We start from the raw sequence: 109,916 nt of genomic DNA, 5'->3' as shown, positions 1-109,916 counted from the left end.
GTCTACCCCGGTCATGCCGCGGCCCCGCACCTGACCGAGTCGCAGAGTTCACAAGCGAATAAACATCCCCTACAATCGGCGGTGTACGCGCGGGAGTGCGTGCACCGCCCGATCATTTGCGCGGGAGGATACAAGCCCCAGGAACCCATAAGGACCCGCAGTGAAGACCTTGAGCAGAGAGATCCGCAAGACCGTCGAGCAGACCAAAGCCGCCCACAAGATCGTCAAGGATGCCCGCAGGAAGCACGCCAAAGCCGTCCAACTGAGGAATCTCGGCGCGCTCGTCCTCGTCATGCGGCACGACCGCAAGATCCAGCCGACAATGAGACTGGCAGCCATCGGCCGCGACGCGTGGCAGGCCATGCTGACCGACGCGTCCATCCCTAGCACGCTGCCCCAGTGGTCACCCGAGCACGCCGTCAAGGTCATTGAGAAGGCGGTCGCCGACATCGCCGCCATCGGCGTCGAGGAGCAGCAGGCCCGAGAGGACCGCGTCCGCGGCGTCCTCGCGCTCTCCCAGGCCACGGTCGACGGCGAGAAGCTGACCAACGTCGACGTCGGCGAGCTGACCGAGCTCGGCAAGGTCATGGTGGGCAAGGATCTCAAGCACGCGGAGGAGTGGGGCTTCACCGAGCCTGGCGCCGGCAACAACACGTCGGAGTCCGCGGGCATGGTGCCGGTTGCGGTCATGGCCGAGCGGTTGGGCGTCAGCCACAAGCGCGTCCTGGACCGGATGGAGTACGCGCGGGAGAACAGTCTCGGAGTGCCGCGCACCTCGACTGCGGCCAGCCGGGTGCTGCTCGTCGACGAGGAGGAGTTCGCGGCCTGGTGGGTGCAGCACCGCTTCCACTGGCTGGCGGCCAAGGACCTGGCCGAGCGGTGGGGTGTGCCGTACGAGGCGGTCAAGGAGCGGCTGCGCACAGCCAAGGCCAAGGGGACGGATCCTGTGTCGACGAACTTTGGCCGGCGCATCTTCTACGAGCCCGCCTCAGCAGACGAGTGGGGCACCCAGTACGGGTACGCGCCTCGCAGCTAGTCCAGGTTCTCGAAGCCCTGGTTGGACGTTAGTCGGCCAGGGCTTCATCGTGTCCGGCCGTGATCGTCTGGCCCAGCTTGCGTGACTGCTCTCGCCTCCCGGTGCCCGCCATGGGCAAGGGTGTCGAGTTGTCAGCCGCCGGAGCGGCACACATCCCGGACGGGTCGCCGTGGCGCTGGTGACCCCGAGCGCGATCGCCTCGCCAGGCGACCAGCGCTCCCAGCTCGCCGCCACCATGTTCACCGAGCTGATGGAGCTCCCGCCCGTCGAGCGGCGGCTTCTGCTTGAGGAGCTGACCGACGCCGAGGCGCGGCAGGTGTTCGCGGCCGCCTACCGGGTCGCCGGGACGTCGTACGCGCTGTGGGTAGACGATCCGGTCGGGTTCTGTGAGCAGGTGCTCGGCAGCGCGGTGTGGAGCGTGCCGCGCCAGTTCATGAGCGCGCTGATCAGCCACAAGCAGGTCGCCGTCCCCTCGTGCTTCGGCAGCTCCAAGACGTTCTCGTGCGGGCAGCTCGTGCTGTGGAGCAGCCTCGTGCATCCGGTCGGCACCTCGGTCACCGTGAGTCTTGCGCCGCTGTGGCGGCAGGTCGTCCGCCAGTTGTGGCGCGAGGTCCGCTCCGCGCACTCGCGGGCGGGCTTGCCCGGCACGATCGACATGGCGCAGTACAAGCTGCCCGACGCCAACGGCCTGGACACCGTCGTCGCGTACGGCATCGCGGCCGCGCCGTACAACGAGGCCGCGGTCCAAGGCATCCACGCCAACCAGCTGCTCCTGGTGGTGGAGGAGGCGGGCGGCATCGCGCACACGATCGGCGACAACCTGGCCGGTCTCATGGTCGGTGACGGCGCGAAGATGATCGCGATCGGCAACCCTCCGACCGACGAGCCGAACACGTGGTTCGAGAAGCTGTGCAGGGACGAGGATGTGGAGACGATCCCCATCTCCGCCTACGACACCCCGAACCTGACCGGAGAGTGGTTCGGCGAGTGCCAGTCCTGCCCCGGCGGCGGCCACTCCCCCGCCAAGCACATGGTCGACCGGAAGTGGATCGAGCGGACGATCCGCGTCCACGGGCCCAAGTCCAACTACGTGAGAGCGAAGATCGAGGCGAAGTTCCCGCAGGGGCTCACCAACGTCGTCATCCCCTACGACTGGGTGCAGGCCGCCGTCGACATGGACGAGCCGCATGACGCCAGCATGCTGCCCCTCAACCGACTCGGCCTGCCCGACGAACACGACGAGTGGCTGGTGCGGCCAGGCGCGTGGGTGCGGCTCGGCGTCGACGTCGCGGTCGACGGCGGCGACGAGTTCGTCATCACCCGCCTCGTCGGGGACCTGGCGACCGTCGAGCACGCCAGCTCGGGCGCGGAGAACGCCGACTACATCCAACTGGCCGGGACCCTGCTCGAGCACATCGATCGGGCGGAGGCGCTGCGCCGCCGGCTGGGGACATCCAACCCGGTCCGGGTGAAGATCGACCAGAACGGTATCGGCTGGGGCCTGGTGGCGCTGCTGAAGCAGTGGGGCGAGGAAGGCCGGCACCAGGCGCAGATCGTCGGCGTGATGGTGTCGGAGTCGCCTGGTCGAGAGCCGGATGAGGCGACGCTGCGGCCGTTCCGGAAGCGGGACGAGATGTGGCTTGCCGGACGGACGATGCTGCGGCCGGACGAGCACGGGGTGACGGGGCTGCGGCTCCGGGTGGACGAGCTGGCGGCGGCTCAGTTGTCGGGGCCGAAACTGTTCACGAACTCGACGGGGCACAGCGTGGTGGAGTCGAAGAAGGACATGAAGAAGCGCGGTGTCGGCTCTCCTGACCGTGGTGAGGCGCTGCTGATGGCGCTGTACGAGCCCGCGGTCGAAGAGGGTTGGCAGCTCCTCGTGTGACCCTCCCCCGGGCTGCGAGGAAGATCGGGACGCACGGGAGCCGGTTCTGGTTGCCACGGATACGGGATTGTTACGGTCCAATGTTCCGCCTGGGGCGTCACTCCCGGTGTCCGATCACTCTTTACGGCAGCTGACAGTGATCGTTACCTTTTGTCGCGGCCCTTAGTCCCATTTGGGGCCCTCCGACTTCCCGACCCGTCTGCGGACAAACCTTGAAAGCTGGTCTGGCCCCGCTTCCGTGAGCCCTTTCCTGTCCCGGTCCGTCCCGGGGGTGCTCCGGCGGCGCCGCCGCCTGGCCGAGGGGTGACGCGCCCACTGCTGGGAGAGATAGCCATATGCCTTACCCGCCGGGCCACGTATGGGGCCTCGCGTTGTGGATGATGCCCGCCGACCCCGAGCTCATGTGGAGGTTGGCGGACAAACCGTTCGTCAGCTTCCCCGACGACCTGAAGCACTTCGAGGACTTCGAGGAGAACGGCCTCGTCTACGAGGCGCTCGACCGCAAGTGCATGAAGTGCTGGCTGCCATTCGATCTGGTCGTGTGGGAGCCCTGCGCGGCCGACACAGACAACCGCCATCTGGTCGGCGGCGAGCAGAGCGAGCGCGCCGGGCGCATCCAGCCTGCACCCGGCACCACCGCCAAGGAGATCGCCATGCGGCAGGCCAAAGAGAAGGTCGCCCGCGAGCTGCGGGAGCGGCGCAAGATGCGCCGCCAGCTCGAACCGGCCGCCCGCATGCAGGCCAGCCGCCTGGACGGGCTCCGCTGACGCCCGGCGCGACGTAAACGATCTGGGCCCCTACCGTGCCCCGGAGCCCGCCCCACAGCCACGGCGGCGGGCACCGGCACGGAGGGGCCCACGTGGATTTCGACCCGAATGAGCTCGTAGAGCAGCCCGACCCGGCGGCGTACTGGCGGCGGGTCCAGCGCGACATCGCAGGGCTGGGCCTGCTCATCCTCGGCGCGCTGCTTACTGTCGTGGCAGCGTTCGTGTGGGAGCCGATCGTCGGCCTGGCCCTGCTCGGCGGCTACCTGATGGTCGCGGGCGGCTTCCTCGCCTCCGGCCGGACGAGCTGAGGCGGCGCTGATGGCACGCCGAGCCTTCCTCCCCGGTCTCCTGCCCCGCGAGAACAAGAGCGGCCCACTCGACCACACCCTTGAGGTGAAGCAGCTCCTCGCCTCCTCGATGGGCGGGTTCGGGACCGTGTCGGTCTCCAACTGGGCGTCCAACCTGTCGGCGGCCGCGCGGCGCGCCTGGCCGGTCGAGCGGGCCGTCGCCGAGGCGTTCGAGAGAACCGTGTGGGTGTTCAAGGCCGTCGACAGCATCGCCGAGCACCAGGCCAACCTCGACTACGTGCACCGCGACCGCAAGAGCGGCGAAATCGTCGAGGACGACCCGCTCGTCGAGCTGCTCAACGACGGCCAGGCGAACAAGCTGGAGACGGGCCGCCAACTCCGCTACCGACTGTCGGCCCAGGTGCTGCTCTCCCCGCGGGGCGCGTTCGTTGAAATCACCTCCGACCGGCGCGGGCGGCCGATCAGGCTCGACCTGCTGCCGCCCGGCCGTACCCGCCCCATGCCGGGCAAGAACGGTGATCTGCTCAGCTACTACGAGACGATCACCCCGGACGGGACTCGTATCCCGATCCCTGCCGAGCGGGTCCGCTGGTTCCGCAAGCCGCATCCGACCGACCCTTACATGGGCATCACGCCGCTGCAGGCGGCCGGGCTGTCGGTCGACCAGGACTTCCTCGCCAAGATCTACAACAGCAGTTTCATGCTCAACGACGGCCGCCCCGGTGGCGTGCTGTCGGTCGAGGGGCGCGCCAACGAGAGCGACGCCCGCAAGCTGGAGGAACGCTTCGGGCGCGGACCTGCCGAGGCGGGCAAGCTCACCGTGATCGGCGGCGGCAAACTCTCCTACGTCGACCTGGCGGCGACGCCGCGTGACATGGCCTACGGCGACATGGCCGCCCGTGCGAAGGAAGAGGTCCTGGCCGCGTACGGCGTCGGCGAAACCGTACTCGGCAACTCCTCGGGGCGGACGTGGGACAACGCCGAGCAGGAGCTGTTCACGTTCTGGACGATCACGATGCCGCCCCACATGCGGATCCTGACGACCGGGTTCAACGCCGAGTCCGCGGCGAGGGTGCGCGGCGAGTTCGACACCTCCACGGTGGAGGTGCTACGCCGTTCGGCCGAGGCCCGCCGGCGCGAAGCCCGCGAGGAGGTGAAGGAAGGTCTGCTGACCCTGGACGAGTATCGGGTGATCGCCGAGTATGACCCGTTCGAGCTGCCGCACACGCGGGCGCTGTACATCGCGATGGGTAAGACGCCGATTCCGACCCGGCCCGAGGACGCGGCCGCGCTCGGACTCGCCTCCCCCGACAGCGGCCCGCCTCAGGAAGGCGTGGCGGCCACCGATGTAGGCGCCGAGCAGCCGCCCGGCGAAGACCCGGCAGGGGAAGAGGCGTCTGCCGACCCGGCCGCGACGGCAGACGGCGCGTCGGACCCTGCCACCGGGCAGGCGTTCGCGATGATGCAGGGGTTCCTCGACGGCGCCGAAACCAAGGCTCACCCGCAGCCTTCGGGGGCGGGTGATGTCCGGGACGACGCGGAGATCCGGGTACGGGAGGCCGTCGAGCAGCTGGTGCGCCGCCTGGTGCAGCGGACAGCGGCGCGCGTCGCCTCTCCCAAGCTGCGCAAGGGCACCCGCCATTTCGTTGCCGAGTACAAGGCGGACACGAGGGTGGGTGACGCGCCGCTCGACGCTGACCGGGTCGCCGACGTCGACCAGTGGCAGGAGGAGGCGGCCGCCGTGCTTGCCCCGGTGCTCGCTGCCGTCGCGGCCACCGCGGCGGGAGGCCTCGCGGGCGGAGCAGCGGCCGACGCTTCCACCGGTGCGGCGATCGACGCCGCCGTGGCGGAGGCGCGGAATTGGCTCGTCGCGGGGATCGTCGGCGCGGCCCGCCGCCTCGGAGACCTGGTCCGCGACGGCGACGCGGCCGGGAAGGACATCGACCGCCTGGTGGCCGACGTGCGCGCCCAACTTCCTGACTTGGAGGGGTGGGCGGCCCGCGCCGCCGTACAAGGAGCGACTGGGCTTGTCCACGCTGTCGAGTACGTCGTCGCCGTCGACCTTGCGGGGCCCGGCGGCCTGGTGTCGGCGACCTGGCGGACTCGGCGAGACGGCCAGGTGCGTCCTTCCCATCTGGAGGCGGACGGCCAGGTGCGGCGTGCTGGTGTGCCCTTCGACGTCGGCGATGCCGCGCTGCGATGGCCGGGCGACTTCGACGGCCCCGTCGAGGAGGTTGCGAACTGCCGATGCCGGGTGCGGTTTGTCGTCTCCTTGGCGAGGTAACGAACCTCTGCATCAACACTGACCTGCGCCAATGACCGGCTGCTAGGGGTAGGCCCTGTCTATCTGGAGGGTCATGAACGACAGCAAGGGCAAGACTGGCTTCTTCGCCGACTTCGCCAGGCTGCTTCGGCTCCTTGCCCAGTCATGGCGTTCGGCTGGCATCTCGACGCGGCGGATCTCGGTCGTCATGTGGTGCGTCGGCCTGGTGCTGATCGTTGTCGGCGTGGGCGGCGACCTGCGTGGAGCCTGGTCGTCCGTGCCTTTCGTCACCAACCTCCTCACCAGCGTTACAGCCTTCTTCTTCGCTGTGCCTGTCGCCCTCCTGATACTCCACGACGTGTCGCACCGCATGACGGAACGAGCAGAGCGCAGAGCTGCTATTGCGCTCTTCTCGGAGTCGGTGAAGCAGCTTCAGGAGTTTGTGTGCAGGCTTCCGCCAGCCGAGACTCCCTTCAGCCCCGCCAGCGACGACCCACCCCTCAAGAAATTCCTTGACGCCGCGAGATTTAGAGCCGCCGGGATGCCCGAGACGACCGGTCCTGAGGCCGCACAAGCGCTGCAAGAAGCCATCGACCAATGGAGACACGATCCGGTCCATGTAGGGTTCGCTGAGTATGTGGGCGAGGTGAGGAGGGAGCTCATCCGTCTGAGAGATGTCGTCCGGCCGCGTTTCGTACAGCTGGACTTGGGTTGGTCTCTAGATACGCTGCTCGAAGATCTTTTGCCGCTCGCCGAACGCATGCTTAGACGGCTGCGCCACACCGACTGGAGCAATGACGCCGAGCCCTACATCCAACTCCTTGCGGAGCGAACGAACGTATTGCCCTCGGACCCAGGCCTTGCCCGTCTCTCTCTCCTGCTCCGAGAGGCGATGAACATACACATGAACCTCAGCGAGTTCACCCACAAGCTGCGCAAGTTCGTTCTTCACGCAGAAGCGCGGCTGCGAGAGCTGCCCCCGCTGTAGCCGAGGCGACGTTAAGCCCGCGAATCGGCACCCTGCACCCCGCACACATCACACGCGGGGCATACGGGGGCCGACTTGTCCGAGATCGACGTTTGGGATGTCAAGGCACGCCGCGGGCTCGGGGCAGCCAAGTTCGACGCCGACCAGCACCCCCGCGACCGCAAGGGCCGCTTCATCGAGACCAACGCGCTGGTATCAGTGTGGGGCGGCGGCCGCGGCACCGTGGTCAAGAACGTCGGCGGCGGCCGCATCGAGGTCCGGCTGCAGAACGGCTCGGTGCAGCAGGTCCACCGCAACTACCTGACGGTGATGAAGCGGCCGGACGGCAGTGAGCCCACCGCCAAGGCGCAGGCCGCGACAGGGATGGCGGTCGAGCAGCCCAGTAAGGGCGCCCGGGAGTTCACGCCGTCGACGCCGGACGGGCGCATCCCGATCAAGGACCTGAAGCCTGGCCAGCCCGTCCTGCTGTACGGCACCCGCGCGGACGGCGAGACGAGCCGGCAGACCGGCATCGTCCAGACGGTCACCCCGGCCGAGGGCGGCGGGTGGACGGTACGGCTCGGCGGTGTAGACAACCTGGCCGATCCGGTCGACGTGCGCATGGACGACGACGACATGGCCCGTCTGCTGCCCGAGAAGGAGCTCGCGACGCTCGTCGACGCCATCCGCCGCGACGACCCGAACGCTGCGGACCTGGCGCGGGCGCTCGTGGCGAAGGTGACGGTCGACGACGACGCGGAAGCCGAGACCTCCGCCCCTTCGGCCGGTGGCCAGGGCGGGGACGTTGAGCAGCGTGTCCGGGCGATGGTGCGGGAGTTGGAGCGGGAGCCGGGCGGCTGGGTGTCGCTCACGGACCTGCGGGCGCGGCTGTCGGACGTGCCGCGCGAGCAGATGGATGAGGCGCTGCGGAGCCTGAACCGGCAGCCCGACGCGACCTTGGTCCCGGAGGACAACCAGAAGGCGCTGCGGCCGGAGGACCGCGCGGCAGCGCTGACGATCGGCGACCAGCCCAAGTACTACATCAGGCTCGCCACCGACGACGAGCAGCGGCGTGAGGAGTCCGCAGCCAGGGAAATGGCGGCGTTCTTCGCCGCCGAGCAGGCCTCGCAAGCGCGGCAGGAGCCTGTCCCGGCGGCGCCGCAGACCGTCGTGCCCAGCAGCCTGCAGCGGGGCGACCGGGTCACGTTCGACGTGCCGGTGACGGCCGCCAACGCTGAGCGGTTCGCGGGCCCGGCGGCGAAGAACCCGCCCAAGCCGGGCGTGACGGTGACCGTCCGGGGCGTGGTGGAGGGCGTCGAGACGGACATGTTCGGCGGCTCCAAGGTGACCCTGCGCGGCAGGGGCGCCCAGTGGCAGAGCCCCGGTGGAGGCGGCGGGCTGCACGGTGACGGCCTGGCGTGGGAGCTGGATGAGGATCACGCGGTCCACAAGACGGGCAAGGCCGGGCAGGAGCAGCAGCCGCGCGGTGCCGTGCCGGTTCCGAGCGCTCCGCAGTCTGGGCTGTTCTCTGATGTGGGGCGTGAGGCCCAGGGCACCGAGGACATGTTCACCGCGCACGAGCGCGACCAGGGGCCGCGGAGCGAGCCAGAGCCCGCCCCGCCTGCAGAGCCCGCCAGGGAGGAGGCCCCCGAGGGGGTTCCCGAGGAGGCCGCCGCGCCCGAGGCCGATAGCGAAACGGCCGCCACGGGCGAGGAACGCGCCAAGGCCCTATCTCAGCAGGCCAAAGAGGCATTCGAGGCCCGCGACTATGGCCGCGCCATGCGGCTGACCGGAGAGGCATTCGAGGCGTGGCCGGACATGCCTCAGCCGACCCGTGACCGCATGGAGCGCAACCGGTCCGTCATCCAGTCGCATTGGCGGCGCAAGGGCAGTGACGAGGACCTGGCCGCGTGGGCAGGCGCGCAGCTTCGTGAGCAGCCGGACACCGTCGAGGTGACGCCGCTGCTCAAGGACTTGGACCGAGGCGACCGGGTGTACCTGCCGAACCCGGGCGGCCGCGGCGGCCGCGAGGTCATCATCACCAATGTCCCGGAGAAGGTCGGGAAGGGCCCGCGCGCCCGGGGCCGCATCTCCTACATCGGACCGGATGGTCGTCGTGGGTCGGAGGCCCGCTCGTGGAACGCCCGCCTGACCGTGCTGCGCGGGTGGGAGCCACTGCCCCAGGACGACGGCAGCGCCGCCGCGCCGGATGAGGGTGGACGGCTGGAGCGGGACCTGTCGATCCGGCCGGGCCTGCTGCCCCGCGACGTCGAGCAGCGTCTCGCCACGGCGCGCGGGCGCCTGGTGGAGGCCCTCAGCGGTGACGACTACCGCGCCGTCGAGCAAGCCGCTTCGGACTACCAGCGGGAGCTGAATGCTGCCTACCAGGGGCTGCCCCGCCATATGCCGAGGCGGGACATCGCGCAGGCCGAGATCACGAAGACGAACCATGCAGTTGGGGCCGCCCGGTTCGAGTGGACGCACTCCCACAATGAGCTGCCCGACCCGCAGACGCTCGACATGACCAAGCTCAGCGAAGCCGAGTTGGACGAGCTGGGGTGGCGGGCGCGGAACTCGCCTATGGGGACGGGCGTCTCGCAGCAGATCCTTACGATGTTGGGCGATGAGATGAGTCGCCGGCGGGCTGAGCGAGAGCGCGGACGGGACGAACCCACACAGATTGACACGAACCGTGATGATCCTGCTACGGTAAGTTCTACAATGGGCGCCCCCAAGACCGGGCCAGCGCCGACCGACGACAGCCCGGCCGAGGGAGAAGACGATGGCGATGACGACGAGCGAGATCGCGAGTCTCGCGCGCCGGTACTGGCAGACGTACCTACCGCAGGCGTTCGCGGAGCTGGAGAATCCGGACGAGCACTTCCTGGCCCTGGCGTATCGGGTGGAGGACCGGATCGACGAGGTGGCGGAGGATCTGGCCGGGAAGGCTCCGGCCGGGGAAAGCTTCGAGGATCGGGTGGGCAGGCTGGCGAACGCGCAGACGACCGCCCGGCAGATGGTGCTGGACGAAGAGGTGTTCCTGACGCCCGAGCCCGGCAGGGAGAACGAGGAACTGCCGCCGGCGTAACTCCGGCAGAGGAGAGCTTCCGGCCCTCCTCACAGGAGGACCTGGCCCCGGCGGGTGAGAAGGCGAAAGCCCGCGCGAACATCGCCGCGGTGCGCACCCTGCGCGCGCTGCAGGCGGAGGACCGGCCCGCCACGGAGGAGGAGCGGCGCATCCTGGCCCGCTGGTCCGGGTGGGGGTCGCTCCCGATCGTGTTCGAGCCGCGTCCGCTGGTACAGGAGCAGCGGTTCCGGCAGAGCGACGGCACCCCGGACCAGGCGAAGTTCGAGCGGGCCGTGAAGCGGTGGGAGTCGTTCGCGCCCGAGCGTGCCGAGCTTCGGGAGATGTTGAGCGACGCCGAGTGGCGCGACGCCGAGGTGAACACACTCAACGCCCACTACACCGACGCGGCGATCGTCTCCGAGGTGTGGGACGCCGTCCGCGAGCTGGGGTTCAACGGCGGCAACGTACTCGAACCCGGCTCCGGTGTGGGCACGTTCATCGGCATGGCGCCCGAGGGCGCCCACATGACCGGTGTGGAGCTCGACCCGACCACGGCGGGCATCTCCCAAGCGCTCTACCCGGACGCCACCGTCCGCAATGAGTCGTTCGCGGACACCCGGGCCCCGGCGAACAGCTTCGACGCGGTCGTCGGCAACGTGCCGTTCGGCGACTACTGGCTCGTGGACCGCGACTACAACCCCGAGCGCAAGCACTCGATCCACAACCACTTCATCCTCAAGAGCCTGGGCCTGACCCGGCCGGGCGGCCTGGTCGCCGTCATCACCAGCCGCTACACGATGGACAGCGAGGACAACTCCGCCCGACGCGAGATGGCCCGCATGGGTGACCTGGTCGGCGCGGTCCGGCTCCCGTCCGGCGCGCACCGCAAGGCCGCCGGCACCGACGTCGTCACTGACCTGCTCATCTTCCGTAAGCGCGGCGAAGGCGAACCGGCCGGAGACACCTCCTGGATCAACGCCCCGATCACTGACGTCAACGGGTCACCCCACCCGATCAACGCCTACTTCCAGCAGCATCCCGAGCAGATCCTCGGCGAGCTGACGACCGGGCGCGGCCAGTTCACCGACCACGACGTGGTCGTGAAGGGCGACCGCGACGCCGCCCCCGCGATGCGGGAGGCACTCGACCGGATCGTGGCCGACGCCCAGGAGCGGGGAGCCACGTTCGAGCAGTCCGACGAGCCGGTGGAGCGGCTGCAACTCGCCGCCCGTCACGAAGGCCACGACGGGGCGCTGCACCTGAACGGCGACGGCACCTTCTCCCAGGTGAAGGACGGCCGCGCCAACCCGGCCAACGTGCACCCCACGCAGGTCGAACAGCTCACCGCGTTGCTTGGCCTGCGCGACGTCGCCCGCGCCCTCCTCGCCGAGGAGAACAGCTCCGAGAGCGACACGCCGCGCATGGACGAGCTGCGCGCCGAGCTGAACCGCCGCCACGACGACTACACCCGCAGGTGGGGGCCGACGTCGAAGCGCGCCAACCGGCGGTTCACACCCAAGGAGGCCAAGGCCAAGGCGGATGCCGAGGGCCGCAAGGTCGCCGACTCGGAGATGGCCGCCACCGCCATCGGCCTGCTCCGCTCCGACCCGGCCGGCGCGATCGTGTTCGCGCTCGACGACTACGACCCGGACACCGACAGCACGCGCAAGGCCGACATCTTCGACCACCGCGTCGTCGCGGCGAAGAAGACCATTACCGAGACGGACGACCCGGGCGAGGCCATGGCGGTCGTCATCGACCGGTTCGGCGAGCTGCGCCTGGACGAGGTCGCCAAGCTGCTCGGCGTCGACGGCGAGGAGGAGGCGCGGCAGCGTCTCGGCAACCGCGTCTACGAGCAGCCGCCGTTCTACACCGAGTCGGGCGAACCGTACTTCCTGCCTGGCCAGCGCCAGTACGTCCCGGCCGCCGACTACCTGTCCGGGAATGTCCGGCAGAAGCTCGCCCTGGCGCGGGAAGCGGCCGAGAACGACCCGCGGTTCGCGCTCAACGCGGCCGCCCTGGAGGAGGTCCTCCCCCGCGACCTCACCCCCGGGGAGATCGACGCCCGCATGGGCGCTGCGTGGATCAACGCCGCCACCATTCAGGAGTTCCTGCGCGACATCCTCAACGACCCGAGCGTGAAGGTGAACCACGCGGGCGGGTCGCTGTGGGAGGTCAACGGCGACAAGGACGGCTACGAGGCCCGCCACACCTACGGCACCGACCGTAAGCAGTGGTCGGCCATCGAGATCGCCGAGTCGCTGCTGCGCCAGGCCACGATCAAGGTCACCCAATCGACTCCGGGCGGCGGCAGCGTCGCCGACCCGGCCGGGACGATCGAGGCGCAGCAAAAAGCGCAGGAGATGTCCGAGCGGTTCTCGGAGTGGGTGTGGGAGGACCCCGACCGCGCCGAACGCCTGGCCCGCGTCTACAACGACCGCTTCAACTCGATCGTGCTGCGCTCCTACGACGGCGCGAATCCGGCCCTGCCCGGCCTCGCGCACGGGTGGAAGCCTCGCGAACACCAGAAGGCGGCAGTCGCCCGCATCGTCAACGAGCCCGCGGTGCTCCTGGCGCACGAGGTCGGCGCCGGCAAAACGGCCGAGATGGTCATGGGCGCGATGGAGCTGCGCCGGACCGGGATGTCGCGCAAGCCCGCGATCGTTGTCCCGAACCACATGCTGGAGCAGTTCACCCGCGAGTTCCTGGAGCTGTACCCGAACGCCAAGATTTTGGCGGCGGGGACGAAGGACCTGGAGAAGGACAAGCGGCGCGAGTTCGTCGCCCGCGCGGCGACGGGCGACTGGGACGCCGTCATCCTCACCCAGAAGGCGTTCGAGAAGATCGACATGCACCCGGACGTGCAGCGCGACTACCGGGATGACGAACTGCAGAAGCTGCGCGCCGCGATCGAGCGGGCCCGCGAATTCGGTGAGGACTCCCGTCTACTGAAGAGGCTGATGCGTCAGCTCGTGCAGGCCGAGGAGAAGCTCAAGGCCAAGCTCGACTCGAAGAAGGACGAAGGCGCCGTCTACTTCGAGCACACCGGCATCGACTACCTGATGGTCGACGAAGCCCACATGTACAAGAACCTGCGCACCCCCTCGCGGATCGAGGGCGCAGGGATCGACGGCAGTGGCCGCGCGAGCGACCTGCACATGAAGCTGCACTACCTGCGCGGCCGCTCGGAGTCCGGCCGCGTCGTCACTTTCGCCACCGGCACCGACATCGCCAACTCGGTGACCGAGGCGTACGTGATGATGCGCTACCTGCGCCCAGATCTGCTCGAAGAGGCCGGGATCGACGACTTCGACACGTGGGCGGCCACCTTCGGCGACGTCATCACCGACATCGAACTGAACCCGGACGGCAACGGCTTCCGGCAGAAGGCCAGGTTCGCGAAGTTCCGCAACGTGCCCGAGCTGCTGCGCATCTACCGGGTGTTCGCCGACGTCAAGACCGCCGACGACCTGGGCCTGCCGACCCCGCCTGTGCGGAAAGACGCCAACGGCAACCGCGGGGAGACCATCGTCGTCCCCGCCTCCCCTGAGCAGCTCGAATACATCACCGACCTGGGCCACCGCGCCGAGGCGGTCCGGAGCGGCAACGCCCGCAAGTGGATCAACGGCGTCCCCGAAGAGGAGTGGGACGGCCCCATCGACCCCGACGAAGACCGGGTCGTCGAGGACAACATGCTCAAGATCTCCGGCGACGGCAAGCGAGCTGCGCTGGACATGCGGTTGCTCGACCCGGGCACACCGCAGTCCGGCGGCAAGCTGGAGGTCGCCGCCGAGAAGATCGCCGAGATCTACCAGCACTCCAAGGACTGGCAGTACCCCGTCCGCAAGGACGACGACGAACTCCACCCGACGCCCGGCGCGCTCCAGATCGTGTTCATGGACCAGGGCACGCCGAAGAAGAAGCCCGGCAAGCCCCGAGGCACCAAGGTGCCCGCGGAGAAGCTGAAGGCTGGCCAGTGGCTGAACCGCAGCGGCACGCCGACCCGCATCACCGGCGTCGCATGGGATGACGAGCGGCAGGCGTTCATCGTCTCGCTGGACTCTGCCATCGGCGCCGTCGACGAGATCATCATCGCCCGCGGCGACACTCTGGTGACGGTGCCCGACCCGAAGCTGGGCGTTCCTGACGAGCTGGTCGACGCGCCCGCTGGGGACGGCGATGTCTCGACGTGGGCCGCGTACGACGAGATGAAAGCTCAGCTGGTCGCCCGGGGCGTGCCCGAGAACAAGATCCGCTACATCCACGAAGCCAACACGGACGCGCAGAAGGCGAAGCTGTTCGAGGACGCCCGCACCGGCAAGATCGCCGTCCTGCTCGGCTCCACGGAGAAGATGGGCACCGGCACCAACGTGCAGGCCCGCGCCGTCGCCCTGCACCACATGGACTGCCCGTGGCGGCCGGCCGACCTTGCCCAGCGTGAGGGGCGCGTGGAGAGGCAGGGCAACTTCAACCAGACCATGCATGACAAGGACGTCCGAATTATCCGTTATGTCACGGAAGGGACGTTTGACGGGTATTCGTGGCAGACGGTCGAGCGTAAGCAGAAGTTCATCGCTCAGATGAAGCGCGGCACCCTCGACGTGCGGGAGATCGAGGACATCGGTGACGCCGCTCTCTCCTTCGCCGAGGTCAAGGCGTTGGCGACCGGCAACCCGTATCTGATGGACAAGGCCAAGGCCGACACGGAGCTGAACCGGCTGGAGCGGCTCGACCGCGCCCACGACCGCAACCAGGGCAACCTGGCGCAGCAGATCACCCGCGCCGAGCAGATGGTCCAGGAGTTGACCGCCGACATCGGCGAATGGCAGGAAGCCATCGCCGCCCGGGTGGACACGCGCGGCGACAACTTCATGATCAAGGTCGGTGACCTGGAGACTGACAAGCGCGCCGACGTGTACGAGCCGCTCCTGAAGGCGGTCCGCGACGTCCGCGACGGGCCCGCGGCCGAGGACCGGCCCGTCCAGGTCGGCGAGCTCGGCGGCCACCCCATCTACGCGACGAAGACGCGCCGCTACTACGGCGACCAGCTTTTCCGCGTGATCGACGTCGGGTTCGACTTCTCCGGCGGCGTCTCCTCCTACCGGGGGCATCAGCTCACGGACGGGTCCGGGAACGGCATGCTGCGCGCGCTGGAGAACCGGCTCGCCGGCCTGGAGCCGCAGATCGAGGCCGCGGACAAGCGCATCGCCCACCTGCGCGAGCAGGTCGGCAAGATGCAGGGCGCGGTCGGTAAGCCGTTCGCGAAGGCCGGGCAGCTCGCTGAGGCGCGGGAGCGGTCGCGGCTGCTGGGCGAGATCATCAAGACGCAGTCGCACCTGGACGAGCTGAAGGGCCAGCCGGACGGCGACGCGTACAAGGCGGCAGTGACCGAGCTGGCGCTGTTGAAGGGGCGGCTAGACGAGCTGCGTCCGGCCATCATGCCGGACCCGGCGACGGACCCGGACCCGGACCTGAATGTGAGCCTGGACGACCCGACGCCGTCCGTGCACGCCAACGACGACGGGTTCGCCGTCGCGGACGTGCCCGACAGCGGGGAAGGAATCGGCGACGTCTCTCCCACGTCGGAGAACGTGGAGGAGCCTGAAGGCACTTTCCGTATGGGAACCTCTGACCAGCCCACACCTCAGCCGGAGCCGGACGAGCCGACCACCCCGGCGCCTGCGGGCGCAGTCGAGCGGGCCACGGAGACGGTGGAGCCAGGCGACCTGATGCCGGGGGACCGTATCCGCGTCGTCCGCACCAGCGACGGCGTCCGCCGCATCCGAACCCGGTTCGGCTCCTACCTCTCCCAGAGCGACGGCCGCGTCTGGGAGGGCACCATTCCGGACGGCTACCAGCCCGGCCAGCCCGTACGCCTGGCCGACGTGATCGAGTTCGAGGGCGACCAGCCCGCCCGGTACGTGCCCGAACCCGGCCCTGTACGCCTCACCGAGCCCGTTGATCGTCTTGGTACGGCCGACGCCGCCACCTCGACCGATGAGGCTGCCAGGCTGCGTGACAGCCGCGCCGAGACCCGGCAGACGAACATGGACGAGCAGGCCGAACGCCGCCGCCAGATGCTGGACGAAGCTGGCGGGCCCGCCCTGGTCGACGCGGTCACCACGTTCGACGCCATCGCGGAAGCGGCCGAGAACGGTGAGGTCCCGGCCGCCGACGCGGAGATCGCGTGGGTACGCGCGGACGCTGCGCTGGCCGCCGCCCAGGACGGTGACCTGGACTGGATTCGGGCCGCCCAGGTCAAGACGCTGCGGCAGACGCTGGCCGACCGGCTGGTGATGCTCGGCGGCGACCCGCGCGCCGCCCACCGCCGAGCCGCCGAGTGGGAGCAGGCACGCCAGGAGGCTGAGCGGGCCGCCGACGACGGCATCCCCGAGGCGGCGCCGGTCGAGGACGTCAGCGTCGGCGACCGCGTCGACACCCCTGACGGCTCCGAGACGGTCACGGTGGAGGAAGTCACCCGGGCGGGCGGCCTCACCATCACCACCGAACGCGGCGAGGACGACCGGCGCACCCTCCGCGCCCGCCGCGAAGGCGAGCAGGTCACCAAGCGCACCCGGCCACGCCGCCAGCCCGAGATCGGCCCGGCGGCCGCGAGCGACGTCGTGGTCGGCGAGTGGCTGATCAACGACGACGGGCACGCCTCCAAGATCGTCGGCATCGAACGCGACGGCGACCGCATCGCCTTCGACCTGCTCGACCCGGACGGGCGCCCCATGCTGATCGAGGCGGACGCCGGTGAGACCGTCACCCGCGGCCGCGGCCTACGAACGAAGCGGAAGCGGACGCCGAAGCCGCCCAGCGAGCGCAAGCCGCGCTCGACCATCACGAGCCTGCCGGACGGAACACCAGCCACCCGCGTCCGGCTGCGCTCCGACATCCGCAAGCGGGTGCTCGCCCTGGCGCTCGAGGACGACGAGAACGCCAGCGAACAGGCGCGGACCGCTGCGGCCAGGCTGCGGGCGAGCCAGCCTGTCAGCGCCGAGCAGATGCGCGCACTCGGCCAGCGCCTGCGCGCCCTCGCCGGGGGCGACATGCCCGCCGTACAGCGCAGGTCGTTGGAGCGGGCCGCCTCCTGGGTAGACGGCTCCTACGCGCGGCTGGTCGGATACCCGGCCCCGCCGCACGAGCCGCACCGCGTCGCCCCCGAGAAGGCCAACCCGGAAAACCTCACCGCGGGCGACGTGATCGCCATCCCCGACCATGCCGGAGGCCCGGCCGTCACGGTGCGAGTGGTCGACGCCAAGCCCGTCGCCCGCTTCCCGTTCGTCACGGTCACCGTCGAGCACGACGACGGCCGCCGCGAGCAGCGCATCCTGGCCGCCGGGGTGGACGTGTTCCTGATGCCGGACCTCCCGGCCGACGTCGAACCCGCCCCCGCCCCCGAGCGGCGGCGCGAGCACATCACCCCTGACCGGGTGCAGCCCGGCGACACCATCCGCGTGGCCGGCACCGACCGGAAGGTTGTGTCGCTGTGGAAGACCAGCGGCGAGTTCGACCCGGTCGAGGAGTGGGCCGTGATCGCCGAGGGCGGCGACGGCGGCGAGCTCACGCTCACCTCGCGCGGCTTCCCCTCCGTGCTGCGCGTCGGCCGAGGCGAGCCCTCGACCGACCAGTCGTGGGAGGCGGTCCTCGACGACTCCGGCGAGGGCCGCGTCGACCCGGGCGCGGTCAGGGTCGGCGACAGGATCAGTGTCGATGCGGCGCACGGCGGCGCGGCCGGGACGGTCGAGCAGCTTTCCCCGCTGGCAGGCCCGGACGGTACCCGGATCGGTACCACCGCGCTGGTGCGCACCTACGCCGATGACCTGGCCACCATGGTCATGCTCGACGACGACGCCACCTTGCAGGTGACACGGCACGCGAGCGGCGGCGACAACGCCGAGCTGCGCATCGCCCGCCAGCAGGCCCGCCGCCGCAAGGTGGCGCGCGTCCGCGCCGTACGGCAGGCGCTCGGCGAAGCCGAACTCGACCTGTACCGGAGCGCGGCGGCGGCGATCAGCGACGAGCTCGGCATGCGCCGGGTCCACCCACCCGAGGCCGGGGACCGGGCATGGCTGCGCTCCCCCGACCTGGTCGAGGACGCGTGGAAGCGGCTCGACCAGCAGGCGCCCGCCCTGCAGGCCGCCCGCGCGCTGGCCGGAGGCGACGAGGCCCACGCGGCAGCGCTCGCCGACCGGCTCGCGCCGCTAGTCGCCCAGATCCACGAGCGGGCCGCGGCCAACCTGACCCAGTCGATCCTCGAGGTCGATCCGCTACCCGGCGAGACGCACGATCAGGCGCTGGCGCGGATGCTGGAGCAGTTCCGCACCGACCCGCCCACCACGGTGGACATCCCGCTGGCTCGCCGCCTGGACGTGGAGGCGCTGTTCGGCCCCGCCGACGAGGCCCCGGCAGGCCTGCCCGCCGTGCAGGGCAGCCTGCCTGAGCGGCTGGCCGCCTTCCGCCGGGCGCTCCCAGCCAATCTCGGCGAGGTGGGGCACCGGCAGGTGACCCGCACCGTGTACAAGCCACTCGACCTATCCGATCTGGAAGACGGCTACGACCCTGAGATCGAGCAGGTGACCGTGACCGTCCCGGACGTCGCCGACGACGACGGGCCCGGCGAGCACGCCATGCGGCACCTGGCGGTCATCAAGGCCGCGGGCGCCGAGGTGGACCAGGCTCTCACCGCCCGCCTGAACACGCCGGAGTACCGGGAGGCTGTCGCGGGCGCGCAGGCGGCCGAGAAGGCGATGTGGGACGCGGAGCGCGAACTGGCCAAGGCCGAGTCTGAGGCCAACCGCCACGCGTTCGCCAACGGCCTGAACACGCCGGACACGACGCACCAGAAGGTGTTCGATCGGGCCGAACGTGAGGTGAACAAGGCTCGTAAGGCGCATCAGGCGGCCAAGCTCCGCGTCGCCGAGCTGCGCCGCGCGGCCGCGCTGGAGGTGCTCGGCCAGGTGCGGTCGTTCGGTGGTGCCCGCCTGGAGTACCGCACCGGGGGCGGGCAGGCCCGCAAGGAGAGCCACAAGCCGGTTCAGGCGATGCGCCGGGTCGAGGACGTCTACCCGGCTGACTGGGTCGCCTTCCTCGGTGACCAGGGCCCGGTCGGGCTGGCCGTCGCCAAGCCCGACATCATGGGCGGTCCCGGTCGGGCAGGCTACAGCCGGGACCGGCACACCGTGGTCCTGCCGGACACGAAGCCGGACGAGCAGTTCCGCGCGGGTGTGCACGAGCTTGGGCACGCCTTCCAGCACCGGCTGCCCGGCCTGCGCGAGGCCGAGCGGGCGTTCCTGTGGGAGCGCACGTCGAGCGGCGAGGTCGGCCACCGCGAGCGCGGCGAACTCGTCTCGGTAGGGATGTTCCCCGGCGAGGTCGGCTACGACGGCGGGTTCCCCTCCAAGTACACCGGCCGCATCTACCCGCACGGCGGCGGCGAGGTCTTCACCACCGGCATGGAAGCGCTCATGGGAGGCGCCGACTACCTCGACGACGACATGCGCGCGTGGCTGCTCGGCGTGCTCGCCATGCTCGGCACCGGCAAGGACGGGCCCGGCAAGGACCCGCTCGACGGGGTCGACCTCGATGAGCTGTCCGTCGAGGAGCTCCAGGCGCTGCTCGGCCAAGTCGAATGGAACTCCCCCGCCTACGAGCGGATCATGGCCCAACTGCGCGGTCGCATCATCGAGGGCGATCCGCTGGAAGGAGTGAACCTCGAGGAGCTGTCGGCCGAGGACCTGGCCGACCTGCTCGGCTCGCTGGACGACAACTACAGCGCGGCCCGCATCTCCGAGGTGCTGAACCGGTGGGACGCCGAAGATCAGGCCGAGCGGGAGCGTGATGCCCGCATCGACGCGCTCGTCGCCTCCGGCGAGATGGACCGCGAGGAGGCGTGGGCGCACGTGTACGGCGTCACCGTCGAGCAGATGGAGGCCGAACGCCGCCGCAGCGCCGTCGACGAAGGCGTGCCCGGAGAGTCGGTGGATCGGCGGGTGCGCCGCCAGTACGACGAATGGGTCGAGTTCCAGTACGGCCAGGCAGAGGCGGCGACGAACGGCTACATGGTCAACGCGCGGGGCCGCGCCGCCGGCGTGGATCCGAAGAGTCTGTTCTCGGGGGACTGGCGGCGGGTCAACGCCTACGCCTCTGACGAGCTGTACAACTGGTTCCGCGCCAACGGGTGGCAGAACTACACCGAGTACGTCGCCGACGTGCTCGGGCGTGACCGTGATGTTCGAGCAGCGCGGCGGTCTCGTGAGGGCCGCCGCTTCACCCGATAGGAGGGGCATCGCCCATGGGACAGGAGCAGGTGTCGGAGGTGCGGCTACGCGCCGCCCGGCTGGCTGGGCGGGCGGTCGCCGTCGAGGGTGGCCGGATCGAGAAGAACCCGTGGCGGGCGGCGGGCGGGCCGCTGTCTCGGGCGTTCATCGCCGGGTATCGGGCGGTCGTACCGGCTGAGTCGGGCAGCGTCGACTACGACGGTGGGGAAGGCGGTCAGCGTGTTTGAGGTTCACGGCTACGTCGACGGGGTGGCGTACGCGGTCACGGTCGGCCGGGCGCGGCCGGAGGCGGCGGCCACGACCGGCATCGTGTCCGGCTCCCCGAAGGTGGTGGGCCTGCTGGCCGGGCGGCAGGGCGCCGACATCGTCTTCCCACACCAGCCGGTCACGGCTCTGGACGTGCGCGAACCGGTGAGTGTGCTGGCCGCGCTGCAGGCCTGGACGCAGGTAGTAAAGATCGTAAGAGAATAGTCGCTCGGGATTGAGCGGGGACTGCCTAGGAGGGAAGGTCGTCGTTTGTATGCCACAGAGTTTCATCACTGTCATGCGCGCCTAACCATTCGGCCTTTTCTCGGTCGGCCCCACGGAAGTCCGTGCCGCGAATGTTCGCATTCGCAAAGTTCGTACCCATGAGTATCGCGTCGCGGAGGTCGGCGTCTTGAAGATGGGCCCGTGTGAAATCGGTGAACAGCATGAGCGAGCCCGATAGGTTCGCTTTGAGAAGATTGGCGCGGGTGAGGTTTGTATATGAGAGGTTGGCTCTGCTGTAGTTCCCTCGCACGAGGTCTACGCCGTGGAGGTTCGCCTGGCTGAGGTCGATTCGGTCATCTGGCGAACGGTCGGCCCTGGATATCACCTTGAGAGCCGCCCCAAGGTCTGCTCTTAAGGATGGCCGGGTTACACGCGGAGTGTCCGGATGATCCCCAACATCCGGCCGGTGGCGAGAATCCTTGTCGTGCGAGTGATCGCGGACGAAGGTACACAAGACATCCAGGATTGTCTGACGGTCGCGAGGTGAGTCGTGAGCAATTCGCTCCAAGGCGTAGATACCACCGAGGCGGATATCGGCCTTCTCTGAACCTAGTTGCTCGATAGCCTTGGTGTATCGGTCAGTGACATGGCCTTGCTCACTCAGTCGTAGATTTTCCTGGCTGAGCTGTAGGGCTTCACGAGCCGTCCGCGCGTTTCTTGCGGTGTAGTAGACAGCGACCAGCGCCGCGATGCCTGTAAGGATGGCTAATGCTCGACCTCGAATGGCATCGAGAGCAGTCGCGAGCTTGTCTCCGCTGAGCTCTGTGACCCCGTCGAGGTTCGTGAGCGTCCATTTGGCCCCAGGCCCAAGAACCCATACCAGCACGCCAATGAGTGCTGCCCCGGCAAGGGCGGCTACCAGGCGGGCGAGCTGGCTGGCGTACACCTTGAGGCGCATCCAACGGGGAGGGGCTGCGGTGTCCGGGAGTCGCACGAACCCACAATAACGTTTTGTGATCGTTTGACGCCGGAGAAGCAAGATGACGTAAGCGGACGGCTCAGGCACCCTCCCGCTCATGGACTCGGGGATCAGGTGGCGCGTCGGCTTCCTCGTCGGCGTCATACTCGGCGCGACGGCCCTGCTCATCCTGCTGCTTCACTGGCAGCCGGTCGCAGTGCTCGTCCCAGCCGAGCTGTCCACCACCCCCTCCACTAATCAGGGGGTAATGATGGCTCTGTACGCCGCGAACGGCACCCAGCTCACCAAGGCGGCGGCCACCGCCAAGACCGCTGCGGTGCCGGTGACCGATCCGATTGTCCGCGTCAGCGAAAACCTGTACGAGGGCAGCCGTCTGGACGGCACGTCCTTCCCAGAGGGCAAGCGGAAGCTGCGCTTCCCCAAGGACGCGCTCATCCCGACGTCACGGCTCAACGGTTGCTTCCCCGACGCCACCATCGGCTCGGTGACCCCGGCCACCGGCGCGGCCGCGGGCGACACCACGGTGACCGTCCGCGGCGCGAACTTCACGCCCGGCACGACGGTGACGTTCGGCGGGACCGCCGCCACCAGCGTGGTGGTGGTCGACGAGACCAGGATCACGTGCAAGACGCCCGCGAAGACGGTGGGGGCCGTCGCCGTGGCGGTGACCACCGACGCAGGCACGGTGTCCAAGGCGGGCGGCTTCACCTACGCCTGACCCAGGCCAGCGGCAGCGCGCGCCTTTGGGCGTGCTCTGCCGCTCCTGGCGACGTTAGCTCGCCGTCCTGGCACTCTTCCCGCGACTTTCGTCCGGGAGGGGGCCCAACATGACGGTGCAGCTGGAACACAAGTCGGTCGCGGTCTCACCGCTGGCCATCGCAGCAGACGATCCCGTGGGGACCGTGCGCTGCCTGGTCTCCATCACCGGCATCGAGGACAACGTCGGCGACATCATCATGCCGGGCGCCTTCACGCGCACGATCGCCCTACGCCGCCCGAAGGGCATTCACTCGCATGACACCAAGAAGTGGGTGTCGCGGGCGGAACAGTACGAAGAGTGGCTGCCCGGCGATCCGAGGCTGCCCAAGCACACCAAGGACGGCAAGCCGTGGCCGGCCGAGGCGGGAGCGGTGTTCGTGCGCGCTCTCTACAACCTGAACACCAAGGCGGGCCGGGACGCCTACGAAGAGGCCAAGTTCTACGGCGAGTCCAGCGAGGGTGAGTGGTCCATCGGCTACTCGGTGCCGCCCGGCGGCGCCCGCAAGGACACCAAGAGCGGCGTCCGCCGTATCTATGACCTGGATTGGTTCGAGTACTCGCAGGTGCTGTTCGGCGCCGCCTCGCACACCATGACGCTCAGCGTGAAGTCAGGCATCGTCTCGAAGGCCGACCTGGCTGGGGAGTGGGATGAGCTGCTCGACGGCTACGACGACGGCGCCGACGCTGCCGGTGAGCCGCAGAGCGTGGACGAGCTTCGGGCGATGGTGTCGCTCACCATCCCCGCCGACGTCGCCCAGGCCGTCGCCGTCGACGGCGGACTCGAGGCGGGGGAGCTGCATGTGACGCTCGCCTACCTCGGTAAGGGGCTGGACGAGGCGGCCCTGGCTGACGCTGCCGTGGTGGTCGAGCAGGTCGCCGCCGCCTCCGAGCCCTTGTCGGGCATCATCGGCGGCATCGGCGCCTTCCCCGAGGGCGAGGACGGTGTACCCGCGTGGGTGCCCGTCGATGTGCCCGGTCTGGCCGAGCTGCGCCAGCGGGTCGTGGCCGCGCTGGACGAGGCAGGCATCTGGTATGCCGCCGACCACGGGTTCACCCCGCATATGACCCTCACCTACCTGGAGCCCGGCACCCCGCTCCCCTCCCCCGTGGCGGCCACGCCGGTCACGTTCGGCGCGGTAACGCTCGCGGTCGAAGACGACCATGAGGACTTCCCTCTCGCCGGTACGGCCGACGCCAGCACACCGCCCGCAGACGAGGTGCCGGAGCCGGGCCTGAAGCAGGAGGGCGGCCGCTGGGAGACGAAGGCGGGCCGTGTCCTGTCCGACCGCAACTTGAAGCGGATGCGGCAGGCCGTCGAGATCCTGCAGGAGATCATGAAAGAGGCTGGCGGCTGGGAGGAGCTGGACGAGCACGATCCCGCCAGGCATCAGCCGCCCGAGATGCCGCCTGAGCCGACGATCATGCCGGACTCCACCGCCCCCTCGGCGATGCCCAACGAACTCAAGCACCTCACCGCCGAGGAACTCGGCGCGGGGAGGGCTGTCCTCGAGTTCCTGGCGGCCAGGTGAGCGAACTGCGCCTGGCCCCGGTCACGTTCGCGCAGGCGTGCGGCTTCGTCGACAGCCACCACCGTCATCATCGGCCGCCGCGGGGCCACAAGTTCTCCATCGGTGTCGTCGACGGCGGCGTTGAGGAGTTCGATTCCGGCGCGCAGGAGATCAAAGTTCGGGGTGGGCGGCTGGTCGGCGTGGCGATCGTCGGCCGCCCTGTCGCCCGGCACTTCGACACGGGTGAGGCGCTGGAGGTGACCAGGGTGGCCACGGACGGCACCCGGAACGCGTGCAGCATCCTGTACGGCGCCGCCTGGCGGGCGGGCAAGGCTCTCGGATACCAGCGGATGATCACCTACACGCGCGCCGATGAGGACGGCGCGTCGCTGCGCGCGGTCGGGTGGGAGCCTGTCGCGGTACGGCCGCCGCGGCGGGGCTGGTCGTGCCCTTCCCGTCCGCGCGCTGGTGGGGACACTGAGCCGGTGGGTCGCACGCTGTGGCAGGCTCCCGGTTCGGCTTAGCGGCCTTCGTAGTCGGCGATGGCGTCGAGGAGAGCCTCGTGGGTGGCCTTGCCGGAGTTGCTGGCAGGGATCTGCCAGCGGTGCGCGCCGGCGGGGCCTGACCATTCCAAGATGCCGCCCGTCTTGGGCAGGTCGAACGAGTAGTAGATCACCTCAGGTGAGCCGGGCTGAGCCGTCACCTCCGTTCCGGGGGTCCGCCCGACCCATGGCGCCTCCATCGCTTTGCCGGAGCTGTAAGTGAAGACCTTGGCGCCCTGCTTGATGCGCAGTTGGGAGCTGCCAGCCACGGGCGGCATGGTGTCTGGCTTGGACAGAGCCGTGACCCGTAGGGCGATGGCCACGAAGTACTTGTTGCGTGGCATGGTCGCGTGCTTCCAGGTGGGCCGGTGGTAATAGACGCCGATCGGCGAGATGCGTAGCGGGTTGCCGCTCTCGCTCATGATCTTGGCTGCCTGCCCGAACTTGAGGATCTTCGACGCGGCCGCGCCCTCGGCCGGGCCCGCCACGGTGTTGGCGGCGGGCGGGGACTGCACGGCTCCGGCGGCGGGGGCGGCCGGGAGGCCAGCGGCCACCGCGAGGGCGGCAGCGGCGGCGAAAGCAAGACGGTGACGCGGCACTAAATCCTCCACATTGGGACGTTCCAACCCCCGAGCTTGATCACCATAACGGCGGGCGTGCGACGTAAGCAGTGCTTTGGCCTAGCTTGCCGCCTTGATCACGGGGGTCCCGGTGCTGACCGGGCGCGGATCGCACACGAACGCACACCAATGTCAGCCGTTACCGGGGGGTAGAGGCAGATGACTGCCACCGTCACCAACTCGCGGATCAAGGAACTGAAGGGCCTCCTCGCGGAGGAGGGCTCCAAGATCGAGCGCATCCAGAACAGCATGAAGGACGAGACCGGCCGCGGCCATTTCGTCCTGTCCAAGGAGCAGCACACCGACTACCTCAAGTCGGTGGATCGCGCTGAGCAGATCCAGGCGATGCTGATCACCGAGGAGAAGGCCGCGGGCATCCTGTCCTACCTGGCAGAGCCCACCTCCACTCCGGTCGCCGGCATGCTGGCCACGAACACGGCGCGCGGCCTGGAGCGTAAGAGCCTGTCGCAGGCTTTCCTGGAGTCGGAGGCCTATCAGGAGATGAAGGCGCGTGACTTCCGTGAGCCGCGCGGCGTCGTCACCATCGACCAGGGCCTGTACTCCTTCGAGCAGAAGGACCTGTTCACCCTGTCGGGTGGCACGCACACCACGCCCGCTTTCGGCACCGTCGAGAATGTCGGCATCAGCGAGCGTCAGCGCCGCCCCAACCGGGTGCGGGACCTGTTCCCCGCCGAGACCACCACGAGCAACATCATCTCCGGTGTCCGGCAGACCGGTTTCGTCAACAACGCGGGCATGATCCCCGAGCGGCGTGCCGCGGACGGCGTGAGCGCGCCCACCGGCGGCCCGACCGACACGTGGGGCCGCGCGCCGCGCTCGTCGCTGCAGTTCGAGCCGTACACCCGCCCGATCTCGGAGATCGGCCACTACGAGACGATCCACAAGAACACCCTCGCCGACGAGTCCAGGCTGCGCGGCATCCTGGAGCGCGACCTGATCGACGGCGTCAAGCTGAAGGAGGACGAGCAGATCCTCTTTGGTGACGGGCTCGGCGAGAACCTGCTCGGCATCACCCAGACCCCGGGCATCCAGCTCTACACCGGCCTGGCGTCGGACAAGAAGACCGCCCAGATCCGCCGCGCCCTCACCCGCGCCATCCTCAGCTACTACGACCCGTCCGGTGTCGTCATGCACCCTCTGGACTTCGAGGACGTCGAGCTGGAGGAGGACAAGCAGGGCGGCTACCGCGTCGCCGTGTCGGTCGCGATCGGCGCCGAGAAGCGCGTGTGGCGTCTCAACGTCATCGACACCCCGGCCATGGTGCAGGGCAAGTACCTGCTCGGCGCGTGGGGGTACGGCGCCAAGCTGTTCGACAGGGAGACCGTGGTCGTGCAGGCCTCGACGGAGCACGGCATGAACTTCATCGAGGGAACGGTAACGATCAAGGCGAGTGAGCGGATTGGCTTGGCCTGCGACCGGCCCGAGTCGTTCGTGTACGGCTCGTTCACTCCTTACGTCGCTTCCTGATGATCGAACAGATGGCACCGGTGCCAGCGCCTGTATCCGACGCTGGCACCGGCCACACCCACACGAGCGGCTGCCGCTGCATCAAGCCCAAGGCGGCCCCGGCGCCGCCGGACCTGTACGTGTACGCCGCCATGGTGGCCAAGGTTGTCGACGGCGACACGCTCGACCTTGTGGTGGATCTCGGGTTCGGCACCAGCCACAAGATCCGCGCTCGCCTGGTCGGCGTGTACTCGCCCGAACTCGGCACGCCCGAAGGGGAGGCGGCTGCGGAGTTCACCCGGGCCTGGGTGGCTGCGCACGGGCCCGACATCCGGGTGCGGACGTTCCGAGACCGTAAGGAACGGTACGGCCGCTACCTGGCCACCATCACGGGAGCGGACGGAATCAGCCTTGGTGAGGCGCTGGTCGAAGCTGGCCACGCCACCACAGCCCCCTGAGGAGCATCAGTGACTACCACCACCGCGGAACCGGCCGAGCCTCGCTCGAAGTTCCAGAGCCCGGCCATGGAGGCGTTCGAGCGCAGCAACGGCCACGGCCTTTACGCCCAGCACATCGAAGTCTCCTCGACCTCGGGCGGCTGGTCGCTGGTGATCGACGGGTCGAAGTTCCCGTACTACCTCGCCCCCGAATCGTGGCTTCCGTTCGACAAGGACATGCCGCGCCTGCAGGTGTCGCTCCTGGCCTGCCGCGTCCAACTGGACAACAACGTGCTCACCCCCGACCCGGGGGACAGGGGAGAGCCCTGGCCGCTCCCCGTCGAGCACCCGGTCATGGGGACATTCGACCTCAACCCGAACTGGGTCGCCAACGTCCGACGCCGTCTGGGCCTGGCCGACGACGCGTGTGCCCTGGCCGGGCTGGTGCAGATCCGCCGGCACGGGTTGAGTTGGCGGATGCTCATCGATGGGGAGGAGTTCCCGTATCTCGTGCAGGACGCCGAGCTGGTAGTCGGCGGCCGCGCGGAGATAGCGAAGATCCGGCTCACCATTCCCGCGAAACGCATCCAGACCGACCAGCAGCATCAGTGGCGGCCAGTGGAGTAGTGGGTTGTGGGCGCGAGGGACGCAAGGAAGGGATCTTGCTACCGTCCGCGCCCATGACGAGCAACCCTCCTGAGCCCGGCTCCCGCACTGTCTCTGCTCATCGGCAGCGTCGGCTCCACCGGCCGAGCCGCACGCACCCCTCCCTCCCCCAGCAGCCACGGCGCTGGTTCAACATCACCAAAGCCGTCACCTGGTACGAGCAGGGCAAGACGTTGCAGGACATCGCGGACATGACCGGGTTCTCCCGCAGCCGTGTCCATGTCCTGCTGCGAGATGCCGGGGTGCGGATGCGTGACAGTCGGGCGCCGCGCGCCTCCCGGATCAGCGCCGAGAAGCGGCGGAGCATCCTCGCGGCCTGGCGGCGGGGAAAGTCCAACAGTCAGATCATCGCCGAGTGCCGCACCTCCTCGGCGACGATTCAGAAGGTGGTCGCCGGGGCGGGTCTCGACCCGCGCCGCTCTCACCGCAAATACGACCACGACCGCATGCGGACGCTGCGCCGCCAAGGGTGGACGCTCGCGGCGATCGCCGCCGACCAGGGCACCTCACCTCAGTACGTGTGGACCATCATCAACGGCGCTCACCTGAAGAGTTACCGCAGACGCAGCCATCGCCACCAGCCAGCCGAGGCGACGTAAAGGCGGCGTTGTGCTTGGGTCAGCGGCGACAGCGACATGAACACTCTTGGAGAGGACGGCAGCGGTGACGGCCACCCGTAGAAAGCCCAGCACTGGCGAGCAGGCTCCGCCCGCCGACCAGGCCCTCGTCGAGCCTGGCCAGCCCGAGCCACCCGCGCCCGAGCAGCCAGCCAGCACGCCGGTCAGCGAGGGGCCGACGCCGACGCAGGCCGCGCCCATCGACCCGCCGCCCGCTCCGAAGCCTCCCGCCGCCGACCCGGGCCCTGCTCCGCAGATCCGGATGCTCGCCACTCCGGGCGGCGAGTTCGTCGACCTGGTGTGGGGCGACAGCCCGGCCGGGCAGCAGCCCGAGAAGGCCGACCCCAACGAGCTGTTCTACGACCCCGGCGGCCAGTTCTCCTACGTGGTGGTCGCACGACCGCTGGTGAGGCTGTTCTACCTGCCCGGCACCACCACCGTCGCCGAGCAGCTGTACAAGGGCAAGGGCACCCCGCTTGACCGCGGGCACGCCGACAAGATCCGCCTCGACCTGGAAGCCGTGCGCGCCAGCCAGGAGTAGCGGGCGTCCAAAAGCTCGCGCGGCCCTACCGAGGTGTGCTGGCCGGGTGTGGTGTCTCTGGGGGGTGACACCACACCCGGGCCGCGCCTGGTAGGGCCGCGCGGAAGACGAGCTCTTGGGCTGGCCGAACCTGCTGGAGATGAGGGAGACGGCGACGTTTGAGGATGGGGACCTGACGTCACCGACTCCCTCCCCGGGACCCGCATGGCGGGTGGCCAGCCCAAGAGCCCGAACACGGAACGCACGGAACGAAGAGGGGATGTGGGGATGGATCTGGTGACGCCCGAGAAGGTCGCGGTGCGCGCCGGCCTCCCCGCCGCGTTGGACGCCGACGATCGCGCCTTGGTCGAGGAGGCCATCGAGGATGCGTTCGCTGAAGTGGCCAGCCATCTGGGCCGCTCCCCTGTCCCGGAGACTTTCACGCAGCGCGGCGTCGTTCAGGACGGGCGCGGCGGCTGGTGCTTGGACTACGAGCCCGTCATCGAGGTGGTGTCCGCCACGGCGGAGACCCACCCGGTCAACGGTGCGCTGACGGGCGCGTACACGATCGTCTATCGGGCCGGGCTGGACCCGGAGTCGGATCCCCGGTACGGCCGAGTGCTACGCCGGTACGTCACCTGGTCCGCTGCCGTCAGCCCGATCGTCCGGCGTCTCACGCAGGCGAAGGGCGTACGGCTGCAGACCTCGGTCAACGTCGAGGGCCAGGGCGTCGTCTACGAGTCCACCCAGAGCGCGGCAGGGTCGGGGGTTGCGGGGGCTCCCCCGACCCTCGCCGACTTGGATGAGTGGGTTCACCACACCGTCTACCAGGCGCCCGGCAGGGCGCCGCACCCGATCGAGACGGGTACGGCATGGCTGTGATCGGCGCCAACCTGGTGTTGGGGCTGCGCCGCCGTACGGCAGGCGTCGACGGGCACGGCACCCCGGTCGCCGGGGTGCTCGGCGCGGTGGAGGATGTCCGGCCGGGCCGGATCGTGTCCCGGCCGGACGTCGACGGCGACGGCGAGACCGGGCCGGGCGTGTGGGTGCTGGCGGTGGATCCGGCATGGTGGCCGGTGGCGGCGGGCGACCGGATCGTCGAGCAAGGCGGCCAGGGGCGGGCGTGGACGATCGGCGTGGCGTCGCTGCGGGCGAGCGACTTCGACTCTGCTATCGACTACATCAGGGTCGAGACGTCTCTGGTGGCGGGTTGAAGGACCTCCACCCACACCCGGTCGGCACGGTGCGTCTCGATCTTGCTGTCGAGGCTGCCGTCTGAGAAGCGGCCCGTCGCGGCGAGCAGATACCACTCCTGCTCCGGCACCAGTCGGATCTGCAGGCGTCCTCGCTGGTCGGCTTGCGGGTTGGAGGCGGCGCGCAGGTCATGCCGCCAAGCGCCGGAGCGTGTTAGCAGGATGACTCGCTCCCCCACCAGGTGCATGTACGTCTCCACAGGAATCGGCGTCCGCACTGGCGGCCCCGGTCGGGATCGCTGTAGGGGGGACGGCCGGTCTGGTGGGGGGCTCACCGATGGGTTACTCATAGGCAGGAGTATGCGGTGGGGGACTGACATATCCGCAGCCGTACGGCCCTCACCGATGAAGCGATTGATGACGGGGTGAGTCGGGGCCTCGGGTACGCGCGCGGGTACGCGCGTACCCGCGCGCGATGGTAATCCGCCAGCCTCTTTAGAGGGTGGTACGACACGCCAGAAAGCTGGATCCTGACCGGCGGGGATACCGGGAGGGCGCTAGCCCGACAGGTAGGGGGGAGAGACTGCGGCGGGAATGGGGAAGCCCCCGGCTCCTGGGGGAGTACCGGGGGCTTCTACGAACTGCCTGGGTTCAGAGGTAGCGTTCGGGCTCCTCTATCCCTGCGTCCATCAGAGCGACCAGCAGCATGCTGTCCGGGACGCCCTCCTTACGCGCGGACGTCACCAGCTCCTCCCACCGGTCGGTGGTCTGGTAGAGAGCCTGCTCATCAGCGTGCAGCTTGCCCGCCAAGGAGCGCAGTCGCCAACGCCAGTCGTCGCGCTGCCCCTTGGACAGCTGCACGGCTGCCGGACCCGATCCCGGACGCCGGTTCTTGCCGCGAACCGCCCCGGTAGATCTGCCCGTTTTCGCCCGTTTCTGGTCCGCCGAGTCGCGCTGAGGCTCCTCGTCATACATCCAGGTGTCGTCTGGACGGCCCTCAGACGCTTGCTGGCGGCCGGAACCCGCCTGCGGCGTCTCCTTGGTCGCACCATCCGCCTCAAGCGCCTCAGGAGCGCGGTCAGCGCCTCGCCCACTGGGAACCTGAACGTCGTCATCGTCGTCGCCGAGGAGATCGGAGAAGCTCTTCTTATCTCCTGCCACTGCGGTCACCTTCCAACCCTCTCTACGATCGGCAGACGGCTCAACTTGAGTTCGACTGCGGCATGCACGCGATGCAGTTCCTCCACCGCGGTTCGGGCGCTCCCGTCACGCCACTCGGTGATGATGGTGTTGTTCTTCACGCAGTCGGAGTAGCAGGTGTAATTGCGCGTGAAGACCTTGAAGTACGGCAGGCCTTGCTCGTCGAACACTTCTCGTGCCTCAAGGACGAGCTTCGGGCCACGGGTGGCATGCGGGTCCACCTTCGTCATGAGGATCGCGAAAGGCACCCCCATCTCCTGGGCCAGCCGAGCGGTTCTGATGGTGGGCTTCAGCGCTCCGCCGTCTAGGTCGAACGGGATGATGACCAGATCGCTGTTGCTGAGGACCGCTTGGACGCGTCCTTCGTTCTCCAGGCTGCCCGGCGTGTCGACGTACTTGCGGTCGTAGTTGCGGATGCGGTGCAGATTCCGGAGCGCCTCGTGGCCGGACTCGGTGGTGAAGTCGCACGGGAGGCCGTGCTTGCCCTTCTTCAGGAGGGCGGCGGCGTCGGTCGCTGACTTCTGCGGGTCGGCGTCGATGACGAGCGCTTTGCCGCCAGCCACCACAGTGACGATGCCGAGGTTGATGCACGTGGTGGTCTTCCCTACGCCGCCTTTCTGATTGACGACGGCGATAGTTCGGGGCACGGGTGCGTGCTCCTGTGTCGCTACAGCCATAAGGGGTAGCCTTCCGATCGGACGATGTTCCGCCCGTCCCTGGCCGTGAATCCATGGGGCGGGCGTCCGAAACGGTATCCGTCCCCGAGCGTCTCGGTAATGGCGACACCCCAAATCGGGCGAGAAAACAGCCTCGGACGCTTGGCTCCTGCCGATCAGGTGGGTCACCATCGGATGCATGAGCGCATCCGCAGCACCGATGCTCGCCGTCCCCGGCGTCGGCACGCGCTGGCTCAAGAGAGTCGACATGGCCGGACCCATCCCCTCGCACGCCCCCGAACTCGGCCCATGCTGGCCATGGCGCGGCTCGACCAACAACCGCGGGTATGCCGTCATCTCGGCCGGAGGCCGGACCCGGCTACTGCATCTGGTCGTGTATCCGCTCGTGCACGGCCCGATCCCGACCGGGTGGGAAGTGGACCATCTCTGCCACCACCCGGACTACTGCGCGAAGAAGGACGGCTGCCCCCACCGCGCGTGCGGCAACCCGGGTCACTGGAAGGCTCGAACGCCGGAGGAGAACAACCTGCGCTCCGGCTCTCCGACTGCGGTGAACGCCCGCAAGGACGAGTGCATCCGCGGGCACGCGCTCGTCGGCGACAACCTCATCGTCCGCGCGGACCGGCCGGAGCATCGGGAGTGCCGGGAGTGCCGGCGACTGCGCCGGGCGATGGCGCTCGCGCTGGACGTGGCCACAGCGGGCGGGACGGGCGAGCAGCTCGGCCTGCTGTAGGCCGCCTATCCAGAGTGGCAGTGGATGGCGGCCGTGGCGATGTAGCGGCTGCGGCCGTCCGCCTCGGGCACCGGCCCGCCGCCGACGCGGGACCCCACGTGGGTGATGACCACTCTGCCCTCAACCGGAGGGAGGGAAGGGAGTACGGCGAGCTCCTCCAGGGCGACGTACAGGATGCGGCGCAGCTGCCACTCCCCCACCGGCGCCTCGACGCTGTCGAGCGCCTCCAACTTGAGCAGAAGGGCGACCTCGCCGGTCTGTAGGTTCTCGCCGCCGCCCGGGACCGGCCGGACGCGCAGCCGAGGGTAGGGCGGTTGGTGGGCCGCGCCGACCCTGCCCACGCCGCCCAGCTCGGCCGCCAGCCGGGCACTGCCGGTCAGGTGGGCGAGGGCGTCCGGGATCGGGTCGGCGTCAGCCAGGGAACGCACCTGCTACTGCCCCTTCCCAGCGGCCGACGCCTTGACCGGGACGAGCGCCTTGCGGATGCTCTCCTGGTCGGAGTGGCGGGCGTCCTTGATGTAGCCGGCGCCGACCAGCCGCATCGCGTCCGAGTAATTGACGGTGATCTGCTCGCCCGTGCGGTGGACGCGCGCCTCCAGGCCGATGTCGCGGGAGTCGTCGGTGCCTAGCGGGTTGGCGAGAGTGCACTTGACCTGCATGCGGTTTCCCTCCCAGGGGTTCAGGTGGTGTCAATCGACGGCATGCTGCCTGGAAGGCTCGTTAACGTCTCCTGGCCCGATGCTTGGCGGCGGCCTGCCGGGCGGCTGCGGCGAGCCAGCCGCCGCCCTGGTCGGCGTATTCGGATTCGGCCACGCGGGGGAAGGCGACGGACACGCTGGCGGTGATGGCGCGACCGGACGGGCGGGCCGGGCTGGAGGAGACCCCTGCGGCGACCGCGCCGGGCAGCTCGATCCGGCGGCAGCGGCAGTTCACGGTCTGGTGGTAGGGGAGGCGGGCATCACGCGGCCGCTCGGCCACGTCCCACACCCCCTCTACCTCCTTCCACCCGCCTGCGGCGTTGACGCCTTGGCCGTCCTGGTCGCGTCCTTTGCGGACGTACACCATGGCGTGCAGCCGGAAGTCGACGTTGTCGGGGATGAGCTGGCCCTGCGCCTTGGCGTGGGAGGGGCGGACCTGCTCGTCGGCGTCGGTCTGCCACACCTTGCCGTCCGGGGCGGCCGCGCGAGCATTCTCGGCGAGGTCGTCGGCGACCTGGTCGACGCGGCGGGCCACCAGGGCGGCGATCTGCCGGGACAGGCCGCCATTCAGTCGCACTCGTGCCATGCCCGCGGACGGTAGCCGTCCGAGCGGCTTGCGTCCGGGCGAGGCGACGTAAGCGCCCGGATTCGAGATGGTGCCCGCCGTGACTGAGACCCCCATCGCGCGGCGCACCGTGGACACTGCCGCCGCCACACGCCTGTACCTCGAGGAGAAGCTGTCGGTGAGGGAGGTGGGGCGCCGTCTTGGCTGGTCGCACACGGCGATCTATGACGCGCTGGTCGCGGCCGGGGTCGAGCTGCGGCCGCGCGGCTCCCGCGCCCAGATCATCCCGGCCGACACCAGGCGGGCCGTCGTCGACGGCTACGTGGCGGGGGAGAAGATGCGTGTGCTGTGCGCCCGGTACGGCATCGCTGAGCAGTCGGTCCGCAACATCGTCGCCGAGGCGGGCGTGCCGCTGCGGCTGGGCGGGACATCGTTGTCGGGCAAGTCCAGCTTCGACCGGGAACAGGCGGCGTTGCTGGCCGAGCAGGGATGGACGGCGCCCGCGATCGCGATCTTGACGGGCTTCTGTGAGGCGACGGTGCGGCGCCACCTCGGACAGATCCGGGGACGCGGCCGAAAGCCGCTGCCGGCCGGGGATGACCTGGCCGAGTTGCTGGATGAGGTGGGCTCGGTGCGGGCGTTGGCCGCACGGCTGGGCTGCTCGCAGAAGCGAGCGCGGGAGGCGTTGAACGATGAGGGGATCAAGCCGCTCCCCCGGACGGAGGTGCTGGTGCGGATGCTGGCCAGGACCCGGTCGGGCAAGGAGGTGGCGGCTGAGCTTGGCTGCTCGTTTCGGAGGGTCCGGCGGGCGCTGGAGCGGGCCGGTGTGCCGATGAGGAGGAAGGCGGCCTGAGCACGAGATGGAAGAGGGGCGGCAGCCGTACGGCTGCCGCCCCTCTCTCGTTGTGCTGCTACTGGTCGCTGGTGAGCTGCTTGTAGATGGCTTTGGCCTTGTTGAGGAGGGCCTGGCCGCTGGTGGCGATCACGATGCTCCAGTCGTAGTTCGACGTCTCCTTCTTCGCGCCGCCGATGGTGACCTGCGCGTTGAGCGCCTGGACGCGGGCGTCGTAGTCGGCGCGGTCGGGCGCTTCGCTGAGCCAGCCCGCCAGAACTTTGGCGTCGGGGCCCATCGCTTCCTCCCGATCCCAGGGGCGCAGTTCGCGGTTGGCGCGGGCGATGGCGAGGTTAGCGACGGCGATGGCGAGCGCTTCGCGGTTGATGGTCAGCATGTCGGGCGCGGGCCGGGCGGAACGCCCCTGCCGGATGATCTGCGCCGGGGCGTCAGGCTTCGGGAAGTAGGGGAGGGCGACGGCGGGCCGGGGCTTGCGGAGGAGAGAGCGGATCATGGTGGGTTCCTTCCTGGGGGCGGTCCCGGTACCGCCGGTGAGCGGTACCGGGCGGGTTATTCGTTGACGGCGACGTTGGTCCCGGCGGCGACCAACTCGGTACCGGCCCCAGTACCGGTACCGGCGTCGGTACTGGGGCCGGTACCGGCGTCGGTACCGATGTCGGTTCCAGGGGCGGTACCGGTGGGGTCGGGGGAGGCGGTGACGGTACCGGACGAGGCGGTACCAGGCGGCGGAGGAGGGACGGTACCGGCGCCGTCCGGTACCGGCTTCTCGTGGCCGGTACCGGCCCCGCCGGGCGTGGTCTGCGGGGCGGGACCGGTACCCGACGCCTTGACCGCAGCATCGATGTAGGCGCGGATCCGAAGGGCGCGGCCGGAGCCCAAGCCGCAATCCATGAGGTCCTGCTTGGTCGGCGTGACGCCAGGGTGGTCGGCCATGTACTGCTCGGCGAAGTCCAGGTCTTTGGACGTGAGCAGTGTGGTTCCCTTCGCGGGGTCGGGCTGCTGCTCCTGCTGACGGCGCGGCGCAGGCGTGGGGGTGGGGGCGGGCGGGGGAGGCTTGGGCCTCCCAGTCCCAGCCACGGTCCCGGTACCGGTCGGTGGGAGGCTGCCGCCGGGCCCGGTACCGGCACCAGCCGCGTCCGCCGGTACCGGGACCGCACCGGCACCGGCACCGGGCAGCACAGCCGGTGCCGGGACCGGCGCGGTACCGGGCTTGCCGCCGGACTCAGGCCTGCCGGTACCGGCCTTGGTCTCGGCCCGCCGCGCGTGCTGCTCGGCCGCCCGCTCGGCGCGGGCCCGCTCCTTCTCCACCGCTTCGGCTCGGTCCTGGTTCTGCATCGCGCGCAGGTGCGCGATGGCGGCCAGTACCACGGGCGGTACCGCGCCGATCAGTACCGCCAAGCTGGCCCCGTGCCAGGAGTCGGCCCGGTATTGGAGCTTCATCAGCGCGTGGGAGACAGAGTTCAGTCCCACGCTGCCGCCGATGGCCCACCAGGCGCCCAAGCGGGCGTGATCGCGGGTGGCGTCGCTGATCCACCAGCGGCGCATCAGCCAGACCCGCGCGGTGGCGATGGCGTAAAAGTCCACCGCCACGGGCAGCGCCCACGCCATCCGGATCGTCCAGCCGTTCGGCAGGTCCCACACGGTTTTCCATCCGGCCAGCTCAGCCAGGTGGGTCAGCGTGTCGAACGACACCCACAGCACCACGATGCCGATGCCGAGGAACAGCACGTCGCCGAGGAAGTCACGGTCAAGCTCACGAGCCTTAGTCACTGTCAGTCACCTTCAACGGGGTTCGCGTTTGGTGCGGATGTGGGGGGTGTGGGGGTGCTGGGAGGTAGGGGTTGGCGGGGTTTTCGCAGGGCCAGGGGAGCGGTGTGGGGGTCGCACAACCCCCACACGATCCGCTAATTCGCCTGGTCAGCATGGATGTGGGGGTCACGTGTGGGGGTTGTGTGGGTGTGGGGGTCCCCCACGTGGGGGTTGTGGGGGCCGGCAAGGGCGCTGGGCGGCCCTTCCGCTGACCCTTGCTGGTCACGCTGGGTGGCGGTGGTGAAGTCGGCGAGGTCGTAGCCTCGGCGCCGCTGGCCGCCCTTCAGGAAGGCGTTCGGGCGGGCGGTCACGCCGTACGGCGCGAGCGCGGCGGCCAGCTCGTACTTGTTGGGGAAGCCCAGCGCGGCGGCCAGGTCTTCGGAGTGGATCCGGTCGTCGCCCTCGGCGTGGAAGACCGCCATGGCGCGGCGGATCAGTTCCGGAGCCTCGGCCGGGGCGGGGAGGACGCCGGGGGCGATTCGCACGGCCGCCTGGGCGGGCTGGTTGGCCATGGCGGCGGCGATCTCGGACGGGTGCGGCCAGTCGGCCATGTTGCCGCCCATGATGAGCGTGAAATCCCGCCCTGGGACAGCGGGCGCGGGCGCGGGCGTGCGGACGGCCGGGAGCTGCGCACGCCCTTCCTCCTCTCCTGCCTCGTCGTAGTCGTCCTCGTTGTGTTCGGTGAACGCGACCCGCATCCGCTCGAACCGGGTGTCGAACGCTGCGCCGATCACCGAGCGAGCGGCCCGCTCGGCGGCTGGGTCGAAATCTGGCCGGATGCGGGAGATCGCCACGGCGGCGCGGGTGATCTGCAGGAAGTCCATGAACGCAGCCTTGAAGGGACGCGGCTTCTCCTGGTCGAACTGGATGAACCCGCAGCCCGGCCCGTCGAGGTCCTCCAGGGACAGGCCCCGGCCCCAGCCGAACAGGTAGGAGATCTCCTCGGTGTCCTGCACGAACATGCCGATCCGCAGGCTCGACTGCTTCTTGACGTTGACGGGGATGACGTCCTGTGTGGCGCGCAGGCCGGAGAAGTCCACCTCGATCGCCTCGTTACGGCCGATGCGCTGGATCTCGGCCAGGTTCGAGCGCAGCTCGGCGTAGCGCGGCTCCGAGGTCTGGCCCATCGCTTCAGCGGACTCGTCCACGATGATCTTGTAGGCGGGCAGGTCCACGCTGATGGGCAGCAACTGGCTGTTGGCGGCCTTCTTGATCCGCCGGGTGGAGCGCTTGCGGTCCTTGGCGATCGCCAGCATGGCTCGCGACACCAGCAGGGCCTCGTCGATGTTGGAGGCGGCCCAGCCGAGCGGGCACCGGTCGATGTCGCCCTCGATCCACGGGTCGAGCCACGGCTGCGACAGGCCGCCGCCGTTGAGGTCGATGTGGATGACGATGGCGTCACGCGAGCGGCCGGCCTCGCAGGTGAGGACGTGCTGGAGCATGGTCTTGCCTGAGCCGCGCTGGCCGGTGATGAGTCCGGCCTTCTGCCGGAGCACGACCTGGACGGGGGAGCCGTCGCGGTACTCGCCGAGCGTTTTGGGGTCCAGGAAGCTGGTCGGGCTGAAGTCTTCCGGGTAGGGGATGGTCTCGGCGAGCCGGTTGACGATGCCGACGCGCATCCATGCCGAGCCCCGGTCGGGGCCCTTGGTGACCTCGATGCCGCAGCCGTTGGGGAGTTTGGCGTTGGTGGCCATGGTGTCGGCGCCGCGCTCCAGATCGGCCCGGGTACGGCCCGGGGTCTCGATGCGGGTGAGCAGGTCGTAGCCGGTGCGGCCGGGCCACCAGCGCACCTCCTCGATCCGGACGTTGAAGTGGCAGTTGAGCAGGACGCGCCGCTCCCAGTCCTGGGCGAGGCGGGAGGTGGAGCTCAGCACGAGCGCGCCCCGCCCCACGCTGGCCTCCAGGCGCTGCCGCTCGCGGTGGGCGAGCGGTGAGCCGAGCACGGCGGCCAGCGTGCCGATGCCGAGGGTGGCGAAGGAGCTGGGTTGCCACATGTCGGTGGCCAGAACCCAGGTGAGCCAGGTCCCGGCACCGCACCAGCACGCCAGCCGGTACAGCAGCGCGGATGGGGCGGCTTGGGCGTTGGCCAGCACGGTGGCCCCCGCGGCCGCCACGGTGCCGGCTGCACCCCAGAGGGGGTGAAAGCCGAACGTGTCGGCGAGGGCTCCGGTCGCCGCGAGGGTGGCGTTGGCCTGGGCGGCGGCGGACAGGGCACCCTGAAGCGCGGACGGCCGCCTGCCGTTGCGCTGTGGGGTGGTGGCCACGTGCTTCTCCTTTTGGTGCAGGTGCGGGGGTTGAGGGCGGGGCGGGGTCAGGCGTTGATGTCCCACTTGTGCTCGTTGACGCGGGGCGCGTCGTGGCGTGCGATGTCTTCGGCGTGAGCGCTGCGGAAGGTGACGGCGAGCTGGCGGGCGGGCGCGATGACGGCGGAGAACCCCTTCACCACGTGGGCGAATTCCTCGATCACGGCCGCGTGGATGGGGTGGGTGGCCTGGAGTCGCTGCCCGAAACGGGTGACAGCCACGGCAAGGTTTTCCGGCACCTGGTACATGGCGTCCATGTGCGCGGCGAGGTCCATCATGCGGGGCACGTCGTACTGGGTGCCTGCGGTGATCATCTCGACGGACATGAGGACGAGCGGGTTCTCGCCGATCGCGCTGTAGGTGATGCTGCTCATGCGGGGGCTCCTCGTTCGGTATGCCGGGGGTTCGGTGCGGGGGCGGTCGTGCTTGGCCTGGTCAGGCTTGGGTTGGCCGGTCGGGGTCTCGCCGGTGGGGGAGGCCTCGGAGGTGGAGGTGGGATCGGCTACGTCGCCGGGTTGTCCGGCGGCGGGGGACTTGCCGAGGAGGCGTCGGGCCCGCGCGACGAGGCGAGCGAGCAGTGCGTACAGGCCCAGTCCCGTGTCGGTGTCCCACGCGTGGAGGCGGGCCACCAGCCGGGACATCGCCGGTCGGAAGCGGCGCGTCCGAGCGGTGCGGTGCTCGCGGCGGCCGGTGCGCCGGTTCACCCACCGGGCCATGGTGCGACCGGCCTGGCGGGCGTGGACGAACCGCTGCGTCCTCTCCGACCGGCGTCCGGTCGAAGAGGCGGCGGTAGAGCCGTTCCTGCTGGTCGAACCCCTTGAACGCCGGGCCTTTTGGACCTTCCCATATGGGAAGTTCTCTTGGGCAGCGCGTCCGAGGCGGCTGCGGCGGCGGGCAGGCCGACCGCCTGCGGGGCTGGCATGCGCCGCTTCGGCGCGGCCGGCACGTGCTGCGCGGCTCTTGCGCGAGGCCGCCGCGCCGCCGGTCGCGCCCTCTCTCCCGCCGGGACGCTTCCTCAGCAGGGCGCCGCGGCGGTGAGCGACGTAGAGAGCGCCGCCGCCGACGACAGCGGCGCCACTCGCGGCCAGTCCACCCACGCCCGCCAGTTCGTAGAGGCCGGTGGCCACCAGGACGGCCGTCGACAGGCCGCCGACCAGCGCGGTCCGACCCGGCGCCGACGACGTGCCCTCGGCCGGGGTGGAGGTGGGTTGAGCGGAGTCGGCCGGTGCTGACTCGATGGTGGGCGGGGGCGTCTCCTCGACGGCGGTCTCGTCGTCGGAGTCGGTGAGGTTCTCGACGGGAACGAACGTCACGGGGTCACCTCGATGAAAGTCGTCACCGTCGTGAGCAGAGCGGTGAGGTCGCCGCGCAGCCAGGCCAGGGCGGTGGCTGCTGCGGCGGATGCGGCGATCACGGCTCCGAGCTCGAGGGCAGCCAGGTGCAGGTGGTGCCAGTCGCGGGTGTGGCCGAGGCCGGAACAGCCCCAGCACTTGCCGATTAGGTGGCCGTGGTAGGTGGTCGAGCCCCCGCCCCGGCACTGCGGGCAGGGCTCGCGAGGAGGGATCAGCATCGGGGCGCCCTTTCGGATCGGCTCTTGCGTTCTACACCCGTCAAGGTAACTTGATGGGTGTAGTTGTGCAAGGGAGGTGTTGACGTTGATGGCCCCAGTCGGTACCGCTGTAGCGCCGTGTGCTGGCACTCTTGTCGCACGGCACCAGCGACTTCAGGGAGTGATGGGTGGGATGAGCGCCGAGGCGCATGCCTTCGAAGAGATCGCGGCCAAACTGCTCGGCGCGATCGAAGCAGGCGACTACCAGCCCGGCGACCAGCTGCCCAGCGAGCATGACCTCGCGGCTCGGTACGGCGTGGGCCGCAACACGGTGCAGCGCGCCTTGCGGGTGCTGATCGACAGGGGAGTCGCAGAGGCGAAGAGACGGCGCGGCACGTTCGTCCGCGTCTATGACCGGCAGCTCGTCGACACGAGCCTACGATCAGCTGGCCGGGAGTTCGGCGCCCGGGTCATGGTCATGATCGTCGAACCGCCCGCGCGCGTCGCCGAGCGGCTACCCGGCGAAAGCGACGTCGTGCGGCGGCGCGTCATCGGCACCGCCCTGCACGACACCTACTATGCGGGCCGGGTCAGCGACGCGGTCCCCGAGTTGAAGCAGCCGCGGCCGCTGGACGATCCGGACTCGATCCTGATGGAGCGGGCAGGCCTGGAGGTGCGGCAGCGCGCCACGGTGTTCGCGCGCATGCCGACGAGCGAGGAGGAGCGCCTTCTAGGTCTCCCGCCGGGCACGCCGGTGTTGGAGCAGGTGACCTCTCTCGTGGACGGCGAGGGAGCGACGGCGGCGGTGCGGGTCGAGGTGTACGCCAGTGACCGGCATGCCCTCGATATCGAGCTGGCTCACTGAGATCCACCGGTCAGCGACGCATCCTGTGCCGGGGCGAGATCACTACCGCCAGGGAAGATGCGTCCTAGACGGCGGTGGGGTGCGGCCGAGTGTAGGTGAGCTGCCAGGCTCTGCTGCCGCAGGCCATCGCATCCAGGCTGGGCTCATCCAGCGTCACGGGGCCAAGCAGGAGTGCGGCCGCCATCAACCGGACCCCGTCACGCCTCTCCCCCTGCGGAAGACGCGGCGTCGACGAGAACGATCTTCGCCACCCGCAGATCCATACTCGACCCCGACCGGGCCGTGCCCCGCCAGAACTCGAGATCCTCGTGGGCCTGCTTCCTCGTGGCGCGCATGCGCGGCGTCATCCACCCCGAATTGTCGCCAGCCTGAGCGACGTCGACGACGACGAACCCCACCGGCGCCTCGGCGTCGATTTCGGATGCATGCTGGTCTTGCGTGACGGTGGTCATGGGGCAGAGCCTTCCTCGGAGGTGAGAACCAGGGACCCGGACGACAGGAGCCGGATCAGGACGTCGCCGCGACCGGCTTCCTCGCAGACGCGGCACACGGACAGCTCGTTGGGGTCGGGGGCGGGCGTAGTCGCGGCCTCGTGGTGGAGGCCGCAGACGAGCTGCGGTGCGCGCACGCACTGGCGCTCGCAGGTGAAGGTGATCATGTGCGTGGCGGGCTCGCCGCAGGGGCCGAGGTCGATGCCGAAGAACGACGCCGCGACTTCGCATCGCGGCGCTCCGCTCGCCTTCTCGCTGATGGGTGCGAGCGGCGTGCCGGTGAGTTCGCCGGGCTCCGGTACGGAGCAGGGGATGATCGCCGCCACGAACGCTCCGGGCTGTCCAGGCAGAGCAAGCCGGTAATGGATCTCGCCCCGCTCGAAGCAGATCATGCAGCCGACATCGTGTTCGCTGAGACACACCCAGGCCACGGTCAGCTGCTCCAGCGCCGGGGGGATGACAACGTCCTCGCTGGCGGCGAACTCGCGCGCCTGCTCCAGGATGGCGGCGGCTGACGCCGCGGCGCTGGTGGGCACGAGGAGGACCAGGCCTTCGGCACCCAGGAGGAGCTCGATCCGGTCAGCCACGCTCGGGTCCTCTCATCGGGCGGGCGGAGCGGATCTCGTCGAGTGTTTCCGCGACGGCATGCCCCGCGGCGTCGACGCCGGCGCGGTAGCCGAGCCGGTAGGTGTCCTCGTCGGCCGCGACGAGCAAGGTCAGGAGACGGCCCTGGGCGCGGGCTACCACCACGCTCCAGGTGGGGTGACCGGTCACGCGCGCGTCGGTGGTGTACCAGTTGCCGAAGTTGTACCGGTCGGACACCCACACCTCTTGGCGAAGGCCGCCCCAGTCGATCGCGACGACGGAGCCCTGGGGCGGCTCCTCGAGGATGGTTTCGGGCATCACTGCTCCTCTGTACGGGACGGGTGGTAGGCGATCTCGGTCAGGACGGCGCGCGGCCACCCGGTGGTGGCTTCGTCACGCCGGTAGACGCGCACCTCCTGGCAGGCCGGGCAGCGATTGGCCTGGTAGCAGATGACGGGCTTCCGGCCGGCCCTGGAATCGAGGCCGAACGTGATCTGCTGAGGGCCGGGGTGCGCGCACTGCTCGCACGCCGAGTCGACGTGGGAGAGCAGGGGCGCGGCCTGCCAGCGCCGCCACGTGATCGGGGTGGCGCCGTCGAGACGGGGGAGCGCGGGGATGGAGCGCTGCCGTACGGTGAGCGCCGCCTCCAGAGTGGTGACCTGCGCGCGCAGGGCGGCCAACTCGACGTCATCCATCGCACACCCCCACCGTCCGCGTGGTGGCGGCGCTCATGCGGCGCTCTCCTCGGCGGCGGACTGCTGCTTGCTGGCGCGGGCGGCCTGGACCCGCTTGGGGTGGATCTTGTTGAGGAGCGGCATCTCCTCCTGGTCGGTGTTGAGGCACCAGGAGCCCTCATCGGCGCCGCACGTCTCGCAGTAGATCTGCTTGGCCTGCTGGAGATCCTTCTCGTGCGCTGTGGGCGTCTTGGGGCCCAGGACCGCTCTGGCCGCCGTGATCGCTGCGCGGGCGACGTCTCCGCGCTCTACAGGGGCCTTCTGGGGCCGGGGGCGGGGCGTCTCGTCGTCGGAGGCGATGGCGGTGATCGCCGCCAGTTCCTTGAGCCGGTCCTGCCAGGACGGAGGAATCGGCGTGCCCAAGGCCGCAGGCGTCGGAGCGGGGGCGGCCGCGCTGGTCGTGGTGGGCGGCGTGGACGGTGGGGGTGTGTCGGTGCGGTGCGCTCCGCCCTGGCAGGCCGGGCAGTCCCCGCCCTGATCGAGGTCCTGGCCGTCCTCGCAGCGCGCGTTGGCGCACTGGCGGGCCCGAACCAGGGTGATGGCGGCGGCCACCGGGTCGTTGACGCGGGCGTGCTCGTTGGTGTGCAGCCACCACGTCCAGCGGCGCTCCACCCGCTCGACCAGCTCGGCCGGGGTGCGGGTGGCCAACTCCCGCTGAATCGCAGTCAGCACCTGGCCCGACGCCCCGCGGCTGATCCGGCGGCGCAGGTCCTCGGGCAGTGCCGCGAACACTGCGGCGGCGGGCGCCACCCGCGGAGCGTTCCTCGCCTGCTCGCGATCTGCCTTCGTCGCTGCCGGGGTTTCGCTTCCGGCCGGGACGGCCGCGACCTCGAGGCGCCTACCACCTGTAGGTGAACCGCCTACGGCGGGAGAAGAAGAGGACGGGTCTATGGACGGGTCTATGGACGGGTCGGGTGCAACCACCGCACCCCGTTCGTGCGCCGGTTGCACCCCGTTGCTGCGCTGGTTGCACCCCGTGCCGTCGTTCGCACCCCGCTTGGCGCGGGGTGCAACCGCTGCACCCCGCGATGTTTCCGCAGGTCGGACGGTTGCGTATCGGGCGGTGATGCCGGGGAAGGTGCGCTCCAGGCTCTCCAGGTCGTCGGCGTCGAGGTCGTCGCGGATCAGTTCCATTGACAGGTCCCACACCTGAGGGCGGCGGTCGCCTCGCTTGATCTTCGCCGCGACGATCGCCTGGTCACCCTCACGGATGACCCCCTCCTCGGCGAGCCTGTCGAGGGCGGTGCGCACGGTCCGCTCGGACAGCCGGGTGTACCGGACGAGGGTGTTGACACTGGGGAAGGCATCGCGGCCGGTGCTGTCGGCGTTGTTTGCCAGGCCCACCAGGACGAACGCGCACGCGCTGTTGGGCTTGCCGCCGCCGTCCTTGGGGATGGGGGCCAGATTGAGCGCCCAGGAGATCGCTTCAACGCTCATCGGGCGCTCGCAACGGCATAGGGGTGACGCCCGGCGGAGCTTGCCTCGGGCGCGGAGATGTCGGGGGTTCCAAGCCCGGCCAGCCAGCCCGCCAGCTCCTCGTTCGAGGGTGGGGTCAGGCTCTCGGGCGCGACGGAAGACGCCGCGGTGGCGCGGCGCTTCCGGAAGTCGAACAGCATGCTGCGGGTCTTTTCTGTCGGTGGGGGACCGATGCGCGCGCCCCCGGCACAGGGGTGCCGAGAGTGCGCGCGGACGAAAACACTTCGAGGTGTTTGCGTCCAGCCGGGAAGATCTGGGCCGCGTTCACGCAGGTAGATGCGGGGGTGTTCGTGCATCCCGGGCGTGTCGCGGAAGAGGGGCGGGTGCGGCTGTGCGGCTAGCTCGCCGCCCTGCGCTGGCGGGTGAGGTACTCCGCGCGGAGCTCGTCGGCGTTGAGGCCGCCGCGCACCATGAACAGGTCGCGCATCCGCAGCGCCTCCTCCAGGCACACCGTGCGGACCGGGCAGCCGGAGCAGTACGACTTGGCCTTCTCCTCGTCATACGGCGGGCGCGGCTCGCCGTTCCGCAAGGCGGCTTCGTCGTTGCAGAAGATCCAGTGGTCGGCACCCTTACAGGCGGCCCGCTCGTGCCAGCCGGGCGTGATCCGGGCGCGTCGAAGCTTGGCCATCAGTGGTCACCATCCGCTGCGGGCAGGGCGAGCATCGCCGCCAGGCGCGCGCCGCCGAACAGGCCCGCCCGGTAGGCGTCCTCGATCACCTGGGCGGCGTCGTCGGTGAACTTGACCGTGGGGGAGGGGTTGGTCGGGATGACCTTCACGCCGGGGATGTGAACGACTTCGCCGGTGCGGGGGTGGACGGTGACGCCGTTCTTGGCCGCCTCGGTGAGCAGGGTGAGGAACGCGGGCCGCACCTCCACCGTGAGCTGGGCGCGGCCGGGCCCGAGCAGCGAGTCGAGCGCGGCGATCACGCGCTCGGCCTCGTCTGCCTTCACCTCCACGGTGATGGTGCGCGCCACCTCGGTCGGGGCCTGCTGCTCCACCCATTCCACGCAGGCGTCCGAGTCGGTGACCTTGAGCTGGTAGCCGACCTTCGGCTGCGTCACGGTCGCGAACTGACGTCCGGCGATGTGCGCGATCTCGGTCCCGCCGGGCGCGAGCAGTGGCATCCCGTCGTCGGCGTCGGCCTTCAACGTCTTGATGCGGTCGCTAATGACCTTGCCGATCCTGTGCTTCTCCAGGTAACGGGCCATGGCCAGTTCCGTGGCGACGGCCCTGCCGGAGGGGGCCGCCGGGGCGGCGGGCACAAAGCCCGCCGCCTGGGCGTCGTTGGTGCTCATGAGCTCAGCGCCTCCGAGACCGTCTCCCTCGCCACCGCGTCGTGGTACGCCCGCGCGGCGGTATTACGCTCGGCGAGCAGTTGTTCCCGCTTCGGCATGAACACCTCGCCCAGAGCGTTCGCGAGGTCGCTGCCCGGGACGATCCGCCCAGCGTTGAATTCCGCGTCGATGCGGTTGCCGATCTCGATCATCTCGTCGAAGGTCTGAGCCGCATGGATCTCGGCCGTGATGTTCACCAGCCACAGCGGGTCAGGGCCAGACGGAGGGGGAGGAGCCGCCGCAGCAGAGCGGCCACCTCGGCGCGGGCCCTCTTCGGCCTCGGGCATGTCCTTGCGCCACAGGTCCAGGGCGACACCGAAGCGCATCCCGCCGTTGCGGAACGCATCACCGATCGCCTCCTTGACCGCGTTCGGGCCGGTCTTGCCCTGCGCGTCGCCATAGCCCAGCCGAGTCACCCCGGCGATCGTCAGCTTGATCCACAGCCCGCCGTGCTGATCGAACGCGGGTAGGCCGAGCTGGTCGAACGCGAGCGGCTCCCAGTTCCACCACGGGTCCACCTGCAGGAACCGGTCGGTGATGTCAGCGTGGCCGACGTAGTCGAGGTGGATGTGCTGGGTCGACACCATGCCGCTGCAGGTGTCGCACCACTTCTTCTGATGCTCGTTGCACGAGCCGAAGTTCTTCGAGCAGGCGCGGCAGGTGACGCGGGGCAACTTGCCGATCTTCTCAGGCGGGAAGACGGCACGCAGCTTCTCGGCGACCTCGGGCGTCATCACGACCGGACTCGACGGGGTTGTGCTGGACAAGGCGATGCTCCGTTCCTGGGGCTATGCCCCGCGCGCCGGGACCGCAGGTTCCCGCCGCGTGAGGCGTGTTCTTCGAGCAGATCCCTAGGGCGTCGCGCATCGTAGGCGACACCCCCGCTAACCGCTCAAAGTGTATGGGTTATTTACTAAGATCAGCCTACTGCTCCCTGAATCAGGCGTCAATACACCCCGCCCGTCGCAGCTGCAACCCGAACTCTGCACTTTCATGCAGCTTCAAGTACCTGCGCCGCAAACCACCCCTCAGGTCTTAAATTGTGGCCAGAAGATCTCTAGGCTTCCCCATGAACGCAGAACCACATAGCCTCACCCGGAATCCGCAGCTTCCCGGTAGGAGCCGCTGGCAGGGACACCCCCGCCGCCGACGCCACAGGAGACCACCTTCCCCATGTCTCACCACGAGCCGCCCGACGACGGGTTCGACCTGAAATTCACCACGGCCGACATGACTGGAGACCAAGTCGCCCGACTCGGCCTCTCCAACGCGGCCGCCGCCACCGTCGACCGGCTGCTCGACGTCGTCTCCACCATCGACGACGACCGCCGCGACATCACCGGCCTCACCCGCGAAGCGCTCGACATCCTCAAGACGGTCAACAAGGTCGTCGCCCGCGCCATCATGACCGACAAGATGCGCGGCGCCACCGACGCCGAACTGGCCGACGCCTTCCGCATGAACGAATTCGACTGGGTCCGCCAATTCGGCCACCTCGACATCACCCACCTCGCCGACGACCCCCACGCCGTCTGGCAGCAACTCCGGCCGAACTGCCCCTCAACCATCCACGACACATGCCCTGACGACCCCGCCATGGCCGCCCACGTCCTCGACGAGTGGATGCTGCGCCACCTCGACCGCCGCGAGGTCGTACCCCCGCCCCCGCACCCGGTCTCCGCCGGCCTCTAGCCAGGCCGCGCCGCGCTCATGCGAAAGGGCCCACCCCGTCCGGGGTGGGCCCTTTCGCGTTCTCGAGCTGGGGTGCGCGGCAACCCGACAGAGGGAGCTACCCGAAGGCCGCCCTGCGGTCCCCTAGAAGAGCGCCGCGCACAAGCACTAAGCCCCAGGAAGGACCCGGCCATCGCTGGCCACGTGCGCGCCCATCATAAACACGCCAACGGGCATTTACACAGCCGACGACTGCCCGCCAGAGACAGGCAGCGGCCGCACCACGTTGTACAGAGCGGAGATCACCGCGGCCCCCGCCGCCTGACCCACCGCCAGCAGGATCATCTTCAGATCGCCCGAGGCGACACCCGCGGCCGCGCCACCGCCAGCGACGATCGCGCCCGCCAGCACGTTCTGCCACAGGGTGCGGTTCGCGCGCAGCGGCACCTCGCCGACAGCCGGAGCACCCGCAGGCGCGACCCTGTTGTGAATCCACGCCAACACCGCGGCGAGCGCGGCCTGGCCGCCGACCACGCCGAGCGTGCCCGCGTCAGTCGCATCGCCAGCCGTCACCACGGCCGCGCCGCCGGCGACCACCGCGACGGACAGGATGTTCTGCAGGAGGGAGCGGCCCGCGCGCAGCAGCGCCTCGGAGATGCCCGGAATCCGGTGAACCATGATCGTGGCTCCTTCGGGAAGGGATTGGACTGTCCGAGCGCGGATGGTGCACGAGCAGAGGGCTTACGTCGCCCGAGCCTGGTCAGGCCGTGTCAGGCCCACATCTTCAGGGCGATGCCGAGCACGCCGAACAGGGCGGAGACGCCGATCGCCATCCACGTGGAGAACCGCTTGGCGCTGTCGCCCATCGTCTGGATGCGGGACCGCTCGGCCGCCCGATCCTCCGCCGCGGCCTGGATGCCTCTGGCGTGCTCGTCCAGCCGCTCCGACACCACGCGGTAGTTCTCGGCGACCACGCTGGCCAACTCGTCGTGGCGCCGCTCGCCCTGTTCCATCCTCTGCAGGATCAACGCCAGCTGCCCCTTGGTCTCGGTGAACCCGAGCTCGGCAATCCGCCGCGTGTCAGCCACTTGGCCCACGAGCCACACCTGCTGCTCGCTCTGCTCCGGCTCGGCCATCCCGCACCCCCATACGCCTGACTCATGTAGGGGCGGCACGATAGGGACGAACCAGGCTTACGTCGCAGCCTGCGCCCCACGCGGCGGGGCCCAATCCGGTGATTCCGCTTGCAACGGCCCACGCCACACGATGGAGTTCCCGTATGGAAAGCTCTCCGGACCTGGGTGAAGACCGGGGCGCGCTGGCGCACTACTCGACCGGCCGCCTCACCACCCAGCAGGCCGAGACGGTCGCCGCGTGGCGTGAGCGGCTCCAACAGGACGAACCGCTTCCCGGCCTCAAGCACAAGGGGCCGACGCTGCGCACCTTCTACAACCTCGACGACCGGCCGCCCGCCTCCTGCTCCGATGTGATCGCCGCCGCCGTCCAGCGCTTCCTGGAACAGCGGCCACCCGACCCGCTGCACGTGGTCCGCTACCACTACCAGGCCGTCCAGGCCCAGAAACGAGCAGGGCAAGGCCACTACAGCCCGGCGGCGCCCATCCACCAGCAGGTCAGCTTCTACCTGACCGAGCAGCTCACCGCGGTGTACGAGGCGCTCCGCAAAAGCTGCGAGTCGGCGATGGTCGCCCTCATCGCCGAGTTGGAAGAGCAGGCGGCCGCAGAGATCCCCGACCACGACCCGGACACCGGCGAGGTGAGACCGCCCAGACTGTTGGCCGGGCTGCGCGCCATGACGGTGCGCATGAGGCTCGCCGGCCGGGGCCTACCCGACAGGCCAATCCGGATCACCGGTGGCGTGATCGCCCGCATGGCGATCGACCAGGCCGCCCGCCGCAAGGTCGACAACGTCCTGCTGGACGCCGTCCGCTACGCCTCCGACGTGCACGATCAGCCCCATCGGGCCCGGCGCGACATGCACCGACTGCGCCGCTGACCTCCAGGCCGTGGACCTGCACCAGGCAGAGCCCGGCGCAGATCCAGCAAGCTTCCCGTATGGAAAGTTCCGTTGCTTGTGCGGGCTACGGCTTGACGATGGGGTAGGACACGCCCGCCATCAGCGGGATCTCTGGCCGCGGTGTGAACGGTACGGCGTCAGCCTCGAAGATCTGCGGAAGCTGCGTAGCGCCCTGGACGAGGACGTTGCGCGGCCGCAAGCCGTTGACGAAGCCGAACCCTGTGGTGGCGGCGCAGGACAGGAACGTCGGCATGTGGGTGGCGAAGGACGGAACCTGCGCCACCAACCACACCGGCCGGTCCTCCTCGGCGGCCATCACCGGCTTATCCAGGTTGGCCCACCGCCAGCCCGTCCCTCCAGTGAACAGCTCAGGCAGGTGCAGGCTCTGCCCGGCCTTCTCCGCGACGCCGCCGACGTAGACGGCCACCCGCGACTCGTGGCTCATCTCACCCACGCCAGGCTCCAGAACGGCGACGCCAATCGACGCGAGCGACACTCCCGCGGGCAGGATCGCCGTGGCACCCATCAGATACGGGCCGGGAGTGGGGGTCACCTTGAAGGTGCAGTACTGAGGCAGAACCGTGCAGGTGGCGAACCCGTACAGTGACGCCTCTGTGAGCCGCGGCTGCGGGGCCGGCGGCTGGGTCGGCTTGCACGTGCAGTTCACGTTGATCGTCACCTGCTCGGCACATCCGTCGCCGCAGCTCTGGTTGATCGAGATCTGACTCATGATGTCCCCCGAATGGTTGAGGCGAGCGGCCCAGGACGAGCCGCTCTACCGGCCGTGCGGCGGATGTATATCGGCCATCCGAGGTTGCGGCCAGCGGTCACCGATGCCAGCCGCCCACCACCGCCACCGTCGCGGACCCGCTGTTGACCTTCACCTGCACGTCCACCACCTTCCGCGCGCCGAACGCCCACGCCGGAGGAAGGAACCCCGACACCGTCGCCACCCCGGACGCCGTCACCGTTCGAGAGCCGATCTGCGTCCCGTCCGCGCGCACCGCCACCTCACACGACGTCGCGCCCGACAGTGTGACCGACACATCAACCGTCACCGACGACCCCGACCGGGGGAACGTCGTCCACGCCATCCTCGTCAACGTCGTCGACGACGTGCTGGTGGAGTCGGCGACGAACGTCACCGACCGCACCCCCGCCTGCAACTCCAGCGCCTTCACCCGAGCCTGTAGATCGGAGATGATGCGCACCAGGTCCGCCTGCTGCAGGTCCCCGGGACTGATCTTCGCCACGCCGCACCCCTCCTTCTGCTTCTAGTCGACGGCGACGGTGTGCTCGCCCGTCGTGACCGTCACCAACTCGCCCTCGTTGCTGTCGGGCTGCACCTTCAGCGACACGATCTTCATCGGCCGGTCCAGGCCGGGAGCGCCGTCCGGTTGGGCCGGATAGATGTGGTCGGTGATGACGACGCGCGCCTGGCCGCCGAGCTCCCACTGCCACCAGCGCACGTCCGGCGTGATCGCCAGCACAAACTCGAACACCTGCTTGGCGCCCGCCGACGCATCCGACGCCCGCTGTGTCTCGGCATCCAGCGCCGCCTGCGAGGTGAGGCCGTCGAACTGCCATGCCTCCTCGATCAGCGGCCACCCGTCCGACAGCAGGTCATTGCGGGTGACCGAGGCGAGCATGACGCCGCCGTCCGGGCGGCGCAGCTGCCCCCACGTCCTGGTCGCCAGGCCTCGCCGCGTCGAGCGGGAGAAGCCACGCACGTTGCCCGGATACTCGAGCGTCAGGCCGGTGTCGGGCGGGCTGGTGCGGGAGACGCGGCGCAACACGAAGCGGGGCCTGTCGTTGACGGCGTCCCAGGAGGGCTGAACCCACCAGTCGAACCCGCCCGGCGCGGCCGCCACGTCCGCGACCGCGTCCAGGATGCGCACGAAGTCGTCGGCGCGGTACTCCCGGTCGACGGTGCCGGTGCCGGCCACGCCGTCCTGGGTGAGCCATCGCAGGTCCGCGGGGGAGGCGGCGTGCTCCAGCAGCCACGTCACCTCGGTGTGCGGGACGGTGCCGGGGCGCGGGCCGGTGAAGGCGACGTAGCGCTTGCCGTAGATGGCGATGCACTCCTCGGCGGTGATCTTCAGCACGCCGGAGTCGGAGTCGTAGTCCTGCGGGTCGACGATCCGGCCGCCCCACACCAGTTGCTCGCCTCGGTAGACGAGGATCATGGTCCGTTCGGGGCGGGTGGCGGCGGCGATGCGGCCGACCGTGTAGGCGGAGTCGTAGAGCGGGATGTCGGCGGTGAGCTGGCCGCCGCCGTTGAGGGTGATCTCGAAGCTGACGTTCTGCAGCGGCAGCGAGTCCAAGGGGAGATGGGTGTCCCAGTCGTAGAGGACGTACTCGTACGGCGGGGCATCACCCGAGGTGTCTTCCAGGGTGGTGGCCGACTGCATGACGCGGTTGGAGCGGTTGCCGAGCTCGTCGACGGCGTCGACACCCACCGTGTAGGAGACGCCAGGGGTGAGCCCGGTGAAGGTGTAGACGCGGGACGGGATCTCGGCGACGCGCAGACTGCCCAGGTAGAGGCCGTACCCGGTGACGCCGACGTTGTCGTCACTGCTGGGATTCCACGCCAGGGTGATGGCGGTCTTGGAGGTGGCGACCACGGACACGCTGCCGGGCAGCGTGGGCGGCGTCCGGTCAGCTTGCGCCCGGACGGTCCGCGTTCCCCTCGCCGACCGGTTGCCGAGCAGGTCGATGGCATCGACGCTGATCGTGTACAGCGCCCCGGCGCTCAACCCCGTGAACGCCTTGGTGCGGGCCGTCTGGTCAGCGCCCTGCTTCGCACCGTTCAGGTACACGCCGTAGCCAACAACCGACGATTCGTCGTAAGGGGTGTCCCAGCCGACCGTGATCTTGCCCGCGTCCAGGGCGGTCACCCTGACCTGCGGGACGATGGGCGGCGTGGTGTCGTTGATCGGAGTGACCACCAGCTCGGCCTTGGCCGACCGGTTGCCCTTGGCGTCGTAGGCGTCCACCTGGATGGTGACCGACACCCCCGAGGTGAGCCCCGAGAACGTCGCCGACCGGCTGCTCGTCGACCCCTTGGCGACGCCGTTCAAGTAGAAGGTGTAGCCCGACAGGCCGGACCCACTGTCGGTAGAGGCATCCCACGTCACCGTCACCGAGGTGGGCGTCATCGCGGTCAACCGCAGGTTCGTCGGGTCGGTCGGCGGCGTGTTGTCCGGGTTCGGCCCCCACACGCCGCCCGCCCACGCATACGACGTCCCGATCGGCTGATTCGAGATCAGCTGCTTGGACACCGAGATCGAACCGGACACGTACTCGTCGACCGCGGTGGCGCCCCACACCCGCTTCGAGCCGCCGCCATCGGACCAGTCCCGGTAGGTGTAGCCCTTGTGCGTGAAATCGGACGGCCAGGAGACACCGGTGTTGTCGGTGCCCGCGATGTACATCGACACGCCCATGAGGGCGACGCAGCCATCCGGCAGCCCGGACTCTGACCAGTAGGCGGAGGAGACGCCCTCCTTCGCGCTGGCGCTGCCGTAGTAGACCTCGGCGTCGTCCAGCTCGTAGGCCCAGATGAAGATCCGGTCCGTCGCATCGGTGGTGTTGACAGTGACGGAGGAGTCCCCGCCGTAGGAGATTTTCGACAGCATCCGGATGCCGAGCGTGTTAGTCGCCCACTCGTGCTCGGTGAACCCGCCCGAGATGCTGGACACGCCCGCATACGACTGGACGAACAGGACGATCCTGTTCCCCCCGCTGGCGCTGCCGTAGTAGTAGGTGTGCGATGTCGACGGCGACGTCGTGGTGTATGGCGTGACGAATCTGACCAGCCCCACAGGATCCCCCCGGATATCCCTCGAGCGATGTGCCGGAGGGGAGGATGCCGAGATGCGGGGCTTAGGTCGCTTCGTCCAGGCCAGGGGAGCGGTTACACCCAGGCGTCGTACGCCTCCACCACCAGCCGCGGCTGACCTGACGCGCCCGCCAGGGGCTGGCCGGACAGGGTGAGGGTGTTGAGGCCGGGCAGCAGCATGAACCAGGCGGGCAGATGCGCCACCGCTGAGCGGCCAGGCCGCGGCACCGGCCACACGTCGGGCGGCACGTGGGCGAGCACCTGCCGGGTGGCCAGGTCGAAGCTGAGGCTGTAGCGAGGATCGGGGGGAAGGCTGGCGCCGGTCATCGCGCGCATCACCGTTCCCGACTCCTCGTGCGTGATCGTCCAGTCCTTGATCGGCCCGTACAGGCGCAGCCGGGCCGGGATCTGCGGGTAAGTGCCCGACAGGGACAGAGCCAGCGACGCCTGCCCCGGCAGCGAGCCGACCACTGCGGATGCGGACACGGGATGGACGGCGTATCTGCGCGGGTCGGACGCCTGCAACGTGATCGACCACGAGAACGCCAGTGGCCCCCGGTCGACCGCCTCCACATCGCCGACCAGCCGCACCCGCGCCCGGCGGGTGCGCAACGCATCCTCGACCCGCAGCACCCCCACATCACGCGGATGCAGCACGCCGACCAGCCGCTGCTTGGCGGCCAGCATCGCCGCCTGCGACGGGGCGACCGCCACGCCTTCCAGCGTGATCACGCGGCTGCCGTACTGGCCCGCCCCCGACCACGCCCCATCGACGCCGCCGAGCACCGTCGAGGCGGGCCGCACCGGCGGAGTCGACGCCCACCCGGACGCGTCCTCCACCACCCAGTCGACGCCGAACTCGTCGCGCGCGTTGCCGGCCCACGGGCCGAGCCGGTAGACCGGCGAGGAGATCGGCAGGAACGGCAGTGGCGGCATGGGCACCACCACGGTGTTGTCGGCCGACTCCTGGCCGAGCGCGTCCAACGCCACCACCCGCACCCGGTAGTTCGCCCCAGGGGCCAGGCTGGTGACCGTGTGGCGGCGCGTCACCGGCCCGTCCACCGTGTAGTCGACGCCCGGCGTCGACCACGCCGGCTCCCCGTCGACGTCGATCCGATACCCGGACACTCCGAAATCGTCGGAGGACGCCTCCCAAGCGACGGTGATGGCTTCCTCGCCGACCGTCACAGCGAAGACGGGCGCGGTGGGCGGGGTGTCATCGAGGGTGCGCACCACCAGTTCGGCCGGGCGCGAGGTGCGCTGTCCGACCGCGTCGACGGCCCACACGCGCACCGTGTGCTCGGTGTTCTCCACCAGGCCGGAGAAGGCCGCGGTGCGCTGCGGCTGGTTGGTGGCCACCAGCTCGCCGTCGATGGCGACGTCGTAGCCGGTGACGGGGTCCTCGTCGGCGGCCTCGTCCCACGAGACCGCGATCGAGGTGTAGGTGATGGTGGTGGCGCGCAGGTTCGGCGGCGCCGAGGGAGGATGATCCCGCTCGGTCTGTACGTCCAACATGGCGCCGGCCGACCGGTTCCCGGACAGGTCGAGCGCGTCGACGGTCACCAGGTAGCTGGTCCCTGCAGCCAGCTGATAGTAGGTATAGACCAAGGTGTCGGCCGAGACGTTGTCGACGCGCTGGCCGTCGAGATAGAGGCTGTAGCCGACGACGGACACGTTGTCGGTGGACGGCTCCCATGCCACGGTCAAGCTGGTCCTGGTCGCGGTGACGAACCGCAGCCCGACCGGGACGGTGGGCGCGGTCACGTCCGGCGTCGTGACCACGAGCGGCACGCGGTCGGAGCGGCCGTCGTCGGTGAGCGAGTCCACCTCGATCAGGTAGGTGCGGCCCTCCACCAGCCCGGCCAGGGTGGCGACGGTGGCCGTCTGGTCGTCGCCCTGCTTGACGCCATCCAGATAGATACCGAACCCGAGCGCCCCGGCCTCGGGCGGATCCCAGGCGATCGACACCTCGTTCGGCGCGAGCGCAGTCACCCGGACATCCACCGGCGGCGGCGGCAGCGTCGACAGCGGCGCCGCGATCCTCCTGGACGGCGCCGGGTAAGCGCGGCCGTAGCGAGCCATGACAGGTCACCTCACCATTCGGGGCAGGCTGTACGAACGGGAAGGGGGGTGAGGGGGTTGCGGCTCACCAGCGCGACGCGCGAGCAACCGCTGCCGCGTAGGTGAATCTGGGCAGCATCGGCCGGCCATCCACGGTGAACGTCAAATCGTCGATGAACGCCGCATCCTCGCCCGTCGCGTTCGAGCTGTCCTTGGAGTAGCGGAAGGTCAGCGTGTCGCCCGGCGCGACCGGGAACTCGGGCGACTCTGTCCAGCTCACGGCACCAGCGGCCGCCACCTCGGTCTTCTCGACCCCGTTGATGAGGAAGCGGAAGAAGTCGTAGCTGGCTTCCGACGACACCCGGTACCAGAACTTCACCTTCGACGCCCCGGTCGGCGCGGTCACGGTCGCGTCCGTCGACGCGCTGTGGCCGATGGTGCCGCTGCGGAAACACCCGGCTCCCGCTCTGGGCGACGTGGACGTCCACTCCCAGGTGCCGGTGATGGGCACCACATACGTGGTGTCGTCGAAGTTCTCGATCAGCTCAGCCATCAGTGGCCCTCACGCCAGTACAGCTGCGCGGTCACGTCCACGGTGGCGGCCGCGACCACCACGACGGCCAGCCACCCGCCGGGCGCGACGATCAGCTCGTCCCCGAGCGGGATGAACTCCCCCATCCCCGTCTGCGGGTGCAGCCGCTGCGCGGACAGCACCTCGCCCAGCGTCGGCTCCGTGGTCCATGCCGCGGCAGGGCCCTTGACTGCGGTGATGGTCGAGTCCGGGTTCGTCGGGTCCAGCTTGGCGACGGGGACCGCGACGGGCACGCTGGCGCCGCCGCCGCCCGCCGCGGTCTGCCGGGCGATCAGCGTGCGGACCGGCTGGGCGGCGCTGTTGGTGCCCGGTAGGAGATCCGGTAGCCGTAGACGGCGATCCGGTGCGAGGCCGGGTTGGCGGCCGGGTTGGCGATCTGCAGGATGGTCTTCAGCGCGGTGCCGGATGCGACATCGTCGGCGACAGCGGTGTACTTGCCCATGAATCCCCCTGTGAAGCGGCTGGGTGTGACGGGCCGGAGTATGCCGACCCGCCTGGTTTGCGTCGCAGAACTGTGGCGGCTACTTCCAGGCGTCCCACGCCTGGATCACCATGCGCGGGCTGCCCGTCTGGCCCGCGACCGGCTGACCGGCCAGCGTGATCGTGTTCGCCCCTGTCTGAAGCGCGAACCGGGCAGGGAATGAGCCGAGCATGCCGCGGCCCGGCCGAGGTTCCGGCCACACGTCCGGCGGCACGAACGCCCACACCTGCCGCGTCGCCAGATCGATGTCGAGGCTGTATCGGGAGTCCGCGGGCAGGCTCGTGCCCGGCTTCGACTTGATGGTCAGCCCGGTCTGCTCGTGCGTGATCGTGAAGTCCTTGATGGGCCCCCAGATGCGGATCCGCGCCGGAATCCACGGGTAGTCGCCCGCCAGGATGATCTCACTCGACGCCGACCCCGGCAGCACCGGCACGGCCACCTCGTCGTAGATCGGCCGCACAGCGGTACGGCGCGGATCGGGCGCCTTCAACGTCACCACCCACCCGAAGGCGAGTTGGCCACGGTCGGAGATCTCCACCGCGCCGTCCAGCCGTACCCGAGCCTGCCGCGTCGACCTGTCCTCCTGGACCCGCAGCGTCCCCAACTGGTGGGGGTACAGCACGGCCGTCATCCGCTCCTGCGCCGCGAGCATCTCCCGCCGCGAGGAGGCGACCGCCGTCCCCTCCAGCGTGATCAGGCGGCCGCCGTAGGTGCCGGGGCCGGAGAAACCGCCGTCGCTCGAGTCCGACTCGGCGTCCAGCGCAAGCACCTGCGCCGAGGACGACCAGCCTTCCTCTCGCTGAACAACCCAGTCCACGCCGAAGCGGTCCCGGGCGTTACCGGTCCACCCCTCCAGCCGGTAGACGGGTGTCGCGAGCGGCTCCCAGTCGGCCGCCAGCGTGAACGCCTCCACTTCGACGAGCGGTCCGCGGCCGCCGCCGTCGTCGACGGCCCGCACCCCGACCTGGTAGACGGTGGACGGATCCAGGCCCTCGATGACGTATCCGAGCGTGCCGGTGGCGGCAGTGACCTCGCCGTCGAGCAGGACCTCGTAGCGGGCGATCCCCAGATCGTCGGTGGCGGCCTGCCACGCCAGGGTGATCTGGTCGACGCCTGGAGTCGCGGTCAGACCGGGCGGCGCCGAGGGCAGCGTGTCGGCCAGCGTGACGAAGTCGACGGCCGCGAGCGTGGACCGGTTGCCGCTGGCGTCGACCGCGTCCACCCCGGCCGTGTGGCTGCTGCCGCGGGGCAGGCCGGTGAAGGTGTGTTCAAGGTCGGGCTGGTCGCCGCCCTTCTTCACCCCGTCGAGGTAGATGCCGTACCCGGTCAGGCCGACGTCGTCGGTGGAGGGGTCCCACGCGATGGTGGCGCTGGTGTGGGCGAGGGCGGCCACCCGCAGGTTGGCGGGCGTCGTGGGCGGGGTGGTGTCAGTGACCGCGACGACGCTGATCGTGCTTTTGGGCGACCGGTTCCCGGCGGCGTCGCGGGCGTCGACGCTGAGCGCGTACGTCTTGCCCATGGTCAGGCCGGTGAAGGTGTAGGTGAGCGTGCTCTGGTCGCCGCCCTTCTTCACCCCGTCGACGTAGAGGCCGTACCCAGTGACGCCCTTGTCATCGCTGGCCGCATCCCACCCGATCGTCACCGCGGTGTTGGTCACGGTGGTGGCGCGCAGGTTCGGCGGCGGAGTCGGGGCGACCACGTCGGTGACGCCGAACCCGACGAACGCCGCCTGCGCATACCCCGCGCCGTTCAGGTTGCTGCGGAACGTCGTCATGCCGGGCGAGGGCATCACGCCCACATAGAACTGGGCGACGTTCTGCAGGGTGGAGAACCCGCCCTGGCTGACGTCGTTCTCAGCCATGGTCGGCTCCCACCAATTGGGAGTGACAGACAGCCTGCCGGTCCGCTCGAAGACGCCGAACACCACCCCAATCCCGGCAGGCACGTTGACCGGCGTGCAGCTGATCGTGGTGGCCGCCGAGGACGCATCGCCGCTGGTCGCGAACAGCACCTCACGGCAGTCATCGCGGACCTGCAAGAAAAGGACCATGCCGTCGCTGGCGGTGCCCATAGACACCTCGACGCGGGTCTCGCCGCCGGTCGCGACCTTTGAATAGATGTGGACATGGTCGTAGCCGTCCGCCGCCGCGTGCTTGACGTACCCGGAGGTGAGCATCGTGGGCGTGTTGAACGCGGCGGCCAGCACGACGATGCGATGGCCGGCCTGTGCTGCGGGGAAAGTGAGACTCGTCGTCGTCGATGACGAGGACGCGAAGGTGTAGGCCTGGCTGATGACTCCCAAGATGATCCCCTTTACCTGATCAGAGCGCCTAGGCGGCGCGCGGCCTGGTTGCCGATCGAGATCTCGTCCTGGCCCGGCTGCGGGTTGATGATCACCGTCGCGCTGCCGCTGCTGCTCCCGGCCTGCTGCTGATCGGCGGGCCGGGCCCGGCTCGCCGACCGGGAGGCGCGGTACAGGTCGGCCGAGCTGGTGCCGACGATGCCGCCGTTGGCGTAGTGGTCGAGCCGGCCCCGACGAGCGGCGTCGTTGATGGCGCCGATCCAGCCCGAGCCGAGCCAGCGAGCAGCCTCCGGCCTCAGCCACGCCTCACCGGGGGAGACCGCGGCGAGCATCGTGTCCCGGCCGGGCGCATACCCAGGCAGCACCCCGTAGGAGCCGCCAGGGACGATGCCGCCCATCGCGTACGCCGTCCGGGGCTTGCTTCCGCCGCCCTTGCTGGGCGCCTTCGGGGCCGGGGCGTTGGCGCGCAACCAGCTGATGACTCCGTCGATCAGCCCGGCGGGGATCCGGCCGACCATCTGCTGCCAGCCGGTCTTCGTGCCCGCGCCGGAGACGGCGAGCGCCTTCAGCGGCTGCAGCGTCTTCTCGGCCAGGTAGGCGGCACCCTTCTTGAACCATTCGGTCCACGAGTCGCCGCCGCTGCCCTTCTTGACGGTGCCGCCCTTCTCGAAGCGCGGCAGCCTGCCCCGGCGGGCGGAGTCGTTGACAGCGCCGATCCAACCGGCGCCGAGCCAGCGCGCCGCCTCCGGCCTCAGCCACGCCTCTCCAGGCGAGACTGCGGCGAGCATGGTGTCGCGGCCGGGCGCGTACCCAGGCAGCACGCCGTAGGAGCCGCCGGGCACGATACCGCCCCGCGCGAAGCCGAGACTCACCTTGGGTAGTTCGCCCAAGCCGACCTTCTTGGCGATCCAGTTCCAAGCGGCGCGGATGCCGTTGTTGTAGATCGTCTCGACCACGAACTTGATCGGCGCCTTCGCGATCTCCTTCAGCCCGTCCCAGATCTTGCCGATGAATGCGACACCCGACTTGAAGCCGTCCGGCAGCGTCTTGGTGATGAACGTCCAAAACGCCGACAGGCCCGGCTTGATGAGCTTGTTCCAGGCGAAGTCGATGGCCTTGCTGATGCCGTCCCACGCGGGCTTGATCGCGTTGTTCCACAGCCACGCCATGGCCGGACCGAGCGTGTTCTTGATGAACCCCCACAAAGCGGACAGGGCGGGCTTGATGACGCCGTCCCACGCCGCCTTGATCGCCTTGGAGATGTTTTCCCACGTCGGCTTGATCAGCGCCGTCCAGAACTGCTGCAGGACCGGCCACAGGGTGTTCTTGATGTAGCCCCACAGCGCCGTCAGGGCAGGTTTGATGACGCTGTTCCACGCCCACTGCACCGCCGTCGAGATGGCCTTCCATGCCGCGTCCACCCCGTTGCGGAACCACTCGATGTTGTTGTAGGCCCAGATGGCGCCCGCCACGAGCGCAGCGATCGCCAGCACGATGATCCCGATCGGGTTCGCGTTCAAGGCGGCGTTGAGCAGCCACTGCACGCCCGTCCACGCCGCCGTCGCCACCTTCACCACACCGGCCGCGGTGGCCGCCAACAGCTGCTTGGTTTGCGCCGCACCGGCCTGCAGGGCGACCGAGCCGTAGGCGAGCGCGAGCTTGCCGACGTCGGCGGCCGCCGTCGCGGCGGCCTTGCCGTACTGGGCGACCTTCGCGCCGCCGTCCTTGGCGAAGTCCGCGACCGCGCCTGCACCGGCGGCAACCGCGCCGCCCACCTTCGCGCCCGCGCCCGCCGCTCCCTTCCCGGGCGAGACCAGGCTCGACGGGTTGATCTTCGAGAACCACGACGTCGGGTTGATCTTCGACGTGACCGTGCCGATCAGGCTGGCCGGGTTGATCTTCTGGAACGCCCCGGACAGGTTGATCTTGGACAGGACGCCCTTGAGCTTGGAACCGAACCCTTCGGCGAGCGCGGCCGCAGTGCCGGCGACAGCCGCCCCCGCCTTAGACGCCCCGGTCTTCTCGCCGTCCTTCCCGGTTCTGCCCTGCCCGCCGAGCCCGCCGACGAAGTCGGCCGCGCCCATCCCGGCCTTGATGGCGCCGAGCGGCGCCTTGGCCAGCAGCCCGATGCCCTTCGCCGCCAGGCCGAGCAGCTTGATGGCGTTGCCGAGCCCAGCGAACTTGGCGACGATCAGGAGCAGCGCGGCGAGCGGCCCGACGATGGTGAGCAGGGCCGCACCGACCTCCGTGCCGGCCAGCCCCTCGAGCGCCTGGACGATCCAGCGCAGGACGCCGAGCACCGCCTCCAGCGTGCCGGGGTCGAGGCCGAGGGTGAACGTCTTGGCCAGCCCGCCCAGATCCTTCAGCAGCCCGCCCAGCTCCCGCATCACCGGGATGAGCCCGTCGAAGAAGGCGCGCGCCTTCTCCTGCGTCGCCGGGTCGGCCGCCCACTTCGCGAACTGTTCCGCGCCTTGGGCCAGGTCCTCCAGCAGGGTGCCGCCGGACGGGGCTGCCGCCTTGCCGAGCGACAGCAAGCCGGAGGCGACGTTCTTGACGATCCGCCACAGCTTCGACGCCGACTCCCACGCGCGTTCGAAGAAGTCCTCCATGGCGCCGCTCTCGCGGTTGGCCCCCATCAGGTCGGCGAACCGGTCGGCGCCGTCCGCGACGAGGTCAGCGAACTTGACGACGAACGGCGACAGCACCACGAACACGTCGGTGAGGCCCTTGAAAGCGCTCACCCCGGCCTTGCCGAACAGGCCGAGCGCCTGGTTGTTGCGGCCCATGATCTGCGTCAGGTCCGCGTTGAAAGCCTTGCCGCCGAAGAACTCGCCGAACTCCTCGGCGATGTCGCCGAGCGTGGAGCCGGTGATGGCGAGGTTGCCGCGCAGCGTGGCCAGCACCGGCATCGCGGCCCGCACGCCCGCCTGCAGGCCGGGCGCGAGCGCCTCCTGAGTGTCCTCCCGGATTCTGGTGAGAGCCGGACGCACCTGGGTGTGCAGGTACAGCACGAACGCCCGCATCGAGGGCGTCAGCTTGGCCAACGCCTCAGCGACCGGATCCCGGCCGCCGCCGCCCCCGCCGGAGACGGGCTGAGCGGCGGCCTTCTTGGCGGCCGCCTGCTCCTTCTTCGCCTTCTCCAGCTCGGCGCGCGCGTCCTGCGCCGCCTCTCCCGCGTTGCGGCGAGACCGGCGCGACCGCTCCAACGCCTCCTCGGCGTCCCGCACCCGCCGCTTGGCTTCGATGATCGCCTCGTCGGCCGCCTCGATCCGGCGAGCCCCGTCCTCGGCCTGCCGGGCGGCTTCCTTACGCGCCTCACCGATGGCGCGCTCCGCGTCCAAGATCCGCTCCTGGGCGGCCGCGAGCTGCTCCTGAGCGGCCTGCACCTCCTTGGACCCCTCGACGCCGCGGGCGTCGGCGTCGGCCTTCTCCTCCTTCAGGTCGCCGTTGCGTTCCTTGACCTCGTCCAGTCGCTGCAACGCCTGCCGGAACGCAAGATCCGCTTCGCGTTTGTCCAGGTCGGACGCGAACGGGTCGGCCATCACCTTCTGCAGGCGCTCCTTGGCCCGCTCGATGCCGATCTGCGCCGACTCCTCATCCAGCGCCCCGCCCTTGACCGCCAGGGCCAAGTCTTCGAGTCGCTCCTTTGCCGCCCGGCGGGCCTCGTTCAGACCTTCCTGAGCGCGTTGCGACGCCTTCACCGCCGTGGCGTAGGAGCGCTCGGCGTCGGCGATCCGCTGCGACGACCTGGCGGCCGCGTCCGAGACCGCCTGGGCGACCCTGCCGGAGTTCTCCCGCGCCTCCTGAACGGACTCGACCGCCTGCCGCACCCGCTCCTCGGCGTCTCGCACCGCGCGGTTGGCGTCCACGGTCGCCTCGCGGGTGTCACGCACCCGACGCTCAGCCTGCTTGATCCGCTCGGCCGCCTGCTCGACCCGAGCCGCAGCCGCCTCACGCGCCGCCGCCGCCGACCCCGCTGACGCGCCCGCTGCCTGGTCGGCCTGCGAAAGCGCGCCCAACGCTGTGCCGACACCGGTCAACCCGACCATCAGCCCAGCCAGGCCCTGCGCGGCCACCCCGGCAGCAGCAGGGAGTACGGCCAGCGCCCCGCCTGCCTGCCCGGCGGCCGCGACCAGAGCGAACAGGCCACCCGTCAACTGGCCGACCGTGCCCACCAGGAACCCCACACCGGCCGCGACAGCGGGAGCGATCGCCAGCTTGGCCAGCACGTCGCCGACCCGCGACATGTCCGGCATGTCGATCTGGAACGGAAGCCGGATCGGCTGGTCCTGCTGCTCACCACGGAACCGGTCGACCTCGTCATCGGCGGGCCGGGTGTCGGCGCCCACCGACACCGTCGCGGCCGCGTCCCGCGCCGCCGCGTCCATGTCGTCGCGCAGCCGCCCACGATCCACCTCGGCCGTGACCCGGACACGCACATCGCCGCGGCCGACATCGTCGAGATCGCGCCTCAGCCCGGCCCGATCAACAGTCGCCCGCAGTCGTACCTGCGTCTCCCGCTCGGCGACCCGCGCCGCCGCCGACGCCTCCGCCTGGACCCGTCGCGCGTCAATCTCGGCCTGCAGCTTCGCCTTGACCGCACGCGTCCGCCGGTCCACCTCGCGCTGCAGCCGCGCCTCAGTGACCTCTGACAGATCAGCGACGACCTTGATATCGATCCGGCCGCCGTCGATCCCTTCGCCCAGCTCGTCCACGCCCCACCCCCCGAAAAGCCGGAGGGAGGGTCGCGGAAACCGGCGCTAACGTCGCGCGGAGGGACATAAACGCCAGCCCTCTGGCACCATCCCGGCCGTGACTGCCGCATCCCTGGCCCTGCTCATCGAGCAGGGCGCCACGTTCGAGCACGAGCTCGCCCTGTCAGACGACGCCGGGACCGTGAACCTGACCGGCTACACCGCCCGCATGGAAATCCGGCCGTGCCCCGGCTCGCAGACCCTGCTGCACCGGCTCACCAGTGACCAGGGCGGCGGCATCACCATCGACGGGCCAGCGGGCCACCTCCAGCTCCGCCTCCCTGCAGCCGTCACCCGCGCCTTCGCCTGGGATCGCGGCGTCTACGACCTGCTCCTCACCCCGCCGGGCGGCGACGACAACCGGCTCATCGAAGGGCCGGTCACGGTCAAGCCAGGGGTGACGCTGTGACCCTGCACACCCCCGTGATCGTCTCCACCGTCGAGCAGCGCACCCTCATCCACGTCGAGACCCGGCCCACCCTCGTACACGTCCGCCTGCCCGGCATCCAAGGACCAGCAGGCCCACGCGGCGAGCCCGGCCCGCCAGGACCCGAAGGCGGCGCCTACGAACACGACGTCGTGTTCGCCGCACCAGCCGACGTATGGGAGGCGTCACACCCACTCGCCCGCCAGCCGAACATCACGTGCTTCACCAGCGGCGGGCAGCGGATCGAGGGCGACCCGTCATACCCCGACGAGCACACCGTGCGCGTCACCTGGGCTGTGCCGATGGCCGGCACGCTCCGCCTCACCTGATCCAACCGGGGGACCGTCATGCCGAACTGGTACTCACAGCACCGCTTCAACCAGATCCCGCCGACCGGCCTGGTGCTGCCGTCATCGGGTGCCGAACCCGCCGCCCCAGTCACGTTCGAGCTGTGGGGCGACACCGCCAGCGGCCGCGCGAAGTGGCGCACCAGCGGCGGCTCTTGGACGGCGTTCGACGACGTCGCGGACGGCGCGGTCACGAACGCGAAGATCGCCGCCGGGGCCGGCATCAGCCTGTCCAAGCTCGCGACCGACCCGCTCTCCCGCAGCAACCACACCGGTACCCAGCCCGCCAGCACGATTAGCGACTTCCAAGCGCAGGTGCGCGCCAACCGGCTCGACCAGTTCGCCACCCCTGGCGCGGACTTGAACGCGGGCGGCTACCGATGGATCAACGTCGGCGCGCCCCAGGGTCCGAACGACGCCGCCCGCCTGGCCGACGTGCAGGCCGCCGCCGCCGGCATCAGCGTGAAGCCCGCCGTACGAGCGGGCACGCTCGCCAACGTCACCCTGACCGGCCTCCAGACGATCGACGGCGTCACCCTCCAGGCCGGTGACCGGGTGCTCGTCAAAGCCCAGACCAACGCCGCGGACAACGGCCTCTACACCGCGGCTGCGGGGGCGTGGGCGCGCACCACCGACCAGCTCGCGCCGAACACATTCGTGTTCGTCAGCGAGGGCACCACGCTGGCCGAGACCGGATGGGCGATCTCCACCAACGGCGCCATCACCCCCGGCACCACCCCCATCAGCTGGGCACAGTTCGCCGGTGGTGGCGGCGGAGGGGCGGGCGCAGGCCTCGCCCAGAACGGCGCCAACCTCGACGTGGTCGCCGCCGACACCTCGATCACCGTCAACCCCGACAGCATCACCGTGGGCCTGGTGCCGATCGCCAAAGGCGGCACCGGCGCCACCACCGCGGCCGCCGCACGGGCCGCGCTCGGCGTCGGCGGCTCCTTCGCGGCCGCGCTGCCCGCCCTCACACCCGGCGTGTGGGCCAACGTCGTCCACGGCCTCGGCACCGAAGACGTCACCGAGCCGAGCTTCCGCGACGCCACGACCAAGGAGCACGTCCGCCTCGACTCCAAGACCATCGACGCGAACACGATCGCCGTCCGCGCAGACATCGCGGTCGCGGCCGGGGCGGTGCGGATGGTGGTGACCTCCTGATGGGCCGTCACCTGTCCGTGCCGCGACTGCCTGTCCTGGCCAGCCCGCCCGAGCCGCCCGCCGCCGGGGAAGTCGCCCTCTTCCCGGCACCGGACGGGACCTTGCGGCAGCTCACTGCGGCGGGGCAGGAAGGCCGGTTCTCCGCCGCTTTCCGCAAGACGCTCGCCAACGACTTCGTGCACGGCCAGCCCGGCACGTGGGCCGCGCTGCCCGGCCTGGCCGTCCCCGTGCAGCCCGGCCTTCACCGGCTCAACCTGCTGACCGAGACCATCTCCACCCGAGGCCTGATCACCGACCTCGGCTTCACCGGGCCCGCAGCGGTATTCGCCACCACGGAAGTGGTGACCCTGCAGGACGGCACGCCGGGGAGCCGCACCCTCTACGGGGACCTGTGGGACGCCACCGTGCACGACTGGACGACCGCCACCGAAAGCATCGGCGGATTGGACACGATGTTCCTCGCCCTCGAGCCCGGGACCGTCGCGCTGTGGGTAGGCAAGGGAACCTTCCGCCGAGAGACCACCTTCGAGAACGACGACACCCTGTACTGGCAGATCAACGGCGCAGACCTGGACACGGCGAGCACAGACTTCGCCCACGCAGGAGAGCGTTCCGGGAAACTCGCAGCGCTCAGCGAAGAACGCGCGGTCTTATTCGACTGGAACGGGACCGAACCCGGGATCAGCTGGAGGCTCGAAGCGTGGCTGTACTCGCCCACCGGCCACCCTCGGGCGGGAGTCAGCCTCTCGTGGTACGACGCGCAGGGCAACCGCATCGACGGCGTGAGCGACCTGCACCCCCTCCCGGCCGGATCATGGACGCACTACTCGATCGAGGCCGTGGCGCCCGCTGACACGATCGAGTTGTACGCGCACATCGGTATGGAAGTGGCTGACGGGCACGCGGCCGGCGGCGTCGTCTACGTCGACGACTGCGTATGGAGCTCCACCGGCGGCACAGTGCGCGTCAACACAGGCGCCTACCTCCAGGTCACACCCATCTGAAACGCCCATCGCCGATCAACCGGGTGGGCGCGGCCCCGGCTCGGGGTTGAAGGCGAAGGGGCGGACACCAGTCGTGGTGTCCGCCCCTTCGCCTTCAGGTGATCACATTCGCAGTCGACTGCATCACCGCGAACGCTCGATCCATGCCGGTCTTCCCGCCGCTCGAACCCGTCACCCAGCCCGGCCGCTTCACATCCCGCGGTTTCGGCCTGCGATGCTCGGCCGCCAGCACCGCCAGCTCCTCCAGGATCTGCGTGAGGATCTCGTACTCGCGCGGCCACGGATCCGCCCGCTGCTCCGCCGTCAGGCGGATCAGGGAGTCGGCCGGGAGCCGATCAGCTCGGGCGAGTAGCCGCCGTACTCCGAAGAAGCCGGGATCGCCGGGGCGGCGCCAAGCGCCTCGGGAGTCGAACCCGGGGTAGTGATGGGCGAGATCGGCGTCGAGGTCGTCCCACCGCTCGAGGAGTCGGAGGACGGCGAGGATTCCCCCAGGCGCAGCCGGTAGATCCTCATGAGGCCCTTGATGAGCGCCACCACGTCGTGGATGGAGGGTCGGGCGGCCAGGAACGCGGTGAAGCCGTCATCGCCGAGCAGCCGCTTGGCCATGTCCTTGGCGGCCACCATGAGCTGGTCGGGCAGGTGCTTGTTCGTGATGAACTGGTCCACCGCCATGTCGAGCACGGACATGGTGGCGGCCTCGGGCGACTGCGCCTTGGCGGCGTCGATCGCGGTCCGGAAGATCAGGCCGAGGTCGACGGCGACGTTGGTGAGAGGTTCGAGGACGTCGAGCGGCAGCTCTGTCGGCAGCTGGCAGATGACCTTCTTACGGAACTTCAGCGGGAAGTAGTCGGCGGCCGCCGCGCCGCGCTCCGCTCGGGCGGCGTCCAGGTCCAGGTCGAGGTCATGCATCCCCGTGGTCCTCCATCGTCAGGTGGCTGATCGGGGCTGGACGGTAGAGCAACTCTCGCCTTGCGTCTCCCCGGCCGGTGGAGGGCTTCCCGTATGGGAAGCTCAGTCCTCGAAACCGGTCAGCCGCCACTCCTGGCGGGCCACGTCAAGGGTGAGAACGAGCACGCCTGAGCCTTGCGGCGACTGGGCTTCGAGCCGGTAGTGCCAGATGTCGAGCGGCGCGTCGTGGGGCAGGTTGTCGGTCCACCACAGGCGGGAGGTGGCCCAGCTTCCGAGGATCTCGCGGACCCTGTAGACGCGCTTCCCGCCTGGGCGTTCCCAGGTGAACGTGGTTGGCCGGCCGAGCGGGTACGGGGCGTCGTCGTCCGCCTCGGTCTCGACGGCGACGAGCTGGTTGACCACCTTCATCTCAGCCAATGTAGTCCTCTGCGGTCCCGGCCTCTGGAAGATGGCAGGAGGGGCCCGCCATGGTGCGGCGGGCCCCTCCGGGTGCTCGAGTTACGGGGTGGGCGGGGGCGTGGTGGGCGGCGCGAACGCGGCCCACTCGCCGTTCATCATGTCGTAGTACGGGGCGCCGATGTCGCCGCCGAGCACCGACATGCGCAGCGGCAGCGTGCTGGCGCTGGTCTTCTCGAAGGACTGCTCGACGCCCTCGACCTGCTGGGCTCGCGGCACCATCCGGCGCAGCTTGCGCGTGCCGTCCGCCAGCTCGATGCAGGCGGCGACCTCGGTCCTGCCGCCGATGCTGGGGGGCGTGAACTTGTAGTAGGCAGCGCCGCCCCCGCTGGGGGTGACCTTCTCGATCGTGCCGCCGCCGTACACCGCCCTAAACGAGCTCAGCGTCCACTCCAGGAGGTTGACCTCGATCGTGGCCGCGTCCTCCGTCTGCCACCTACGGACGGCGTAGTTGGACTGGTGCGCCCTGGTCTCCTCGAACTTCGGGTCGGTCTTCCAGTTGTAGGAGTCGGGTGTGAACAGGCCGACGTCGTACCAGCCGTCCGGCATGGTAGGCGCCGGCCCGTCCGGGGCGGTAGTGCCGACCGGCGCGAGCCACAGCCTGGCCTGCTGCGGGATAAAGACGTTCTCGGCACCCATGCGGGGTCCCCCCTAAGCCGCTCAGCACCCGCGGCGCGAACGGCCGAGGGTGTGTCAGGTTGGGGACCCAGCGGGGGACAGTAGGGATGGACCGGGCTTACGTCGCGTTGACCAGCCCGAAAGGACGTAAGCGTGCCGTTCCGGTACACGTCCGCCCATGACCCAGACCAGAACGCAGACCGCCGCCCCGGCGCCTCGATGGCGCTGCTTCCTGCGGCCATGCCAGACGCTCGGCGAGTGGCAGCCCGCCCCGACCGGCCAGGCCGCCCGTGCGGGTCAGCACCGGCACTACCTGGACTGGCATTGGGAGCAGGCGTGATCGGGGCCGAGCTCGTGGAGGCGGGCCTGCGCGTGTTCGTCGTGGCGGCGTTGCCGCTGATGGCGGTCGCCTATCTGGCGTTCCTGGTGGGGAGCCGGGTCGGACGCCGTGAGGGGGATCGGGAGCGGCGTCGGCTCGCGCAGCGGCTGGACACCTTCACCACGATCCTGCGGCCGGTCGCGGTCGCTGCCCGCACCGGCAAACGCGGCTGCCGTCTGTCGCCGCGCGACATCGCTGTGCTGGCGCTCCTGGTCGACGAACCGGGGGAGGACGGCGACCTGTTGGCCGAGCTTGAGGCGATGTTCCACCGGATCGGCCCACCCGACTAGACAGGACAGTAAATATCCCCTACAGTTCTAAGTGTGAGCGAGGGGATGCGGCCCCGACCTCACACCGACAAGCCCCAGGACTGAAAGGACCCCCAATGAGCACCAACCCCATGCGCCCCTACGCCGGTCACCTCGCCGCCGAACTGACCGCCCTCGGCTTCACCGACCACGGCGTCGACCCCGAGGAGATGGGCACCTACGACGCGATCTTCACCCGCGTCTACCGCGCCCACGGCATCCAGGTCGAGATCCACGAGGGCTCCGGCGACGTCACCCTGCGCGACTTCGGCCCCGGCGAGATCCGTGACGGCCAGGACACATATCGGCACGGCAGCATCGCCGAGACGACATTCACGGTCGAGTGGCGCACCGAGATCGTCATGGCCGCCATCACCGCCGCGCACAAGGTCGGCGTCGATACCGACCGCCTTTACGCCGCCCTCGTCTAACCCGGCCGCCCCTCCGGTCCCCGCCCGCCTACTCCCGGGCGGGGGCCGCCCCTCCCCACGCTGGAGCACAACCCGTGATCGTCACCGTCGCTCTGCTGCGCGCTGCCCTGACCGCGATCTTCGCCCATGACCTGTTCGCCTGCCTGCCTGTCATGGTGTCCTCACCCGTCGACCTTTGGGCACGCCCGCTCGCCACGACCATCCGCTTCGGCCACCTCCAGACCGTCGAGTCCGACGACCACGTCTGCCCCGTTGGCCGCCTCACCCGCAACCCGAGCGACGGACCGGCCGTCGCCGCCCTCACCCGCAACCCCTCCGACGACGTCACCGCCCGCGACATCCACAAGGCCCCCACGGTCGCCCAGCTCGCCACGAGCCTGACCTACGCCGAACTGCTCGACCCGAACCTGCCGGTCGTGATCCCGACTGACGGCCTCGGGGACGACACCATGTACGCGCCGCTCGACCCCGTCATGGACCACCGCTACTACGACCCGGACGGTGAGCACCACTACGGCGTGTGGGGCCACGACCTCACGGACGGGGAAGCCGTCCACGTCCTGTGGCCCATCCACCCCCGGCGAGCCGCCGAGCCGCCCGTACCGATCCGGCCCATGGACTGGCTGGCACGCCTCCACCAGACCCAGACATGGCACGACCCGTACGGCCGCGACCAGCCCATCACCAGCCTGGACCTCTACGACACGTGCATGGCGCTCGCCTGGCTCGACGTCAACGCCGCCACGATCACCAACGACCTGATCCGGCACATCCTCGGCGACCCGGCCGCCGCCCTCACCAGTGACCCGAACAGGCCCGCGCCGCTGCAGGAAGCCGACCTCGCAGTGCCCGACCCGCGCGCCTGGATCTCCGCCACTCCGCTCGCCCAAGCGCTCACCCGCCACGCCTCCTGACCTACAAGGACCATCGATGACCCGGATGAACTGGTACGCCCGCCTCAACGAGAGCAACACCTGGACCGACCAGTACGGCCACAAGATCGAGGTTGCGGGCATGGAGCCGCGCGACGCCCGCAACGTCCTCACCTACATCGAGCGCCACCACGAGGGCATCACGCGGGCCGCCGCCAACGCCCTGCGCGACGTGCCCCTCCCGGCGTTCCACAGCCAGGCCTACGACGAGGTGTTCCGCTCCGCTGAGGACGAGGCCGCCGCCATCATGGCCGACCCGCTCTCCTGGCTCGCCTCCACCCCGCTCGTACAGGCCCTCGCCGACCGCGCCGCCCTCTACGTCGCACGCGGCGCCCTCCGCCAGCAGATCTCAGCCTGACCCCCTCCCACCTGAAGGAACCCCCATGAGGACCTACCTCTCCGTCGCCGCCATCCTGCTCGCTCTGTTCTCGATCAAGCAGTTCCTGGACGACAACATCACCGCCAGCGTGCTCGGCTGCATGGCCGTCCTGTGGATGTCCATCTACTTGGCCAACGACCGCGAGATCACCCGGCTCCGCAACGAGCTGGAGGCCGCCAAGAAGATCGCCGCCAAGTACGACTCCTGACCTCCCCCGGGCGGCGCCTGCCCACGCCGCCCACCCACCCGCCCCGGAAGGGAGGAACAGCCCCGTGATCTGCGACGACGAGACAGACCTGCACTTCTACCTCGGTACTCACCGCCCGAACTGGATCACCACCGCCCCGCCCGGCGTGAGCCTGTTCCTCTCCCACCGCGTCCTCACCGCGTACAAGACCCTCCCCAAGCCGCCCGAATGGCCCGCCCCCCGACGCCACATCGCCATCGACTCCGGCGCATTCACCGAACTGTCCCTCTACCACCAGTTCGTCACCACGCCCGAGGAGTACATCCGCGCGCTGACCCGATACGACAACAAGATCACCGACCTGGATTGGGCAGCCCCGCAGGACTGGATGTGCGAGCCGTGGATGCTCGCCAAGACCGGCCTCACCGTGGCCGAGCACCAGCGCCGCACCGTCGAGAACTTCGTGCGCCTGACCGAGCTGTGGCCGCAGTACAGCGACGCCACCGAATGCCCGATCATGCCCGTCATCCAGGGCTGGACCGTGGACGACTACCTGGCCTGCGTCACCCTCTACGAGAAGTACGGCGTCCGCCTCGCGAAGGACTACCCGATCGTCGGCGTCGGCTCCGTCTGCCGCCGCCAAGCCACGCAAGAGATCGGCGACATCTTCCGCACCCTCGCCGGACTGGACCTCCCCCTGCACGGCTTCGGCGTCAAGCTCGCCGGTATCCGCCGCTACGGCCGATACCTCACCACCGCCGACAGCATGGCGTGGTCGTACGCAGGCCGCCGCACCCCCACCGTGTGCGGCTCCACCCGCCACAAGAGCGAAGCCAACTGCCAGGTATTCGCCCTGGACTGGCGCGACCGCGTCGAGACGGCCGCCGCCGAAGCCAAGCGCGAGATCCACACGCCCGACCAACTCGACCTGTTCCCCACCCCCGCCCGCGCCGCACAGCAGCGCCCCCAACCCGCCAAGCAGGCCACGACCGTCCAGCCTGCCGCCCCCGACCAACTCGACCTGTTCCTAGCCGCCTAACTCCCCCTCCAACACGCCCCAGGAGCCCGCATGGCCCGCCGCTGCTACGTCCCCAAGAACTTCTCCACCGCCCACCTCGACATCATCGAGAAGGCCAACGCCATCTGCGCCGACTACCAGCGCCAGGGGTTCGACCTCACGCTGCGACAGCTCTACTACCAGTTCGTCGCCCGCGGCTGGCTGGAGAACCACCAGCGCCAGTACAACCGGCTCGGCGAAATCGTCACCGCCGCCCGGCTTGCCGGCGACATGGACTGGGACTACATCGTCGACCGCACCCGCAACCTGCGCGGCCTGCCCCACTGGAACGACCCGAGCCACATCGTCGCGTCCGTCGCCTACAGCTACCGCACCCAGCGGTGGGCCAACCAGCCCCACCGCGTCGAGGTGTGGATCGAGAAAGACGCCCTCGTCGGAGTCATCGCCGGAGTGTGCGAGCGATATGACGTCGACTACTTCTCCTGCCGCGGCTACACCAGCATCTCGGAGGTCTACCAGGCTGCGCAGCGGCTCATCCGCTACAACCGGGCTGGCCACAAGCCGGTCATCCTCCACCTGGGAGACCACGACCCGTCCGGGGTGGACATGACGCGCGACATCCGCGACCGCCTGGAGCTGTTCGGGGCCAACGTCGAGATCAGCCGCATCGCCCTCAACATGGACCAGGTCGAGCAGTACAACCCGCCGCCGAACCCGGCCAAGCTGACCGACTCCCGCGCGACTGGCTACATCGAGCAGCACGGCTACAGCTCGTGGGAGCTCGACGCGCTGGACCCCACCACCCTGGACGCGCTCATCGCCGGGGAGATCGACGACCTGCTCGACCACGACCAGTGGGCACTCGACACGGCCGACATGGAGGAGGAGCGCAGCCTCCTAACGGCCGTCTCCGACCGCTGGAACGACGTCGCTGAGTTCGTCAGGCCCACCAGCGACTGAGCACAACCAACCCGACCTGAAGACGCCGCTCCCCGCCCGGCCGCGAGCCGGGCGGCCCTCACCCTGGAGACACCGTGACCACACCGAGCCCCGCCCCTACCCCGGCCGATGAGATCCGCGCCGCCCTCACCACCTGGCGCGAGCGAGCCGCCGCCGCCCGTGCCGCCACCATGACCGGACGCGCAGACGAATGGGACCCCTGGTACCTCGTCCACAACAAGCAGCCCGACCCGACCCGGCCGTCCGTCAGCACCGACAGCCCATGGGGGCCGATGACCGGCCCCGCCTACACCGCCACCGGAGAGGCAGCCGTCGCCCACGACCGGCTCACCCACACCCACGAAGACGCCATGTACGAGGCGCACTTCTTCACCGGCATGCTCGACGCGCGCGTAGCCGCATGGATCACCCTCACCAGCCCCGCCATGGCCGAGTTCATTGAGGAGTGGCTGGACCACGCGGCCGACGACATGGACGACCATGGCGCGTTCGAGCGCTACGCAGGCACCGCCCTCACCGGGCCCGACCGCCGCCGCGTCGTGGCCAACGATTGCGGCCAGATCCGCCACGACTGGACCGCTGCCCTGGCCCTGGCCCGCCGCATCAACGAGCCCCTCCCAGGGTGCGAGGACACCGAGCTCGCTGGCGGCGGCGAGTGACCGACGACTTCCTCCTCCTCGACCAAACCGTCTCGGCCGAAGAGGAACCCGCCCGCCGCCCCTGGTCGCGTTGCAGAGGGTGCGGCCGCCGCATCTGGGCGAACAAGTCCCTGCTCCACCGCAAGGGCGACAAGTGCCGGCGCGGGCAGCGCCAGCACCGCCGCGGCGGCCGCCTGCGCGTCCAGGTCCCCCGCACGCACCGGGAGGTGACCGGACAGGCCGACCTCTTCACCACCATGGAGGAGAGCGAGCAACCATCAGACAAGACGCCTGATCCGGCGTAGAAGGACACAAGACAGATAGACACTGTAAAGGCGGCCGCCCTGCACAACCGGGCGGCCGCCCTGACGTGCCTGGCCAGACCGGCATGCTCGGCGAGACGCCCGCAGTGCGGCCGCCTCGCCGGTGAAGCTAGATGCTCATGGCGAAGGTGGCGCCGTGCCGTACGAGCACGACGACCGCGATCACGATGACCATCACGATCCACACCAGGCGCTGAACATGCCTCGGCACGTCGAGGTTGATCGAAATCTTGCAGGACTCCATGGCTTCCTCCGGGATGAACATGCCCATGACCAGGAAGACGCTGCAAGCGAAGCGCTACACTAATACGTGTCAATTGCGTTTCGTACCGGCGCTTAGCCTGCGAGGCGTAACAGCCTGATGGGCTGTACCTGTGGGGCCCGGTCTGCCTGCCAGCAGACCGGGCCCCTTCTGTTGCGGTTAATCGTAGCCGCTGCGACCGCGCCCGCAACTAAATCTCTCAAAGACGCGGAGCCTTCCGAGAAGAAAGCCTGCTGACCAGCATGACCTTCCGCGCAGTTGCGCGTTCCCCCTCCGGATAGCGTGCTCTCCACTGTCTCCAGTGGCTCCACTGCCTGCGCGGTTAGCATGCTCTCCATTGTCTCCATGCTCTGTACGGTCTCCAGGCTCTAGAGGTTCTGGAGTTTCTCCAGGTTCTCTACAGTTCCTTAATCCGTGTCGTTGTGCGTTTTGGTAGCGCGATTCGTAGCGCCGCCGACATTGTTTAATCCGTTAAAGCGTTGCCTGAAGATATCGACATCTGACTACGCAAAAGAAATCGGTGATTTTATTGCTAGCCATAGTTGGTACTCATAACGTCGACTCGAAATAATCGAACACGGGTTCGCATAGCAGCTTATGTGCGCTCTCATGCGATCCTGGTCCCATGGTCTCCGCGAACGCCTCCATCGTCCCGCCGCCCGGACAGCCGAGAGAAGTCCTCGAAACCTGGTCCTTCGCGTGCGCCACCGGCAACCACGACGAGTGCAAGGGCCGCCGCATCAACCCCGACCCAGACTGCGACCCCGACGACGTCGCGCTCCCCTGCGGCTGCACCGTCAACTCCCACCACGAAGGACAGACGAAGGGCCGCGGCCGCCCCCGCAAGACCACCGCCGAGTAGCCCACCGCCCCCCTCTGATCAGGGCGACGCGACGCTAACGAAACGACCTGCTACCCATCGGCGCATGAACACGCCGATCTATGACCGGTTGGTCGCCGAGCTGCACGAACAGCGCGCCACCACCGTCGCGTTCCCATGCCCCGCCGCCCCGACCCTCCCCGCGCCCGCCAAGCCGCGCGACTGGTTCGCCCCGCCCGCCGCCGCGCCGACACCGCGGCCCGGCTTCGCCGACCTCATGCAGATCATGACCCGCATCGGCAAGAGCCAGGCACAGCCCCCCGCACCGGTCGCGCTCGGCCTCGGCAGCTGCTACGCCGACGCCGCAGGGCCGGGCGCATGAACCAGAACGACGCCGACACCCGCGGCCGCGCCGCCCTCGCCCTCGCCGGACAGGCCAGCCGAATCCTCACTATCGCCGTGCTCGTGTGGGCCGCCCTCACCACCGGCAATGTCCTGCTCGCCGTCCTCGCCTGGACGCTCGCCGCCCTCTACACCCTGCGCACCCTCCTCGACAGCGCAGACGGCGCCTTCCTACGCGACCAACGCCCGACCGCGCACCCCCACCGGCCGCCACAGCCCTACACGAGCCGGACAAGACGCTAACCGCGCAACCTGTCACACTCCCCGCGCCCGACACCGAACCACCCACAGAGGGACTCCACCAGGCCGTGTACACCCAGACCGTCGACCACACCTTCCACGCCGCCCACTCGCTCCCCCACCTCGCCGGCAAATGCTCCAGCCTGCACGGCCACACCTGGCGCGTCTCCATCACCATCGCCGGCCCCTCCCTCGACAAGGACGGCGTCCTCGTCGAGTTCGGCGCCTTCAAGAAGCAGATGATCCAGTGGATCGACACCCGGCTCGACCACTCCCTCATGCTCGGCACCGGAGACAACCTCGTCCCCCTCCTCCGCCCAACCACCGAACACTGGGACACCGACAACTTCGCCCCTTCGCCCCTCGCCAAGGCCTTCGACGAGCGCGGCCAGCGCCTGTTCATCTTCGGCCGCGACTTCCCCGACATCGCATGGCCTTCCGTCGAGGGCGTCGCGCAGCTGCTCGCCCACCACGCCCACACCTGGCTCGACGCCGCCACCACCCGCCGCGACGTCCACGTCCACACCGTCACCGTCCGCGAGACCGACAACAACGCGGCCACCTGGCACAACCCCAACCCCGAACCCGCCAGCCTCTCCACCCGCAGCCTCCGCGCCGCCCTCGACGGCCGCCGCAAGGCCCTGGCCAGCCTCGCCCACCGGCACAACCTCGGACCCGACACCGTCCGCCAGCTCCTCGAAGACCAGGCGCCCGCCCTCGTCCAGCAGATCGTCCAGGAGACCGGAGTCGACGCCGACTCCGCCCGCGTCTTCCTCACCGGAGAGATGCGCCGCACCCTCGGAGAGCTCGAAACCCTCGTCGACACCGAGCTCCACGCCTGGCTCAAGCAGAGCCCGGCCCCCAACAGCAACTAGCCCCCGCAACAGGAGAGAGACGACCATGACCATCGCCCCCACCACGACCGCCGCGGCCGCCGCCGAGGACACCATCGCCGTCCCACGCGCTGAGTTCGCCCGCCTCTCCGACCTCGCCGACGACTTCGCCCAGGGCCTGCGAGCCATCGTCACCGGCGCCGACTTCCTCCCCCAGGCCGACACCGTCACCCTCGACGGCATCACCACTGCGGCCCGCCACCTGAAGACCAGCGACGTCCTCCTCGCCGAGACGACCATCCCAATCTTCGGCACCATCCCCGCCACCCCCGACGCACAGCCCGAGACCGACACGAAGACCACCTACCGCAGCAAAGAAGAGATCACCGCCTGCGCCGAACGCACCTACCAGCGCATCGACGCCACCGGCGCCCACGGCATCACCGTGCTCGACCTCGTCACCCCCGACACCACCTTCGTCCAAGCCCGCTACGCCGTCCGCACCCTCCACGAAGACGGCCGTATCTTCCGCACCGGCAGCGGACCCCACCGCTACTACACCGACGCCAACCGCACCCGCGTCATCAACGCCTTCCGCCGCCGCGTCCCCAACCACGACCTCACCACCACCGAAGCGGCCACCGTCCTCGACCTCTCCCCCCAGCGCGTACGCGCCCTCGTCGACTCGGAAGAACTCCAGGGCCGCCGCGTAGGGAAGGCCGTCACCGTCTACCGCAACTCCGTCCTCGACTACATCCGCAACATCGGCACCCCCACCCCCTAACCACCAAGGCACCAGCCACCACGACACGCACCAGGAGGACCCGGTGGGACGCCCAACCAAACTCACCCCCGACCTCGCCGACAAGATCGTCGAAGCCTTCGAAGCAGGCAACTCCGTACGCCGAACCGCAGCCCTCGTAGGCGTAAACCGAGCCACCCTCCACGACTGGCTCGCCCAAGGAGAAGCCGACGACGCCCCCGAGCTGTTCTCCGACTTCTCCGACAGGTGTACGCGCGCGCGTACGAAGGTGATCGGGGAGCTGTTCAACGCGGCGTACCAGGATGCGGTGGGCGGGGTGGAGATCAAGCGGGCGGTCCGGCCGGACGGGACGGAGGAGACGCAGGTGACGCCGCCGAACGGGAAGGTGGCGTTGGAGCTGATGTCTCGGATGGACCCGGAGTGGAGGCCGGTGAAGGCGTACGAGATTTCGGGGCCGGAGGGGCGGCCGGTGGAGCTGTCGCATCAGGACGGGGTGGTGGAGAGCGTGCTGGAGCGGGTGCGTAAGGCGAAGGAGCGTCGGGCGGCCGAGGCCGAGCAGGCGGCGGCTGCATCGGCGGGTGGTGACGGTGAGTAGGTATGGGGCGGGGGATTCTGGAGACGTAGACCCGGTTTCGGGTACGGGCGGTGACGGCGGGAGGCTGATGGGGGGCCGCTTCACGCAGACGCACCCTTGGTTGTCGGCTCCGGTCGCTGATCGGGCGCAGCCGTTCACCGTCCCGCAGCGTGCCGAGAAGCTGCTCTCTGAGGCGCTGGAGCGCGTCAGTCGGGTGGAGGCGCGCGTTGCGGAGCTGGAGGCCCGCCTGGGGCTCGAGGTGGAGGTGCGCACCTACGACGGGAGCGTGCGCACCTACCACCTACCGGGAGTCAGGGAGGAGCGAGCCGGGTCATGGGCTGCTGCTGAGCCAGCCGAGCATCCCCCACAGGGTGGCGCCGCCGGCGGCGAGCCCGCCGAGGAGCGCGGCCGGCCACGTTGAGCCGTCCGCGAGGAGGAGGGCAGTTGCGATGCTGATGGCGGCCACTACGGCGAGCGCGACCAGGACAACACGATCAGAAGTCATGGAGATTCCACACAAGTCAAGGAACGGTCGGAAGGGGTTGCGTCCGGATTCCCTCCGGCTCTTTGCCCCCTCTCCTCCGGCTGGCTCCTTGCGCGTTCTTGGTGGAATGCGGCCATCGTAGGGTGAGCCGCGGGGGATCCGCCCGGAAACGCAGGAAAGGCCCGAGACTCGTGGGTTCGGGCCTTCGCCGTACAGCGGGCCTACTGGCGGGCGGCGCGGCGTGCGCGCCGGTCGAGCATGCGCGCCTTGCGCTGCTCGTCGGTGGGCTCCACCCAGCCGTGCCAGCCCGCGCCTGACTTCCATCGGCCCATGTGGTCGCGCTTTTCCAAGCCGCAGTGACGGCAGCCTGACGGTGTTGGCAGCGGCGCGTCCTGCGCCTTGACCGGCTCGGGCTCCCCCTGCGCCGGGCCCCGCCAGATCGTGAACGACCTGACGACCGGTCGGCCGAACGTGGCGGCCACGTCAAGGCTCCATCCTTGCTCGAGATGCGGCGCGATGGCGTCGAAGTACGCGCGGGCCAGCTCGGGCCGCTGGCTGCTCGACCACAGGCAGATCTTGATGGTCTGGCTGCCTGCGCCGATGTGGGCGTGATGCTCGTGGTCGTGGTCGTCGAGCTGCCTGGCGGCCAGGAGGTGGGCGAGGGTGGAGTGCTTCACGGCTGCGGGTCCTTTTCCTGGGGCTGGTCGAAGGGGGCGGGGGTGCGGGCCGAGCGGTTCGGCCCGCACACTGTCGGGTCAGTGGGTCAAGGTCGAGTGGGGCGGGCGGCCGTGCCTGGCGCGGTCGAGGCGTAGGGCAGCCGGACGGCCAGTGCGGCGGGCGGGCCCGCGCTGTGCCACGGCCGTGCGGCGAGCGGTATGGCGGGCCGTGCGGGGGAACAGGCGGCGCGGGGCGGTGTGCGGGGCGACCGGGGCAACCTCGGCGGGCGAGGCCTCGCTCGTGGTGTCCGCGTCGTACCGGGTGACGTCGACCCCGTCGAGGGTAACCGTCCCGTCGCTCTCGTAGGTGTAGGCCGGGGCGGGCCCGTTGATCGCGTCCCACACGCTCACGAAACTGCTCGCGTACCGCTGCTGCCGTCGCTCACGCTCGGCCTTCTCCGACGCTTCCAGCCGCGCCAGCGTCGCCTCCGTACGCGCCTTGAGATCGGCCTGGTGGCGCGCCATGGCCGCCTCCCATGCCTGGCGGCGGCGGCGTGCTTCCTGCCCGCCGTACAGCGGCGCGACCGGCTCGGCCTCCTCGACGGCCGGGACGGGGTGGAACTCCTCCCACACAGCCAGCGCGGCCTTCCCGTCGCCGGTCAAGGTGACGCCCGTCTCTGACTCGGTGAGGAACCCGGCGGCGGCCAGGGCGCGGATACGGTCGCGGGCGACTGCTCGGCCGCGCGGGGCGCGAACACCGGTCTGGTAGTAGCCGCGCGCGTCGCGGTGCAAGTCGCCGGCGGCCGCGAGCCGGATGGCGTGGGCCTGCTGGATGGTCCAGCCGAGGCGGTCAGCCTGCTCGGCGCGGCGATAGGCCGCGCGGAACTGGTCGGGGGTCAGGGTGGGGTCGATGCGGTAGTCCATCAGAAGGTCCGTTTCAGGGGGAGGGGCGCGGCCCGTGCGGTGCGGGCCGCGCCCAAGCGGGGAAGGGTCAGTAGGTGTCTCGATGACCACGGACCGGGAGGGGTGGCCGTGGTGGCGGGCAAGCTTGCGTGCGCCGCTGAGGAAGCCCTGGGCGGTCCCGATGGGCTCGTCCTGGTGGTCGGTGTAGACGACGCAGCGGCCACCGGTGCGGGTGACGATGCCGCCCCAGCGCGGGCCGATGACTCGGCGGGCGCCCCTGCCGTACCAGCGGAGCCCAACGTGGACTTGGCTCTCGGCGCCGCGCCAGACGGCCAGGTATCCGGCTGCGCGGGCGGCCTCGTAGCCGTGTTCCCAGCATGCGACGTCGGCCACCTGCTGCTCGTCGGCGTCCCAGCGCAGCGACAGGAACGGCATGCCCGCGATGGGGGCGACGGCGGCGTACGCCTCGGTCTGGAAGGGGCCGCTCCGGTCGAGGACCACGGCGGTGAAGGGGTCGGCGTCGGGGAGGCAGGACAGGGCACCGGCGTGGATGGGGATCAGGCGGCCGGTGAGGATCGGGGTGGGGAGGTTGCCGAGAGTGCTGCCGGGGCCGGGCAGGTTGGTGTGCGGGGCGAGGCGCTGGCCGTCCGGCAGGGTGATGGGCACGGAGAGGGTCGCGGTGAGGTTCACGGGTCTTCCTGTCGGGGGCGGGGCGCGGCCGGTACGGACGGCCGCGCCCGAGGAGGGCGCGGTCAGGCGGGGAGGGGGAAGTGGTCGGGCCGGGTGGAGTCGGCCAGCTCCTGGTACTCGGCGGGCAGCCACCACTCTTCGCGGGTGGTGGGGGTGTGGCAGCGCTCGGTACGGCGGACGCCGGTGCTGCCGTCCTTCCGCAGCAGCGGGCCGGAGACCGTGATCCAGCGCCGCCACTGCTCTTCCTGCCGCCGCATCCAGCGGACTTCGACCTGATCCGGGACGAACGTCTTGCTGGCGTAGTCGGTCAGGGCGGCGACGTCGCGGACGGTGACAGTGACCGTGTACTCGGCGATATCGGTGCGGGTCGAGATGCTCATAGAAGGGTTGCTTTCTCGTGAAGGGAGAGGGGCCCGCCCCGGGGCGGGGCGGGCAGTGGAGCGTCCTACTGGGCGAAGTGGGCGATCTCGTAGCCCCAGGTGTTGATCAGGTCCGGGAGGACCTTCACGCCCTTCTGAGGGCCGTGCTGGTGGTTCCAGATCTTGCGGGCGTTGCCCCACTCGGGGCGGATGGTGCCGTCCTGGAGGCGGGTCCAGGAGTTGGCCTGGCCCATGGGGTCGGCGGCCCGGTAGATGTGGAGCTGCTCGACGTCGCCGAAGGCGGTGAGGATGTCGAGGGCGCGGAGTGCGTTCTCGACGGTGTACTCGCCGAGGGCGACCGCGACGTGCAGGTCTTCGGCGAGCTGCTGGGCCAGGTTCCTGCTGGTGATCATTTGTACCTCCTGGGGCTTTCCGGGGCTGGGGGACCGCAACCCCCTGTTTCACACTTAAAAGTGTAGGGGCTGTTTACTTTCCTGGCAAGTGGGTGGGATCGACAACGCTGGGGTGGACGCTCACCGCGCCCTGAGCCTGGCTGTGACCAGGGCGAATCCACGGGACATGCCCTCACCTCGGCGCGCCCCAACCTCGGGAGCGGAGGGGGCGCCCCGGCCGTAGCCGGGGCACCAGCAGGGGCTACTCCTTGTCGCCGTGGCGGCCCGCCGGGCGGCGAGCCATCCAGGCGTACGCCAGGGCGAGAATCCCGGCGATCGGCAGCACCACGTTGCCGATCGCGCTGAACGCCACGCCCATGCCGCTCACGTCGCCGACCGTGGTCATCGCGACCGGGTCGATCGGCGCGCCCGCCGAGCTGGTCGGCGAGGCGCTCGCCACGGGCGCGACCACCGGCTCAACCGGCTCCATGCTCAGCTCCGTGTCCGGCTCGATCGTCGGCGCGGCCGACACCGGGGCCTGGGCGGGAGGGGCGACCACAATGGCCGGAGCGGGCGCGGTGGCGGTCACCGTGACCGTGGGGGCAGGCACGGCCTTGACGGGCTTGGCGGTCGGGGTGGCCGACGCCTTCGGCGCAGTCTTCTTGATCGGAATCCTGACCGTGGTGGTGACGCTCGGCTGGCTGCTCGGCGTGTCCGTAGGATCCGGCGTACTCGTGGCGGGGGTGTCCGTGGGCGGCGCGGAGGACTCCACGGGCGCGCTGGTGGGCGAAGGGGTGGGGGAGGGCGGCGCGGTGGCCGTGAAGGTCACCGTGTCGATCTCCGCGCCCTTGCCTGCCGCGAGGGTCAGGGTGTAGCTGCCCGGCGTGGTGGGCGTGTAGGTGCCCGCCAGGCTGGCGGGCTGGCATGTCGGGTCAGCGGGGGCCGTCGCGACGGTTACCTTGCCGCCGGTGGGCGGGGTGACGGTGATGCGTGCGTCGCACACGTTGGCGACGTCGCCGGTGATGGTGACCGCCGTCCCGGCCTTGACGGTGTCGCCGCCGGTCGGGCTGGTGATGCTGCCGCCGTTGCTCGCGTGGGCGGTGGCGGGGGTGAGCAGTGCCGCGAGGGCGACGATGCCCGTGAGGGCGTATGCCCTGATGGAGACCATGTTGGTCCTTCCTGGGTTGGGTGGCGGAGGGGACCGCAACCCCTCCGTTCACACTTAAAACTGTAGGGCATGTTTACCATCTTGGCAATCGGGTGGAGCGGACCGTCGCAGGAGATCTAGAAGTCCTCGTTTTCCCAGCTCAGCGAAGGATCGGGAAGTGGCTGGCCAGCCTCCAGCGGGAGATCAACACCTTGGGTGGACATAAGAATAAACATCCCCTACACTTTTAAGTGTGAGGCAGGGGGTTGCGGTCCCCCAGCCCAAACACCCAGGAGGCGCACATGACCACCCTCGCGATCGAGCCGACCGGCATCGCGGCCACCCTGACCGGCCACGCCGTCCAACTCGCCGCCGACCTGCTCACCGACCGGGGATGGTGGTACGCCGCCATCACCACCCAGGGTGAACTCCTCGACCTGATCGACGAAGCGATCGCCACCGGCGACGTCCGCCTCTGCGAGGTGTGCCAGGCCAAGGTCACCGACCAGCCGACCACCTACGCCTCCGGCGAGGAGATCGCCGTCTGTGAGGACTGCGGCGGCCGTTAGCCGCAAACGCGCGAGGCGGGCAGCATGCGGGCCGCCCGCCCCGCGCCATCACAAGCCCCAGGAACCCTCTCCAACAAGGACCCCCGGTGACCCTCGCCCTGCCCCAGGCCCCCACCCTCCCGGCACGCGTGCGCCGCTGTGAGCCCCCGTTCACACCCCACGCCGACCCCGCTTGTCCCACCTGCGGCCTACGCCACCCGGCCCTCCACGAGAACCTCGCCGGGAGCGCCTACACCGGCTGCTGCCAGGCCGACCCCGTCGCGTTCGTCTGCGCCGAGGCGGGCGTGAACGTCTACCTCAGCCCCGAGGGCTACGAGCCGGAGATCTGCCCCCACTGCCCCGAGTAGCCCTCGCGCCCGCACCGCTCACGGGTGGCGCGGGCAGGGATGAAGATCCCCACCCCACTTGCCAATCAAGTAAATAACCCCTACAGTTTAAAGCGTGAGGCGGAGGGGTTGCGGTCCCCTCCACCACCACCAACCAGCCCCAGGAGACCCCCATGACCAGCACCCTCAACAAGATCGCCGCCGCCGTCTCCAACGGCCGCGAATACCAGGCCAAGGCCGAAGTCGTCCCCATGGTCGCCGCCCGCTACCCCATGCTGGCCAAGTACCTCCGCGACGCCCGCGACGCCTACCTCACCGGCGCAACCCTCGCCGGACTCCCCACCGGCCACGAACTGCCCGAGATCAAGGAGCTCGGCCGCATCGCCCGCGCCTGGCTCGACTACCTCACCGACACCAGCATCGTGGCCACCGCCATCGCCGCCGGATTCCCTGCCCACCTCACCCCCATGGTGTCGGTCAGCAGCCTGCGCGCCTGGCTCACCACCCCCGCCTACGGCGACAACAACCCCCGCTTCACCCACATCCTCGACACCGCCCGCACCCGCTACGCCGACGCCTACCCCGACCTGGCGGGCTGCGCGGACTGCGGAGCCCAGGAGAGCGAGGACTGCCACCCCTTCTGCTCTACACAGCAGCCCGACGACGCGCCCATCATCGGCGAACTCGTCCGCGCCGACGACCTGCCCGACTCCTGGCGGTTCGCCAACGTCGTCCAGTTGGAGAGCCTGGCCCGCCACCGGGCGCGAATGAACACCCTGCACGTCCTGGAGATCACCAGCGGCAAGACGAACGCGCCCACCGCCACCGACTTCGTCGACACCATGCGCCGCCTCTGAACCACCCCACCCCCGCCCACACCGGGCGGGGGCCCACACCAACCCTCCGAACTCCTCCGAAAGACCACCATGAGCACCCCCGAGATCGTCATCCCCACACGCGTCCACGAGATCAGCGAGCGGCGCGCCTACCCCACCGTGGTCATCGATCAGTGGGACGCCCTGAAGTGCGCCGGGCCGTGCAACAACACCCCCGAGGGCTCCGGCTTCGAGTACGCCCCCAACGACCCCACGATCACCCTGCCCCCCGGCACCGACCGGGACGGCCTCTACATGTGCTGCTCCTGCAGAACCGTCATCGACATCAAGCGCGCCCGGATCGGAGCCTGACCATGACCACCATCACCCGCTTCGCCCCACTCCGCCCCTACGAGCGCGGCGGCTGGCAGTGCAGTCGCACCACCCCCACCGCGTGCACCAGCGACTCGGTCATCGCCGCCGTCAACGAGACCACACCCGCAGGGCCTTGGCGGTACGGCCTGTGCGCCCCGCACGCCGCCGCACTCGGATGCCCCGCCGACCTGCTCCCCGCCCAGTCGCCCGCCGTCGCGGAGGCCGCCCCCGCGCCGGGGGAGGGAGGCGGCAAGTGGGTACTCATCGCCACCAACACCCACGGGCACTATGAGACGATCGGCCACGTCTACACCGCGAAGGGCCTCGCCGACCTGGAGACCCTCGCCCGCGAGCGCGGCCTGACCGTCGTGGGTACCGCGCCCCTCACCTCCAAGGCCGACTTCGCCGCCAGGCGATAGCCACACCGAGGAGCACCACAGCGCCCGCCAGGTATGGCGGGCGCTGATCTGTTTCGTGGCCACGGCGACCGGCACTCCGGCCAGCGTGCCCCCGGCCCCGCTGCTGGCTTCAGCGCGTAGCGATCCACTACAGTCCGTCAGACGCCGTGTCCCTGTCGTGGGAACGGCCGCCAGCACAGCCTCACCGCGCGTCAAAGCGACGAGAGACGCGAGGACCGGGCTCGTCTGGCCGGCCGGGGCGCAGATACGGCACACCTAGCCCCTGACGCTCTCCACCGAGGGCGTCAGGGGCTGCGCCTTACGGATCTGCGCTCGGGCATCATCGCCAGCGAAACGCATGACCGCGATCCCCGCGAAGGTCCCGCCCAGACCACCGCCGCCGCGTCCGAGGCGACACTAACCCCCGAACCCGGCATCCTCCCGACCGACCTGGAGCGGCACGGGAGGGACTGCATGGCCATCGACCTGATCACCCGCAACGAGTGGAACGCCCGCCGCCCCAAGGGCGCTTACACCCCGATCAACTCCACCCGAGGCGCCAAGGTCCACTACACCGGCGGCGTCGTCCCCGCCTCGATCGTCCACGACCACGCCATCTGCGTGCGGCTCGTCCAGGGATTTCAGAACCACCACATGGACGGCAACGGCTGGATGGACCTCGCCTACAGCATGGCCGCCTGCCCGCACCGCAAGGTGTTCGAAGGACGCGGCCCCCACAAACTGACCGCAGCCAACGGCGCCGGACTCAACAGCCAGCACTACAGTGTGCTCGCCCTCGTCGGCTCCTCCGGCTTCACCCAGCCCAACCCCGGCCTCCTGCACGGTATCCGCGACGCCATCGACTACCTGCGTGCCCACGGCCGCGCAGGCAACGAGATCCGCGGCCACCGCGACGGCTTCTCCACCAGCTGCCCCGGAAAGCCCCTCTACGACTGGGTGAAGGACGGCGCACCCCGCCCAGGAGGCGGTGCCGGCCCCGGCACGCCGGGCGGCCAGACACCGAAACCACCCGCCAAGCCGCCGTCCACGGGAAAGCAGTCCGCGTGGCCAGGCCGGTACCTGGCCTACAAGCCCGACGCGCTCATGAGCGGCGCTGACGTCGCCCAGTGGCAGCGCATGCTGCGCAAGCGCGGCTACACGATCGACGTCGACGGCAAGTTCGGCAAGATGACGCGCGCCGCGACCATCGTCCTTCAGCGTGCCGCGGGTGAGGTCCCGGACGGGATCGTCGGCCCGAACACCTGGCGCGCTGGCTTCTAACCTCCTCGACCGCACGAACCGATGGGAGAACCCTCCACCATGGCCACCAGCGCACCCGCTACCTGGTCGCGGCCCCTCGTCTACGTGAAGGGCAGGCAGGTCATGCGCGGTCCTGACGTCGAAGCCTGGCAGGCCCGCCTCAGTCAGCTCGGCTACACGGTCACCGTCGACGGCCGGTACGGGCCCGCCACGGCGGCCGCCACTCGCGAGCTCCAGGCCCACCGCGGGCTGCTCGTCACCGGCTGCGTGGATAAAACCACCCACGCGAACGGCGGCCGTGATCTCGTCCTTACGGACGAAGGTCTGCTCCTCGAGGAGGGCGCCCACAATGGGGCAGGCGCTGGGTGAGCAGGTGCGTAACCACGAATCCCCTCAATCCGTGCAACGTGGGGGATGGCGTGTTCAAGGTCGTGGGACGATTTAAGGCTTCGCGTTCACTGGGGGCGCGCGGCTGAGGCTGAAGGAGGCTCATCGTGTACCAGTACGACGGCGCTGGGCACGGAGACGTGCGTCATTTCGAATACAAGGACAGGGCCGACCCCGAAGCTCACATGAGCATCAGATGCGGCAACTGTGGCGACCAGGTGGGCGCGGCTGTGATCGCCAGTGCGCCGGAGCATGCCACCGGCTTTCCGTGGGTGCATTGGCTGCGGTGCCCGACATGCCACCTGGGGATGGTGGTCAACCAACGCCGCTATCAGTACCCGAACGTCGTGCCCGGATCGCAACTCCAGGGACTTCCGAAGGCGGTAGCGGATGCCTATTCGGAGGCACGGCAAGCGGCCGGCGCCAACTGCTATACGTCGTGCGAGCTCATGTGTCGCAAGATCCTTATGTATGTGGCCGTGGATAAGGGCGAGCCAGCTGGTAAGCCGTTCGTGCAGTACCTGACGGCGCTGGAGAACCTCGGCTACATCACTCCGCCGATGAAGAAGTGGGTGGACATGATCCGCCAGCACGGCAACCACGCGACGCACGAGCTGCCCACGCCCGACCGGAGCCGGGCCGAGATGACCTTGAGCTTCACCGAACAGTTGCTCCGCATGGTCTACGAGATGGAGTACCTCGCCAACAGCTTCACCGCTCCTGCAGCATCCGCTCCAGTAAGCGGTCAGGGCGGCATTCCCCCCGTGAGCGGCGGCACCTTCCCGTAGAAGCTCATGTCCTCGCCAGGTCGCGTGACGTCGGCATTGCTCGAACGCGAACTCGGCATCCGGCCGTGACATGCCGCTGGCGGCCGCCCTGGAAGGACGGCCGCCAGCGCTAGACGATGGGGGATATGAGGTCAGAGCTTGAAGGACCTCAGGATGGGGCCGAGGATCGCGGGATCGGCACCCACGCGGATGACCAGATACACCACGCCGAGCCCGATGGCGCCCTTGACGAGGATCCGCAGGGCGTTCGAGGAGACCCAGAAGCCGTCACCGGGCGGCGGGGTCGCAGGCGGGGACTGGTCGGTCGTGTTGGGCAAGAAATCTCCATACGGGTCGGACCGGCCCCGGAAGGAGTGCGCCGCCGTTGCGGCACCCCACGCGCATGGATAGCCTGGAGTTGATAGGTACAGGCATTTAGCACGTCGGGCCTCCTTCCAGGGGTCGGTGTTGAGTGCGACGAGAAGGGCTTCGAGCCGATGGCACGGCTGGGGGCCCTTTCGTCGTATCCAACGCTAGTACGGCGGAGCGACAGAGTGTGAGCGCCGTAGTTGGGCGGCCTGTCATCTGAACGGGCGCCCGAAGCTATAACCTTCTGACCTGTATCAATTCGCCCTCAGGAGGCTCGGACCTGCTAATAGGTTGTCGATCCTAAGGCTGTATTCGGTGATGTAGTCGGCGAAGAAGCCGACGACTTCCTTCGGCCCTCGGTCCTCTGACCTCGCAGCAAAGCTCGTGCAGGCTCTGAACGCGAAACCTTCTCCATGACCTTGAGCGGCGCGTGGTCCATGGCCATGCCGCCCGCCGAGCCCACCTCGGAGGCGGGGCCAGACAGCCCCAAGAGGGTGAACGCGTTCGCCCGAACGGGACCCGCGGGGCACCTGCTCCGAAGAGACTGGCGTTGCGGGGAAGCCGACGTCTTGCGCGAGCTCCCCGCCGAGAACGGCGCAAGCATCTTCAGTCGATCGAACTCCCGTACGATGTTGTGGACACCAGATTGGGCGTGCCGCCGGGGGCAGCTATGAGCGACTGCTGCCGAGCTATAGGAGCACCGCGAGCGTCAGCCAGGAAGCCGCTGCACCCGCCACCGCGCCCGCAGATACCTGCGCCGCGGTGTGGTCGTTGATCGCTACTCTCGACCACCCGATCGCCGCCACCACCAGCCCGCCGAGCACCCACACCGGCACGGCGGGCAGCAGCTTGGCGAGCATCACCACGGAGCCGGCCGCGACCGCCGTGTGGAACGAGATCTTCCACACGAGGGTGATCGGGCCCACCACGGCGAGCGTGGCCAGCATGATGGCGACGCACGCCACCATCACCATCGGGGCGCCCAACACGGCCAGCAGGACGAGCGCCGCCACCACCAGGGCGACGATCACGGCGATCAGCTTCGGCCGCTCCGACCTGGTGGTGATGTGACGGTTCCCGAACCTGCCGGACTTCACGCCCAGGGCGATCACGCCCGCGGGGATGCCGCCGCACAGGGCGGCCGCGAGCGCACCCCAGCCGAGGCCCGCCCAGCCCGACGAGATCGCGCCCACCGCGAGCGGCAACCCGATCACCAGATGCGCGGGTGCGAACACCTCCGTCACCGCACGCGCTGCGCGGCTCTCTCCAGCTTGAACTGTGCCGCCACCGCGCGCAGCCATACCGTCTCCATCTCCACATCGCCGGCGAAATCGGGCCCAGGGATCTTCCCAGAAGGAACACCCGGGGCGCGACCCGCACGGGCGACGGCCAGCGCCTCGGCGACCCACGCGGCCACCTCGCGCGGCTCCTCTGTGGCCGGCGGCTCCTCGACGGAGGTGAGAGACAGCATGCCGTCGCGGATTTCGAGGACGCGCCGTACCCGGCGAGCGCCGAGGGTGCCCTTCATACCGAGCGAGATGCCGGGGTACTGGTCGACGAGCGCCTGCCATAGGGGCCGCAGCTCCGACAGATCGCGGGCAAGCCGCATGCGAGCCTTCAGCGCCCGGTAGGCCGGGATGGAGGTTCCCGCCGTGATACCGACGATGCACAGCAGGAAGCTCGTCCGGCCCAGCACAGACCACTCCCCCCACGTGGTGTCCGAGTTGATCAGGTGGGCGACGTTCACCACCATCACCTGGCCACGGTTGATGACCCCGGCCGCCATGCCCATCGTGGACAGGGCCAGGCCGACGCGCAGGAGCGGTGGCGCGACCCGCAGGAACCGGGCGAACATCACCCCGGCCGCGGCCAGGCAGATGATGAGCCAGCCGTCGAACACGGCAAGGTAGGCGCGGCCCGCGGTCGACGTGCCGCCGGCGGGGGCGTGGGCGCCGTCCACCCAGTAGATTCGGCCGCCTCGCAGGATGAACATGGTGGTCAGGACGCTGATCACAATGAGGGCGGTGGGCCAGATCCAGCGGGCGCGAGAGGGAAGGTCGCGGCGGGTGATGACCTCCACGTAGGCGAGGAGGCAGGTCGCGGATGCGAGGCCGGTGATGTGGCGGGCCAGGGTGGCCACCTCCATGCCGGTCGTCGCGTCAAGCCAGGCCACGATCGGGGCAGCGGTGAACACCCTGGATAAGGCCAGGCCTGTGAACGCCGCCCACAGCATCCTCTGCGAGTAGGAGGTCACGGCCGGGCGGATTCGGGAGATCGCGGCGCCCCACAGCAGGATGAGCGCGATCCAATCGACAAGGGTCATTCGGGAGGCTACCTCTCGTATCCGAATGTGCGGCTCAGCATCCGCAGACCCTCGTCGTCACCGTCGTCTCGGCGTTCGCTCGCCCGCACCAGCAGCAGCGTGGCCAGCTTCTCGGCTTCCCGCTCCTCGAGCGTGTCGTATCGGGCACGCGCCTTGAACCGCCGCGCCTCGAAGGCTTCAACGATGGGCTCTACCAGGATTCGCAGGGCACGTTCGGCGTCGCCGCCGACGTCGCCGTGGCCGAGCAGCATGTGGGCGATCTCGTGTAACAGGATGTTGGTCAGCAGGACCCCGGCCGCGCCGGGCGCGTAGAACAGGTGGTCGGCCTTCCTGGTGGCGAACCACAGCCCGGTCACCGCCCCGGATGCCTCGGCGGGCATCCGGTGGACGTGGAGCGGCCGTCCTCGCGAGCGACGGATTCGCCGGAGGAACTCGGCCAGCGTGAACGGCTGGGGGATAGGCGCAGCCTCACAGGCGGCAACCAGGTCAGGGGAGGGCACGCAAGATGACCTTTCCGGGGCAGGGCCCGGACAGACTACCCGCCCTTCCAGTCAGGTTCGTGTCAGAGGTTCTCGAAATCGTCTTCCTCGTCAAGGGATTCGGCCGCGCGCATCGCCTCCACCATCTGCGCAACCGCAGACAGCGACAACGGTGACAAGCCATTCATCCTCTGCGCGATGTTCGTCACGCCGAGCTCCTCCAGGCCCCGCCGTACGTCCTCACGCTGCTGCCGTTCGCCCTCGCCGTCCTCCGTCTCTGGGACCGAGTCCCGGCCGGTCAGCCAGTCGATGCTCGTGCCGAGCAGATCGGCTAGCGCCTGCAGGTGCTCCAGCGACGGGTTGGTCTTGTCGCCCTTGCGCAGTTGCCCAATGTAGGCGTGCGTGATCGACGCTCCGCGTCGACGTAACTCCCGAGCTGCGCCGCGATCGGAATACCCCCTTTCCTGCAACGCCTCTGCCAGCCTCTCGGCCAGAGTCGCCACCCTTGAGCCTCCCTTCGGATACCGCTATGCGTCCATTTGGGAGCCAAGAGTACACACCAGAGGCAACCTGGCTCTCAGCAGTTGACAGAAGTCCCAGCAAACCACAAGGATCATGCACTCCAAGGTGGCAACCGACATATGCCACCGCGCTTCCCCGTGTACCCCGACAGTTCACGCATGTCCGGAGCTACCTGTTGATCGAGGATCTCTCCCCCGAAAGTCGCGAGCTGTTCCTGAAGCTTTCGGCTGATCTGTATGAGGAAGCGCTCGAGCAAATCCAGAACGAGCCTCAGCCGAACGAGGGTCTCGCCTTCTATGAAGTCGTCCGCCAAGCGGAAGACCGCGAGATGGAGGAGCACAACTCGCGGATGCTGGTCTACCGGCACCTGAAGGACCTCGCGGTCTACCGGATGGCCAAGGTTCAGCGGATGCCGTTCGACCGTATCGGCGTCCGCGTGAAGAAGTCCCGCACCTGGGCCCACGAGCACACCATGCCCGCCGAGCACGTCAACAACATCATCCAGATGTACGCTGCGGCCGAAGAGCAGCACCGCGCGGCGTTTCTCGACCAGCCGGTCGCGGAGTACGCGCGCGACCCGAGCGGGAACGTCCTCGACTTCGCCCCCGCAGCTCAAGACGCGCGAAGGGCTCACACTTCTGCGGCCCGCCTGTCCATCGTCTTCCGACGCCTTCGCACCTGGCTCGCCGGGACGGCCGCCGCCGCCATCCCCGCCTACGTCGCGGTGCGCGCCGTCGTCGACAGCTACACCACGGCCGTGCAGACCGCGCTCATGAGCAACGGCGCCCTCATGCCCCTGCCTGGCATGGAATCGCTGGGAGGCGTCGGCGCGACCAGCTTCGGAGCCGCCTCGGCCGGGAGCGGAAGCGCGCATGCCGCGGGTCCCGTCGCCACGGCGGTCGGGAAGTTCATGAGCGGCGCCGTCATCACCGTCCAGGCCGCCACCGGCGTCTCAGCACCAGCCGCGACCGTCGCCATCGCCACGGTGGGCGCGGGTGCCGGCGCGCCTGCCGTGCTGGCCGTCGAGGACGCCGTGGGCCAGGCGGCCAAGCCCCTCGCCATGGCGCTCGGCTGGCAGGACAAGACCACCCCCGCAGGCGAACCGTCCTCACACACGCCGATCGAGGACGACCTGCCACCGGCCGGACCCCCGGCGCTGCCGTACCCCACCGCGGACCCCACCGCGACTGGCGGGTTCCCCGCCGAGCCGGACGCGTCAGCCCTGCCGAGCACGCCTTCCCCCATCGCCGCCACCCCCCAGCCGACGCAGACGGTACCGACCGCATCGGCGACCCGGCTGTCGTCACCCACCACGGCGCCCACGACGACCTCGACCGCCACCACGAAGCCGGTTCCCACCGTGACCAGCGTGGCGATGCCGACCACGCAGCCGTCGACCATGCAGCCGACGCAGCAGCCGACCACGCCGCAGGAGACTCCGACGAGCGCCCCCACGAAGGAGCCGACCCCGGCCCCATCAGACCAGCCCACCAGCCTGCCCACGCAGGAGCCGAAGCCCGCCCCGAGCGAGCAGCCGCCCCCGCCGCCCACGAGCGACCCGACCCCGGCACCCACCGACAGCCCGACACCGCAACCTACGCCGAGCAGCGAGCCCACACCGGCACCGAGCCCGAGCCCGAGCCCGAGCCAGACGCCGAGCGGCGAGCCGACCCCGACCTCGGAGCCCACCAGGGAGCCCACGACCGCCCCAACCAGTACCCCGCCCGACAGCGGACCGACCCACCCCGGCCCCGACGACACCACCTCGGGCGGCACGCCCAACGGAGACGAACCCGAACCGCTCACGCTCCAAGGCGTGGCCTCTGGCGGAGAGCCCGGCCAGGATCGCGGCCCTTTCTCGGCGGTCTTGTCGACGGAGCCGGCTATCAGCGTCAGGCAGGACTGGTGATCGGCCGCGCGGCCGTGTGGCCCGCCTGGTGGCTAGACCCGCTCCTCGACCAGCAGGCCCACCGGCCTGGCCGAGACCTCGACCCGATCGCGTCGGCATTGGCCGGCCGGGACGTGTATCGCGCCTACTGCGCGTGCGGCCAGCTCGACGATCAGCACGTGTTCGACGGCTCCGAACTGTGGGCGGCCTACGCCGAGCACATGGAGCAGATGCAGGCCGCCGCCCGTACGGCGGCCGCTCCCTAGACGGCTTGCGCCGCCGCCTTTGGGGAAGCGCATCCCCGACCCTCGCTCAGGGGGGTGGCGGCGCAAGCACTCGGCCTCGCCCTCGCAGGGTGTGCGGGAACTCTCTCTCCCGCGTCGGGGGCGGGGCCGAACCTTATGGACGCCTTTGGATCGGTCCGAGGCGTTCACGCGGGCCGCAACGCCGTAAATGATCTCTGTGTAGTGGACGCTAGTCGACGAACTCGCCTCCCCTGATGCCCTGGGGCCAGAAGGGGGAAGCGCCCGGCAGAACGGCTCTCAGGGGCTGGCTCGGTTGCAAGGTCCAGGGAGGCATACTGGCCGGATGCACGCGATCAGCAGCACATGGGACGAACCGCTCCCGAAGGGCGCCACGATGGGCGAGCTCATGGAGGGGCGCTTCCGCTCTTACTCCTGCTTCTGCGGGCAGCCGCTCCTCGACCGCTCTGCGGCTCAGCTCCACGCCATCGAGACAAACCAGTGCTCGATATGCCTGGGGCAGACGCGTATCTCTCTGGTGCCGGGCACCGAGCATGGATGCGGGTATTGCAATGTCACGGGGACGCGAGACGCCGAGCTCGCCGAGCAGCTGGACCGGGGAAAGGTGGAAGCGGTCATCGACGAGGCCGCGTTCCTCAGGGTTGTCGAGGGGTTCCGGGGCGAAGCCTTCACTCAGCCCGACATCGTTGAGCGCTTGGCCGCGATGGCGCCCGAGGTGCTGACACCGCAGCTGATGCTGCGCGTGGGGCAGCTGCTGAGAGTTGTTGAGCGTAAGGGGGTCATCATGCGGGTCTCGGCGCCCTCCGGTGTGGACGGCGTGGTCGTGCTCTATGACACCCCCCGCTACCAGGTGACCTCCTCGGGTACTCGGCCCGCCTGACTCCCGGGGTGCTGGGCCGCCGGGGTCAGGACGGAGATCGCAGGTCCTCGGCGAGGCGGCTCATCCGGTGATGGAGAAGATCGTGCCGAGCATCCCGCGAACGGCGGCGAGCTGCGCTTCTGGTAGGTCGCCCACCTTGCTCTTGAGCCGGACGGCCGCCACGGTGCTGATGCGGTCGATCATCGCGGCCCGGCCTTCGCCAACGTCGACCACGAACGCGGTCAGGGTGTGCGCCAGGTCGGCGGCCTCGACGTGCGCGGTGAGCACGTTGTCGTTGTAGAGCGTGTGGTAGAAGTCGCCGGTCACGACCAGTCGGACTTCTTCGCGGTCGCCGAGCTGGACGGTCCACAACTCGCCGAAGCGGTGGCTCACGCGGCCTCACCGCGGTGCTCGTCGGCGGCCCGCGAGAGGTCCTCGGCGACAACTCGCTCGTCGGCCTCCTGGGTGGCGGCCGCGCCGGCGCCGTACACCGCGGCGCGGGCGGCGGCGTCGTGGGAGGCGGCGATCTCGCGAAGCGCGCCGCGCTCCAGGACGGTGCTCACGCTGATCCCGTTCTCTTCGGCGTGCTTGCGCACCGCTTCCAGGATCCAGGGAGCGATGCTCAGGGATGTCTTCGACTTAGCCATACGAGGAGTATAGCCGCGCGGTATTACTCCGAGTGGGAGGATAGCGAATACTGCTCTCGATTTTTAACACCGGGAATGTCGCTTCCCACAGATAAAACCGATACGATCATGGAGCGCTCAACCCCACCGAGGACCTGCGGCCTCCGGGGCGGGCGCAAAAACCCCAGGACGCATGGAAGGACCCGAACATGTACTTACGCGACAGCGGCTCGCCCACCCCGGTCGAGCAGATCCCGGTTCAGCCCGCCGCGCTGGCACAGGCGCGAGAGAAGGCGCTCGCCCCTCACGCTCTCGTCGCCGACCCCGGCCTCGCCCCTCACACGGTCGGCCTCGTGCCGCTCGACGCGGACCACGCCACCCTGACCGCCCACCTCGACGCCAGCCCCGACTGGAAGCGCACCGCGTCCACCAACAACACCTTCATCTACCGCCACGACGGAGAAGACGGCACCTACCGCGTCTTCGTCCCGGCCGACGACAACCCGACCTACGACGGCGAGGACAAGGTGATGTGCGCCGAAGCTGCGTACAGCATCAACGCGGTCACCCTCGGCCTGCCCGCCAACACGCCCAACGAGGCGATCCGCCGCCTGGTCGAGATCGTCGAAACCACCCGCCGGCGGGACATCGCCTGGCCGTACCCCGCGATGACGACCCTCTACGGCATCGCCACCGGGCAGGACGTGACCCGGTGAACCACCTGCACACCACCCTGACGCCCGAGCGTCTCGCTGAACTCGCCGCCCTGGGCCGCACCCTGGCGGCGCGTTCTCGCTTCGTCGACCCGGAGGCAGCCGCCCGCTCGAAGAAGCTCCTCCGTGAGAGGGGCGAGACATGGGCTGCCAGTGTCCTCATGCGGGACCTGTCTCGCCGCTCTCTCCTCCTGCCCGCCTACCCGTGGCTGGAGGACGGCGAGATGGAGACGCTGGTCCTCGCCGAGCAGGCCGAATGGAACCAACTCGCCGAAGCGGCAGGAGGGAACCCCCGATGAGCCCCCGCGAGATCGCCGAAGCCTGCCTTCTCACCCCCGAAAACGGCCACCTCCTGTGGGAGTGGGCCGCGTCCAAGCCCTGGTACGGCGCTGACGGCCAGGTGGATGGCCTGTCGATCTACACACCCGGTGGGCGGGTCAAGGCCGACTTCGGCGACTGGATCGTGAAGGACGGGCACGGCGCGTTCTGGCCAGTCAAGCCCGAAGCGTTCGTCGCCTTGGCCGCGGCCGGATCGGCTGGCGGCGAGACGTGGCGAGACCCGCTGGCCGAGACGATCAAGCTGAAGTTCAGCGCTACCGACAAGGACAGGTCGACCGTGCTGGGCACCATCGACACAGGCCTGAAGCCCGCCGAATGGGAAGCCAAGTCCGACACGTGGCGGAAGACGTACGCCGACCTCGAATACCACCAGTGGCTCAAGCAGCTCGACGGCGGATGGGAGATCGCCTGATGACCACGATCCCTGCAGTCAACCTGATCCAGCCCACCGCCAGTCGCGATGAGATCATCGCCCATCTCGACGCCTCCTCCGAGTGGCAACGGAGTTCGGAGACGGAAACCAGCTCTTACACGTGGCGGCTCACCCTTCCTTCCACCGACCCCTACAGCCGCGTCTACACCGGCGGGCAGAGCGTTTCCGTCCGCCTTCCCGCGCCGGGCATGTACGAGCGCCTCGGCTCCCACTACGTGATCGCCGAGTGCGCCGAAGCTACCCACATCATCAACGCTGTCGCCCTGCGGATGTCGCCCGACACCGATTGTGAGGTCGTCGAGCGGATCGCGGCCGCCTACCAGCAGCTCGACCCCAGCCACCCCGCCGCGCTCATCCTCTCCGGGCAGGTCGAGGCGAGAGACGAATGAACACCTCCACCAACGGCGGCGACTGGCTACGCATGCGTCTCCAGGCCCAACGATTCTGGCTGACCTTCCGGCTGACGTGCGACCCATTCCGGGGCGATCTGAAGTTCGACCTTCGAGAGATCGAACGGGCGCTCGCCTTCGGCAAGAGCATGCGGTCAAACTGGAGGAAACCGTGAACGGTATGCCGTACAACATCGACGGCTGGAACGCCGCCGTGCTGGTGGGCACGCCTGTCCGCTACTGGAGCGGCTACCGCGAGGGGGAAGGCAAGACCAGCCGGACCCGGTCCACCGCCCAGCTCCTCGGCGGCCACACCGCCGTTGTGTGGCTGGAGGACGTCGCGGGCTGTGTCTCGCTCACCCACGTTGAGCCCGTCGACACCGACCTGCTCATGACCGAAGGAAGCCTTTCATGAGCGCCGCCGACTGGCAGTATCCAGGCGAACCTACCGAGCTGAAGCATCTCGTCGACGCGCTCTCGACCGGTCTGGAACGCGTCGGCTGGACGGTGCGCCTCCCCAGCTCGGAGATCACCATCTCGGGGAACGCCTGGGCCAGCGAAGCAGACGAGAGGCAGGGCGGCAGCGTGGCCCGCCGCAGCCTGTACGAGGTCGCCGAGCAGGCGATCGCCACGGTGGACGCGCTCGGCTGGAAGCACTCCGACCAGCCTGCGATCGACATCAGCCCCGCTGACCCCGCCCCCACGTGGGAGCAGCAGAGGCGCCGCTACCTGCTCCGGATGACGTTTCGGCTGAGGCCCTGGACCGCATGAGCGACGCACTGCCCCAGACGATCACCACGGTGGACGGCGTTGACGCGCTGCCCGCCGTGGTGGTGGCCGCTGACCCGCTCAAGGACCCCTATCTCGCCTACCTCGCCACCCTCGACGCGGCCGAGTCGAAGCGCACCATGCGCGGCTGCCTCGACCGGATCGCCCGCATCCTCACCGGGCACGACCCGAACGGAGTCGACCCCGAGACGGGCGAGGTCGACCAGGCCGTGCTCGCCATCACCGGGCAGGGCTTCCCGTGGCACCTGCTCCGCTACGAGCACACCATCCAAGTCCGCGCGATCATCGCCAAGCAGGCCACCCGGCAGGAGGACGGCACCCTCAAGCCGTGGTCGCCCGCTCACCGCAACAAGCACCTGGTCGCGCTCCGCCAGGTCCTCGACCAGGCTTGGCGGCTCGGCCTGATCAGCGCCGAAGACCGCGACCGCGCCCAGCGGCTCGACCCGTTCAAAGGCAAGCGGCTCCCGGCCGGCGAGCACGTGCCGATCGAGCGCGTCGGCGCGCTGCTCGCCGAATGCGACGCTGACGCCGTACTGCCCGAGTCCGACGACGAGGACCCCCGCGACCAAGCACGGCGCGAGGAACGGCGCAGGCGGGCACTGCGAGACGCGGCAGTCATCGCCGTCCTATACGGCTCCGGCGTGCGCCGCGCCGAGCTGGCCGGGCTCGCCCTCGCCGACTACGACCCGGCCGCACGATCCCTGAAGGTGCGCGGCAAGGGTGACAAGGAACGGCTCGTCTACATCAACTCCTCCACGGTCGGCCGCGTCGAAGCCTGGCTGACGGTCCGCGGCCGCGACCCGGGCGGCTTGTTCACGCCGTTCACGCCGCGTGGCGGACACATCCGGCGCGACAAGCAGGGCCGGATCGCCCACATGAAGGACGGGCAGTCCGTCAGCGACATTCTCGCTGCGCGCAGCGAGCAGGCCGGGATCGCGCCGCAGGCCGCGCACGACATGCGGCGCACGTTCATCGGCGAACTCCTCGACGCCGGCGTCGACCTGGCCACGGCGCAGGCGCTCGCTGGGCATGCCTCGCCGAGCACGACCGCCCGCTACGACCGGCGCCCGGAACGTACCCGCCGAGATGCCGTCGACCGGCTGCGCACCCCGGAACCTGCTCCGTTGCCGGGAGTCATACGAACGCGGGACAAGGGGACCAGCAGGCGACAGACTGAAGCATCGCGGCTCAGCCCGAACACTTCTACGGCGGACGAAGGATCGAGATCATGACCCGCTTTCCTCCAGGCGACCCGATCTACGACCCCGCGTTCAAGGCAGCGGCGGCCGCGTGGCACTCCCTCATCGACTACGCCGAAGCGTGCGCCGAAGCAGCCGTCGACGCTGACCCGGCCAGGCTCACTGTGACCGACGACTATGAAGGCGCCCGCCAGGCGCTGAAAGCAGCGGTCGACAGCCGCATTCTGCACCTCGTGCAGGATGCGGCCATGCGCTTCCAAGCTGCGGTGGAGGCCCCCAAGGACCTGTCTGCTCTCGTGGCCGGCGACTCCGGGGGAGAGAACGAGCTGGCGCTGATGGGCGCGGTCATGATGCTTCGTGGCTCGCTTCATCACCTCGGCGAGGCCCTCGATGATCTGGGCCGGGCGTTCCCCGACCCGAGCGAGGAATAGAGTTGACGCCATGACGAGCGACAGCCAGCCGCCGAACCTCTTCGACACCGTGCCCTTCGCGGGCGTCAAAGACGGCGACCAGGTGATCGACATCGGTCTGTCCACAGAGACGCCCGTGTGCGACTTCTGCTCCGCCGATCCGGCCGTCGTCTACTTCCCCGTCGAGGAGTTCGAGATCGTCCACCCCGGGCTGATCCAGGGCATGGCCGTCGTGTCCGGAGACCGTTTCTACGCCTGCGGTCCATGCGCGGAGCTGTTCGAGGCTGGCAAGCTCGGCGGGCTCCGCCGCCGTTACACCAGCCTGCAGCAGAGTGCACCTTCTGATTCCGCGGTTGCGTTGTGGCTTGGCGCGAAGAATCACCGCCAAGGCGATCCGGTCACGTTCCAGCCGGGCACGAACCCCGAGCAAGGCCGATGACCCGGACCGCTAGCACCACAGGGCCCACGACCGGCCGATCCAATGACGTCCCGGGGCCATGACCACCCTCGGCCATCAGGCGTGGACGTAAAGCCCCGCAGGTGTGCAGGATCGCTGCCCATGACCGAAAACACGACCACGCATCAGTGGCAGGCGTCCACCGTCCTCCAGGTATCCACCGAGCAAATCCAGGACATGCTCGCGAACGCTGCCCTCGGCGAGGCGCCTGCGATCGAGCTGCCAGCAGGCACGGAGATCGACGTGCTCACCGTGAACTGCAGGGCATGCATGCGCCTGTTCGAAGACGCAGCCGACGAGCCGTGCACGCCCGTCCCCATGCCCTGACCTGCGGATGCGACGTTAGCAACAGAATGTCCTAGCTTCCTCTCCCACCGTGGAGAGGAAGCAGAGCATGACCCAACCCCCTGCTGGCGCCTCGACCTTGCCGCCCTACAGCGGCCCTGACGTCGACTGCCCGAAGTGCGGAGCGAGCGGCGCGACCACCGAGCACCGGCCAGCGCGCGACGCCATCTTCCTGCCGTGGAATCCCGCCGTGCGCGTCGATGGCCCCCAGCCGGAGCGGATGTTCCGCCGCTGCTCCTCGTGCGGATACGGCTGGAACGAGGCGCCCCTGGATGCTGAACCCTGCCGCGCTGTGGCGGCCGTCGACGTCGGCGGGCTGGAGGATATCCAGCGTGTGGTCGCGGAGCGGCTCGCCGCGAGAGGGGGTCTCCGCTGATGCCTTTCGTTCAGCACGGCGGCCGGTTCTGCTCCTGGTACACCAGCGACCCCCTCGACCAGATCCCCGTCACGCCTGCCTCGTGGGGGCCGCCCGAGCAAGCCGAGTGGCCTCGTTACGGCGAGTGCCGATCCTGCCGCGAGCATGGCACTGTCTACGAGGTGCCCGCGCTGGCCGCCGACGTCATCGACTCCGCTGCGGCGTTCACGCGGTGGCTGCGCGAGGCGATCAGCCACCACGCTTCCCGCCCCGGCGACCCGGCGTTCGTCGGCCACCGCACCGAGGCCGACGTCGCGCTGATGAGCTGGCACGGGCCCATCGAACTCATCATCTTCGACGGCCACGGTCATGCTCCGTCACGGGTGTTGAACTGCCGGGAGTGCAGGTCGGCCAGCTACCCGTGCCGAACGCTGCGCATGATGGCCGCGCCGTACCGGTTCGACTGGCTCGACCACCGGACGGAGTGGCTACCGTAGCCGCGATCCTGATGACCGGTGGCAGCCTCTACCTGGCTCCGATCGGAACGGACCCGCGTGACATCACTTCTGGACTTCCATCGGCTACCTCGAGGCGGACGGGCTCAGCATGTCGGCCGATGAAGACCTGCCGGCCATGGCGGCACCGCCGCCGAGATGGCACACCATGACTGTCCTCATCCGAACGAAACGGGGGGGCGGCACGATGCCTTCCCAGGGCGACACGCCGTAACCAACCGTGACGGATAGTCCGATGTGCCCTTACGGTAAGGCCTGTTGTGCTGTCCCGGTGTGGGAACGGCTCACCGGCGAGGCTCGCCCTGCGACGAGGCAGGCCACCCTTCGCCGCGAGCTGGACAGGGATAGACGCGATGCGGCGGGTAGCGGCTCAAGAACCCATCGGGAGCCGTTGCCCGCCCTGCGTCTCCCTTCACGGGGTGCAGGTAAGAACGCTGTCATAGGCCCCAAACGGCGTTGATCTTGTTGTGACCCGCATAGTCGATGCTGAGCGGGCATGACAAGCCCCCCGCTCCACATCGACGAACTCGTTTCACCCCGGAATGAGTTACGTCAGGACCGCGCGGCCTTGGCCAACGCTATCCACGCTTGATGCCGGTCCGACGCCTTCTCCTCCCACCACGGGTGAGAGTTGATCTGTTCCAAGATCCGCAGCCGCTCGGCCCGTGCCTCGGCCAGAGCTGCCTCACCCTCCATATCGCGTTCGGCCTTTCCCTCCAGCACGGCCACGTTGGAAGGCAGCGCGCCGGCGAGCTTCCGGCAGTGGTCATCGACTGCGAACCACTCCCGCTTGAGCTCCACCAGATCAGAAGGCAGGTCGAAGTCAGCCATCATTCCCCCAGGTCGGCACGGTTTGTGCGCCGATCCTACGACTGGCCTGAAGTGCCACGAACGCCGCCACACCTGCCCCTGGCGAAGGAGCCCGAAGACCGTAAGCGGCTGTCCTAAACCCGTGCGATGGAAGCGCTGCGCCGAGAGGCCATCCAGTTCAACTGTGCGCTCATGCCCTCTTCGAGGCGTGTCGCCGGTGTCCAACCCAGCGTCCCCTGCGCTGTGGTCGTGTCGGCGCAGGTAGCGGCTACGTCTCCGCTGCGCGCGTTTTCGGATTTGAGGGAGATCTTCCGGTGAGTGAGCCGTTGAGCTTGGTCGATGACATCGTGCAACGCTGTGCCGCCACCACCACCGACGTTGATCACGCAGTGAGACAAGCGGACGCTGCCTGCGGCGATGGTGGCTGCGATGGCGTCGTCGACGTAGGTGAAGTCGCGTGTCTGCTTGCCGTTTCCGTAGAGGGTCACGGCTTGGCCGGTCGTGGCGGCGGTCAGGAGTCGCTGGATGAACATGTCCTCTCGCTGGCGCGGTCCGTAGACGGTGAAGTAGCGCAGGGCAACCACGGTGGTGTCGCATTCGGGGCGTGCCGCGTGGGCGAGGCACAGTTGTTCTTCGGCGAGCTTGGTCACCGCGTACGGCGAGGCGGGGCGGGGGTGGTCGGTTTCGCTGCTGGGGCGACCGTTGGCGGAGCCGTACACGCTGGAGGAGGAGGCGACGACAAGGCGGGGGACGCGCAGACGGGTGACGGCGTGCATGAGGCGCTGGGTGGCGCTGATGTTGCAGGCCACGTAGTCGTCGAAGTCGGCTCCCCAGGAGGGGTGAACGCCGGGGATGCCTGCGAGGTGGAAGACGACTTCGGCGCCGGGCAGGAGCGGTTCGATGGCGCAGGCGCGCAGGTCGCCGGTCACGAAGATGAAGCGGGGGTCGTGCCGGATGGCGGCCAAGTTGAGGGCGGCGGTTCGGTGGGTTTCGGGGTCGCGCCGGTCGACGCCAACCACGTCGACGCCCTGAGCCAGCAGTGCCTGGCACAGGTGCGAGCCGAGGAATCCGGCGGCACCGGTGACGACGGCACGCGTCGGCAGGGCACGGGCGATGGCGAGAGGGGCCGTCGAGTGCATGAGGATCCTCCGGGTCAGCGTAGGTGGGTGAGCAGCGACCGGCCGTGGGCCATGAGTTCGGCATCGTTGCTCTGGTAGCCGCGTACCAGTGCAGTGACGGCTTCCAGAGCGTCGAAGCGATCGAGGAGCTCTTGTTCGTCGGGGGTGGGGTGGTGGCCGTAGCCGTCGGAGAACGTCTCGCGCAGGGCGGGTGTGCGTCGCCAGTGGCGGTGGTGGAGCCGGGCGAAGTCGCGGATGCGTGCGTCGAGCCGGGTGTGCTCGAAGTCGAGCACGCTCATGCCCCAGCCGGGGGTGAAGATCCAGTTGCGTGGCTGGTAGTCCAGATGGCAGATCGCGCTGTCGACGGTGGTGTCGGCGAGGACGTCGGCGCGGCGGTGCAGCACGTGGAGCTCGCTGGCGGTGATGAGGGTGGCCAGGTGGGCTCGGGCCGCCCACCAGCGCATCCGTTCGGCCAGGTAGGAGGAGACCTGTGGGCTCGGGTGCGGGCCGGGCGCGGCTTGGTGGAGCAGCCGAAGGACGTGACCGGCCGCGTGGTGAGCGTGCCGCTCGGCCGGTGACCCGGCCGGCAGCTGGGTGACGCGCCGACCGGGGACGGCGGTCAGCAGCAGGCACCGGCTGGCCGGCTCGGCGGCGATCAGGTGGGGAGCGTGCTCGCCGAGGGCAGGCACCCACGTGCTGTAGGCGCGCGCCTCGGCCTCGAATCGGTCGGGGTTGCTGTGGTGCTTGAGGATGTAGCGCTGCCCGTCGGCGCCTTCCAGCAGTCGCAGGTGGGGTGGCAGATCGGCACGGCTTAAGACAGTGATCGGGCCGAGATGCTGGCGGGCGAGCGGGAGCAGGTCGTCCTCGAGGGTGATCACGAGGCCTCCAGGGCGGCCAGGTGAGCGGTGTCGTTGTGGGAGTGGAGCATCCAGCGCTCGTCGTTGAAGCGGTTGCGGTGCAGCTGCCAGTGAGTGATGGAGGCGTGGTCGACGGTGAAGCCCGCGGTGAGGCCGGGCGGCAGGTGCAGGAGGAGGGTGTGCGCGGCGAGGACAGTTTCGCCGTGCGCGGCCAGCAGCACCCGCGCCCCCTGGTGGTCGCGGATCAGGCTGGCCACGACGGTGCCAGCTCGCTGGAGGTAGCCGTTCCAGGTGTCGGAGCCTGGTGCCCACGGCTGGTCGGGGTGGGCGTGGGGGCCGCCGCGGAACGCGGTCTTGACCTCGTACCACGGCTTGCCGTCCGCGTCGCCGTGCCGGGGGCCGTCCAACGTGTTGCCAATGATCAGCGGCAGGCCGAGCGCGTCGGCGAGGATCTGTCCGCTCTCGCGCAGCCGCTGGCGGGGCCCTGCGTACAGGTGGGTGAAGGGGTGGGCGCGGTGGGCTGCGGCCAGGCGGTCGGCGGCCAGGGTCACCTGGCGGCGGCCGAGGTCGGTCAGGCCTGTGCAGGTACGGGGGCCGCCGACGACGCCGTCAGCGTTGCATTGGGCCTGGCCGTGCCGGACGAAGAGCAGTTCGGTGACGATCACAGCAGATCCTCCGAAGCGGGACGGACGGCGGGCCAGGGATATCGGTAACCGCCCCGGCCCAAATAGGGCAGGGTGAGCAGGTGGTGGAGCTCGGCGTAGTCGAGCAGCTGGGCGAGCGTGACCGGCGTCAGGTCGGCGGCGGTGAGCGGCTGGTTGTAGCTGGCCAGCGCGGCGGTGAAGGTACCGGTCGGCAGACGGCCGTGGCTCATGGCCAGGGTGAGGAGCAGCTTGGCCAGGTCGTAGCCGAACGGCGCGAGCGTGAGGTCGTCGAGGTCGATCACGACCGGTTCGCCGCGGGCGCCGATGAGCACGTTGCGGGGATTGGTGTCCTTGTAAAAGGCGACCGGGGCGGCCGGGTGCGGGCTCAGCAGGGGCAGCAGCGCGACGACCTGCTGGGCGGTGGCATGGCCGGTCTGCTGGCGGCGGTTCAGGGCTGCTAGGCGCGGGGTTACGAAGTCGGCCAGGTCAAGGCCGCTGGCCAACGGGCGAGGGGTGTTCAGCCGCGCGTGGTGCAAGTCGCTCGCCCACGCCGCGGCGTGCGCTCGGCCGAGGGCGGCGGCCACCGTGAGCGTGTCGCCGACCTGGGCATGGCGGCCGTCGACGAAGCCGAAGTCGATGCGGGAGGCGTGCACGGCCAGGATCGGCGGCAGCCGGAACGGCTGGGCATGCTCGGCCAGCCAGGCATGATGGGCGGCCGCCTGGCTGGCTGCCTGGCTGCTCGGGTAGCGCTTGGTGAACACGCCGGGGGTCATGCGCTCTGTCCTCGGGTGGCGACCACGTAGGCGATCGTGGAGACGGCTGTCACGGGACGCTCGGGTGTGTGGCGGCGCAACGCCGCGGCGATCGCGTCCGGGTGCCCGGCCAGCGGGGGCGGTAGGCAGTACTTCGGGTTGGTGGCCAGATAGGCAGCCACGTGGTCCAGGCCCGCGAAGACGAACTCGTGCTGCTCATGCTCGACGCGGATGAGGGGGATGATGGGCGCGACCAGGTCGGGCAGGTTGCCGCTGTGGGCGCTGGCGTACAGGCTGGGCCGCTCGGCCGCGCGAGGGTCGAGGCCAGTGGCGGCGAGCAGCTGGTCGAGGGCGTGGTAGCTATCGGCGGACTTGGTCACCAAGATCGCGGTGCCGCCGGGCGTGAGCGTCCGGCCGAGTTCGGCGATGACCGGGCGGGGGTCGGGGGCGTGATAGAGGCAGAAGGCCGCCACCACGAGGTCGCAGGAGGCCTCTGGGAGCGGGAGGGCGTGAAAGTCGGCGCGCAGGTAAGCCACTGCGGTCCGGGCGGCGGCTGGCCAGGCGGGCTCGACTCTGGTTCGGGCGGCGGCCAGCATCGCCGCCGAGGCGTCGACCAGCAGCAGGGCGCGCGGCTGCAGCCGTTCGATGAGGACGCGGCTGCTGGTGCCCCGGCCACAGCCGACGTCGGCGACGGTGGCATCGGCGGGTGCGCCGAGGTGCTCCAGGGCGAGGTCGGCGATCACCTGGGCGACGGGCCGTCCGCAGGTCTTGGCCTGGTGCAGCGCGGAGGTGCGGGTGGCCAGCCGGGTGTCGTCGCGGTACAGGTCGGCGGTCGTGGCCGGGTTGGTGAAGGCGTTGCCGTTCACGGTCATGGGCAGCCCGCCCCGCGACTGTGGGTTCGGCTGGTTATCGGGTGGCGGCCAGCTGCTCCAGCCAGCGCCTGGTCTTGGCGCGGCTGGTCAGGAACACCACCTGCTTGCCGGCGGCGTACTGGTGGATCTTCGCCACGACCTGGGGTCGCATCTTCCGCCGGTAGGAGGTGACGTAGCGGACAACTCCCCAGTGGATGCGGTTGTAGACGCCCTGGGCGTGCTGGCCGGCGCCGTGCCGTGCCTGCCGCGACAGGATGCCCCACAGCGCGGCCGGAGTGGAGACGTCCATCATCACCACGGTGTCGCACGCCTCCAACCTGACGTGCAGGGAGGAGTTGTAGTTGCCGTCGATGACCCAGCGCGGGGCCGCGACGAGCTCGCGCTGGGCGGCCTCGAACTTCTCCGGTGGCAGCGCGTTCCACTCGTCGTCGTAGAAGACCGCGTCCAAATGGGTGACCGGCGCGTTCAGCAGACGGCCGAGCTCGCGCGCCAGGTGGGATTTGCCGCTTCCACCCGACCCGACGACAGCGACCCGGTTCATCTGCATGGTTCTCCACGATAGTGGCGGGGTGGGTGGAAGGAGAGGTGGAACGGCTGCCCGGTGCCGCATCCATCCAGACGGTGATCGAGGCGATGATCGAGGTGGTCATGAGCATGCTCCGACCTGATCGCGGCTGCTGCCGGCGAGATCGGCCAGCAGGCGGTCCAGGGTGCGGAGTTGGCGGCTGAGCCGGAACAGCTCCAGCTTGGCCAGGCACTCGCCGATCAGCTCGCGGTGGACGGGCCCACCCGCGAGCGAGAACAACGCGTGCGCCTTGGCGATGACGTCGGCGCCGCTGCTCACGATCAAGGACTCGGGCACGAACTCGGTGGCGTGCGCGATGGTGGCTGGCGCGAGCGGCAGGCATCCCGCGAGTACGGCTTCGAAGATCCGCTGGGTCATCTGCCCGGTGACGGCGTACCGGTCGGGCAGTAGCAGCACGGTGGCCAGGCTCTCGTGGTAGATCTGGCTGACCTCGGCGAAGGGCACGCGGCCCAGGAAACAGACCTGCGGCCAGCGGCTGGTGTTCGGCCACTTCCCGGCGACTCGATGGGGCAGGCGGGCCGCGGCGGGCACGAAGAACTCCTCGAACGCCTCATCGCGGTCGTACTGGTTGCCTACGTAGCACAGCGGATACGGCCGCTTGCGTGCGGCCAGCTCGGCGGGGTCGGCCGCATCCAGCACAGCATCGTCCGCAGGGAACAGCAGGGTGGCCGCTCCGGGAGTGGGGGCAACGGCGGCTTCGCAGACGACGACGCCGCGGTGATGCCGTAGCGGGGAGTTCGCGGGCAGTTGCCGGTCCTTGTCCCAGATGATCGTCGGCAGCCCGAGGCCGTGGGTGTAGTGGTCGACCAGGTCGCTCTGCCGGTGCAGATCGCAGGTGTGGCCGGGCGTGCCGCACGGGGTGGTGTTGCGGTCGGGGATGGGCCAGCGCCATTCGAGGAACAGCACGTCCAGGTCGGGCAGGCCCGCGTCGAAGAGATAGCGGGTGGCGACGGGGTCGCCTGCTTCGGCCAGGTCCCGGTCGGGCTGGAGGAACACCAGCTCGTGGCCTGCTGAGCGGATGCCGTCGACGAAGGGGCGGCGGTGGCTGCGGCCGCCGTCCGGCGTGTCGGTGATGCCGGGGCCGATGAACCCCCAGAAGCTGTAGCCGATCTTCACTTGGTGATCCACCGCCCGTCCAGCAGCAGCGCGTCCAGGCCGCTTGTCGCCAGGCAGTCCAGCGCCATGGCGGGGGTGCCGCAGATCGGCTTGCCCTTGACGTTGAGGGAGGTGTTGATCAGGACCGGGACGCCGGTACGGCGGGTGAACGCGGTCAGGACGGCGTGGACGAACGGGTTGCCGTCCTTGGTGACGGTCTGCAGGCGGGCGGTGTCGTTGGCGTGGATCACGGTGGGGATCACCGTGCGGGCCAGGTCGGTCACGCCGGAGGCCATCGACATGAACGGGGCGTCCTGGCCGAGGGTGAAGTAGTCGGCGGCGTGCTCGGCCAGCACCATGGGCGCGAACGGCCGGAACGGCTCGCGGAACTTCACCGAGTCGTTCAGCCGCGCGACCACGTCCGGCTGCAGCGGCGAGGCGAGGATCGACCGGTTGCCTAGCGCGCGCGGGCCCGCCTCGATGCGGCCGTGGAACAAGCCGACGATGAGCCCGGCGGCGAGCTGGTCGGCCAGGAAGTCCGCCGCGTCGCCGTCGACGGGTTTCTCTGCCAGGGACGGCCACGGGGTCAGGTCGAGCGGGTGGCCGCCGAAATCCGGGCCCAGGTAGCAGGCGCCGGCGATGCCCGCCAGCGGGCGGGCGCTCGCGTCGATGTGCGCGGCCGCGGCCGCGCCGATCGCGGTGCCTGCGTCGCCGGGCGCAGGCGGCACGAACACCTCCTCGAACAGGCCCGCTTCGATGATCTTGCCGATCGCGACGCAGTTGGTGGCCACCCCGCCGCCGACGCACAACCGCCGCTCCCCGGTGCGGTCGCGGGCGAGCCGGGCCAGGTGCAGCATGACCTGCTCGGTGCGTTCCTGTAGGGCGGCGGCCAGGTCGCGGTGCACGTCGGTGATCGGCTCGTGTGGGCGGCGGCGCGGGCAGGTAGCCGCGCCGAAGCGCGGCCGCAGCCGGGCGTAGGCAGACGAGAGCACACGCGGCGCGAAGTAGGCCGGATGCAGGACGAACCCGTTCGGCGTGATCGGAATGATCCGCTCGAACAGGGCACGGAAGCGTGCCGGGTCGCCAAGGGCAGCCAGCGCCATCACCGTGCCCTCTTCATCGCCGCGCCGCCACCCCAGGTGCTCGGTGACCGCCCCGTAGGCGTAGCCGAGCGAGCCCGGATCACGCAGCGCCAGCACGGTGCCCAGCGCGGGGCGTCCAGGCTCGACCAGGCGTGCGGCGGCGATGGTGGTGGTCTGGGTCTCGCCGAGGCTGTCGGCGATGACGACCGCCGCGCGTTCCCAGCCGGAGGCGGCGAAGGCGTACATCTGGTGGGTGCGATGGTGCTGAAGCGGCCGGACGCGGGCGTGCGGGAAGCGCCGCTTCAGGCCCCGGGCTCGGCGCAAGGTCCGCACGCCGACCTTGGCGAAACTGACCGCGCGGGGCAGCGCGCGATCGCTGGAGGCAGGATGGGCCAGCAGCGCCGGCAGCGTGGCCAGGTCTGCCAGATAGCGCGGGCCGTGGAAGTTGTAGGCGACCGTGTCCACCTGCTCGGCCGTGAGCCCGCTCTCCTGCAGCAGCCAGGCGACCGCCTGCTCGGGGTAGGCGCGGGTGTGCTTGACCTGCGACAGCCGCTCCTCCTCGACGAAGCCGACGAGCTCACCGTCGACCAGCAGCGCGGCGGCCGAATCGTGGGTGAAGGAGCACAGACCAAGCACCACGTCCGGCCGGGCCCTTGGCGCGGGCTCCAGCGGGCTCACCGGGTCACCTCCGCGGCACGCTGCTGGAGGACCTCGTACCAGGCCTGGAGCGCCTGGCCGAGCGGCCCGGCGATCTGGTGGGCCCGATCCAGGGCGCGGGTCCGCTCGCCGCTCTTCCACTGCCGGTAGCTGGCCAGCACCCCGGCCATCGCGTCCCACCCCGGGTGGCCGACCGAGCGGCCCATCAGGACCTCGACCAGCAGCGCGTCGAAGCCGTCCCAGGGCGTGGCCAGCGACGGCATGATGGGGCTCGGCGGGCCGACGCAGACGGCGGCTGCGGCC

The 109,916-nt window shown here is 69.7% G+C and carries 129 protein-coding genes and 1 pseudogene (1 of these 130 running past the window's edge); 69 read left to right on the top strand and 61 right to left on the bottom strand.

The window, feature by feature from the left end; all coding sequences use genetic code 11:
• The 10 genes from H4W81_RS46415 to H4W81_RS46370 all read left to right on the top strand — a co-directional run.
• Positions 1-34, top strand: partial view of a hypothetical protein gene (locus tag H4W81_RS46415; protein ID WP_192781612.1) — the end only. Its footprint begins 401 nt before the window's first position; 34 of the gene's 435 nt are visible here — the last part of the coding sequence; its start codon lies off the left edge, out of view; it ends in the stop codon at positions 32-34.
• Between the two features lie 126 nt (positions 35-160).
• Positions 161-1,036, top strand: a complete 876-nt coding sequence (locus H4W81_RS46410; RefSeq protein WP_192781611.1) for an ImmA/IrrE family metallo-endopeptidase — start codon at positions 161-163, stop codon at positions 1,034-1,036.
• 169 nt (positions 1,037-1,205) lie between these two features.
• The gene (locus H4W81_RS46405) at positions 1,206-2,921 is read left to right on the top strand and encodes a hypothetical protein (protein WP_192781610.1); all 1,716 of its coding nucleotides are present in this window, start codon (positions 1,206-1,208) and stop codon (positions 2,919-2,921) included.
• Between the two features lie 335 nt (positions 2,922-3,256).
• Positions 3,257-3,688, top strand: coding sequence for a hypothetical protein (locus H4W81_RS46400; protein ID WP_192781609.1), 432 nt, complete (start codon positions 3,257-3,259; stop codon positions 3,686-3,688).
• 92 nt (positions 3,689-3,780) lie between these two features.
• The gene (locus H4W81_RS46395; RefSeq protein WP_192781608.1) at positions 3,781-3,996 is read left to right on the top strand and encodes a hypothetical protein; all 216 of its coding nucleotides are present in this window, start codon (positions 3,781-3,783) and stop codon (positions 3,994-3,996) included.
• A gap of 10 nt (positions 3,997-4,006) precedes the next feature.
• A complete protein-coding gene (locus tag H4W81_RS46390; RefSeq protein WP_192781607.1) occupies positions 4,007-6,280 on the top strand; it encodes a phage portal protein in 2,274 nt (757 codons plus the stop codon).
• Positions 6,281-6,353: 73 nt separating this feature from the next.
• Positions 6,354-7,247 (top strand): hypothetical protein, encoded by an 894-nt coding sequence (locus H4W81_RS46385; RefSeq protein WP_192781606.1) that lies wholly within the window; start codon positions 6,354-6,356, stop codon positions 7,245-7,247.
• 75 nt (positions 7,248-7,322) lie between these two features.
• Positions 7,323-20,576 (top strand): helicase-related protein, encoded by a 13,254-nt coding sequence (locus tag H4W81_RS46380; protein ID WP_192781605.1) that lies wholly within the window; start codon positions 7,323-7,325, stop codon positions 20,574-20,576.
• Positions 20,577-20,590: 14 nt separating this feature from the next.
• A complete protein-coding gene (locus H4W81_RS46375) occupies positions 20,591-20,803 on the top strand; it encodes a hypothetical protein (protein ID WP_192781604.1) in 213 nt (70 codons plus the stop codon).
• On the top strand, positions 20,796-21,047 hold the full coding sequence (locus H4W81_RS46370) for a hypothetical protein (RefSeq protein ID WP_192781603.1): 252 nt from the start codon (positions 20,796-20,798) through the stop codon (positions 21,045-21,047). The genes H4W81_RS46375 and H4W81_RS46370 overlap by 8 nt, the downstream gene beginning before the upstream one ends.
• 25 nt (positions 21,048-21,072) lie before the next feature.
• On the opposite strand, the gene H4W81_RS46365 is transcribed toward H4W81_RS46370, so the two are convergent.
• Positions 21,073-22,005: a pentapeptide repeat-containing protein gene (locus tag H4W81_RS46365; protein WP_192781602.1), complete on the bottom strand. Its 933-nt coding sequence runs from the start codon at positions 22,003-22,005 to the stop codon at positions 21,073-21,075.
• A 118-nt stretch (positions 22,006-22,123) separates the two neighbouring features.
• Between H4W81_RS46365 and H4W81_RS46360 the strand changes: the two genes are divergently transcribed.
• The 3 genes from H4W81_RS46360 to H4W81_RS46350 all read left to right on the top strand — a co-directional run bounded on the left by H4W81_RS46360 (position 22,124) and on the right by H4W81_RS46350 (position 24,817).
• On the top strand, positions 22,124-22,744 hold the full coding sequence (locus H4W81_RS46360; protein WP_192781601.1) for an IPT/TIG domain-containing protein: 621 nt from the start codon (positions 22,124-22,126) through the stop codon (positions 22,742-22,744).
• Between the two features lie 109 nt (positions 22,745-22,853).
• On the top strand, positions 22,854-24,314 hold the full coding sequence (locus H4W81_RS46355) for a 2'-5' RNA ligase family protein (protein ID WP_192781600.1): 1,461 nt from the start codon (positions 22,854-22,856) through the stop codon (positions 24,312-24,314).
• Entirely contained in the window at positions 24,311-24,817 is a 507-nt protein-coding gene (locus H4W81_RS46350) for an XF1762 family protein (protein ID WP_318782540.1), read from the top strand. The genes H4W81_RS46355 and H4W81_RS46350 overlap by 4 nt, the downstream gene beginning before the upstream one ends.
• Here the strand turns inward: H4W81_RS46350 and H4W81_RS46345 are convergent.
• Positions 24,814-25,434, bottom strand: coding sequence for a hypothetical protein (locus H4W81_RS46345; protein ID WP_192781599.1), 621 nt, complete (start codon positions 25,432-25,434; stop codon positions 24,814-24,816). The genes H4W81_RS46350 and H4W81_RS46345 overlap by 4 nt on opposite strands.
• Before the next feature lie 180 nt (positions 25,435-25,614).
• Here H4W81_RS46345 and H4W81_RS46340 point away from each other — a divergent pair, with 180 nt between their 5' ends.
• From H4W81_RS46340 to H4W81_RS46310, 7 genes are all read left to right on the top strand, one after another.
• Positions 25,615-26,943 carry a phage major capsid protein gene (locus tag H4W81_RS46340; protein WP_192781598.1) on the top strand — a complete coding sequence of 443 codons (1,329 nt, stop codon included), beginning with the start codon at positions 25,615-25,617 and terminating at the stop codon, positions 26,941-26,943.
• Positions 26,943-27,380 (top strand): thermonuclease family protein, encoded by a 438-nt coding sequence (locus H4W81_RS46335; protein ID WP_192781597.1) that lies wholly within the window; start codon positions 26,943-26,945, stop codon positions 27,378-27,380. The genes H4W81_RS46340 and H4W81_RS46335 overlap by 1 nt, the downstream gene beginning before the upstream one ends.
• 9 nt (positions 27,381-27,389) lie before the next feature.
• The gene (locus H4W81_RS46330) at positions 27,390-27,986 is read left to right on the top strand and encodes a hypothetical protein (RefSeq protein WP_192781596.1); all 597 of its coding nucleotides are present in this window, start codon (positions 27,390-27,392) and stop codon (positions 27,984-27,986) included.
• A gap of 53 nt (positions 27,987-28,039) precedes the next feature.
• Positions 28,040-28,624 (top strand): RNA polymerase sigma factor sigma-70 region 4 domain-containing protein, encoded by a 585-nt coding sequence (locus tag H4W81_RS46325; protein WP_192781595.1) that lies wholly within the window; start codon positions 28,040-28,042, stop codon positions 28,622-28,624.
• Between the two features lie 64 nt (positions 28,625-28,688).
• Complete coding sequence (locus H4W81_RS46320; protein WP_192781594.1) at positions 28,689-29,183, top strand: hypothetical protein; 495 nt, start codon at positions 28,689-28,691, stop codon at positions 29,181-29,183.
• 267 nt (positions 29,184-29,450) lie between these two features.
• Complete coding sequence (locus H4W81_RS46315) at positions 29,451-30,044, top strand: hypothetical protein (protein WP_192781593.1); 594 nt, start codon at positions 29,451-29,453, stop codon at positions 30,042-30,044.
• Positions 30,035-30,376 (top strand): hypothetical protein, encoded by a 342-nt coding sequence (locus H4W81_RS46310; RefSeq protein WP_192781592.1) that lies wholly within the window; start codon positions 30,035-30,037, stop codon positions 30,374-30,376. Before H4W81_RS46315 ends, H4W81_RS46310 begins: the two co-directional genes overlap by 10 nt.
• On the opposite strand, the gene H4W81_RS46305 is transcribed toward H4W81_RS46310, so the two are convergent.
• From H4W81_RS46305 to H4W81_RS46295, 3 genes are all read right to left on the bottom strand, one after another.
• Positions 30,340-30,603, bottom strand: a complete 264-nt coding sequence (locus H4W81_RS46305; RefSeq protein WP_192781591.1) for a hypothetical protein — start codon at positions 30,601-30,603, stop codon at positions 30,340-30,342. The two genes, H4W81_RS46310 and H4W81_RS46305, sit on opposite strands and share 37 nt — an antisense overlap.
• Positions 30,604-31,006: 403 nt before the next feature.
• Positions 31,007-31,525, bottom strand: coding sequence for a hypothetical protein (locus H4W81_RS46300; RefSeq protein ID WP_192781590.1), 519 nt, complete (start codon positions 31,523-31,525; stop codon positions 31,007-31,009).
• Positions 31,522-32,202, bottom strand: coding sequence for an AAA family ATPase (locus H4W81_RS46295; RefSeq protein WP_192781589.1), 681 nt, complete (start codon positions 32,200-32,202; stop codon positions 31,522-31,524). The genes H4W81_RS46300 and H4W81_RS46295 overlap by 4 nt, the downstream gene beginning before the upstream one ends.
• A 208-nt stretch (positions 32,203-32,410) precedes the next feature.
• On the opposite strand from H4W81_RS46295, the gene H4W81_RS46290 reads away from it, so the two are divergent.
• Positions 32,411-32,965, top strand: a complete 555-nt coding sequence (locus H4W81_RS46290) for an HNH endonuclease (RefSeq protein WP_192781588.1) — start codon at positions 32,411-32,413, stop codon at positions 32,963-32,965.
• A 5-nt stretch (positions 32,966-32,970) separates the two neighbouring features.
• Here H4W81_RS46290 and H4W81_RS46285 read toward each other — a convergent pair whose 3' ends face one another.
• The 3 genes from H4W81_RS46285 to H4W81_RS46275 form a co-directional block, all read right to left on the bottom strand.
• Positions 32,971-33,393, bottom strand: a complete 423-nt coding sequence (locus tag H4W81_RS46285) for a hypothetical protein (protein WP_192781587.1) — start codon at positions 33,391-33,393, stop codon at positions 32,971-32,973.
• A gap of 3 nt (positions 33,394-33,396) precedes the next feature.
• Entirely contained in the window at positions 33,397-33,624 is a 228-nt protein-coding gene (locus H4W81_RS46280) for a hypothetical protein (protein WP_192781586.1), read from the bottom strand.
• 61 nt (positions 33,625-33,685) lie between these two features.
• On the bottom strand, positions 33,686-34,249 hold the full coding sequence (locus tag H4W81_RS46275) for a hypothetical protein (protein WP_192781585.1): 564 nt from the start codon (positions 34,247-34,249) through the stop codon (positions 33,686-33,688).
• A gap of 79 nt (positions 34,250-34,328) precedes the next feature.
• On the opposite strand from H4W81_RS46275, the gene H4W81_RS46270 reads away from it, so the two are divergent.
• Entirely contained in the window at positions 34,329-35,081 is a 753-nt protein-coding gene (locus tag H4W81_RS46270; protein WP_192781584.1) for a hypothetical protein, read from the top strand.
• Between the two features lie 58 nt (positions 35,082-35,139).
• Here the strand turns inward: H4W81_RS46270 and H4W81_RS46265 are convergent, their stop codons facing one another.
• The 5 genes from H4W81_RS46265 to H4W81_RS46245 form a co-directional block, all read right to left on the bottom strand.
• Complete coding sequence (locus H4W81_RS46265) at positions 35,140-35,574, bottom strand: hypothetical protein (RefSeq protein WP_192781583.1); 435 nt, start codon at positions 35,572-35,574, stop codon at positions 35,140-35,142.
• 56 nt (positions 35,575-35,630) lie between these two features.
• On the bottom strand, positions 35,631-36,851 hold the full coding sequence (locus tag H4W81_RS46260) for a hypothetical protein (protein WP_192781582.1): 1,221 nt from the start codon (positions 36,849-36,851) through the stop codon (positions 35,631-35,633).
• 134 nt (positions 36,852-36,985) lie between these two features.
• Positions 36,986-39,154, bottom strand: a complete 2,169-nt coding sequence (locus tag H4W81_RS46255) for a hypothetical protein (RefSeq protein ID WP_192781581.1) — start codon at positions 39,152-39,154, stop codon at positions 36,986-36,988.
• 47 nt (positions 39,155-39,201) lie between these two features.
• Complete coding sequence (locus H4W81_RS46250; protein ID WP_192781580.1) at positions 39,202-40,506, bottom strand: hypothetical protein; 1,305 nt, start codon at positions 40,504-40,506, stop codon at positions 39,202-39,204.
• Positions 40,503-40,763, bottom strand: a complete 261-nt coding sequence (locus tag H4W81_RS46245; RefSeq protein ID WP_192781579.1) for a hypothetical protein — start codon at positions 40,761-40,763, stop codon at positions 40,503-40,505. Before H4W81_RS46245 ends, H4W81_RS46250 begins: the two co-directional genes overlap by 4 nt.
• 172 nt (positions 40,764-40,935) lie before the next feature.
• Between H4W81_RS46245 and H4W81_RS46240 the strand changes: the two genes are divergently transcribed.
• Complete coding sequence (locus tag H4W81_RS46240; protein WP_192781578.1) at positions 40,936-41,607, top strand: GntR family transcriptional regulator; 672 nt, start codon at positions 40,936-40,938, stop codon at positions 41,605-41,607.
• A gap of 197 nt (positions 41,608-41,804) precedes the next feature.
• Here H4W81_RS46240 and H4W81_RS46235 read toward each other — a convergent pair whose 3' ends face one another.
• From H4W81_RS46235 to H4W81_RS46195, 9 genes are all read right to left on the bottom strand, one after another.
• Entirely contained in the window at positions 41,805-42,059 is a 255-nt protein-coding gene (locus H4W81_RS46235) for a hypothetical protein (RefSeq protein WP_192781577.1), read from the bottom strand.
• Complete coding sequence (locus H4W81_RS46230; protein WP_192781576.1) at positions 42,056-42,685, bottom strand: hypothetical protein; 630 nt, start codon at positions 42,683-42,685, stop codon at positions 42,056-42,058. Before H4W81_RS46230 ends, H4W81_RS46235 begins: the two co-directional genes overlap by 4 nt.
• Positions 42,678-43,001, bottom strand: a complete 324-nt coding sequence (locus H4W81_RS46225; protein WP_192781575.1) for a hypothetical protein — start codon at positions 42,999-43,001, stop codon at positions 42,678-42,680. Before H4W81_RS46225 ends, H4W81_RS46230 begins: the two co-directional genes overlap by 8 nt.
• The gene (locus H4W81_RS46220) at positions 43,001-43,378 is read right to left on the bottom strand and encodes a hypothetical protein (protein WP_192781574.1); all 378 of its coding nucleotides are present in this window, start codon (positions 43,376-43,378) and stop codon (positions 43,001-43,003) included. The genes H4W81_RS46225 and H4W81_RS46220 overlap by 1 nt, the downstream gene beginning before the upstream one ends.
• A 33-nt stretch (positions 43,379-43,411) precedes the next feature.
• Entirely contained in the window at positions 43,412-44,854 is a 1,443-nt protein-coding gene (locus tag H4W81_RS46215; protein ID WP_192781573.1) for a helix-turn-helix domain-containing protein, read from the bottom strand.
• A complete protein-coding gene (locus H4W81_RS46210) occupies positions 44,851-45,033 on the bottom strand; it encodes a hypothetical protein (protein WP_192781572.1) in 183 nt (60 codons plus the stop codon). The genes H4W81_RS46215 and H4W81_RS46210 overlap by 4 nt, the downstream gene beginning before the upstream one ends.
• 197 nt (positions 45,034-45,230) lie before the next feature.
• On the bottom strand, positions 45,231-45,521 hold the full coding sequence (locus tag H4W81_RS46205; protein ID WP_192781571.1) for a WhiB family transcriptional regulator: 291 nt from the start codon (positions 45,519-45,521) through the stop codon (positions 45,231-45,233).
• Complete coding sequence (locus H4W81_RS46200) at positions 45,521-46,189, bottom strand: hypothetical protein (RefSeq protein WP_192781570.1); 669 nt, start codon at positions 46,187-46,189, stop codon at positions 45,521-45,523. The genes H4W81_RS46205 and H4W81_RS46200 overlap by 1 nt, the downstream gene beginning before the upstream one ends.
• Positions 46,186-46,965, bottom strand: a complete 780-nt coding sequence (locus H4W81_RS46195; protein ID WP_192781569.1) for a hypothetical protein — start codon at positions 46,963-46,965, stop codon at positions 46,186-46,188. Before H4W81_RS46195 ends, H4W81_RS46200 begins: the two co-directional genes overlap by 4 nt.
• A 436-nt stretch (positions 46,966-47,401) precedes the next feature.
• On the opposite strand from H4W81_RS46195, the gene H4W81_RS46190 reads away from it, so the two are divergent.
• On the top strand, positions 47,402-47,920 hold the full coding sequence (locus H4W81_RS46190) for a hypothetical protein (RefSeq protein ID WP_192781568.1): 519 nt from the start codon (positions 47,402-47,404) through the stop codon (positions 47,918-47,920).
• A 216-nt stretch (positions 47,921-48,136) separates the two neighbouring features.
• Here the strand turns inward: H4W81_RS46190 and H4W81_RS46185 are convergent, their stop codons facing one another.
• A complete protein-coding gene (locus H4W81_RS46185) occupies positions 48,137-48,577 on the bottom strand; it encodes a hypothetical protein (RefSeq protein WP_192781567.1) in 441 nt (146 codons plus the stop codon).
• Between the two features lie 92 nt (positions 48,578-48,669).
• Positions 48,670-49,035, bottom strand: a complete 366-nt coding sequence (locus H4W81_RS46180) for a hypothetical protein (protein WP_192781566.1) — start codon at positions 49,033-49,035, stop codon at positions 48,670-48,672.
• A 143-nt stretch (positions 49,036-49,178) separates the two neighbouring features.
• Between H4W81_RS46180 and H4W81_RS46175 the strand changes: the two genes are divergently transcribed.
• Complete coding sequence (locus H4W81_RS46175; protein ID WP_192781565.1) at positions 49,179-49,913, top strand: hypothetical protein; 735 nt, start codon at positions 49,179-49,181, stop codon at positions 49,911-49,913.
• Between the two features lie 85 nt (positions 49,914-49,998).
• Here the strand turns inward: H4W81_RS46175 and H4W81_RS46170 are convergent, their stop codons facing one another.
• From H4W81_RS46170 to H4W81_RS46130, 9 genes are all read right to left on the bottom strand, one after another.
• Positions 49,999-50,664 (bottom strand): hypothetical protein, encoded by a 666-nt coding sequence (locus H4W81_RS46170; RefSeq protein ID WP_192781564.1) that lies wholly within the window; start codon positions 50,662-50,664, stop codon positions 49,999-50,001.
• Between the two features lie 97 nt (positions 50,665-50,761).
• Positions 50,762-51,187, bottom strand: coding sequence for a hypothetical protein (locus H4W81_RS46165; protein WP_192781563.1), 426 nt, complete (start codon positions 51,185-51,187; stop codon positions 50,762-50,764).
• A gap of 21 nt (positions 51,188-51,208) precedes the next feature.
• On the bottom strand, positions 51,209-53,758 hold the full coding sequence (locus H4W81_RS46160; RefSeq protein WP_192781562.1) for a fibronectin type III domain-containing protein: 2,550 nt from the start codon (positions 53,756-53,758) through the stop codon (positions 51,209-51,211).
• Between the two features lie 92 nt (positions 53,759-53,850).
• Complete coding sequence (locus H4W81_RS46155; RefSeq protein ID WP_192781561.1) at positions 53,851-55,857, bottom strand: fibronectin type III domain-containing protein; 2,007 nt, start codon at positions 55,855-55,857, stop codon at positions 53,851-53,853.
• A gap of 64 nt (positions 55,858-55,921) precedes the next feature.
• Complete coding sequence (locus H4W81_RS46150; protein WP_192781560.1) at positions 55,922-56,389, bottom strand: hypothetical protein; 468 nt, start codon at positions 56,387-56,389, stop codon at positions 55,922-55,924.
• A complete protein-coding gene (locus H4W81_RS46145) occupies positions 56,389-56,661 on the bottom strand; it encodes a hypothetical protein (RefSeq protein WP_192781559.1) in 273 nt (90 codons plus the stop codon). Before H4W81_RS46145 ends, H4W81_RS46150 begins: the two co-directional genes overlap by 1 nt.
• Positions 56,662-56,699: 38 nt before the next feature.
• Positions 56,700-56,870 carry a hypothetical protein gene (locus H4W81_RS46140; RefSeq protein WP_192781558.1) on the bottom strand — a complete coding sequence of 57 codons (171 nt, stop codon included), beginning with the start codon at positions 56,868-56,870 and terminating at the stop codon, positions 56,700-56,702.
• 79 nt (positions 56,871-56,949) lie between these two features.
• Positions 56,950-59,211, bottom strand: coding sequence for a fibronectin type III domain-containing protein (locus H4W81_RS46135; RefSeq protein ID WP_192781557.1), 2,262 nt, complete (start codon positions 59,209-59,211; stop codon positions 56,950-56,952).
• A gap of 11 nt (positions 59,212-59,222) precedes the next feature.
• A complete protein-coding gene (locus H4W81_RS46130) occupies positions 59,223-63,926 on the bottom strand; it encodes a hypothetical protein (protein WP_192781556.1) in 4,704 nt (1,567 codons plus the stop codon).
• Between the two features lie 97 nt (positions 63,927-64,023).
• On the opposite strand from H4W81_RS46130, the gene H4W81_RS46125 reads away from it, so the two are divergent.
• The 4 genes from H4W81_RS46125 to H4W81_RS46110 are packed head-to-tail and all read left to right on the top strand — an operon-like array spanning position 64,024 to position 66,907.
• Complete coding sequence (locus H4W81_RS46125; protein ID WP_192781555.1) at positions 64,024-64,374, top strand: hypothetical protein; 351 nt, start codon at positions 64,024-64,026, stop codon at positions 64,372-64,374.
• The gene (locus H4W81_RS46120; protein ID WP_192781554.1) at positions 64,371-64,721 is read left to right on the top strand and encodes a hypothetical protein; all 351 of its coding nucleotides are present in this window, start codon (positions 64,371-64,373) and stop codon (positions 64,719-64,721) included. Before H4W81_RS46125 ends, H4W81_RS46120 begins: the two co-directional genes overlap by 4 nt.
• A gap of 18 nt (positions 64,722-64,739) precedes the next feature.
• Positions 64,740-65,903, top strand: coding sequence for a hypothetical protein (locus tag H4W81_RS46115; RefSeq protein ID WP_192781553.1), 1,164 nt, complete (start codon positions 64,740-64,742; stop codon positions 65,901-65,903).
• Positions 65,903-66,907, top strand: coding sequence for a carbohydrate binding domain-containing protein (locus H4W81_RS46110; protein WP_192781552.1), 1,005 nt, complete (start codon positions 65,903-65,905; stop codon positions 66,905-66,907). Before H4W81_RS46115 ends, H4W81_RS46110 begins: the two co-directional genes overlap by 1 nt.
• A gap of 94 nt (positions 66,908-67,001) precedes the next feature.
• On the opposite strand, the gene H4W81_RS46105 is transcribed toward H4W81_RS46110, so the two are convergent.
• From H4W81_RS46105 to H4W81_RS46090, 4 genes are all read right to left on the bottom strand, one after another.
• Positions 67,002-67,139 (bottom strand): hypothetical protein, encoded by a 138-nt coding sequence (locus tag H4W81_RS46105; protein ID WP_192781551.1) that lies wholly within the window; start codon positions 67,137-67,139, stop codon positions 67,002-67,004.
• Between the two features lie 80 nt (positions 67,140-67,219).
• The gene (locus tag H4W81_RS46100; RefSeq protein ID WP_192781550.1) at positions 67,220-67,816 is read right to left on the bottom strand and encodes a hypothetical protein; all 597 of its coding nucleotides are present in this window, start codon (positions 67,814-67,816) and stop codon (positions 67,220-67,222) included.
• A gap of 102 nt (positions 67,817-67,918) precedes the next feature.
• Positions 67,919-68,224: a DUF6504 family protein gene (locus tag H4W81_RS46095; RefSeq protein WP_192781549.1), complete on the bottom strand. Its 306-nt coding sequence runs from the start codon at positions 68,222-68,224 to the stop codon at positions 67,919-67,921.
• A gap of 90 nt (positions 68,225-68,314) precedes the next feature.
• Positions 68,315-68,911, bottom strand: a complete 597-nt coding sequence (locus H4W81_RS46090; protein ID WP_192781548.1) for a phage tail tube protein — start codon at positions 68,909-68,911, stop codon at positions 68,315-68,317.
• Between the two features lie 157 nt (positions 68,912-69,068).
• Here H4W81_RS46090 and H4W81_RS46085 point away from each other — a divergent pair, with 157 nt between their 5' ends.
• From H4W81_RS46085 to H4W81_RS46040, 10 genes are all read left to right on the top strand, one after another.
• Positions 69,069-69,230: a hypothetical protein gene (locus tag H4W81_RS46085; RefSeq protein ID WP_192781547.1), complete on the top strand. Its 162-nt coding sequence runs from the start codon at positions 69,069-69,071 to the stop codon at positions 69,228-69,230.
• Positions 69,227-69,559: a hypothetical protein gene (locus H4W81_RS46080; RefSeq protein WP_192781546.1), complete on the top strand. Its 333-nt coding sequence runs from the start codon at positions 69,227-69,229 to the stop codon at positions 69,557-69,559. The genes H4W81_RS46085 and H4W81_RS46080 overlap by 4 nt, the downstream gene beginning before the upstream one ends.
• 95 nt (positions 69,560-69,654) lie before the next feature.
• A complete protein-coding gene (locus H4W81_RS46075; RefSeq protein WP_192781545.1) occupies positions 69,655-70,008 on the top strand; it encodes a hypothetical protein in 354 nt (117 codons plus the stop codon).
• Between the two features lie 74 nt (positions 70,009-70,082).
• Entirely contained in the window at positions 70,083-70,922 is an 840-nt protein-coding gene (locus tag H4W81_RS46070) for a hypothetical protein (protein WP_192781544.1), read from the top strand.
• A gap of 16 nt (positions 70,923-70,938) precedes the next feature.
• Positions 70,939-71,298, top strand: coding sequence for a hypothetical protein (locus H4W81_RS46065; protein ID WP_192781543.1), 360 nt, complete (start codon positions 70,939-70,941; stop codon positions 71,296-71,298).
• A gap of 25 nt (positions 71,299-71,323) precedes the next feature.
• A complete protein-coding gene (locus H4W81_RS46060; protein ID WP_192781542.1) occupies positions 71,324-71,527 on the top strand; it encodes a hypothetical protein in 204 nt (67 codons plus the stop codon).
• Positions 71,528-71,591: 64 nt separating this feature from the next.
• Positions 71,592-72,545, top strand: a complete 954-nt coding sequence (locus H4W81_RS46055) for a deazapurine DNA modification protein DpdA family protein (RefSeq protein ID WP_192781541.1) — start codon at positions 71,592-71,594, stop codon at positions 72,543-72,545.
• A 30-nt stretch (positions 72,546-72,575) separates the two neighbouring features.
• A complete protein-coding gene (locus H4W81_RS46050; RefSeq protein ID WP_192781540.1) occupies positions 72,576-73,484 on the top strand; it encodes a hypothetical protein in 909 nt (302 codons plus the stop codon).
• Between the two features lie 74 nt (positions 73,485-73,558).
• On the top strand, positions 73,559-74,143 hold the full coding sequence (locus H4W81_RS46045; RefSeq protein ID WP_192781539.1) for a hypothetical protein: 585 nt from the start codon (positions 73,559-73,561) through the stop codon (positions 74,141-74,143).
• Positions 74,140-74,427, top strand: coding sequence for a hypothetical protein (locus H4W81_RS46040; protein ID WP_192781538.1), 288 nt, complete (start codon positions 74,140-74,142; stop codon positions 74,425-74,427). Before H4W81_RS46045 ends, H4W81_RS46040 begins: the two co-directional genes overlap by 4 nt.
• Positions 74,428-74,554: 127 nt before the next feature.
• Here the strand turns inward: H4W81_RS46040 and H4W81_RS46035 are convergent, their stop codons facing one another.
• Positions 74,555-74,716, bottom strand: coding sequence for a hypothetical protein (locus H4W81_RS46035; RefSeq protein WP_192781537.1), 162 nt, complete (start codon positions 74,714-74,716; stop codon positions 74,555-74,557).
• A gap of 616 nt (positions 74,717-75,332) precedes the next feature.
• On the opposite strand from H4W81_RS46035, the gene H4W81_RS46030 reads away from it, so the two are divergent.
• The 6 genes from H4W81_RS46030 (at position 75,333) to H4W81_RS46005 (ending at position 78,360) form a co-directional block, all read left to right on the top strand.
• Positions 75,333-75,569, top strand: coding sequence for a hypothetical protein (locus H4W81_RS46030; protein ID WP_192781536.1), 237 nt, complete (start codon positions 75,333-75,335; stop codon positions 75,567-75,569).
• A gap of 64 nt (positions 75,570-75,633) precedes the next feature.
• Positions 75,634-75,909, top strand: coding sequence for a hypothetical protein (locus H4W81_RS46025; protein WP_192781535.1), 276 nt, complete (start codon positions 75,634-75,636; stop codon positions 75,907-75,909).
• Positions 75,906-76,172 (top strand): hypothetical protein, encoded by a 267-nt coding sequence (locus H4W81_RS46020; protein ID WP_192781534.1) that lies wholly within the window; start codon positions 75,906-75,908, stop codon positions 76,170-76,172. The genes H4W81_RS46025 and H4W81_RS46020 overlap by 4 nt, the downstream gene beginning before the upstream one ends.
• Positions 76,173-76,237: 65 nt before the next feature.
• Positions 76,238-77,044: a 6-pyruvoyl trahydropterin synthase family protein gene (locus H4W81_RS46015; protein WP_192781533.1), complete on the top strand. Its 807-nt coding sequence runs from the start codon at positions 76,238-76,240 to the stop codon at positions 77,042-77,044.
• A gap of 25 nt (positions 77,045-77,069) precedes the next feature.
• Complete coding sequence (locus H4W81_RS46010) at positions 77,070-77,786, top strand: helix-turn-helix domain-containing protein (protein WP_192781532.1); 717 nt, start codon at positions 77,070-77,072, stop codon at positions 77,784-77,786.
• 43 nt (positions 77,787-77,829) lie between these two features.
• A complete protein-coding gene (locus tag H4W81_RS46005) occupies positions 77,830-78,360 on the top strand; it encodes a helix-turn-helix domain-containing protein (protein ID WP_192781531.1) in 531 nt (176 codons plus the stop codon).
• Positions 78,361-78,670: 310 nt separating this feature from the next.
• On the opposite strand, the gene H4W81_RS46000 is transcribed toward H4W81_RS46005, so the two are convergent.
• The 6 genes from H4W81_RS46000 to H4W81_RS45975 form a co-directional block, all read right to left on the bottom strand.
• Positions 78,671-78,844, bottom strand: a complete 174-nt coding sequence (locus H4W81_RS46000) for a hypothetical protein (protein ID WP_192781530.1) — start codon at positions 78,842-78,844, stop codon at positions 78,671-78,673.
• Between the two features lie 200 nt (positions 78,845-79,044).
• Positions 79,045-79,500 (bottom strand): hypothetical protein, encoded by a 456-nt coding sequence (locus H4W81_RS45995; protein ID WP_192781630.1) that lies wholly within the window; start codon positions 79,498-79,500, stop codon positions 79,045-79,047.
• Between the two features lie 78 nt (positions 79,501-79,578).
• A complete protein-coding gene (locus H4W81_RS45990; protein WP_192781529.1) occupies positions 79,579-81,072 on the bottom strand; it encodes a phage tail tape measure protein in 1,494 nt (497 codons plus the stop codon).
• 62 nt (positions 81,073-81,134) lie between these two features.
• Positions 81,135-81,452 carry a hypothetical protein gene (locus H4W81_RS45985; protein ID WP_192781528.1) on the bottom strand — a complete coding sequence of 106 codons (318 nt, stop codon included), beginning with the start codon at positions 81,450-81,452 and terminating at the stop codon, positions 81,135-81,137.
• Between the two features lie 65 nt (positions 81,453-81,517).
• On the bottom strand, positions 81,518-81,844 hold the full coding sequence (locus H4W81_RS45980) for a hypothetical protein (protein WP_192781527.1): 327 nt from the start codon (positions 81,842-81,844) through the stop codon (positions 81,518-81,520).
• A gap of 241 nt (positions 81,845-82,085) precedes the next feature.
• Positions 82,086-82,991, bottom strand: a complete 906-nt coding sequence (locus H4W81_RS45975) for a hypothetical protein (protein WP_192781526.1) — start codon at positions 82,989-82,991, stop codon at positions 82,086-82,088.
• A gap of 281 nt (positions 82,992-83,272) precedes the next feature.
• Between H4W81_RS45975 and H4W81_RS45970 the strand changes: the two genes are divergently transcribed.
• The 8 genes from H4W81_RS45970 to H4W81_RS45935 all read left to right on the top strand — a co-directional run bounded on the left by H4W81_RS45970 (position 83,273) and on the right by H4W81_RS45935 (position 87,888).
• A complete protein-coding gene (locus H4W81_RS45970; RefSeq protein WP_192781525.1) occupies positions 83,273-83,539 on the top strand; it encodes a molybdopterin-binding domain-containing protein in 267 nt (88 codons plus the stop codon).
• Between the two features lie 86 nt (positions 83,540-83,625).
• Entirely contained in the window at positions 83,626-83,886 is a 261-nt protein-coding gene (locus H4W81_RS45965) for a hypothetical protein (protein WP_192781524.1), read from the top strand.
• A gap of 152 nt (positions 83,887-84,038) precedes the next feature.
• The gene (locus tag H4W81_RS45960; protein WP_192781523.1) at positions 84,039-84,722 is read left to right on the top strand and encodes a hypothetical protein; all 684 of its coding nucleotides are present in this window, start codon (positions 84,039-84,041) and stop codon (positions 84,720-84,722) included.
• Positions 84,723-84,791: 69 nt separating this feature from the next.
• Positions 84,792-85,052: a hypothetical protein gene (locus H4W81_RS45955; protein WP_192781522.1), complete on the top strand. Its 261-nt coding sequence runs from the start codon at positions 84,792-84,794 to the stop codon at positions 85,050-85,052.
• A gap of 2 nt (positions 85,053-85,054) precedes the next feature.
• On the top strand, positions 85,055-85,474 hold the full coding sequence (locus H4W81_RS45950) for a hypothetical protein (RefSeq protein WP_192781521.1): 420 nt from the start codon (positions 85,055-85,057) through the stop codon (positions 85,472-85,474).
• Between the two features lie 453 nt (positions 85,475-85,927).
• On the top strand, positions 85,928-86,734 hold the full coding sequence (locus H4W81_RS45945) for a peptidoglycan recognition protein family protein (protein WP_192781520.1): 807 nt from the start codon (positions 85,928-85,930) through the stop codon (positions 86,732-86,734).
• Between the two features lie 39 nt (positions 86,735-86,773).
• The gene (locus H4W81_RS45940; protein ID WP_225960929.1) at positions 86,774-87,082 is read left to right on the top strand and encodes a peptidoglycan-binding domain-containing protein; all 309 of its coding nucleotides are present in this window, start codon (positions 86,774-86,776) and stop codon (positions 87,080-87,082) included.
• Positions 87,083-87,207: 125 nt separating this feature from the next.
• Entirely contained in the window at positions 87,208-87,888 is a 681-nt protein-coding gene (locus H4W81_RS45935; protein ID WP_192781518.1) for a DUF4145 domain-containing protein, read from the top strand.
• Positions 87,889-88,019: 131 nt separating this feature from the next.
• Here H4W81_RS45935 and H4W81_RS45930 read toward each other — a convergent pair whose 3' ends face one another.
• The 5 genes from H4W81_RS45930 to H4W81_RS45910 all read right to left on the bottom strand — a co-directional run bounded on the left by H4W81_RS45930 (position 88,020) and on the right by H4W81_RS45910 (position 91,541).
• A complete protein-coding gene (locus H4W81_RS45930) occupies positions 88,020-88,205 on the bottom strand; it encodes a hypothetical protein (protein WP_192781517.1) in 186 nt (61 codons plus the stop codon).
• A gap of 720 nt (positions 88,206-88,925) precedes the next feature.
• Positions 88,926-89,471 carry a hypothetical protein gene (locus tag H4W81_RS45925; RefSeq protein ID WP_318782539.1) on the bottom strand — a complete coding sequence of 182 codons (546 nt, stop codon included), beginning with the start codon at positions 89,469-89,471 and terminating at the stop codon, positions 88,926-88,928.
• Positions 89,472-89,476: 5 nt separating this feature from the next.
• Positions 89,477-90,559, bottom strand: a complete 1,083-nt coding sequence (locus tag H4W81_RS45920) for an MAB_1171c family putative transporter (RefSeq protein ID WP_192781515.1) — start codon at positions 90,557-90,559, stop codon at positions 89,477-89,479.
• Between the two features lie 8 nt (positions 90,560-90,567).
• Positions 90,568-90,939 carry a hypothetical protein gene (locus tag H4W81_RS45915; RefSeq protein WP_192781514.1) on the bottom strand — a complete coding sequence of 124 codons (372 nt, stop codon included), beginning with the start codon at positions 90,937-90,939 and terminating at the stop codon, positions 90,568-90,570.
• Between the two features lie 182 nt (positions 90,940-91,121).
• Complete coding sequence (locus tag H4W81_RS45910) at positions 91,122-91,541, bottom strand: helix-turn-helix domain-containing protein (protein ID WP_192781513.1); 420 nt, start codon at positions 91,539-91,541, stop codon at positions 91,122-91,124.
• Positions 91,542-91,888: 347 nt separating this feature from the next.
• On the opposite strand from H4W81_RS45910, the gene H4W81_RS45905 reads away from it, so the two are divergent.
• The 3 genes from H4W81_RS45905 (at position 91,889) to H4W81_RS45895 (ending at position 94,591) form a co-directional block, all read left to right on the top strand.
• Positions 91,889-93,469: a hypothetical protein gene (locus H4W81_RS45905; RefSeq protein WP_192781512.1), complete on the top strand. Its 1,581-nt coding sequence runs from the start codon at positions 91,889-91,891 to the stop codon at positions 93,467-93,469.
• Complete coding sequence (locus tag H4W81_RS45900; protein WP_192781511.1) at positions 93,466-93,714, top strand: hypothetical protein; 249 nt, start codon at positions 93,466-93,468, stop codon at positions 93,712-93,714. The genes H4W81_RS45905 and H4W81_RS45900 overlap by 4 nt, the downstream gene beginning before the upstream one ends.
• 322 nt (positions 93,715-94,036) lie before the next feature.
• On the top strand, positions 94,037-94,591 hold the full coding sequence (locus H4W81_RS45895) for a hypothetical protein (protein WP_192781510.1): 555 nt from the start codon (positions 94,037-94,039) through the stop codon (positions 94,589-94,591).
• A 60-nt stretch (positions 94,592-94,651) separates the two neighbouring features.
• Here H4W81_RS45895 and H4W81_RS45890 read toward each other — a convergent pair whose 3' ends face one another.
• Both H4W81_RS45890 and H4W81_RS45885 read right to left on the bottom strand, forming a co-directional pair.
• A complete protein-coding gene (locus H4W81_RS45890) occupies positions 94,652-94,963 on the bottom strand; it encodes a type II toxin-antitoxin system PemK/MazF family toxin (protein WP_192781509.1) in 312 nt (103 codons plus the stop codon).
• On the bottom strand, positions 94,960-95,217 hold the full coding sequence (locus H4W81_RS45885; protein ID WP_192781508.1) for a hypothetical protein: 258 nt from the start codon (positions 95,215-95,217) through the stop codon (positions 94,960-94,962). Before H4W81_RS45885 ends, H4W81_RS45890 begins: the two co-directional genes overlap by 4 nt.
• A 188-nt stretch (positions 95,218-95,405) precedes the next feature.
• On the opposite strand from H4W81_RS45885, the gene H4W81_RS45880 reads away from it, so the two are divergent.
• From H4W81_RS45880 to H4W81_RS45820, 13 genes are all read left to right on the top strand, one after another.
• Positions 95,406-95,912: a hypothetical protein gene (locus H4W81_RS45880; protein ID WP_192781507.1), complete on the top strand. Its 507-nt coding sequence runs from the start codon at positions 95,406-95,408 to the stop codon at positions 95,910-95,912.
• Positions 95,909-96,208, top strand: a complete 300-nt coding sequence (locus tag H4W81_RS45875; RefSeq protein WP_192781506.1) for a hypothetical protein — start codon at positions 95,909-95,911, stop codon at positions 96,206-96,208. The genes H4W81_RS45880 and H4W81_RS45875 overlap by 4 nt, the downstream gene beginning before the upstream one ends.
• Positions 96,205-96,660 carry a hypothetical protein gene (locus tag H4W81_RS45870; RefSeq protein ID WP_192781505.1) on the top strand — a complete coding sequence of 152 codons (456 nt, stop codon included), beginning with the start codon at positions 96,205-96,207 and terminating at the stop codon, positions 96,658-96,660. Before H4W81_RS45875 ends, H4W81_RS45870 begins: the two co-directional genes overlap by 4 nt.
• A complete protein-coding gene (locus tag H4W81_RS45865; RefSeq protein WP_192781504.1) occupies positions 96,660-97,070 on the top strand; it encodes a hypothetical protein in 411 nt (136 codons plus the stop codon). The genes H4W81_RS45870 and H4W81_RS45865 overlap by 1 nt, the downstream gene beginning before the upstream one ends.
• Positions 97,067-97,246: a hypothetical protein gene (locus H4W81_RS45860; protein ID WP_192781503.1), complete on the top strand. Its 180-nt coding sequence runs from the start codon at positions 97,067-97,069 to the stop codon at positions 97,244-97,246. Before H4W81_RS45865 ends, H4W81_RS45860 begins: the two co-directional genes overlap by 4 nt.
• Complete coding sequence (locus H4W81_RS45855) at positions 97,243-97,485, top strand: hypothetical protein (RefSeq protein ID WP_225960928.1); 243 nt, start codon at positions 97,243-97,245, stop codon at positions 97,483-97,485. The genes H4W81_RS45860 and H4W81_RS45855 overlap by 4 nt, the downstream gene beginning before the upstream one ends.
• The gene (locus H4W81_RS45850; protein ID WP_192781502.1) at positions 97,482-97,841 is read left to right on the top strand and encodes a hypothetical protein; all 360 of its coding nucleotides are present in this window, start codon (positions 97,482-97,484) and stop codon (positions 97,839-97,841) included. The genes H4W81_RS45855 and H4W81_RS45850 overlap by 4 nt, the downstream gene beginning before the upstream one ends.
• On the top strand, positions 97,838-99,091 hold the full coding sequence (locus tag H4W81_RS45845; protein ID WP_192781501.1) for a tyrosine-type recombinase/integrase: 1,254 nt from the start codon (positions 97,838-97,840) through the stop codon (positions 99,089-99,091). Before H4W81_RS45850 ends, H4W81_RS45845 begins: the two co-directional genes overlap by 4 nt.
• Positions 99,088-99,489, top strand: coding sequence for a hypothetical protein (locus H4W81_RS45840; protein ID WP_192781500.1), 402 nt, complete (start codon positions 99,088-99,090; stop codon positions 99,487-99,489). Before H4W81_RS45845 ends, H4W81_RS45840 begins: the two co-directional genes overlap by 4 nt.
• Positions 99,490-99,499: 10 nt before the next feature.
• Positions 99,500-99,907 carry a hypothetical protein gene (locus tag H4W81_RS45835; RefSeq protein WP_192781499.1) on the top strand — a complete coding sequence of 136 codons (408 nt, stop codon included), beginning with the start codon at positions 99,500-99,502 and terminating at the stop codon, positions 99,905-99,907.
• A gap of 120 nt (positions 99,908-100,027) precedes the next feature.
• Positions 100,028-100,252, top strand: coding sequence for a hypothetical protein (locus H4W81_RS45830; RefSeq protein WP_192781498.1), 225 nt, complete (start codon positions 100,028-100,030; stop codon positions 100,250-100,252).
• Positions 100,253-100,319: 67 nt separating this feature from the next.
• Positions 100,320-100,646, top strand: coding sequence for a hypothetical protein (locus H4W81_RS45825; RefSeq protein ID WP_192781497.1), 327 nt, complete (start codon positions 100,320-100,322; stop codon positions 100,644-100,646).
• Positions 100,646-101,122 carry a hypothetical protein gene (locus H4W81_RS45820; protein WP_192781496.1) on the top strand — a complete coding sequence of 159 codons (477 nt, stop codon included), beginning with the start codon at positions 100,646-100,648 and terminating at the stop codon, positions 101,120-101,122. Before H4W81_RS45825 ends, H4W81_RS45820 begins: the two co-directional genes overlap by 1 nt.
• 570 nt (positions 101,123-101,692) lie before the next feature.
• Here H4W81_RS45820 and H4W81_RS45815 read toward each other — a convergent pair.
• The 10 genes and pseudogenes from H4W81_RS45815 to H4W81_RS45770 all read right to left on the bottom strand — a co-directional run.
• A complete protein-coding gene (locus H4W81_RS45815) occupies positions 101,693-101,974 on the bottom strand; it encodes a hypothetical protein (protein ID WP_192781495.1) in 282 nt (93 codons plus the stop codon).
• 110 nt (positions 101,975-102,084) lie between these two features.
• Positions 102,085-103,089: an NAD-dependent epimerase/dehydratase family protein gene (locus H4W81_RS45810; protein ID WP_192781494.1), complete on the bottom strand. Its 1,005-nt coding sequence runs from the start codon at positions 103,087-103,089 to the stop codon at positions 102,085-102,087.
• A gap of 14 nt (positions 103,090-103,103) precedes the next feature.
• Positions 103,104-103,946, bottom strand: coding sequence for an aminoglycoside phosphotransferase family protein (locus tag H4W81_RS45805; protein ID WP_192781493.1), 843 nt, complete (start codon positions 103,944-103,946; stop codon positions 103,104-103,106).
• Positions 103,943-104,590 (bottom strand): histidine phosphatase family protein, encoded by a 648-nt coding sequence (locus tag H4W81_RS45800; RefSeq protein WP_192781492.1) that lies wholly within the window; start codon positions 104,588-104,590, stop codon positions 103,943-103,945. The genes H4W81_RS45805 and H4W81_RS45800 overlap by 4 nt, the downstream gene beginning before the upstream one ends.
• Entirely contained in the window at positions 104,587-105,342 is a 756-nt protein-coding gene (locus tag H4W81_RS45795) for a phosphotransferase (protein ID WP_192781491.1), read from the bottom strand. The genes H4W81_RS45800 and H4W81_RS45795 overlap by 4 nt, the downstream gene beginning before the upstream one ends.
• Positions 105,339-106,193, bottom strand: a complete 855-nt coding sequence (locus tag H4W81_RS45790; RefSeq protein ID WP_192781490.1) for a class I SAM-dependent methyltransferase — start codon at positions 106,191-106,193, stop codon at positions 105,339-105,341. Before H4W81_RS45790 ends, H4W81_RS45795 begins: the two co-directional genes overlap by 4 nt.
• 34 nt (positions 106,194-106,227) lie before the next feature.
• Positions 106,228-106,740: a P-loop NTPase family protein gene (locus H4W81_RS45785; RefSeq protein ID WP_225960927.1), complete on the bottom strand. Its 513-nt coding sequence runs from the start codon at positions 106,738-106,740 to the stop codon at positions 106,228-106,230.
• 99 nt (positions 106,741-106,839) lie between these two features.
• Positions 106,840-107,895 carry a glycosyltransferase family protein gene (locus H4W81_RS45780; protein ID WP_192781489.1) on the bottom strand — a complete coding sequence of 352 codons (1,056 nt, stop codon included), beginning with the start codon at positions 107,893-107,895 and terminating at the stop codon, positions 106,840-106,842.
• Positions 107,892-109,634 (bottom strand): carbamoyltransferase family protein, encoded by a 1,743-nt coding sequence (locus tag H4W81_RS45775; protein WP_318782538.1) that lies wholly within the window; start codon positions 109,632-109,634, stop codon positions 107,892-107,894. The genes H4W81_RS45780 and H4W81_RS45775 overlap by 4 nt, the downstream gene beginning before the upstream one ends.
• Positions 109,631-109,916, bottom strand: a pseudogene (locus H4W81_RS45770) (hypothetical protein); the annotation flags it as partial. The pseudogene H4W81_RS45770 and the gene H4W81_RS45775, both read right to left, overlap by 4 nt.

The organism is Nonomuraea africana, from assembly GCF_014873535.1.
Lineage (GTDB): Bacteria > Actinomycetota > Actinomycetes > Streptosporangiales > Streptosporangiaceae > Nonomuraea > Nonomuraea africana.
Note: the sequence above shows the minus strand (reverse complement) of the source record. Positions and strands in the feature narration are given on the sequence as shown.

What these genes read in the sequence shown, in the direction of transcription:
- H4W81_RS45790 (WP_192781490.1), bottom strand. Translation starts at nt 106,193, where the DNA reads ATGACCGTGAACGGCAACGCCTTCACCAACCCGGCCACGACCGCCGAC.
- H4W81_RS46110 (WP_192781552.1), top strand. Translation starts at nt 65,903, where the DNA reads ATGGGCCGTCACCTGTCCGTGCCGCGACTGCCTGTCCTGGCCAGCCCG.
- H4W81_RS46265 (WP_192781583.1), bottom strand. Translation starts at nt 35,574, where the DNA reads ATGATCCGCTCTCTCCTCCGCAAGCCCCGGCCCGCCGTCGCCCTCCCC.
- H4W81_RS46075 (WP_192781545.1), top strand. Translation starts at nt 69,655, where the DNA reads ATGAGCACCAACCCCATGCGCCCCTACGCCGGTCACCTCGCCGCCGAA.
- H4W81_RS45865 (WP_192781504.1), top strand. Translation starts at nt 96,660, where the DNA reads ATGACCACGATCCCTGCAGTCAACCTGATCCAGCCCACCGCCAGTCGC.
- H4W81_RS46360 (WP_192781601.1), top strand. Translation starts at nt 22,124, where the DNA reads ATGGACTCGGGGATCAGGTGGCGCGTCGGCTTCCTCGTCGGCGTCATA.
- H4W81_RS45880 (WP_192781507.1), top strand. Translation starts at nt 95,406, where the DNA reads ATGTACTTACGCGACAGCGGCTCGCCCACCCCGGTCGAGCAGATCCCG.
- H4W81_RS46190 (WP_192781568.1), top strand. Translation starts at nt 47,402, where the DNA reads ATGTCTCACCACGAGCCGCCCGACGACGGGTTCGACCTGAAATTCACC.
- H4W81_RS46100 (WP_192781550.1), bottom strand. Translation starts at nt 67,816, where the DNA reads ATGCATGACCTCGACCTGGACCTGGACGCCGCCCGAGCGGAGCGCGGC.
- H4W81_RS46185 (WP_192781567.1), bottom strand. Translation starts at nt 48,577, where the DNA reads ATGGTTCACCGGATTCCGGGCATCTCCGAGGCGCTGCTGCGCGCGGGC.
- H4W81_RS46365 (WP_192781602.1), bottom strand. Translation starts at nt 22,005, where the DNA reads ATGCGCCTCAAGGTGTACGCCAGCCAGCTCGCCCGCCTGGTAGCCGCC.
- H4W81_RS45985 (WP_192781528.1), bottom strand. Translation starts at nt 81,452, where the DNA reads ATGAGCATCTCGACCCGCACCGATATCGCCGAGTACACGGTCACTGTC.
- H4W81_RS46225 (WP_192781575.1), bottom strand. Translation starts at nt 43,001, where the DNA reads ATGCCCGAAACCATCCTCGAGGAGCCGCCCCAGGGCTCCGTCGTCGCG.
- H4W81_RS46210 (WP_192781572.1), bottom strand. Translation starts at nt 45,033, where the DNA reads ATGCTGTTCGACTTCCGGAAGCGCCGCGCCACCGCGGCGTCTTCCGTC.
- H4W81_RS46220 (WP_192781574.1), bottom strand. Translation starts at nt 43,378, where the DNA reads ATGGATGACGTCGAGTTGGCCGCCCTGCGCGCGCAGGTCACCACTCTG.
- H4W81_RS45820 (WP_192781496.1), top strand. Translation starts at nt 100,646, where the DNA reads ATGCCTTTCGTTCAGCACGGCGGCCGGTTCTGCTCCTGGTACACCAGC.
- H4W81_RS46305 (WP_192781591.1), bottom strand. Translation starts at nt 30,603, where the DNA reads ATGCACCTGGTGGGGGAGCGAGTCATCCTGCTAACACGCTCCGGCGCT.
- H4W81_RS46035 (WP_192781537.1), bottom strand. Translation starts at nt 74,716, where the DNA reads ATGGGCATGTTCATCCCGGAGGAAGCCATGGAGTCCTGCAAGATTTCG.
- H4W81_RS46025 (WP_192781535.1), top strand. Translation starts at nt 75,634, where the DNA reads ATGAACACGCCGATCTATGACCGGTTGGTCGCCGAGCTGCACGAACAG.
- H4W81_RS45895 (WP_192781510.1), top strand. Translation starts at nt 94,037, where the DNA reads ATGCACGCGATCAGCAGCACATGGGACGAACCGCTCCCGAAGGGCGCC.
- H4W81_RS46030 (WP_192781536.1), top strand. Translation starts at nt 75,333, where the DNA reads ATGGTCTCCGCGAACGCCTCCATCGTCCCGCCGCCCGGACAGCCGAGA.
- H4W81_RS46205 (WP_192781571.1), bottom strand. Translation starts at nt 45,521, where the DNA reads ATGGCCAAGCTTCGACGCGCCCGGATCACGCCCGGCTGGCACGAGCGG.
- H4W81_RS46340 (WP_192781598.1), top strand. Translation starts at nt 25,615, where the DNA reads ATGACTGCCACCGTCACCAACTCGCGGATCAAGGAACTGAAGGGCCTC.
- H4W81_RS45905 (WP_192781512.1), top strand. Translation starts at nt 91,889, where the DNA reads ATGGAGGAGCACAACTCGCGGATGCTGGTCTACCGGCACCTGAAGGAC.
- H4W81_RS46335 (WP_192781597.1), top strand. Translation starts at nt 26,943, where the DNA reads ATGATCGAACAGATGGCACCGGTGCCAGCGCCTGTATCCGACGCTGGC.
- H4W81_RS45920 (WP_192781515.1), bottom strand. Translation starts at nt 90,559, where the DNA reads ATGACCCTTGTCGATTGGATCGCGCTCATCCTGCTGTGGGGCGCCGCG.
- H4W81_RS46325 (WP_192781595.1), top strand. Translation starts at nt 28,040, where the DNA reads ATGACGAGCAACCCTCCTGAGCCCGGCTCCCGCACTGTCTCTGCTCAT.
- H4W81_RS45815 (WP_192781495.1), bottom strand. Translation starts at nt 101,974, where the DNA reads ATGATGGCTGACTTCGACCTGCCTTCTGATCTGGTGGAGCTCAAGCGG.
- H4W81_RS46400 (WP_192781609.1), top strand. Translation starts at nt 3,257, where the DNA reads ATGCCTTACCCGCCGGGCCACGTATGGGGCCTCGCGTTGTGGATGATG.
- H4W81_RS45860 (WP_192781503.1), top strand. Translation starts at nt 97,067, where the DNA reads ATGAACACCTCCACCAACGGCGGCGACTGGCTACGCATGCGTCTCCAG.
- H4W81_RS45950 (WP_192781521.1), top strand. Translation starts at nt 85,055, where the DNA reads ATGACCACCATCACCCGCTTCGCCCCACTCCGCCCCTACGAGCGCGGC.
- H4W81_RS45830 (WP_192781498.1), top strand. Translation starts at nt 100,028, where the DNA reads ATGACCGAAAACACGACCACGCATCAGTGGCAGGCGTCCACCGTCCTC.
- H4W81_RS46150 (WP_192781560.1), bottom strand. Translation starts at nt 56,389, where the DNA reads ATGGCTGAGCTGATCGAGAACTTCGACGACACCACGTATGTGGTGCCC.
- H4W81_RS45845 (WP_192781501.1), top strand. Translation starts at nt 97,838, where the DNA reads ATGAGCGACGCACTGCCCCAGACGATCACCACGGTGGACGGCGTTGAC.
- H4W81_RS46175 (WP_192781565.1), top strand. Translation starts at nt 49,179, where the DNA reads ATGGAAAGCTCTCCGGACCTGGGTGAAGACCGGGGCGCGCTGGCGCAC.
- H4W81_RS46310 (WP_192781592.1), top strand. Translation starts at nt 30,035, where the DNA reads ATGGCTGTGATCGGCGCCAACCTGGTGTTGGGGCTGCGCCGCCGTACG.
- H4W81_RS46240 (WP_192781578.1), top strand. Translation starts at nt 40,936, where the DNA reads ATGAGCGCCGAGGCGCATGCCTTCGAAGAGATCGCGGCCAAACTGCTC.
- H4W81_RS46140 (WP_192781558.1), bottom strand. Translation starts at nt 56,870, where the DNA reads ATGGGCAAGTACACCGCTGTCGCCGACGATGTCGCATCCGGCACCGCG.
- H4W81_RS46375 (WP_192781604.1), top strand. Translation starts at nt 20,591, where the DNA reads ATGGGACAGGAGCAGGTGTCGGAGGTGCGGCTACGCGCCGCCCGGCTG.
- H4W81_RS46180 (WP_192781566.1), bottom strand. Translation starts at nt 49,035, where the DNA reads ATGGCCGAGCCGGAGCAGAGCGAGCAGCAGGTGTGGCTCGTGGGCCAA.
- H4W81_RS46000 (WP_192781530.1), bottom strand. Translation starts at nt 78,844, where the DNA reads ATGACTTCTGATCGTGTTGTCCTGGTCGCGCTCGCCGTAGTGGCCGCC.
- H4W81_RS46315 (WP_192781593.1), top strand. Translation starts at nt 29,451, where the DNA reads ATGGATCTGGTGACGCCCGAGAAGGTCGCGGTGCGCGCCGGCCTCCCC.
- H4W81_RS46385 (WP_192781606.1), top strand. Translation starts at nt 6,354, where the DNA reads ATGAACGACAGCAAGGGCAAGACTGGCTTCTTCGCCGACTTCGCCAGG.
- H4W81_RS46245 (WP_192781579.1), bottom strand. Translation starts at nt 40,763, where the DNA reads ATGCTGATCCCTCCTCGCGAGCCCTGCCCGCAGTGCCGGGGCGGGGGC.
- H4W81_RS45850 (WP_192781502.1), top strand. Translation starts at nt 97,482, where the DNA reads ATGAGCGCCGCCGACTGGCAGTATCCAGGCGAACCTACCGAGCTGAAG.
- H4W81_RS45785 (WP_225960927.1), bottom strand. Translation starts at nt 106,740, where the DNA reads ATGCAGATGAACCGGGTCGCTGTCGTCGGGTCGGGTGGAAGCGGCAAA.
- H4W81_RS46355 (WP_192781600.1), top strand. Translation starts at nt 22,854, where the DNA reads ATGACGGTGCAGCTGGAACACAAGTCGGTCGCGGTCTCACCGCTGGCC.
- H4W81_RS45870 (WP_192781505.1), top strand. Translation starts at nt 96,205, where the DNA reads ATGAGCCCCCGCGAGATCGCCGAAGCCTGCCTTCTCACCCCCGAAAAC.
- H4W81_RS45915 (WP_192781514.1), bottom strand. Translation starts at nt 90,939, where the DNA reads ATGCCCGCCGAGGCATCCGGGGCGGTGACCGGGCTGTGGTTCGCCACC.
- H4W81_RS45970 (WP_192781525.1), top strand. Translation starts at nt 83,273, where the DNA reads ATGACCACCCTCGCGATCGAGCCGACCGGCATCGCGGCCACCCTGACC.
- H4W81_RS45945 (WP_192781520.1), top strand. Translation starts at nt 85,928, where the DNA reads ATGGCCATCGACCTGATCACCCGCAACGAGTGGAACGCCCGCCGCCCC.
- H4W81_RS46090 (WP_192781548.1), bottom strand. Translation starts at nt 68,911, where the DNA reads ATGGGTGCCGAGAACGTCTTTATCCCGCAGCAGGCCAGGCTGTGGCTC.
- H4W81_RS46170 (WP_192781564.1), bottom strand. Translation starts at nt 50,664, where the DNA reads ATGAGTCAGATCTCGATCAACCAGAGCTGCGGCGACGGATGTGCCGAG.
- H4W81_RS46275 (WP_192781585.1), bottom strand. Translation starts at nt 34,249, where the DNA reads ATGGCACGAGTGCGACTGAATGGCGGCCTGTCCCGGCAGATCGCCGCC.
- H4W81_RS46010 (WP_192781532.1), top strand. Translation starts at nt 77,070, where the DNA reads ATGACCATCGCCCCCACCACGACCGCCGCGGCCGCCGCCGAGGACACC.
- H4W81_RS45940 (WP_225960929.1), top strand. Translation starts at nt 86,774, where the DNA reads ATGGCCACCAGCGCACCCGCTACCTGGTCGCGGCCCCTCGTCTACGTG.
- H4W81_RS46095 (WP_192781549.1), bottom strand. Translation starts at nt 68,224, where the DNA reads ATGAAGGTGGTCAACCAGCTCGTCGCCGTCGAGACCGAGGCGGACGAC.
- H4W81_RS46235 (WP_192781577.1), bottom strand. Translation starts at nt 42,059, where the DNA reads ATGACCACCGTCACGCAAGACCAGCATGCATCCGAAATCGACGCCGAG.
- H4W81_RS46390 (WP_192781607.1), top strand. Translation starts at nt 4,007, where the DNA reads ATGGCACGCCGAGCCTTCCTCCCCGGTCTCCTGCCCCGCGAGAACAAG.
- H4W81_RS45840 (WP_192781500.1), top strand. Translation starts at nt 99,088, where the DNA reads ATGACCCGCTTTCCTCCAGGCGACCCGATCTACGACCCCGCGTTCAAG.
- H4W81_RS45810 (WP_192781494.1), bottom strand. Translation starts at nt 103,089, where the DNA reads ATGCACTCGACGGCCCCTCTCGCCATCGCCCGTGCCCTGCCGACGCGT.
- H4W81_RS46085 (WP_192781547.1), top strand. Translation starts at nt 69,069, where the DNA reads ATGACCCAGACCAGAACGCAGACCGCCGCCCCGGCGCCTCGATGGCGC.
- H4W81_RS46065 (WP_192781543.1), top strand. Translation starts at nt 70,939, where the DNA reads ATGACCCGGATGAACTGGTACGCCCGCCTCAACGAGAGCAACACCTGG.
- H4W81_RS46290 (WP_192781588.1), top strand. Translation starts at nt 32,411, where the DNA reads ATGAGCGCATCCGCAGCACCGATGCTCGCCGTCCCCGGCGTCGGCACG.
- H4W81_RS46020 (WP_192781534.1), top strand. Translation starts at nt 75,906, where the DNA reads ATGAACCAGAACGACGCCGACACCCGCGGCCGCGCCGCCCTCGCCCTC.
- H4W81_RS45975 (WP_192781526.1), bottom strand. Translation starts at nt 82,991, where the DNA reads ATGGTCTCCATCAGGGCATACGCCCTCACGGGCATCGTCGCCCTCGCG.
- H4W81_RS45960 (WP_192781523.1), top strand. Translation starts at nt 84,039, where the DNA reads ATGACCAGCACCCTCAACAAGATCGCCGCCGCCGTCTCCAACGGCCGC.
- H4W81_RS46060 (WP_192781542.1), top strand. Translation starts at nt 71,324, where the DNA reads ATGAGGACCTACCTCTCCGTCGCCGCCATCCTGCTCGCTCTGTTCTCG.
- H4W81_RS46050 (WP_192781540.1), top strand. Translation starts at nt 72,576, where the DNA reads ATGGCCCGCCGCTGCTACGTCCCCAAGAACTTCTCCACCGCCCACCTC.
- H4W81_RS45795 (WP_192781491.1), bottom strand. Translation starts at nt 105,342, where the DNA reads ATGACCCCCGGCGTGTTCACCAAGCGCTACCCGAGCAGCCAGGCAGCC.
- H4W81_RS46215 (WP_192781573.1), bottom strand. Translation starts at nt 44,854, where the DNA reads ATGAGCGTTGAAGCGATCTCCTGGGCGCTCAATCTGGCCCCCATCCCC.
- H4W81_RS45825 (WP_192781497.1), top strand. Translation starts at nt 100,320, where the DNA reads ATGACCCAACCCCCTGCTGGCGCCTCGACCTTGCCGCCCTACAGCGGC.
- H4W81_RS46115 (WP_192781553.1), top strand. Translation starts at nt 64,740, where the DNA reads ATGCCGAACTGGTACTCACAGCACCGCTTCAACCAGATCCCGCCGACC.
- H4W81_RS46280 (WP_192781586.1), bottom strand. Translation starts at nt 33,624, where the DNA reads ATGCAGGTCAAGTGCACTCTCGCCAACCCGCTAGGCACCGACGACTCC.
- H4W81_RS46200 (WP_192781570.1), bottom strand. Translation starts at nt 46,189, where the DNA reads ATGAGCACCAACGACGCCCAGGCGGCGGGCTTTGTGCCCGCCGCCCCG.
- H4W81_RS45980 (WP_192781527.1), bottom strand. Translation starts at nt 81,844, where the DNA reads ATGATCACCAGCAGGAACCTGGCCCAGCAGCTCGCCGAAGACCTGCAC.
- H4W81_RS46155 (WP_192781561.1), bottom strand. Translation starts at nt 55,857, where the DNA reads ATGGCTCGCTACGGCCGCGCTTACCCGGCGCCGTCCAGGAGGATCGCG.
- H4W81_RS45955 (WP_192781522.1), top strand. Translation starts at nt 84,792, where the DNA reads ATGAGCACCCCCGAGATCGTCATCCCCACACGCGTCCACGAGATCAGC.
- H4W81_RS45835 (WP_192781499.1), top strand. Translation starts at nt 99,500, where the DNA reads ATGACGAGCGACAGCCAGCCGCCGAACCTCTTCGACACCGTGCCCTTC.
- H4W81_RS45885 (WP_192781508.1), bottom strand. Translation starts at nt 95,217, where the DNA reads ATGGCTAAGTCGAAGACATCCCTGAGCATCGCTCCCTGGATCCTGGAA.